Annotated in this window: 107 protein-coding genes and 1 tRNA gene (2 of these 108 running past the window's edge); 43 read left to right on the top strand and 65 right to left on the bottom strand. The window is 40.4% G+C overall.

Going from position 1 to position 115,343, the window contains the following annotated elements; all coding sequences use genetic code 11:
* The 5 genes from ACOOEY_RS17975 to ACOOEY_RS17955 all read left to right on the top strand — a co-directional run.
* On the top strand, positions 1-745 hold the 3' portion of the coding sequence (locus ACOOEY_RS17975) for a mandelate racemase/muconate lactonizing enzyme family protein (protein ID WP_420386112.1). 362 nt of this gene lie to the left of the window's left edge; the window shows 745 of its 1,107 coding nt (coding positions 363-1,107); the start codon falls outside the window, past its left edge; the stop codon is at positions 743-745.
* 75 nt (positions 746-820) lie between these two features.
* Positions 821-2,215 (top strand): DUF7477 domain-containing protein, encoded by a 1,395-nt coding sequence (locus ACOOEY_RS17970; protein WP_420386111.1) that lies wholly within the window; start codon positions 821-823, stop codon positions 2,213-2,215.
* Between the two features lie 616 nt (positions 2,216-2,831).
* Positions 2,832-3,488, top strand: coding sequence for a fructose-6-phosphate aldolase (fsa, locus tag ACOOEY_RS17965; RefSeq protein WP_420386110.1), 657 nt, complete (start codon positions 2,832-2,834; stop codon positions 3,486-3,488).
* Between the two features lie 52 nt (positions 3,489-3,540).
* Positions 3,541-3,744: a fructose-6-phosphate aldolase gene (locus ACOOEY_RS17960; RefSeq protein ID WP_420388666.1), complete on the top strand. Its 204-nt coding sequence runs from the start codon at positions 3,541-3,543 to the stop codon at positions 3,742-3,744.
* A complete protein-coding gene (locus ACOOEY_RS17955) occupies positions 3,745-4,440 on the top strand; it encodes a cell division ATP-binding protein FtsE (RefSeq protein ID WP_420386109.1) in 696 nt (231 codons plus the stop codon). It begins immediately after the preceding gene.
* Here the strand turns inward: ACOOEY_RS17955 and ACOOEY_RS17950 are convergent, their stop codons facing one another.
* The 4 genes from ACOOEY_RS17950 to ACOOEY_RS17935 form a co-directional block, all read right to left on the bottom strand.
* Positions 4,441-4,989 (bottom strand): hypothetical protein, encoded by a 549-nt coding sequence (locus tag ACOOEY_RS17950; protein WP_420386108.1) that lies wholly within the window; start codon positions 4,987-4,989, stop codon positions 4,441-4,443.
* Positions 4,979-5,539 carry an RNA polymerase sigma factor gene (locus ACOOEY_RS17945; protein ID WP_420386107.1) on the bottom strand — a complete coding sequence of 187 codons (561 nt, stop codon included), beginning with the start codon at positions 5,537-5,539 and terminating at the stop codon, positions 4,979-4,981. Before ACOOEY_RS17945 ends, ACOOEY_RS17950 begins: the two co-directional genes overlap by 11 nt.
* 246 nt (positions 5,540-5,785) lie before the next feature.
* Positions 5,786-6,478: a tetratricopeptide repeat protein gene (locus ACOOEY_RS17940; RefSeq protein ID WP_420386106.1), complete on the bottom strand. Its 693-nt coding sequence runs from the start codon at positions 6,476-6,478 to the stop codon at positions 5,786-5,788.
* A gap of 1 nt (position 6,479) precedes the next feature.
* Positions 6,480-7,913 carry a CCA tRNA nucleotidyltransferase gene (locus ACOOEY_RS17935; RefSeq protein WP_420386105.1) on the bottom strand — a complete coding sequence of 478 codons (1,434 nt, stop codon included), beginning with the start codon at positions 7,911-7,913 and terminating at the stop codon, positions 6,480-6,482.
* A gap of 158 nt (positions 7,914-8,071) precedes the next feature.
* Here ACOOEY_RS17935 and ACOOEY_RS17930 point away from each other — a divergent pair, with 158 nt between their 5' ends.
* The 9 genes from ACOOEY_RS17930 (at position 8,072) to ACOOEY_RS17890 (ending at position 17,997) form a co-directional block, all read left to right on the top strand.
* Entirely contained in the window at positions 8,072-9,685 is a 1,614-nt protein-coding gene (locus ACOOEY_RS17930) for a CTP synthase (protein ID WP_420386104.1), read from the top strand.
* A gap of 11 nt (positions 9,686-9,696) precedes the next feature.
* Positions 9,697-11,529 (top strand): membrane protein insertase YidC, encoded by a 1,833-nt coding sequence (gene yidC / locus ACOOEY_RS17925; RefSeq protein WP_420386103.1) that lies wholly within the window; start codon positions 9,697-9,699, stop codon positions 11,527-11,529.
* Between the two features lie 256 nt (positions 11,530-11,785).
* Positions 11,786-12,466 (top strand): metal-dependent hydrolase, encoded by a 681-nt coding sequence (locus ACOOEY_RS17920; protein WP_420386102.1) that lies wholly within the window; start codon positions 11,786-11,788, stop codon positions 12,464-12,466.
* Between the two features lie 7 nt (positions 12,467-12,473).
* Entirely contained in the window at positions 12,474-13,241 is a 768-nt protein-coding gene (locus ACOOEY_RS17915) for a ParA family protein (protein WP_420386101.1), read from the top strand.
* 8 nt (positions 13,242-13,249) lie between these two features.
* Positions 13,250-14,152 carry a ParB/RepB/Spo0J family partition protein gene (locus ACOOEY_RS17910; protein WP_420386100.1) on the top strand — a complete coding sequence of 301 codons (903 nt, stop codon included), beginning with the start codon at positions 13,250-13,252 and terminating at the stop codon, positions 14,150-14,152.
* On the top strand, positions 14,152-14,721 hold the full coding sequence (locus tag ACOOEY_RS17905; protein ID WP_420386099.1) for a DUF5683 domain-containing protein: 570 nt from the start codon (positions 14,152-14,154) through the stop codon (positions 14,719-14,721). The genes ACOOEY_RS17910 and ACOOEY_RS17905 overlap by 1 nt, the downstream gene beginning before the upstream one ends.
* Positions 14,718-15,437, top strand: a complete 720-nt coding sequence (dapB, locus tag ACOOEY_RS17900; RefSeq protein ID WP_420386098.1) for a 4-hydroxy-tetrahydrodipicolinate reductase — start codon at positions 14,718-14,720, stop codon at positions 15,435-15,437. Before ACOOEY_RS17905 ends, dapB begins: the two co-directional genes overlap by 4 nt.
* A 58-nt stretch (positions 15,438-15,495) precedes the next feature.
* The gene (locus tag ACOOEY_RS17895; RefSeq protein ID WP_420386097.1) at positions 15,496-16,653 is read left to right on the top strand and encodes a 6-bladed beta-propeller; all 1,158 of its coding nucleotides are present in this window, start codon (positions 15,496-15,498) and stop codon (positions 16,651-16,653) included.
* A 192-nt stretch (positions 16,654-16,845) separates the two neighbouring features.
* Positions 16,846-17,997: a 6-bladed beta-propeller gene (locus tag ACOOEY_RS17890; protein ID WP_420386096.1), complete on the top strand. Its 1,152-nt coding sequence runs from the start codon at positions 16,846-16,848 to the stop codon at positions 17,995-17,997.
* 4 nt (positions 17,998-18,001) lie between these two features.
* On the opposite strand, the gene ung is transcribed toward ACOOEY_RS17890, so the two are convergent.
* Positions 18,002-18,664 carry a uracil-DNA glycosylase gene (ung, locus tag ACOOEY_RS17885; protein WP_420386095.1) on the bottom strand — a complete coding sequence of 221 codons (663 nt, stop codon included), beginning with the start codon at positions 18,662-18,664 and terminating at the stop codon, positions 18,002-18,004.
* 204 nt (positions 18,665-18,868) lie between these two features.
* Between ung and apaG the strand changes: the two genes are divergently transcribed.
* Both apaG and ACOOEY_RS17875 read left to right on the top strand, forming a co-directional pair.
* Positions 18,869-19,258, top strand: coding sequence for a Co2+/Mg2+ efflux protein ApaG (gene apaG, locus ACOOEY_RS17880; protein ID WP_420386094.1), 390 nt, complete (start codon positions 18,869-18,871; stop codon positions 19,256-19,258).
* A 3-nt stretch (positions 19,259-19,261) separates the two neighbouring features.
* Positions 19,262-20,038, top strand: coding sequence for an O-methyltransferase (locus tag ACOOEY_RS17875; RefSeq protein ID WP_420386093.1), 777 nt, complete (start codon positions 19,262-19,264; stop codon positions 20,036-20,038).
* Here ACOOEY_RS17875 and ACOOEY_RS17870 read toward each other — a convergent pair whose 3' ends face one another.
* Positions 20,039-20,632 carry a methyltransferase gene (locus ACOOEY_RS17870; RefSeq protein ID WP_420386092.1) on the bottom strand — a complete coding sequence of 198 codons (594 nt, stop codon included), beginning with the start codon at positions 20,630-20,632 and terminating at the stop codon, positions 20,039-20,041.
* Between the two features lie 94 nt (positions 20,633-20,726).
* Between ACOOEY_RS17870 and ACOOEY_RS17865 the strand changes: the two genes are divergently transcribed.
* From ACOOEY_RS17865 to pulA, 3 genes are all read left to right on the top strand, one after another.
* Complete coding sequence (locus ACOOEY_RS17865; RefSeq protein ID WP_420386091.1) at positions 20,727-21,641, top strand: chromosome segregation protein SMC; 915 nt, start codon at positions 20,727-20,729, stop codon at positions 21,639-21,641.
* A gap of 196 nt (positions 21,642-21,837) precedes the next feature.
* Positions 21,838-23,094, top strand: a complete 1,257-nt coding sequence (locus ACOOEY_RS17860) for an MFS transporter (RefSeq protein WP_420386090.1) — start codon at positions 21,838-21,840, stop codon at positions 23,092-23,094.
* Positions 23,095-23,103: 9 nt separating this feature from the next.
* On the top strand, positions 23,104-25,095 hold the full coding sequence (gene pulA / locus ACOOEY_RS17855) for a type I pullulanase (protein WP_420386089.1): 1,992 nt from the start codon (positions 23,104-23,106) through the stop codon (positions 25,093-25,095).
* A 5-nt stretch (positions 25,096-25,100) separates the two neighbouring features.
* On the opposite strand, the gene ACOOEY_RS17850 is transcribed toward pulA, so the two are convergent.
* Entirely contained in the window at positions 25,101-25,895 is a 795-nt protein-coding gene (locus tag ACOOEY_RS17850) for a PhzF family phenazine biosynthesis protein (protein WP_420386088.1), read from the bottom strand.
* Positions 25,876-26,736 carry a DMT family transporter gene (locus ACOOEY_RS17845; protein WP_420386087.1) on the bottom strand — a complete coding sequence of 287 codons (861 nt, stop codon included), beginning with the start codon at positions 26,734-26,736 and terminating at the stop codon, positions 25,876-25,878. Before ACOOEY_RS17845 ends, ACOOEY_RS17850 begins: the two co-directional genes overlap by 20 nt.
* A gap of 39 nt (positions 26,737-26,775) precedes the next feature.
* Here ACOOEY_RS17845 and ACOOEY_RS17840 point away from each other — a divergent pair, with 39 nt between their 5' ends.
* Both ACOOEY_RS17840 and ACOOEY_RS17835 read left to right on the top strand, forming a co-directional pair.
* On the top strand, positions 26,776-27,219 hold the full coding sequence (locus tag ACOOEY_RS17840; RefSeq protein ID WP_420386086.1) for a peroxiredoxin: 444 nt from the start codon (positions 26,776-26,778) through the stop codon (positions 27,217-27,219).
* A 54-nt stretch (positions 27,220-27,273) separates the two neighbouring features.
* Positions 27,274-28,158, top strand: coding sequence for a hypothetical protein (locus ACOOEY_RS17835; protein WP_420386085.1), 885 nt, complete (start codon positions 27,274-27,276; stop codon positions 28,156-28,158).
* On the opposite strand, the gene ACOOEY_RS17830 is transcribed toward ACOOEY_RS17835, so the two are convergent.
* Entirely contained in the window at positions 28,142-28,810 is a 669-nt protein-coding gene (locus ACOOEY_RS17830; RefSeq protein ID WP_420386084.1) for an ABC transporter ATP-binding protein, read from the bottom strand. The genes ACOOEY_RS17835 and ACOOEY_RS17830 overlap by 17 nt on opposite strands.
* Before the next feature lie 116 nt (positions 28,811-28,926).
* Here ACOOEY_RS17830 and sucC point away from each other — a divergent pair, with 116 nt between their 5' ends.
* From sucC to ACOOEY_RS17815, 3 genes are all read left to right on the top strand, one after another.
* Complete coding sequence (sucC, locus tag ACOOEY_RS17825) at positions 28,927-30,138, top strand: ADP-forming succinate--CoA ligase subunit beta (RefSeq protein ID WP_420386083.1); 1,212 nt, start codon at positions 28,927-28,929, stop codon at positions 30,136-30,138.
* A 14-nt stretch (positions 30,139-30,152) separates the two neighbouring features.
* Positions 30,153-30,226: transfer RNA gene (locus tag ACOOEY_RS17820), tRNA-Arg, on the top strand.
* Positions 30,227-30,349: 123 nt separating this feature from the next.
* The gene (locus ACOOEY_RS17815) at positions 30,350-31,303 is read left to right on the top strand and encodes a hypothetical protein (RefSeq protein WP_420386082.1); all 954 of its coding nucleotides are present in this window, start codon (positions 30,350-30,352) and stop codon (positions 31,301-31,303) included.
* Positions 31,304-31,439: 136 nt separating this feature from the next.
* On the opposite strand, the gene ACOOEY_RS17810 is transcribed toward ACOOEY_RS17815, so the two are convergent.
* From ACOOEY_RS17810 to ACOOEY_RS17580, 47 genes are all read right to left on the bottom strand, one after another.
* On the bottom strand, positions 31,440-33,257 hold the full coding sequence (locus tag ACOOEY_RS17810) for a polysaccharide biosynthesis protein (RefSeq protein WP_420386081.1): 1,818 nt from the start codon (positions 33,255-33,257) through the stop codon (positions 31,440-31,442).
* Positions 33,258-33,331: 74 nt separating this feature from the next.
* Positions 33,332-34,471, bottom strand: coding sequence for a DegT/DnrJ/EryC1/StrS family aminotransferase (locus ACOOEY_RS17805; RefSeq protein ID WP_420386080.1), 1,140 nt, complete (start codon positions 34,469-34,471; stop codon positions 33,332-33,334).
* Positions 34,458-35,075: an acetyltransferase gene (locus ACOOEY_RS17800; RefSeq protein ID WP_420386079.1), complete on the bottom strand. Its 618-nt coding sequence runs from the start codon at positions 35,073-35,075 to the stop codon at positions 34,458-34,460. Before ACOOEY_RS17800 ends, ACOOEY_RS17805 begins: the two co-directional genes overlap by 14 nt.
* Positions 35,076-35,194: 119 nt before the next feature.
* Entirely contained in the window at positions 35,195-35,833 is a 639-nt protein-coding gene (locus ACOOEY_RS17795) for an acetyltransferase (protein WP_420386078.1), read from the bottom strand.
* Entirely contained in the window at positions 35,833-36,456 is a 624-nt protein-coding gene (locus tag ACOOEY_RS17790) for a sugar transferase (RefSeq protein ID WP_420388665.1), read from the bottom strand. The genes ACOOEY_RS17795 and ACOOEY_RS17790 overlap by 1 nt, the downstream gene beginning before the upstream one ends.
* A complete protein-coding gene (locus tag ACOOEY_RS17785) occupies positions 36,443-37,516 on the bottom strand; it encodes a glycosyltransferase family 4 protein (RefSeq protein ID WP_420386077.1) in 1,074 nt (357 codons plus the stop codon). Before ACOOEY_RS17785 ends, ACOOEY_RS17790 begins: the two co-directional genes overlap by 14 nt.
* A complete protein-coding gene (locus tag ACOOEY_RS17780; RefSeq protein WP_420386076.1) occupies positions 37,506-38,765 on the bottom strand; it encodes a hypothetical protein in 1,260 nt (419 codons plus the stop codon). Before ACOOEY_RS17780 ends, ACOOEY_RS17785 begins: the two co-directional genes overlap by 11 nt.
* Positions 38,759-39,541 carry a hypothetical protein gene (locus tag ACOOEY_RS17775; RefSeq protein WP_420386075.1) on the bottom strand — a complete coding sequence of 261 codons (783 nt, stop codon included), beginning with the start codon at positions 39,539-39,541 and terminating at the stop codon, positions 38,759-38,761. Before ACOOEY_RS17775 ends, ACOOEY_RS17780 begins: the two co-directional genes overlap by 7 nt.
* A gap of 329 nt (positions 39,542-39,870) precedes the next feature.
* Positions 39,871-40,977 (bottom strand): glycosyltransferase, encoded by a 1,107-nt coding sequence (locus ACOOEY_RS17770; protein WP_420386074.1) that lies wholly within the window; start codon positions 40,975-40,977, stop codon positions 39,871-39,873.
* A gap of 4 nt (positions 40,978-40,981) precedes the next feature.
* A complete protein-coding gene (locus ACOOEY_RS17765) occupies positions 40,982-41,647 on the bottom strand; it encodes an HAD family hydrolase (protein ID WP_420386073.1) in 666 nt (221 codons plus the stop codon).
* Complete coding sequence (locus ACOOEY_RS17760; protein ID WP_420386072.1) at positions 41,647-42,531, bottom strand: NAD-dependent epimerase/dehydratase family protein; 885 nt, start codon at positions 42,529-42,531, stop codon at positions 41,647-41,649. Before ACOOEY_RS17760 ends, ACOOEY_RS17765 begins: the two co-directional genes overlap by 1 nt.
* Positions 42,528-43,454 (bottom strand): phosphoglycerate dehydrogenase, encoded by a 927-nt coding sequence (locus ACOOEY_RS17755; RefSeq protein WP_420386071.1) that lies wholly within the window; start codon positions 43,452-43,454, stop codon positions 42,528-42,530. Before ACOOEY_RS17755 ends, ACOOEY_RS17760 begins: the two co-directional genes overlap by 4 nt.
* Positions 43,444-44,193: a cytidylyltransferase domain-containing protein gene (locus ACOOEY_RS17750; RefSeq protein ID WP_420386070.1), complete on the bottom strand. Its 750-nt coding sequence runs from the start codon at positions 44,191-44,193 to the stop codon at positions 43,444-43,446. The genes ACOOEY_RS17755 and ACOOEY_RS17750 overlap by 11 nt, the downstream gene beginning before the upstream one ends.
* Entirely contained in the window at positions 44,190-45,332 is a 1,143-nt protein-coding gene (locus ACOOEY_RS17745) for a glycosyltransferase family 4 protein (RefSeq protein WP_420386069.1), read from the bottom strand. The genes ACOOEY_RS17750 and ACOOEY_RS17745 overlap by 4 nt, the downstream gene beginning before the upstream one ends.
* Positions 45,329-46,324 (bottom strand): glycosyltransferase family 4 protein, encoded by a 996-nt coding sequence (locus tag ACOOEY_RS17740; RefSeq protein WP_420386068.1) that lies wholly within the window; start codon positions 46,322-46,324, stop codon positions 45,329-45,331. Before ACOOEY_RS17740 ends, ACOOEY_RS17745 begins: the two co-directional genes overlap by 4 nt.
* A 96-nt stretch (positions 46,325-46,420) precedes the next feature.
* Positions 46,421-48,313, bottom strand: coding sequence for an asparagine synthase (glutamine-hydrolyzing) (gene asnB, locus ACOOEY_RS17735; RefSeq protein WP_420386067.1), 1,893 nt, complete (start codon positions 48,311-48,313; stop codon positions 46,421-46,423).
* A 32-nt stretch (positions 48,314-48,345) separates the two neighbouring features.
* Positions 48,346-49,215, bottom strand: coding sequence for a hypothetical protein (locus ACOOEY_RS17730; RefSeq protein ID WP_420386066.1), 870 nt, complete (start codon positions 49,213-49,215; stop codon positions 48,346-48,348).
* The gene (locus tag ACOOEY_RS17725; RefSeq protein WP_420386065.1) at positions 49,215-50,630 is read right to left on the bottom strand and encodes a hypothetical protein; all 1,416 of its coding nucleotides are present in this window, start codon (positions 50,628-50,630) and stop codon (positions 49,215-49,217) included. The genes ACOOEY_RS17730 and ACOOEY_RS17725 overlap by 1 nt, the downstream gene beginning before the upstream one ends.
* 5 nt (positions 50,631-50,635) lie before the next feature.
* The gene (locus ACOOEY_RS17720) at positions 50,636-51,979 is read right to left on the bottom strand and encodes a hypothetical protein (RefSeq protein ID WP_420386064.1); all 1,344 of its coding nucleotides are present in this window, start codon (positions 51,977-51,979) and stop codon (positions 50,636-50,638) included.
* 19 nt (positions 51,980-51,998) lie between these two features.
* A complete protein-coding gene (locus ACOOEY_RS17715) occupies positions 51,999-52,700 on the bottom strand; it encodes a PIG-L deacetylase family protein (protein WP_420386063.1) in 702 nt (233 codons plus the stop codon).
* A 2-nt stretch (positions 52,701-52,702) separates the two neighbouring features.
* Positions 52,703-53,440, bottom strand: coding sequence for a metallophosphoesterase (locus ACOOEY_RS17710; RefSeq protein WP_420386062.1), 738 nt, complete (start codon positions 53,438-53,440; stop codon positions 52,703-52,705).
* 3 nt (positions 53,441-53,443) lie between these two features.
* Positions 53,444-54,400 carry a hypothetical protein gene (locus ACOOEY_RS17705; protein ID WP_420386061.1) on the bottom strand — a complete coding sequence of 319 codons (957 nt, stop codon included), beginning with the start codon at positions 54,398-54,400 and terminating at the stop codon, positions 53,444-53,446.
* Positions 54,397-55,338: an ATP-grasp domain-containing protein gene (locus tag ACOOEY_RS17700; protein ID WP_420386060.1), complete on the bottom strand. Its 942-nt coding sequence runs from the start codon at positions 55,336-55,338 to the stop codon at positions 54,397-54,399. Before ACOOEY_RS17700 ends, ACOOEY_RS17705 begins: the two co-directional genes overlap by 4 nt.
* A gap of 6 nt (positions 55,339-55,344) precedes the next feature.
* The gene (gene pseI, locus ACOOEY_RS17695; protein WP_420386059.1) at positions 55,345-56,403 is read right to left on the bottom strand and encodes a pseudaminic acid synthase; all 1,059 of its coding nucleotides are present in this window, start codon (positions 56,401-56,403) and stop codon (positions 55,345-55,347) included.
* Positions 56,396-57,043, bottom strand: a complete 648-nt coding sequence (locus tag ACOOEY_RS17690; protein ID WP_420386058.1) for a formyltransferase family protein — start codon at positions 57,041-57,043, stop codon at positions 56,396-56,398. The genes pseI and ACOOEY_RS17690 overlap by 8 nt, the downstream gene beginning before the upstream one ends.
* On the bottom strand, positions 57,031-58,062 hold the full coding sequence (locus ACOOEY_RS17685) for a PseG/SpsG family protein (RefSeq protein ID WP_420386057.1): 1,032 nt from the start codon (positions 58,060-58,062) through the stop codon (positions 57,031-57,033). Before ACOOEY_RS17685 ends, ACOOEY_RS17690 begins: the two co-directional genes overlap by 13 nt.
* A 1-nt stretch (position 58,063) precedes the next feature.
* A complete protein-coding gene (locus ACOOEY_RS17680) occupies positions 58,064-59,374 on the bottom strand; it encodes an aminotransferase class III-fold pyridoxal phosphate-dependent enzyme (RefSeq protein ID WP_420386056.1) in 1,311 nt (436 codons plus the stop codon).
* Between the two features lie 2 nt (positions 59,375-59,376).
* Entirely contained in the window at positions 59,377-60,123 is a 747-nt protein-coding gene (locus ACOOEY_RS17675; RefSeq protein ID WP_420386055.1) for a cytidylyltransferase domain-containing protein, read from the bottom strand.
* Positions 60,123-60,989 (bottom strand): aldo/keto reductase, encoded by an 867-nt coding sequence (locus ACOOEY_RS17670; protein ID WP_420386054.1) that lies wholly within the window; start codon positions 60,987-60,989, stop codon positions 60,123-60,125. The genes ACOOEY_RS17675 and ACOOEY_RS17670 overlap by 1 nt, the downstream gene beginning before the upstream one ends.
* Positions 60,986-62,251, bottom strand: coding sequence for a DUF4910 domain-containing protein (locus ACOOEY_RS17665; protein ID WP_420386053.1), 1,266 nt, complete (start codon positions 62,249-62,251; stop codon positions 60,986-60,988). The genes ACOOEY_RS17670 and ACOOEY_RS17665 overlap by 4 nt, the downstream gene beginning before the upstream one ends.
* An 11-nt stretch (positions 62,252-62,262) precedes the next feature.
* Complete coding sequence (locus tag ACOOEY_RS17660) at positions 62,263-63,366, bottom strand: sulfotransferase family protein (protein WP_420386052.1); 1,104 nt, start codon at positions 63,364-63,366, stop codon at positions 62,263-62,265.
* Positions 63,367-63,397: 31 nt separating this feature from the next.
* A complete protein-coding gene (locus tag ACOOEY_RS17655) occupies positions 63,398-64,060 on the bottom strand; it encodes a class I SAM-dependent methyltransferase (RefSeq protein ID WP_420386051.1) in 663 nt (220 codons plus the stop codon).
* A gap of 33 nt (positions 64,061-64,093) precedes the next feature.
* Complete coding sequence (gene pseC, locus ACOOEY_RS17650) at positions 64,094-65,287, bottom strand: UDP-4-amino-4,6-dideoxy-N-acetyl-beta-L-altrosamine transaminase (RefSeq protein ID WP_420386050.1); 1,194 nt, start codon at positions 65,285-65,287, stop codon at positions 64,094-64,096.
* The gene (gene pseB / locus ACOOEY_RS17645; protein WP_420386049.1) at positions 65,287-66,303 is read right to left on the bottom strand and encodes a UDP-N-acetylglucosamine 4,6-dehydratase (inverting); all 1,017 of its coding nucleotides are present in this window, start codon (positions 66,301-66,303) and stop codon (positions 65,287-65,289) included. Before pseB ends, pseC begins: the two co-directional genes overlap by 1 nt.
* Positions 66,300-66,935: a hypothetical protein gene (locus ACOOEY_RS17640; RefSeq protein ID WP_420386048.1), complete on the bottom strand. Its 636-nt coding sequence runs from the start codon at positions 66,933-66,935 to the stop codon at positions 66,300-66,302. The genes pseB and ACOOEY_RS17640 overlap by 4 nt, the downstream gene beginning before the upstream one ends.
* Positions 66,936-66,940: 5 nt before the next feature.
* Positions 66,941-67,675 carry an SDR family oxidoreductase gene (locus tag ACOOEY_RS17635; protein ID WP_420386047.1) on the bottom strand — a complete coding sequence of 245 codons (735 nt, stop codon included), beginning with the start codon at positions 67,673-67,675 and terminating at the stop codon, positions 66,941-66,943.
* Positions 67,676-67,680: 5 nt separating this feature from the next.
* Positions 67,681-68,586, bottom strand: a complete 906-nt coding sequence (locus ACOOEY_RS17630) for a Gfo/Idh/MocA family protein (RefSeq protein ID WP_420386046.1) — start codon at positions 68,584-68,586, stop codon at positions 67,681-67,683.
* Complete coding sequence (locus ACOOEY_RS17625) at positions 68,583-69,299, bottom strand: cytidylyltransferase domain-containing protein (RefSeq protein ID WP_420386045.1); 717 nt, start codon at positions 69,297-69,299, stop codon at positions 68,583-68,585. Before ACOOEY_RS17625 ends, ACOOEY_RS17630 begins: the two co-directional genes overlap by 4 nt.
* Before the next feature lie 29 nt (positions 69,300-69,328).
* Positions 69,329-70,363: a GDP-mannose 4,6-dehydratase gene (gene gmd, locus ACOOEY_RS17620; RefSeq protein ID WP_420386044.1), complete on the bottom strand. Its 1,035-nt coding sequence runs from the start codon at positions 70,361-70,363 to the stop codon at positions 69,329-69,331.
* Positions 70,364-71,449, bottom strand: a complete 1,086-nt coding sequence (locus tag ACOOEY_RS17615) for a DegT/DnrJ/EryC1/StrS family aminotransferase (protein WP_420386043.1) — start codon at positions 71,447-71,449, stop codon at positions 70,364-70,366.
* Positions 71,449-72,297, bottom strand: coding sequence for a hypothetical protein (locus ACOOEY_RS17610; RefSeq protein ID WP_420386042.1), 849 nt, complete (start codon positions 72,295-72,297; stop codon positions 71,449-71,451). Before ACOOEY_RS17610 ends, ACOOEY_RS17615 begins: the two co-directional genes overlap by 1 nt.
* Before the next feature lies 1 nt (position 72,298).
* Positions 72,299-73,345 (bottom strand): N-acetylneuraminate synthase family protein, encoded by a 1,047-nt coding sequence (locus ACOOEY_RS17605; RefSeq protein WP_420386041.1) that lies wholly within the window; start codon positions 73,343-73,345, stop codon positions 72,299-72,301.
* A 49-nt stretch (positions 73,346-73,394) separates the two neighbouring features.
* Positions 73,395-75,200 (bottom strand): ABC transporter ATP-binding protein, encoded by a 1,806-nt coding sequence (locus tag ACOOEY_RS17600; RefSeq protein WP_420386040.1) that lies wholly within the window; start codon positions 75,198-75,200, stop codon positions 73,395-73,397.
* A 64-nt stretch (positions 75,201-75,264) separates the two neighbouring features.
* Positions 75,265-77,715, bottom strand: a complete 2,451-nt coding sequence (locus ACOOEY_RS17595) for a GumC family protein (protein WP_420386039.1) — start codon at positions 77,713-77,715, stop codon at positions 75,265-75,267.
* A 3-nt stretch (positions 77,716-77,718) separates the two neighbouring features.
* A complete protein-coding gene (locus tag ACOOEY_RS17590) occupies positions 77,719-78,573 on the bottom strand; it encodes a polysaccharide biosynthesis/export family protein (RefSeq protein WP_420386038.1) in 855 nt (284 codons plus the stop codon).
* Positions 78,570-79,415 (bottom strand): 3-deoxy-8-phosphooctulonate synthase, encoded by an 846-nt coding sequence (gene kdsA / locus ACOOEY_RS17585; RefSeq protein ID WP_420386037.1) that lies wholly within the window; start codon positions 79,413-79,415, stop codon positions 78,570-78,572. The genes ACOOEY_RS17590 and kdsA overlap by 4 nt, the downstream gene beginning before the upstream one ends.
* On the bottom strand, positions 79,412-79,942 hold the full coding sequence (locus tag ACOOEY_RS17580) for a KdsC family phosphatase (protein ID WP_420386036.1): 531 nt from the start codon (positions 79,940-79,942) through the stop codon (positions 79,412-79,414). Before ACOOEY_RS17580 ends, kdsA begins: the two co-directional genes overlap by 4 nt.
* A 111-nt stretch (positions 79,943-80,053) precedes the next feature.
* Here ACOOEY_RS17580 and ACOOEY_RS17575 point away from each other — a divergent pair, with 111 nt between their 5' ends.
* The 3 genes from ACOOEY_RS17575 to serA are packed head-to-tail and all read left to right on the top strand — an operon-like array spanning position 80,054 to position 84,721.
* On the top strand, positions 80,054-82,468 hold the full coding sequence (locus ACOOEY_RS17575; protein ID WP_420386035.1) for a penicillin acylase family protein: 2,415 nt from the start codon (positions 80,054-80,056) through the stop codon (positions 82,466-82,468).
* Entirely contained in the window at positions 82,465-82,824 is a 360-nt protein-coding gene (locus ACOOEY_RS17570; protein ID WP_420386034.1) for a hypothetical protein, read from the top strand. The genes ACOOEY_RS17575 and ACOOEY_RS17570 overlap by 4 nt, the downstream gene beginning before the upstream one ends.
* Positions 82,817-84,721: a phosphoglycerate dehydrogenase gene (serA, locus tag ACOOEY_RS17565; protein ID WP_420386033.1), complete on the top strand. Its 1,905-nt coding sequence runs from the start codon at positions 82,817-82,819 to the stop codon at positions 84,719-84,721. Before ACOOEY_RS17570 ends, serA begins: the two co-directional genes overlap by 8 nt.
* A 158-nt stretch (positions 84,722-84,879) precedes the next feature.
* Here serA and ACOOEY_RS17560 read toward each other — a convergent pair whose 3' ends face one another.
* The gene (locus ACOOEY_RS17560; RefSeq protein ID WP_420386032.1) at positions 84,880-89,607 is read right to left on the bottom strand and encodes a T9SS type A sorting domain-containing protein; all 4,728 of its coding nucleotides are present in this window, start codon (positions 89,605-89,607) and stop codon (positions 84,880-84,882) included.
* A gap of 406 nt (positions 89,608-90,013) precedes the next feature.
* On the bottom strand, positions 90,014-90,946 hold the full coding sequence (locus tag ACOOEY_RS17555) for a carbon-nitrogen hydrolase family protein (protein ID WP_420386031.1): 933 nt from the start codon (positions 90,944-90,946) through the stop codon (positions 90,014-90,016).
* 87 nt (positions 90,947-91,033) lie between these two features.
* Between ACOOEY_RS17555 and ACOOEY_RS17550 the strand changes: the two genes are divergently transcribed.
* From ACOOEY_RS17550 to ACOOEY_RS17535, 4 genes are read left to right on the top strand one after another with little or no spacing between them, the layout of a single operon-like run.
* A complete protein-coding gene (locus ACOOEY_RS17550; RefSeq protein ID WP_420386030.1) occupies positions 91,034-91,456 on the top strand; it encodes an antitoxin Xre/MbcA/ParS toxin-binding domain-containing protein in 423 nt (140 codons plus the stop codon).
* On the top strand, positions 91,456-91,923 hold the full coding sequence (locus ACOOEY_RS17545) for an RES family NAD+ phosphorylase (RefSeq protein ID WP_420386029.1): 468 nt from the start codon (positions 91,456-91,458) through the stop codon (positions 91,921-91,923). Before ACOOEY_RS17550 ends, ACOOEY_RS17545 begins: the two co-directional genes overlap by 1 nt.
* 42 nt (positions 91,924-91,965) lie before the next feature.
* Positions 91,966-93,777, top strand: coding sequence for a glycoside hydrolase family 2 protein (locus ACOOEY_RS17540; RefSeq protein WP_420386028.1), 1,812 nt, complete (start codon positions 91,966-91,968; stop codon positions 93,775-93,777).
* 13 nt (positions 93,778-93,790) lie between these two features.
* The gene (locus ACOOEY_RS17535; protein ID WP_420386027.1) at positions 93,791-94,969 is read left to right on the top strand and encodes a glycoside hydrolase family 88 protein; all 1,179 of its coding nucleotides are present in this window, start codon (positions 93,791-93,793) and stop codon (positions 94,967-94,969) included.
* Here the strand turns inward: ACOOEY_RS17535 and ACOOEY_RS17530 are convergent.
* Positions 94,963-95,988, bottom strand: coding sequence for a carboxylesterase family protein (locus ACOOEY_RS17530; protein WP_420386026.1), 1,026 nt, complete (start codon positions 95,986-95,988; stop codon positions 94,963-94,965). The two genes, ACOOEY_RS17535 and ACOOEY_RS17530, sit on opposite strands and share 7 nt — an antisense overlap.
* 79 nt (positions 95,989-96,067) lie before the next feature.
* Here ACOOEY_RS17530 and ACOOEY_RS17525 point away from each other — a divergent pair, with 79 nt between their 5' ends.
* From ACOOEY_RS17525 to ACOOEY_RS17490, 8 genes are all read left to right on the top strand, one after another.
* Positions 96,068-96,817 carry an NUDIX hydrolase gene (locus tag ACOOEY_RS17525; RefSeq protein WP_420386025.1) on the top strand — a complete coding sequence of 250 codons (750 nt, stop codon included), beginning with the start codon at positions 96,068-96,070 and terminating at the stop codon, positions 96,815-96,817.
* 24 nt (positions 96,818-96,841) lie between these two features.
* A complete protein-coding gene (locus ACOOEY_RS17520) occupies positions 96,842-97,363 on the top strand; it encodes a DUF1697 domain-containing protein (RefSeq protein WP_420386024.1) in 522 nt (173 codons plus the stop codon).
* 138 nt (positions 97,364-97,501) lie between these two features.
* Positions 97,502-100,807 carry an amidohydrolase family protein gene (locus ACOOEY_RS17515; protein ID WP_420386023.1) on the top strand — a complete coding sequence of 1,102 codons (3,306 nt, stop codon included), beginning with the start codon at positions 97,502-97,504 and terminating at the stop codon, positions 100,805-100,807.
* Between the two features lie 153 nt (positions 100,808-100,960).
* Positions 100,961-101,860, top strand: coding sequence for an HNH endonuclease (locus tag ACOOEY_RS17510; RefSeq protein ID WP_420386022.1), 900 nt, complete (start codon positions 100,961-100,963; stop codon positions 101,858-101,860).
* Positions 101,841-102,197, top strand: coding sequence for a nucleotide pyrophosphohydrolase (locus tag ACOOEY_RS17505; protein ID WP_420386021.1), 357 nt, complete (start codon positions 101,841-101,843; stop codon positions 102,195-102,197). The genes ACOOEY_RS17510 and ACOOEY_RS17505 overlap by 20 nt, the downstream gene beginning before the upstream one ends.
* A gap of 153 nt (positions 102,198-102,350) precedes the next feature.
* Positions 102,351-102,962 (top strand): DinB family protein, encoded by a 612-nt coding sequence (locus ACOOEY_RS17500; RefSeq protein ID WP_420386020.1) that lies wholly within the window; start codon positions 102,351-102,353, stop codon positions 102,960-102,962.
* 135 nt (positions 102,963-103,097) lie between these two features.
* The gene (locus ACOOEY_RS17495) at positions 103,098-103,289 is read left to right on the top strand and encodes a hypothetical protein (RefSeq protein ID WP_420386019.1); all 192 of its coding nucleotides are present in this window, start codon (positions 103,098-103,100) and stop codon (positions 103,287-103,289) included.
* A gap of 131 nt (positions 103,290-103,420) precedes the next feature.
* The gene (locus ACOOEY_RS17490; protein ID WP_420386018.1) at positions 103,421-103,942 is read left to right on the top strand and encodes a hypothetical protein; all 522 of its coding nucleotides are present in this window, start codon (positions 103,421-103,423) and stop codon (positions 103,940-103,942) included.
* A gap of 22 nt (positions 103,943-103,964) precedes the next feature.
* On the opposite strand, the gene ACOOEY_RS17485 is transcribed toward ACOOEY_RS17490, so the two are convergent.
* A complete protein-coding gene (locus ACOOEY_RS17485) occupies positions 103,965-106,328 on the bottom strand; it encodes an ABC transporter permease (protein WP_420386017.1) in 2,364 nt (787 codons plus the stop codon).
* Positions 106,329-106,408: 80 nt separating this feature from the next.
* A complete protein-coding gene (locus tag ACOOEY_RS17480; protein ID WP_420386016.1) occupies positions 106,409-107,440 on the bottom strand; it encodes a formylglycine-generating enzyme family protein in 1,032 nt (343 codons plus the stop codon).
* Positions 107,441-107,582: 142 nt separating this feature from the next.
* Between ACOOEY_RS17480 and ACOOEY_RS17475 the strand changes: the two genes are divergently transcribed.
* On the top strand, positions 107,583-108,110 hold the full coding sequence (locus ACOOEY_RS17475) for a GNAT family N-acetyltransferase (RefSeq protein WP_420386015.1): 528 nt from the start codon (positions 107,583-107,585) through the stop codon (positions 108,108-108,110).
* Positions 108,111-108,122: 12 nt separating this feature from the next.
* Here ACOOEY_RS17475 and ACOOEY_RS17470 read toward each other — a convergent pair whose 3' ends face one another.
* Positions 108,123-110,351 (bottom strand): Tex family protein, encoded by a 2,229-nt coding sequence (locus tag ACOOEY_RS17470; protein WP_420386014.1) that lies wholly within the window; start codon positions 110,349-110,351, stop codon positions 108,123-108,125.
* Positions 110,352-110,465: 114 nt separating this feature from the next.
* On the opposite strand from ACOOEY_RS17470, the gene ACOOEY_RS17465 reads away from it, so the two are divergent.
* From ACOOEY_RS17465 to ACOOEY_RS17455, 3 genes are all read left to right on the top strand, one after another.
* Positions 110,466-111,092: an alpha-ketoglutarate-dependent dioxygenase AlkB gene (locus ACOOEY_RS17465; RefSeq protein WP_420386013.1), complete on the top strand. Its 627-nt coding sequence runs from the start codon at positions 110,466-110,468 to the stop codon at positions 111,090-111,092.
* Positions 111,068-111,613 (top strand): pyridoxamine 5'-phosphate oxidase family protein, encoded by a 546-nt coding sequence (locus ACOOEY_RS17460; protein WP_420386012.1) that lies wholly within the window; start codon positions 111,068-111,070, stop codon positions 111,611-111,613. Before ACOOEY_RS17465 ends, ACOOEY_RS17460 begins: the two co-directional genes overlap by 25 nt.
* A 93-nt stretch (positions 111,614-111,706) precedes the next feature.
* Complete coding sequence (locus ACOOEY_RS17455; RefSeq protein WP_420386011.1) at positions 111,707-112,333, top strand: hypothetical protein; 627 nt, start codon at positions 111,707-111,709, stop codon at positions 112,331-112,333.
* Between the two features lie 108 nt (positions 112,334-112,441).
* Here the strand turns inward: ACOOEY_RS17455 and ACOOEY_RS17450 are convergent, their stop codons facing one another.
* The 3 genes from ACOOEY_RS17450 to nqrE all read right to left on the bottom strand — a co-directional run.
* Positions 112,442-113,560 carry an AEC family transporter gene (locus tag ACOOEY_RS17450; RefSeq protein ID WP_420386010.1) on the bottom strand — a complete coding sequence of 373 codons (1,119 nt, stop codon included), beginning with the start codon at positions 113,558-113,560 and terminating at the stop codon, positions 112,442-112,444.
* A 15-nt stretch (positions 113,561-113,575) separates the two neighbouring features.
* Complete coding sequence (locus ACOOEY_RS17445) at positions 113,576-114,757, bottom strand: pyridoxal phosphate-dependent aminotransferase (RefSeq protein ID WP_420386009.1); 1,182 nt, start codon at positions 114,755-114,757, stop codon at positions 113,576-113,578.
* A gap of 366 nt (positions 114,758-115,123) precedes the next feature.
* Positions 115,124-115,343 carry the final stretch of an NADH:ubiquinone reductase (Na(+)-transporting) subunit E gene (nqrE, locus tag ACOOEY_RS17440; protein ID WP_420388664.1) on the bottom strand. Its footprint extends 395 nt past the window's final position, so only the last 220 of its 615 coding nucleotides appear in the window; the start codon falls outside the window, past its right edge; its stop codon occupies positions 115,124-115,126.

Here is a 115,343-nt window from a genome sequence, read left to right as displayed (position 1 = left end):
CCTGGGTGGCCAAAAAGACAAGACTATACGAACTGATTTTACCATCAGCCTCGATGAGGTAGATGCCATGGTACAGGATGCAAAAGATCGGGTAGAACAGGGTTTTAAGACTCTGAAGATAAAAGTCGGTGATAACTGGAAAACTGACATTAAGAGGCTTCAGTCTATACGGGAGGCCGTTGGCCCGCACATTGACTTAAGAATTGACGCCAATCAGGGCTGGAAAAAGAATGAGGCCATCAAAGTGCTGAACGAAGTGGCAGGCTTGAACATTCAGTACTGTGAAGAACCGATCAACAAAAGAAAGTACTTTCAGTTAAAAAAGGTCATCAACAATAGTCCTATTAAGATCATGGCCGATGAATCCTTAATGGATCATATCGATGCTCAGAAACTGGTAAAAGGTCGTTACTGTGATTACTTCAACATTAAGCTGGGTAAATCGAGCGGTCTGCATAAGGCCGGAAAGATATTGGAGATTGCAGAGAAACACGGTATTCTTACTCAGATCGGTGGTTTCGTAGAGAGTCGCTTGCTTTTTACAGCCAACTGCCATCTCGCTTATACCTCCGCCCAGGTCAAATTCTTCGACTTCGACAGTCCATTATTTCATGAATTCGATCCTATCATTGGTGGAATGGAATATCAACCAGACTGGACCATTACCATTCCTGAAGAACCCGGCTTAGGTCTGAAAATTGATAACGACTACCTGAAAGAATGTGAAAGCATGGTGGTTGAATAAATCAATTTCCTTAAATTCATACCTGAGACTCTACAGCTAAGCGGACACACATATCTAAACCAAAATGTGATGTATATGAAAAAGTTACTCCTGGCTACTCTCCTGCTGTTCTCCGGTACAGTTCATGCACAAAATCTGGAAACCAATTTTGTTTGCACATATGGAGAAGGTGCAACACCCGACTTGCTGTGTATGGAGATGCAGCGTTCTTTCGCCAGCGGCAATGATGCCAGCGAAGCTTCCAAAAAGATATTAAGAGTATTGGGCCTTGCCCCCAACTTCATTATGGTGCCTTGTCCAAATATCAACAACTGTGCGGCCGTTACCCTGAATGACGGGTTCAGGTACATTGTCTACGATAAGGACTTCATGCAGAAAATTTCGAATACAGCCAGTAATGACTGGACTTCAATCAGTATTCTGGCCCATGAAATAGGTCATCACCTGCAAGGACATACCCTGAGAAGAACGGGCAATGAAGAGTCTCGCAAAATGGAGCTTGAAGCCGACCGATTCAGCGGTTTTGTGCTACAAAAACTCGGAGCGAGCATCAGTGATGCTCAGGCAGCTATGAATGCACTGGGTCATCCTACTGACGATGTTTACTCAAGCCACCCGGCAAAACACAAAAGACTTAATGCCATCAGAGAAGGATGGAATGATGCAGCTGGTATTACCAACACTCCTACCACTACTACCCCTGAAACCACCACCAAGATCGATGTAGCTGATCTGGATGTTGAGGTATCAGATGCCACTTCATTAGACTATCATGATATCATTCAATCAGAAGGTTTCCCAATGCTGGGAGATTCCTGGAATGCAGGTTACAACTACAAAGCTGCTGTGTATGACTACAACCATTGGTATGTATTCATGAGAAAAGGCTTTGGTGGCTGGCAGGCCTACAGAAGAAGAGATTATTTCCCTAAAGATGAGATTGCCGAGTTGTGGGATAAAAACAACTCCATTATCACCAGTCTCGACTATTATAATGACGAGTGGAGTCTGCTCATGACTTCATTCGATGATAAATTCATTAAACAACGTTGGGTAACTGATGGAGACTTCCCTAAAGAGAAGATCACAGAAGCCTGGGATGAAGACTATTACATTACTGAAGCTGCCTATGGTGAGGGTAAATGGGCGATCATCTTTAATAAGACCACCAACTACGAGCAGTTCACTGATCAGATGTATGGACGCTATGAAGAGTTCCCCAAAGATAAGATCAAAGAATACTGGGATAAGAGCTGGTTCATTACTACACTCAAGTACCTCGATGGTCAATGGTTTCTGGTCATGACGAAATATGCCAACCGAACGGCTAGCAATTATCAACAGCGTTGGAACAAGACTACTGAGTTCCCAATGGACAAACTCTTGAAAAACGATAATGAAGGACTAAAACTTCAGGCAGTTACTTATGGAGACGGCTTCTGGGTGACTGTCATGGAGAAATGGCGTTAAACGACTGTCCATTCCCAAAATGGGAGTCCATATTGGAGTACATTCCCAATATGGACTCTTTTTTTTATAAAAACCGCTTATATGCGCATTCTGGGGCATGGTCTCATTCTTGCCTTACTGTTGGCATAAAACAACAGTAATATGAAAAAAGTCAAAAACACAAGAAAGTCAAACAGAACGTTCATCGTAGTATTAGGCACATTAGCACTGTTCATGAGTTATCAGACGCTTATTGGCCTGATGGTGGGTTAATGATTAAATCAGTATAACCAAAGCTTCACCACCACCAACTTACAATGTCCTGTTGAGGACAGCCGACTACTAGCTCCTTGAGAGCAACACACCAGCCCCAGGCAGGTCTGACCCTGATTCAGACATTCAAGGCAAAATCCGACACCACTATTTCCTTACCATTCTGTCGAAAATGACAGATAGGTTCTGTCTTGTCAACTCAATAGGACAGTTTCATTAACTCCATACAAAGGCTTCCCCCTTCTCTCTATTATCACATCTATAAACTAATGTCTTTGAAAGGATTAGATTCTCATTTTCATGTTTCTGACTTACCAAAAAACACTAGCTTTGTTAATCAATCATTTAACCTAAAAAACAGAAAATGAAGTTCTTTATTGATACCGCAAATTTGAGTGAGATTCAGGAAGCATATGACCTGGGTGTCTTGGATGGTGTTACTACCAACCCTTCTCTAATGGCGAAAGAAGGTATTGCCGGTCATGACAAAGTAATGGCTCACTACAAAGCCATTTGTAATATTGTCGATGACAATGTGAGTGCCGAAGTTATTGCAACTGATTTTGATGGCATCATTAAAGAGGGTAAAGAACTAGCCAAGATTGACGATAAGATCGTTGTGAAGGTGCCAATGATTAAAGATGGTGTTAAGGCCATTAAATACTTCACTTCTGAGGGTATCAGAACCAACTGTACACTGGTATTTTCTGCAGGTCAGGCGCTTCTGGCTGCCAAGGCCGGGGCTTCTTACGTTTCTCCATTCATTGGCCGATTAGATGACATCAGCTATGATGGATTACAGTTAATTCAGCAGATTGTCGATATCTATGACAACTATGGATATATCACTGAAGTATTAGCGGCTTCTATCAGACATACCATGCACTTGATACAATGTGCCGAAATTGGAGCCGATGTGGCTACATGTCCACTTAAAGTAATTACCGGCCTATTGAACCACCCACTGACTGACAAAGGACTTGCTCAGTTTCTGGAAGACCATAAGAAAGCCAATGGATAAAACATTAAGTAAAGCTCCGGGTTATTCAAATATCCCGGAGCTAACATCAGAAATGTATATTATCAAGGTAAAAGGCAAGGCCAAAATTCCAGATTACATACAGTTGCGCGATGAGAACTTTGTACTTATTGCCTACTTTAGAGCTGATCGTCCATTAAAAAATCTGGATAAATATGGACTGGACGGTAAAGAAACAGCGTTAAAACAGTTGATCAGTGAACTACCTTTTGGTAAACTTCAAAAACTAGAAATCTAGATGACTTTTTCCGGTGAACCTATCGTACGTATTGTAGATGCCAGCATTTTTCAGGAAGACACTACCATACTCAATAATATCAACCTCAAAATTGACAAAGGTGAATTTGTCTACTTAGTAGGCCGAACCGGAAGTGGAAAAAGTTCTTTGTTAAAAACCCTCTATTGTGACCTCCCTCTCTATATGGGAAATATCAGAATAGCAGGTTTTGATATCGAAAGTATCAAACGATCACATGTCCACCAACTTAGGAGAAAACTGGGCATCATTTTCCAGGATTTCCAGCTCCTACCCGACCGTAACGTTGCTGAGAATATTTACTTTGTGATGAGAGCAACTGGCTGGAAGGATAAAGCCAAAATGAAGAGCCGTCTGGCTGAAGTATTGATGAGAGTTGGACTAGGTGCTGTATCTAACAAAATGCCGCATCAGCTTTCAGGAGGTGAACAACAAAGAGTTGTAATTGCCAGAGCCCTGATCAATGAACCAAGCCTATTAATAGCCGATGAGCCTACAGGAAACCTCGATCCGGAAGTTTCTGATGGTATATTCAAGACTTTTTTGGAGATCAACAAAAGCGGAACCGCTGTATTGATGGCTACCCATGATTTCAAACTCATAGAGAATTACCCTAAAAGAACGTTAAGGTGTGAAAACGGAAGGGTGATGGATTCAGCTGTTCTCGAACAAGCCTGATTACATCGATAGATCTACAACTTCCTTCATTTCTTCAGGGAGTTTCTCTCGTTCAATCTTCTCTAATCTACTGTCCATTACCTTGAGCTTCTGTCTTAGCAGGTGCACTAATCTTTCCATTACCTGCTCAGAGGGCTGACTCTCCAGAAAGAGGGCTTTCAGGTCTGAGTAAATTTCATCCAGCTCCTTCATTTCCACTTCCAGATACATAGTAGCTTCCTTTGGACTCATTTCTGATTCAAGTCTTTCCTGTTTATTAGCGATCAAAGAAGTGTAGAAAGTCTCAAGCTCTTTGAATTTCTCAACGTTGGTAGCTTCCAGTTCCGGAGTTTGCTGAATCTGGTATCGGTCGACCATAAGAAACCCAACAGCACCCAAAAGAAGGAATACCGCAGCCTTCCAATACCAACCTACTCTATTTACTTTTGGCGCATCATTAAAATGAAGTTGTTGTTCAATAACTTCCCAGCTTTTCTTGCCCGGCTCAGCTGTATCGAATGCTTCACGATTCTCACCAATGAATTGCTCTAACTGATCTTTACCCTGCATATTTCAGTTCCTCCTTTAAAATATCTCTCAATTTCTTTTTTGACCTGTTGAATTGCGACTTGGATGTAGACTCCGTAATCTCCAATATTTCAGCTATCTCTTTATGATCATACCCCTCAATAAGGTAGAGAGTTAACACCAGTCTGTATCCTTCCGGCAGTCTGGAGATACCTTCTTTCACCATCGCGATGTCGTAACTGACATCATTATCGCGATGTTCTTCCATCAAAGCACCTTCATCTTCCTTGCCCTCTACTGATTCAAAGTCTAAACGTCTCCTCTTCACCAGGTTGATGGCATTATTAATCACAATACGCTTTAACCAACTACCGAAAGACGCTGTTCCTTTAAAGCTGGTCAGATTCTTAAAAGCACTGACAAAAGACTCCTGCAACACATCCTCCGCATCCATTTCATTACCCGTTATCCTAAGACTCGTATTGTACATAGCCTTCGAATACAGTTTATACAACTCATAATGAGCCGATCGGTCCCCTTGCAGGCACCTGTCGATTATAGGCTGATGGATGTTGTGATAACTGGTATTCAATTTCTTAAGGTCATGCTAAAGACAGGGTATACAACCACAGGTTGCATACAGAAATATAATTATTAAAATTCAATTGCTATAAATACAAAGAGGCTGTCCCAACAGTACTAGAATTCGTCATTCTGAATTTACTTCAGAATCAAAAAATTCTGAAAGTAAAACCCAATTGAAGCCTGAAACAAGTTCAGGTTGACGTTAATCTAGCTTTTGAGACAGCCTCTCTTATTAATTCTTTTCTTATAAAACTTAGTTATTCAAGCCTTGAAGACTATTCTGAGCAGCTTCAAAATCAGGACTTATTTCCAACGCCTTGGTAAAGTGCTCTCTTGCCTTAGCCTTATCTCCCTGATCGGAGGCAATGAGACCTCTAAGGTTTTGTAAAGCCGCGGCAAACTTTACCTCCTGAACATTTCCGTCTTGCTTGGCCAGGTTAATGGTCTCATCTGCCTTCACTCTTGAATCCAATATGCCGAGGTTAGAAATGGCGGCATCATACTTATCCGTCATGTATTGAAGGTAGGCCACTTGATATAGTATAGTGGTATTATCCGTAGTCAGCCACATTGACTCATATTGCTCAATGGCCTTGTCGTACAACCTAAGGTTCTCATAGCTAACGGCTGCAATTTCCAGGGCCACCAGGTTATTAGGGTGAATTTTGATCAAATCCATAGATACCAGCGCACTAGACACATATTGGCCATTACCGAAGTATATTTCCGCCAAAGACCTTAAAACTGCAGTATCTCCCGGATTCAATAATGCCATTTCCATCAATGCCTGTCGACTAACAGCTGCATCATTGTATCGCTGAGCTCTGTTATAAAGCGCTACTGCTTTTGCATATTCATTGCTCAAATAAGTACTGTCCTGTGCATAAGTAAGCTGTGCAGAAAACACAAGCAGTGCCGTCAAAAGCAAAAGTTTAATTTTTCTCATTCTATTGGTTGTTATGCTTAGAGTTTACAACAATTAATCCCTTATCCTTACCTAACTCAAGTAAGTATTGATAAGCAATTTCATATTCATTTTGAATTTCACCTTCCAAAACTGCCTCCTTCAACGCCTCTTTCAATTCACCCACTTCTTTTCCGGGTTTTAAGCCGAAGGTTTCCATGATGATTTCTCCGGTGATTACGGGCTGGAAGTTACGAATTTTATCCTTTTCCTCTACCTCCCTCATCTTTTCCTCTACTTTGTCAAAGTTGTTGAGGAAACGCTGAACTTTCTGGTTGTTCTTAGAGGTAATATCTGCCCTGCAAAGGGTCATCAAATCATCTACATCATCACCTGCTTCGTAAAGCAGTCTCCTGATGGCCGAGTCAGTAATCTCATCCTTTACCAATGCGATTGGCCGAAGATGGAGCCTGACCAGCTTTCTTACATATCGCATGGGCTCTCCCATCGGCAGGCGCATTCGTCTGAAAATGGGAGGAACCATTCGCGCACCTTTATCTTCATGCCCGTGAAAAGTCCAACCAATTTTCTTATGGAATCGCTTGGTAGCCGGTTTGGCTATATCGTGTAGAATGGCAGCCCAACGCAACCATAAATCATCCGTATGCTTACTGATATTATCGAGTACCTGTAAGGTGTGATAAAAGTTATCCTTATGCGATTTATCCTCAATAGTCTGAACGCCATGTAATGCGACCATCTCGGGAAATATCTCCTGGAGCAAACCTGAATAAAACAGCAGCTTGAAACCATAAGAGGGTTCTTCTGAAAGAATGATCTTGTTCAGTTCCACAATAATGCGCTCTGCAGATACAATAGCGATACGATCTTTCATTTGCTGAATACCTTCGAACGTATCACCATCAATATCGAACTTCAATTGACTGGCAAAACGAATGGCTCTCATCATCCTCAGCGGATCATCCGAAAAAGTAGTTTCAGGAGCTAATGGTGTCTTAATAAGCTTCGCTTTGAGGTCCTCCAACCCATTGAATGGATCAACCAACTCACCAAATCTCTCCTGATTCAGGCAAATGGCAAAAGCATTGATGGTAAAGTCCCTGCGATTCTGATCGTCCTGCAGCGAACCGTCTTCAACTATTGGTTTTCTTGAATTCCTTTGGTATGACTCCTTTCGGGCTCCTACAAATTCAAGTTCGAGCTCATTGAACCTGATATTGGCAGTACCAAAATTCTTAAAAACGTTAAACGGACATTTCCCTCCTAAGGCCTTGTGCACAGCAGTGGCCAATTCTACTCCACTACCCACGCAGACAAAGTCAATATCTTTACTTTCTCTTTCGAGTAAGACGTCTCTGACATAGCCTCCTACAACATAGGTCTCCAGACCAAGTTGATCGGCTACAGCTCCAACCTTTTTGAATACGGGATCTTTTAAATGTTTGGAAAGGTTCATGGGGTATTCTGCCAAAAGGCTGCAAAGTTAGGGCTTTATTCATGCCTTATCAAAAAGTAATTGAGGCTGTAATCAGAAAGAATATGTTTGTCGGGTCTGTTTCAAATGAAAAGTCTTACCTTTGTATCCCATAAGTTAATTTCTGTTTTTCCAAACTTATGGCATCAGCTAAATACATATTCGTTACCGGTGGGGTAACATCTTCTCTAGGAAAAGGTATCATTGCAGCATCTCTGGGCAACTTATTGCAAGCCAGAGGGTATCGTGTTACCATCCAAAAATTTGACCCGTACATTAATGTAGATCCGGGAACTCTGAACCCTTATGAACATGGCGAATGCTTCGTTACTGACGATGGCGCTGAAACCGACCTTGACCTGGGACATTATGAGAGATTCCTGAACATCAGAACATCACAAGACAATAATGTGACTACTGGCAGAATCTACTATGATGTAATTACTAAAGAAAGAAGAGGTGACTACCTCGGAAAAACAGTTCAGGTAATTCCTCATATCACCGATGAAATTAAGCGCAACTTCTTTAAGTTGGGTGAGACCGGAGATTATGATATTGTCATTACTGAGATTGGTGGTTGTGTAGGTGATATTGAATCACTTCCGTTCATTGAAGCTGTTCGCCAGGCCCGTTGGGATGTTGGTGAATCTAACTGCCTGGTAGTGCACCTTACCTTGATCCCCTACCTCAGTGCAGCCAAAGAACTGAAAACCAAGCCTACTCAGCACTCCGTAAAGCAGTTGCTCGAAGCAGGAATTCAACCAGACATATTGGTATGCCGAACTGAAAAGCCGCTACCTAATGATATTCGTAAAAAACTCGCTCTCTTCTGCAACGTTCAGCTGAACTCAGTGATTGAGGCTCGTGACGCGGAGACTATTTATGATGTGCCAATGCTCATGCGTAAAGAAAAGCTCGATGAGCGAGTGCTGACCAAGTTGAGACTCCCTCATAAAGAGCAGCCGGAAATAGATGACTGGAGAAAGTTCTTAAGCAGGGTCAAAAATCCAACCAATGAAGTAAATATTGGTCTGGTAGGTAAATATGTTGAACTACCTGATGCTTATAAATCCATCGCTGAAGCGTTCATCCACGCAGGAGCCCATCAGGAGTGTAAAGTAAACGTTCACTGGATTTCTTCGGAAACCATCTCACCTAAAACCGTACATAGAACTCTGAGAGATATGGACGGTATTCTTGTTGCTCCTGGATTCGGAGAAAGAGGTATTGAAGGAAAAATTGAAGCCATTCGCTATGTCAGGGAAAATGATATTCCTTTCTTTGGCATTTGTTTGGGTATGCAATGTGCTGTGGTTGAATTTGCAAGAAACGTTTTAGGACTGGAAGGAGCCGCTTCTTCTGAGATGGACAAAGGAACTCCACATCCGGTAATTGACCTGATGGAAGACCAAAAGAATATTCAGGACTATGGCGGAACCATGCGACTGGGGGCCTATGACTGTAAACTTAAAAAAGGCACAAAAAGCTACAATGCTTATCAAACTGCCAACATTAAGGAAAGACACCGTCACCGCTACGAATTCAACAACAAATACCTGAAAGAATTTGATGAGGCCGGCATGAAAGCAGCCGGTACCAATCCTGATTCCGGTTTGGTAGAAATCATGGAAATTGTGAAACACCCTTACTTTGTGGGAGTACAGTTTCACCCTGAATTAAAAAGTACAGTAATGAACCCGCATCCACTTTTTATAAGCTTCATTGATGCGGTAGTTAAATCGAAGAAAAATTAATTGAATAACATATGGACAGAAATCAGGCCATAGGCCTTGTCTTAATTGCAGGCTTGTTGATCGTTTACTCGTTGGTGTTTAGGCCTTCCGTTCAGGAACAGCCGCTACCTATCAATGACTCAACAGCTGTTACCTCCAGCGTATTACCAGAACCAACTATAGAGCCTCAGACTTCTGAAGTCTCGAATCCTCAACAACAGGACTCTGTTCTAAGCTCGCAGTATGGAGCTTTTGCTTCTGCTATGAGAGGTCAGGAAGAAACGTTTAGCATTGAAACTGAAAAAGCACGATACAATTTCAGTTCAAAGGGTGGGGCAATCCAATCAGTAGAGCTGAAGGAGTATAAAACTCATACCAAAGACCCATTAATTCTCTTTGATGAGTCAACCAACCGGTTGGACTTACAGGTTGGTACCACTAATGGTGTGATCAACCTCAGCGACCTATACTTTACCACCAACCAAAGAGCTACTACCGTTGCTCCGGGAGACTCTGTTGTTGTGAACTTTGTTTCAACACTGGCAGATGGCTCTACAGTTGTTCAGCGCTATACCATTTATGGTGATAAGTATGATCTGGGTTACCACATCAAACTGAATGGCCTTGAGAATAAGGTACTGACCAACGAAATGACCATCGTTTGGGAGGATAAAATGAAGCGCTTCGAGACCAACCTGGAAGATGCAAGAAACAAGGCAACCCTTCGCTATTATACACTGGCTGAAGATTCAGATAATCTAACCGCTATTTCAAGCGAACCTCAACAGGAAACTGTGGGAGAAGGCATCAAGTGGGCTTCGTTCTCTCAACACTTCTTCAATGCTGGTATCATTGCAGACAAGGGCTTTAGTAGCGGTATTTTCGCTTCTGAACCTGTGGCAGATACCAGTCATGTTGAGTTGGGCAGAATGGAATTAAAGGTGCCTATGAGTGACCTTTATGCCGGTGCTGACTTCAAATACTACTATGGCCCGAATAGCTACAACGTACTGAAAAAAGTTACCGACAGCTATGAAGACAATGTCTACATGGGTTATAAGCTGGTGAGTTGGGTAAACAAACTCATTATTGTTAACCTGTTCACCTTCCTTGAAAGACACATCAGTAATTACGGTATCATCATCATTGTAATTGTACTGATTATCAAGTTGGCACTCTTCCCTCTATCGAGAAAATCTTATCTCTCGATGGCCAAAATGAAGGCCCTCAAGCCTGAGCTTGATAAACTAAAGGAAAAGACCGGTGGCGATATGCAAGCCATGCAGCAGGAGCAAATGAAACTCTACCGAGAAATGGGTGTAAACCCAATCAGCGGTTGTGTTCCTCTGTTGCTTCAAATGCCATTCCTCTTTGCCATGTTCTTCTTCTTCCCGAACAGCATTGAACTGAGAGGAGAATCGTTCCTTTGGGCTACAGACCTTTCTACTTATGATGTATTGGTGAACCTTCCGTTTACCATTCCATTCTATGGTTCTCACGTAAGTGGTTTCACCTTGCTCATGACTTTATCGACTCTGGCCATTACATGGTCTAACAACCAGGTAAGTTCTGTTCAGGGACCTATGAAGAATATAGGTTACTTCATGCCGATCATTTTCATGTTCGTATTGAATAGCTATTCTTCAGGTTTGAGTTTCTACTACTTTGTTTCTAACCTCGTAACCTTCGGTCAGCAAACCATGATCAGAAGATTTGTTGATGATGATAAAATCAGAGAGCAATTAGAGCAGAACAAGAAGAAGAATGCCGGTAAAGGCAAGTCTAAATTCCAACAGAGACTGGAAGAAGCTATGAAAGCCAGTCAGGAGGCACAAAAGCAAAGACAGTCTAAAAAGAAGAAATAAACCTCTTCTTTCAAGGGCGTCATCAAATGGTTCTTTTGAATTAGAGCAACTCTGCTCAAATCAAGAGACTTTGGTGACGCCTTTTTTTATCCTCTCCCCCTACACGCTATTCAACGTACATTAAGTACAAGGCAATCAACTATTTAAAAAGTTATCAACGATTTCCCCTGTCTGAGTGTGCATAAACTCTGGATTAATCTTTCACCTATTCTTATATATTTGTAGCCTCTAGCAGAAGCAGAAATTCAGGCTCGTCATGAAGTTTACATTTTACGGACATTCTTCTTTTATGATTGAAACGATGGGCAAGCAATTGCTCTTCGATCCATTCATAAGGCCAAACGAATTGGCTAAAGAGGTAGACATCAGTCAGATCAAGCCTGATTATATCATTCTTAGTCATGGGCATGGTGACCATGTGGCTGATGTGGAGGAAATCTACAATCAGTCTAATGCCACATTGATTTCGACTTACGAAGTAGTGGGTTGGTTTGCCGGCAAGGGATTGGAAAGAAATCACCCAATGAACCATGGAGGAGCTAAGGTATTCGACTTTGGAACCATCAAACTGGTGAATGCAGTACATTCCAGTTCTATGCCTGATGGCAGTTATGGTGGCAACCCAGCCGGTGTGGTCATTCAAAATAAAGAAGGTTGCTTCTACTTTTCCGGAGACACTGCATTAACCAAAGACATGGAATTAGTTGGTGAAGAGTTCGAACTCGATTTCACCATCATGCCGGTAGGTGACAATTTCACCATGGGAATGAATGACGCTATGAGAGCCTGTAAAATGGTGAGATGTCATCGGCTGATTGGCGTACATTTCGACACCTTCCCTTATGTGGCCATTGATCATAATGAAGCTTATAAAATTGCGGAAGCCAACGGTATTAATTTCACTTTACCCAAAATTCTAGAAACCCTTTCACTCTAAATATTACATGGGCAAGATTATAGCCATAGCAAACCAAAAAGGTGGAGTCGGAAAAACCACTACAGCGATGAATCTGGCGGCCAGTATGGCAGTGCTGGAGTACAAAACGCTGGTGATTGATGCCGACCCGCAGGCCAATACCACTTCCGGTCTCGGGCATAACCCAAGAGAGATCGAAAAGAGCATCTACGAATGCATGGTGGGTAAAGCCGATATTAAAGATTGTATTCTCGAAAGCGAAGTTTCCTATTTACACCTCGTTCCCTCTCACATCAACCTGGTAGGTGCCGAAGTGGAAATGGTAAATATCAGTAGTAGAGAGGAAAAGATGCGCGAAGTATTGAAAGAAGTTCAGGACGACTATGACTTCATTCTTATCGACTGTGCCCCTTCACTGGGGCTTATCACAGTGAACGCACTAACCGCCTCAAATTCCGTTATCATACCAGTTCAGTGTGAATACTTTGCATTAGAAGGACTTGGTAAACTTCTCAATACAATTACCATTATACAGAAGCGTTTGAATTCTAAGCTGGAAATCGAAGGAATTCTCTTAACTATGTATGATGTAAGACTGAGATTGTCTAACCAGGTGGTAGAAGAAGTTCAGACTCACTTTAAAAATATGGTTTTCGAAACCATCATACCTAGAAACGTAAAGCTGAGTGAATCACCAAGTTTCGGTATTCCGGCAATTGTTCACGATGCTGAAAGTAAAGGTTCCCTGGCCTATTTGAGTCTGGCCAAGGAAATCGCAGACAGATATAAAAACTGATTTTTTGAATGGCAGCTAAATCTCCAAAAAGGAAGAATGCATTAGGAAGAGGGCTGGGAGCGCTTTTGGAGGATTCTTCAAACGATATTTCATCTGATATCAAATCGGCTGGTGGAAACCTGAACGAGATCCCTCTGGATCAAATACAGGTAAACCCTTACCAACCAAGAACTCACTTCGACAGAGAGGCTTTGGAAGAGCTTGCTGAGAGTATTAAGGTACAGGGTATTATTCAACCGATTACCGTTAGAAAACTCAGTGATAAGGAGTATCAGCTGATCTCAGGAGAGAGACGTTTCCAGGCATCCAAAATTGCAGGACTGGAAGCTATTCCTGCTTACATTCGTACAGCAGATGACCAGCAAATGCTGGAAATGGCTTTGATTGAGAATATTCAGCGTGAAAATCTCAATGCCATTGAAATAGCACTCAGTTATCAGCGACTGCTGGAAGAGTGTGACCTGAAGCAGGAAGAATTAGGCGACAGAGTTGGTAAAAACAGGACTACTGTCAATAACTACCTGAGACTCTTAAGACTACCACCAGATATTCAGGCTGGTATTCGCGATCAAAAGATATCGATGGGTCATGCCCGTGCGCTTATCAATATAGAAGATGTGAGCAAGCAGCTGTATATCTTCAAAAAAATCGTTGAAGAAGGACTTTCTGTCAGAAAAGTTGAGCAGCTGGTACGCGATTTGATGTCGAAGAATGCTGACGATCCTAAGCCGGAAAAGAAAGGAAGCTCAACCCATAAGAACTATGAAGTTCAGCAGGTTCAGACTAAACTTTCCTCTCATTTCGGTACCAGGGTGAGTCTTAAAGCAGACAACAAGTTCAGAGGTGAAATAAAAATACCATTTGTTTCTACCGAAGACCTGAACCGAATTTTGGAAATCATAGACCTTTAATGCGTTCAACGCTTATCCTTTTACTTTGCTTCCTGGGATTCAATACATTACTCGCCCAGCAAGATACACTTAATACCAAAGCAGGTGTTTTGGTAGCCGATGACATCCAAATCAAAAAGACTGATAACCGGGTTTACGACCCCAGGAAAGCAGCATTGAGATCAGCCATTATTCCCGGCTGGGGGCAAATTACCAATCGCAGTTGGTGGAAAGTACCCCTTCTCTATGGTGGCTTTGGTGTGTCAGTTTACTTCATTTATGAAAATGATCGTTTGTTTCATCGCTATAAAACCTTGCTGGATGAAGAGCAAATAGCGGATGAGCCTAACCAGAATCTAATTCGTATTTATAGCCGGAATGCCGATGCCTCCAGGAAAAACCGTGACCTGGTAGTGTTGACGATGATAGGGCTTTACGGTTTACAGATTATTGACGCTACAGTTGACGCACATTTGAAAGGGTTTAATGTAGACGAAAATCTGGCAATGAACTTTAAGCCTAAATTCGGTGTCATTGCTAACGGAACGCCCTATATGGGCTTGAAACTTACTATACCAATAGGTCGATGAAAATACTACTCCTCGGATATGGCAAAATGGGCCAGTTAATTGATCAACTGGCTACTGAAAAAGGACATGAGATAGTTGGCAAAATCAATATTGACAACCGACATGAACTTGATAGTTTGGATGCATCACAGGTAGATGTAGCCATCGAGTTTAGTCAACCCGAAGCGGCAGTAGAGAATATTAAGTGGTGTCTGGAAAACCAGATTCCCGTGGCAGTCGGCACTACAGGTTGGTTAGATCAGAAGGCGGATATTGATTCCTATTGCAAAGATAAAGGAGGAACCTACCTATATGCCTCGAATTACAGCATTGGGGTAAATATCTTCTTCAAACTGAACGAATACCTGGCTCAAATCATGGCAAGCCAAAGCTATGAAGTAAGCACAAAGGAGATTCACCACACCTCTAAGAAAGATGCACCTAGTGGTACTTCTATCACCCTGGCTGAAGGCATTCTCAGGCATTTGAAGAACAAGACCAAGTGGGTCAACCAGTCCACTGACCGATCTGAAGAGTTAGAGATTATCTCCGAGCGCATAGACCCCGCTCCCGGCACTCATGAAATCAGCTACTCCTCTCCTGTCGATACCATTGAAATTAAGCATACTGCACACTCACGAGAGGGTTTTGCCAAAGGAGCTATTGCTGTGGCAGAATGGTTAAAAGATCAAACCGGAGTAAAAACCATGGACGAATTTCTGGAGAGTCAACTGTAAAGGCTCAACTAGTAAGCTCTTCTTTTGAGGCTCATCTATTTGTCTTAATTTCAAGTCGATGAAACGCACAAGCCTCCTCCTCTTCCTGATCTGGATTGGAATTATTGTTTTTCCTCAGTCGGTCTTATCTCAAACCGGGTTTGAGCATTATGAGATAGATATCCACGGTGATAGAAAAAATTTCTTTGAGCTAATAGATCATATTGAGATCATTCCACTGGAAGAAACCGATCAGACCTTATTGTCTTTTTTTGAATTTTACTTACCCATAGAAAAGGGGTTTATTCTTGGTAGTAAGGGTGACAAGAAATTCTACTTTTTTGATAAATCAGGCAACTATTCCTTCCACATTAAAAACAATGAACAAGGAGACAAAGGCTTCTCTGGCTTTAGTAGCGCCTGGATTAAAGACAACATTCTAGAGTTTTTAAGTAGTGATGATCGGAAATTATTTCGATATGATTTGATGGGGCATTTTTTGGAATCCATTGACCTCAAAATAGATAAAAACATCAGGTTGGGTGAAATGTATAGTTTTGAAGATGGTTATATCGTAACGACCATAGAGAATTTGTCCATCGAAAAAGGAGGCATGGTTCCTTCTCCGGCCGGGTATGCAGTTGTTTATCTAGACAACCAGTTAAACACGATCAACTATGGGCATAAAGACAACACCTTACCACCTTTTCCAATAGCAAACGTACCAAGACTCCTTATCGATAAAAACAAACTGCTCTATAAAGAAATCCTGAATGATAGTGTTTTTGCAATCAATGAAAATGGTGTTCTTCCTTACCTAAAATTTGACTTTGGTAAAGACTGGGCCTGGATTCACCCTAAACACACAGAGCACCTTGGTGCCGCTTTTTCAACAGTTAGTCGTGGTCAGTTTGTTAATGATTTCAGACCTCTTTTCAGTCAAGATTTCATCTTTTTGAAATATTTGATCAATTCGAAAACATATCACTTTGGTATAATTTCACGCCAGACACAAAGTTTTTTAAATGTTCGAGATAACATCAAGGAAATTGGTTTTGAGCCACTGGCAGTACATGAAGGTAAGCTAGTCGCTTCTTTACAATCATACAGTCTTGAAAAGTTTTTGAAGAGAATTGACAGCAATAGAATTACGATCAGGGGAAATAAAACGATTGGCCAACTTATTAATACTGAAAATCCAGCTTTGCTAATTTTAGATTTTAAAACAGACAATTAGACAGGGCTCACAATTGAAACTAAGCATACTACTCACGAGAGGGTTTTGCTAAAGGAGCTATTGCTGTGGCAGAATGGTTAAAAGATCAAACCGGAGTAAAAACCATGGACGAGTTTCTGGAGAGTCAACTGTAAGGACCCAACTGGCAAGCTCTTCTTTTGAAGCTCATCTATTTGTCTTAATTTCAAGCCGATGAAACACACAAGCCTTCTGCTCTTCCTGGTCTGTATTGGAATTATAGTTTTTCCTCAGTCGATCTTATCTCAAACCGGGTTTGAGCATTATGAAATAGATATCCACGGTGACAGAAAAGATTTCTTTGAGCTAATCGATCATATTGAAATCATTCCACTGGAAGAAACAGAGTATTCTTTACTACCCAGAGTTGAAGCCTATTTCAAAACCCCTAATGGTTTCGGTATCATTGAAAAGAAATCCGACATAGTTGTACTCTTCAATAAGGAGGGAAAATTTCTGAGGAAAATAGATCGTATTGGTCAAGGGCCGGGAGAATATCAAAACCTCGGATCAGTATGGGCAACTACTGAAAAAATCAACCTTTTCAGTAGTGAGTCATTCTCCTTACTGGAGTTCGATTTAGATGGCAAATATACTGGCAGCATAAAAGCCACTTACCCTAGAGACCTTCGCGCTGGTAGTATTACACCCTATTTAAACGGCTATGCTGCTCAGCTTTTGGATCCCTCTCCCACCCAGAAATCGGGTAACGAGTTAATGTTTCTGGATGGTGACCTGAAACTACTATCATTTGCATCTCCTGTAATTAAATCTCATCCCCTCCCCATCAACCTGAGTAATCGGTTTAGTTACCTCAATGAGCAACTTATCTGGAAGAAACTCATCAGCGACTCCATTTACATAATCGACAACTATCAGGCGAAGCCTTTCATGAAGTTTGATTTTGGAGATGACTGGGCATGGAATGACCCAAAACTCCTTTCTGATGTGAGAGCCGCGGGGGACATGATTATGTACAATGATGAGAAGGTATGGGAAGTGATCTCCAAAATAAGCCAACGATTTGTGATGCTTACCTATCATTTTAAAGTGCTGGAAAATGACAAAGGTATGATTGACCGTACAACCGGAGAATTTCATCGCCTTGATCTAAGAAAGAATAACAAGGAAGAGGACTTTGATATTGTCTTTCTTGAATGGCAGGATGAAGTACTGGTCAGCTCTCTTCAGGCCTATGATCTGGAAGAATTCATAGGCAAGCTGAACAAAGAACAGATTTCTATAGCGGGTAATCTAATCTCCTCAGAGCTACGATATTCTGAAAATCCCGTATTGCTCAAAATAAAATTCAAAAAGTCATTCTAAAATATTACCAGGCAATCTCTCCCAGCCCCTTTTCCTGTAAATACTGATTAGCCTTACTAAAGTGACCATTGCCAAAGAATCCACGATGAGCAGAAAGCGGACTTGGATGTGGTGATTTAAGTATGAGATTATCTGCAGGGTTAACGATGGCCGCCTTCTTCTGGGCATAACTTCCCCAAAGCATATAGACCAGGCCCTTTTTCTGTTGGGCCAATGCCTGTACTACTGCATCGGTAAATACTTCCCATCCCTTATTTTGGTGAGATCCCGCCTGATGAGCACGTACTGTAAGTGTGGCATTCAACAACAAAACACCTTGCCTCGCCCACCTGTCCAATGAACCATGAGGAGGGATGTCTTTCCCCAAATCATTTTTGATTTCCTTGAAGATATTAACCAGTGAAGGAGGAAAAGTAACTCCTTCATGAACAGAGAAACAGAGTCCGTTAGCCTGCCCCGGACCATGGTATGGATCCTGACCAAGAATAACCACTTTCACCTCATCGAAAGGACATGCATCGAATGCTCTGAAAATATCCTTGCCCTTAGGAAAGATAGTATGGCTGGCATATTCTTTCTTAACAAAGTCAGTAAGCTGATTGAAATACTCTTTGTCGAACTCTTCATGGAGAACTTGTCTCCAACTTTCTTCTATTTTTACCGCCATCGAAAATTCATTTTACTGATTAGTAATTTTGAAACTAATCAATAACTTTAAAACACGATAGTAAGAGATTTGAAAGAGATATTCAATCAAATAAGATTTTCAATTCATGACGCCCAACCCTAGACGGTGGAATTGAAAATAAGCTTTACTCTTTAGGGCTGGGAGTAACAAACAACAATCTTACTTCATGAGTTTTTATTCGTAATGATCGTAACTGCAACTACAAAAGGCATTAAGGTTTGTGTAGAAACCAATTATCAACCGGAGTACTCCAGCCCGGCTCAGTTGCACTATGTATTTACCTATCGTATCACTATTGAGAATAATGGCGATTTTACAATTAAGCTACATCGCAGACACTGGTTTATTCACGATGCCAACAATACGGTTCGTGAAGTAGAAGGTGAAGGTGTAGTTGGCCAACAGCCCATTCTTGAGCCCGGAGAAAAACATGAATATGTTTCCGGTTGCAATTTGAGATCAGGCTTCGGTAAAATGTACGGCACCTACCTTATGGAAAAAATCGCTGACGGCAGGGAATTCGAAGTAAAGATTCCTGAATTCAACATGGTCGTTCCTTTCCTTCTCAACTAAGTTTTGTTTCAGGTTCTTTCATTCATTAGGTACTGGCTGCTGAAGACTGACGAGCATTCGTTGCACTCCCCTTCTATCTTTCAGCTCTATACAGAAGTGATTAAGAATGGGCATAAAACCTTATTGGATGAAGTTGAAGTACTCAGAAGGAGGCTCGTTAAGAATTCGTCTCAGGTTGAAGTCACAGATTTTGGTGCCGGTTCCAGAGTGAATCAAACTAACTACAGAACGCTTGGAGAAATTGCAAAAAATGCCTCTACCCCTGCCTCTTTCTCCGCCTTACTCAGACAGTTCATTCTGCATTTTCAGTACCAATCTGTTTTGGAACTAGGAACCTCCCTGGGACTTAATACACTTTACCTAAGTGAACCTGAAAACGTAAAAGTGACAACCTTTGAAGGAGACCCAACAATAGCCCGGCAAGCTGAAAACCATTTTCAACAATTTGACCGAAAAAATATCAGACTCATCCAGGGCAACATTGATGAGACACTTCCCAATTACCTAAACGGAGTAGATCAAATAGACCTGGCCTATATAGATGCTAACCATCGGTTTGAACCTACCGTGAGGTATTTCGAACAGGTTCTATCTAAAACTCAAGACCACGGTTTGATTGTACTGGACGATATCCACTGGTCTAAAGAAATGAATCAGGCCTGGACAGCAATTCAGAAACATCCAAAAGTCCAGGTTTCTATCGACCTTTTTGAGGCAGGTCTGTTACTTTTCGATCCCAAACTAACAAAGGCAGATTACACTCTCCATTTCAATTTTTGATTACTCATTAATCATTTTGATGAACAACTCACTGCCCTGTCGGGGAGGAATACTGTTATAGGAGGTCTCCATTATATAAATATTGAAATACCTCGAAAACAGCCGTTCATATTCCTCAATACTTCCTCCAAACGGAGGCCTATCGTTATTCAGTGGAATTTGAAAAAGCAATCCCACCAATTTCCCACCAGGCTTCAATAGTTCTTTGGCCTTAAGTGCGTACTCATTTCTTAATGTTGGCTGAAGTGCACAGAAAAAAGTCTGTTCAATAATCAGGTCATAGGTACCTTTCAGGTCAAAGAAATCCTGATGCAATAACTGCTCCTTCGGAAAATCCAGGACCCTATTTTTGAGGTGGTTAAGGGGTGTCTCAGATAAATCAACCACATGGGTATTCTTAAAACCACTATTCCAGCAATACTCAGCTTCATAACCATTTCCTGCACCCGGTATTAAGATTTTGGAATTTTTGTCCTTTAGTTGATCGATATATGTCTGAATCGGTGTAGACACATAACCAATATCCCAACCTGTCTCCCCCCTTTCATACTTGCCTGTCCAGTAAGCTTCATCCAGCACTAAAGGCTTATCCATGAGTCTTCAAATTGAATAATTAAAAAAAGTTTAAGTAATTCGCCCAGTATTTAACCGCAAGGTCGTTAAATAGTTGATTTAATTAAGAAAAAGGATGAGCGAAGCACCATCAGGTAAAGGGAAGAGAGATCAGATTAGAATTATATTAATCATTGCCATAGCCGTTGTGGTATTAGGATCGGCATATAAAATATACACTGACTATCAGGCCAGGGAGGCTCTTCAGGCAGAATACGATGCCACCAGAACTAAACTCACCTCACAATTAGACAGCATTTCAGGGGAGCTTTCAGATAAAATTTCTGAGATAGCTAAACTGGGAGGAGACATTGACTCACTTGTTGTGCTCAAAGACTCTATTACTGCGCAGAGAGACCAACTCCAAAGAACCCGGGTTGCTAATAAGGCTTTAATTCAAAGATTAGACAGGAAAGTAACTGGCTACCAAGAGCTATTGGTTGCAAAAGACGAAGAGATCGCTGAACTCAAAAAGATCAACAGTCAACTACTTGTTGAAAATAACGAGCTAAAAGAAGAGCAAAACACGCTGAATAAAACCATTAACGAGGCTCAGCAAAGACAGGAAGAGTTGAAACAGCAAATCAACCTGGCAGCCAAGCTAAGGGCTGAGAATATTCAGGTTTTTAACATCAACAGTCGTGGACGTGAACGAGAAGGTGACTTCAGGCAAAGACAGGCAGAAAAAATCAAAGTATCATTCAATCTGGCCGAAAATGATGTAGCTCCAGTAGCAGGACATCAGATTATGATTCAGGTGGTCGATCCTGCCGGTAATGTTGTATTTGACGTGGCCAAAGGCTCAGGTTCATTTAAAATTGATGGTCGTGAGCAGTTTTACACTTCTATGCAGGAGATTGTTTTTGACAACTCGAAGCAAGCACTCAGCTTTGTTTATGATAAAGGATCAGAGTTCGAAGTAGGTGATCATAAAATCATTATCTGGGCCGACAATTACGAGATTGGTCAGGTAGCCTTCAATGTAAGGTAACCTGATCTTAGCCACAGGCCAGCTCTCTTCAGACTTTTACAATTCCCTATCCTAACTAGCTTCTAGCTTCTAGCTTCTAGCTTCTAGCATGCAAACGTTAGCATTCCTCAATAGCTAAGAAACGAGTATATTACTTCGTTAATAATTGCTCGTCTCCATGCTTAACTTTCAAAAGAATCTCACCAGCCCCTTTTTCATGGTTTTAAGCTTACCCGCTACTGCCATGGGTTTTGCACTTTCAGTCCAAATTGCTGCCTTAAGCTGGATACTCAATACTAAATTTGGTTTCAATTTGAAAGAGATTGGCTTCGTCTGGCTGGCCGGTCCTGCTGCTGGTATTCTAGGGCAGGTTATTATCGGTCTTGTCAGTGATAATGTATGGTTCTGGGGTGGCAGAAGAAGACCATTCATTTTGATTGGAGGTATTATTGCCTCAGTTATGCTTCTTGCACTACCCAACATTGGTGTAATTAGTGAGGCTCTTGGATTCGAAGAAGTGATTGGAGTTGCCATTGCCGTAGCACTTTCCCTTGACCTGGCCATTAATATCAGTTTCAACCCCACGCGCTCTGTCATTGCAGATGTAACTCCTAAAGGGACTGTCAGAACCAAAGGTTATACCTGGATGCAAACCATCTCGGGCTTTTTTGGAGTATTAGCCTACTTGATTGGTGCTGTCATCAGTAACTATGTTCTTATTTATTTTGGAGCCATTCTCGTATTTCTGTTTTCCGTTATTCCCACCCTTTTCATTACAGAACCAAGAAATCTTCAGCCCGAAGGGGAAATCATTGAGACAGATCAATCCAACCAAAAAACCAATCTGCCTGAGTTTCTCAAGATTTGCATTGCCCATGCTTTTACCTGGGTTGGGGTTCAGACCATGTTCATCTATACCTTTTCCTACATCAAGGAGAACATTATGGGATTTAATACCACAGATCAATTGGCAGAAGCACAAGACAATGAGATTGGTTTGATTACGGGTATCGCATTTGCCGTGCTCAATACAGTAGGGTTTCTGTTACCATCACTTGTTCTAGAGCCTCTCACTGAAAAAATTGGACGGGTAAAAACACATATGCTATGCATTGCTATTATGAGCATTGGCTACCTGATGATTATATTCTTTGGCCAGTCTGAATGGTCTCTCTATAGTCTGATGGTAATCGTTGGTATCGGTTGGGCTGCTGTGGTAAGTCTCCCCTTCGCCATTATGTCTGAAACGGTTAACCAAAGCAAAATGGGACTCTTCATGGGCTTATTCAACCTATCTGTAGTACTTCCTCAATTGGTCGCTTCAAGTCTGGGAGGCTTTATCGATCAGGCTGAAAACAAGTCTATGATTTTTATAATCAGTGCTATTGCGCTGGGCGTTTCTGCCATTTTATGGCTCTTTGTAAAAGAGAATAAATCATCGCAACAGCCACTGAATACATCGTCTTCTCATTAAGGAATCCCAATGAAAAAAACATATCTACTTCTAACCAGTCTACTCATAATCACCATGACTGCTTGCCAGAATCAACCCAGTTACGAATCACTTACCGACTACCCTGTCTATAAGGGTAAAGACCTAGGTCTAACCTATAGCCCTGAATCTTCTTCATTCAGACTTTGGTCTCCGGCAGCAGAGGAGGTAAAGCTCAATATCTACTCAGCCGGAAATGGAGATAACCTGGAAATGGCTTACGAGATGGAAAGAGATGAAGCAGGAACCTGGCTGCATCAAGTAAAAGGGGATTTAAATGGGAAATACTATACCTACCAGGTAAAGCAGAATGGACAATGGCTTCAGGAAAAGCCTGACCTATATGCCGTTGCAGTTGGCGTAAATGGGCAAAGAAGCATGATAGTAGATTTGGACGAAACAGATCCGGAAGGGTGGCAAAACGATCAAAGACCCGCTCTTGCAAACTATAATGACATTATTATATACGAATTACAGATTCGTGATATGACTATACACCCTTCTTCCGGTGCTAACCAGGCTGGCAAATACATGGGTTTAGTTGAAGAAGGTACCAAAAGCCCCAAAGGACTAACCACTGGAATTGATCATATCAAGGAACTGGGAGTGACACATGTACACCTCCTACCCACTTTCGACCATAGATCAATTGATGAGACTCGTCTGAATGAACCACAGTACAACTGGGGTTATGATCCGCTCAATTATAATGTTCCTGAAGGAAGTTTCTCAACTGACCCTTATAATGGAGAGATAAGAATTAAAGAGTTTAAGCAGATGGTTCAGGCCTTTCATCGCAACGGTATCAGAGTTGTCCTGGATGTGGTTTATAATCACACTGGCCAGACAGAAGACAGTAACTTCAACCAGCTTGTTCCTCAATACTACTACAGGCAAAATGCTGAAGGTGGTTTCTCAGATGCATCGGCCTGTGGTAACGAAACAGCATCTGAAAGGGAGATGATGCGCAAATACATTGTTGAATCCGTTCAATATTGGGTGAATGAATACCATCTGGATGGCTTTCGCTTTGACCTGATGGGTATACACGATATCGAGACCATGAATGAAGTGAGTGCGGCTGTAAGAGCCATTGACCCAAGCATCTTTGTGTATGGCGAAGGATGGACAGCAGGGGCTTCTCCTCTCCCATCGGAACAACAAGCGCTTAAGGCAAACACCTATAAAATGCAAAATGTCGCAGCTTTCAGTGATGACTTGCGGGATGGGCTTAAAGGAAGCGTTTTTGAGCATGAAGAAGGTGGCTTTGCCAGTAAAAGACCGGGCTTAAAGGAGAGTATCAAGTTTGGAGTTGTGGCTTCTACTCAACATCCTCAATTGAATTATGAGTTGGTGAACTACTCAAAAGCTCCCTGGGCCGCAGAACCTTCTCAAACCATTAGCTACGTATCCTGTCACGACAATCATACGCTCTGGGATAAGCTCACTATTTCCAACCCTGATGCTTCAGAAGAGGAATTAATTAAGATGCATAAGCTGGCCGAGACAATTGTGCTAACATCCCAGGGTGTTCCATTCATCCATGCAGGTATGGAAATGCTGCGCACCAAAAATGGGGTCGAAAATTCATTCGAATCCCCTGATGAAATCAACCAGATCGACTGGACCAGAAAAGAAAGGTATCAGGATGTTTTTGAGTACTACAAAGGTTTGATTGCCCTAAGGAAAAATCATCCCGCATTTCGAATGACTAATACCGAAGCCATTCAACAACATCTTGAGTTCCTGGATTATCAAGGGGACAATTTCCTGGCCTATCAGTTGAAAGATAATGCTAACGGTGATTCATGGAATCAGATTTTGGTACTATTGAACGGTAGCGGGCTTAACAAAACCATTAGTCTACCCGAGGGTAACTGGACGCTGGTGGCCGATGGAAATCAGGTGAATGAAGGTGGTATTAGAAATACTGGCCGAACCATAACTATTCCGGCCAGTACAGCTTATATCTTGAAAAGGTAGAGTGTCTAAATATTAACCTCCGTTTCAAACACCTTTACGGCATATCCTTGTATAAGAATGCGTGACTCTTGTACTGTAACCAGTAGTTCCCCTCCTCTTGGAGAGGCCTGATAACATTTAAATGTGTTCTTAGCTTTCTGCGAGGACCAGTAAGGAGACAGAATCGTATGAATAAATCCGGTAACCGGATCTTCCTTAATACCCAGGTTTGGAGCGAAGTATCTGGAAACGAAGTCATACGCTCCGGAATGATCCCAACCGGAAACCATTACACCATTCACCGCCAGGCTGGCTATCACGTCTGATGATGGGTTACACTTTCTCACTGAGTCAGCCGAATCAAGAATAACGATCAACTCATTAGGCACTTCCAGCACTTCAACAATAGCATCACCGAACAACTGTTGAATTTTATCCATATTTCCCCTGGTATACTCCACAGGATTAGTCCTTGGAAAATCCATTAACAGTGAACCGTCCTTTTCATAACTGACAATCAAATCACCACTCAGTGTCTCGAAAGTAATTGGGTCGGATAAGTCATGTAATCCTTCATTAAAAAGTACAAATGCAGAAGCCAGTGTAGCATGACCGCACAAAGGCACTTCTCTGGCCGGAGTAAACCATCTTAGTCCGTATTTATTATTATTCCTCACAACAAAGGCAGTTTCGGCCAAATTCATCTCGCTGGCCAAGGCCTGCATGGTTTCTTCAGAAAGGCTTTCTTCTACCAGTGCCACACCAGCAGGGTTACCCTTGAATACTTTTTTTGTAAATGAATCAATTTGATACAGCTTCATTTTTCTTCAGTCTATTTTTATAAACAACATTGAGCACAACTCCGGTCATTACCGCGGCCATGCCCAGATAAGTCAACACATTAAACGTTTCATCGAAAAGGAAGAATCCAAAGCCCAGTGCATAGATGATCCCGATGAAATTGATGTTAGCCACTTTTGAAAGTTCCTCTGATTGATAGGCAATGGTCATGAAATATTGCGCTATCTGCGTCAATACCCCTACTCCAATAAGCAAGAGCCATTCCTCTCCATGAGGCATCACCCAGTTGAGGGCTGAATAAGCGCCCACTATGGGCAAGGTTACCAGGGGAAAATAGAAGATAATTACCAATGGGTGTTCCGAAGTCTTCAGCTTTCTGATCATGTTGTAAGCTATGCCTGAACAAAAAGCAGCTCCAATTCCCAAAAACGCCATGTATGGTGACACCCTGGGGTCAAAACCTTTTATCATTAAGATACCGGCAAATGACATAGCAAAAAATACCCATTGTAAGGGCTTCACCTTTTCACCAACAATCCATATACCGATAAGAGCCGTAAAGATAGGCCCCAGAAACATCAGGGTGACAGCACTCGCCAGGGGAATATTTTGTAGCGTAGTAAAGAACATCATCAAAGCCACAGCGCCTGCCAGTCCTCTGATGAGTAAAATTTTCTTGTTCTTACCAAAGAGTGGAATACCTTTAAGTTTTAAGGTTACTCCAGACATAAAAAATGAAACAATAGACCTGAAAAGAATGATTTCTATAGCAGGAATATTGGGAAGGTACTTAACCAACACATTCATCACGGCAAAAATGAATGTGGCCAGCATCATGTAGAGTACCCCCTTTGAAATCATGCACAAAGATGCACTTATTCACTAAACAGTAATTAACCCATGGCACTAAAAGTAGGACAAAAAGCCCCCGAGTTTCAGCTACCCGACACAGAAAACAATATGGTCTCACTGCAAGACAATTTACCTTGTATTGTTTATTTCTACCCAAAGGACTTCACTCCGGGCTGCACTGAAGAGGCATGCAGTTTTAGAGATAACCATCAGGTATTCAGTAACCTTGATATTAAGGTCTTTGGTATTAGTAAAGACTCCATCTCGTCTCATAGAAAATTTAAGGAAAAGCATCAATTACCCTTTAAACTGCTATCTGACCGAGAAGGAAAAGTTTGTAAAGACTATAAAGCATTGATGCCAATTATTGGTGTTCCTAAAAGGATTACCTATTTGATTGATAAGGAAAAGACCATTCGTGCAACATACTCAGATATGTTTGGCGCCACAAATCATATTAAATCCATGATTAATCAATTAAAAGCTGAATAAAAGTCGGTTTTCCGCGTTCGTATGATAAATTTGTGATTTAACCTACAATCTGCTTTGAGGAAATTTACGCGCTTATCTCTACTGCTGGTCATTGCAATTGGTTTTCAATTCCACTCTACGGCACAGCAATATGTTACAACCGGGGATTTTGACAGATTGTCTAAGGTCTCTTTCGGTATTGGACTGAATACCTATTTTGGTGAATTAAGAAAAGCCAATGATCCCAAATTTCAGTCAGGATTGAGTGTTTCTCTTGGTTATGAACACTTATTTACTGACCAAATTGCTATTCGAACCAGTTTTAGTGTCTACAAAATACAGGCAGACGATTCGCTGTCTCCAATTCCTGATAATAAAATCAGAAACCTAAGTTTCAAGGCAACTAATTTTGAGTTTGTTGTTCAGGGGATGTATTATGCCTTCCGGCACCCGGCTTCCGGCTATAAAGACAGAGCATTTGCCAATCCATATTTACACCTTGGTATTGGTGTTACTTCTAACAACCCCAAAACTGAACTGGCAGGAACTACTTATGATTTACGCCCTCTAAGCCTCGAAGGTGAGCAGTATGGAGGACTGGCTTTGGCCATTCCAATGGGTTTTGGTTTCAATTTCTTTCTATCCAGAAACTTTGATCTCCAAATGGAGCTTCAGTACACCATGACGATGACCGGTTATCTGGATGATGTAAGTTCTGTTTATCGTGATCCAGCTTCTTTTTCGGAAACAAATGGTGTCGATGCTACAACTTTAGGACTATTGTCAGATCCCAGAGCGGCTCTTACGCCTCCTCAAACTCCAGTGGTAGCAGGCACTCCCCGTGGAGATGGAAGTAATGATTCTTATTTGAGATTTGGTTTTAGATTAGCTTATTTCTTACCCAAGTCACTTTATGGTAAGAGCTCTATTCGTTGCAAAGTAGTTAAGCGGACAAGATAGCACCGTCCTTCATTTCTATTTTTCTATCTGAAAGATCAGCTAATTCCTCATTGTGAGTTACAATGACAATGGTTTTCTTGAATTCATCTCGAAGATCAAAAAACAACTGATGTAGTTGCTTTGCATTCTTAGAATCCAGATTACCACTAGGTTCATCAGCAAAAATGATCTGAGGGTCGTTAATTAAACTCCTGGCTACAGCCACTCGTTGCTGCTCCCCTCCAGATAACTCAGAAGGCCGATGATCTTCTCTAAAACTTAGTCCCAGTTTATCCAGAAGCTTCCTGGCTCTGCTCCTCACCTCACTTTCCGACTTTCCGGATATAAAACCAGGCAGGCAGACATTTTCCAAGGCGCTAAACTCTGGAAGCAGATTGTGGAATTGAAACACAAACCCTACCTGACTGTTTCTGAATTTAGCGAGTTTACTGGTTGAAAAACCCAAGACATCATGATCATTTATTCTGAGTGTACCTGAATCAGGTCGATCCAAAGTACCCATGATATGAAGCAATGTACTCTTTCCGGCACCTGAAGCCCCCACAATTGACACTACCTCATTATTCATGATCTCTAAATCAATTTTCCTTAGCACTGCCAGGTCGGCATATGACTTCGAGATATTTTCAGCTTTTAGGATCACTTTACCCATAGAATTCAAACATAATCAATCCTTCCCAATGCAGGTTAGGCCAACGGTCTAATAAACTAAATTCACTTGTTATTATAGGCCCAAAGATTTAGCTTCGCACCAAATTAAAAGCAGTCATGAATATTCACGAATATCAAGCAAAAGAATTACTAAAAGGATACGGTGTTAAAATTCAGGAAGGCATTGTTGCTGAAACTCCTGAAGAAGCTACAGAAGCCGCTAAGAAGCTAAACGAACAAACTGGCACCAGCTGGTATGTTGTAAAAGCACAAATTCATGCTGGTGGTAGAGGAAAAGGTAAAATTCAGGAAACAGGCTCCAACGGAGTTGTTCTGGCCAAAAGCCTTGATGAAGTAGGCCCAAAAGCAGATGCGATCCTTGGTGGGGTATTGGTTACACATCAAACTGGTGCAGAGGGTAAGAAAGTGAATAAAGTATTGATTGCTCAGGATGTTTATTATCCAGGTGATTCAGAACCAAAAGAATATTACCTGTCAATCCTGTTAGACAGAGCAAAAGGGTGCAATGTGATCATGGCCTCTACCGAAGGGGGAATGGACATCGAAACTGTTGCTGAAGAAACGCCTGAGAAAATTATTAAAGAATGGATTGACCCTAAAGTTGGGCTGCAAGGGTTCCAGGCGAGAAAAGTAGCTTTCAAGCTTGGTTTAGAAGGACAGGCATTCAAAGAAATGGTGAAATTCATCTACTCTCTTTATAAGGCTTATGAGGATTCTGATGCCTCACAATTTGAAATCAACCCTGTATTAAAAACCTCGGATAACCAAATCCTTGCAGTTGATGCAAAAGTCAACCTCGATGATAACGGTCTATTCAGACATAAGGACTTAGCTGAACTGAGAGACATTACTGAAGAGGCTTCTGAAGAAGTTGAAGCTGGTAAGTATGGTCTTAGCTACGTAAAACTCGATGGTAATGTGGGATGTATGGTAAATGGAGCTGGTCTTGCCATGGCAACCATGGATATTATTAAGCTCTCTGGTGGTGAGCCTGCTAACTTTCTTGATGTAGGAGGTACTGCCAATGCTGAAACTGTAGAGGCCGGTTTCAGAATTATCATGCAAGATCCTAACGTAAAAGCTATTCTAATCAACATTTTTGGAGGAATCGTCAGATGCGACAGGGTGGCTAACGGTGTTGTTGAAGCCTATAAGAAAATTGGCAATATTAACATTCCAATCATTGTAAGACTACAAGGAACCAATGCTGAAGAAGCAGCCCAAATTATCAATGAAAGTGGTCTTGCCGTCCAATCAGCCATCCTTTTGAAAGATGCTGCTGGCAAGGTACAAGAAGCTTTAGCTTAATACATTAAGCGTCAGCACCCATAGCTCAACTGGATAGAGCGCTGGATTTCGGCTCCAGAGGTTGAGGGTTCGACTCCTTCTGGGTGTACAAAAATCTCCGGTCTTAAGGCCGGAGATTTTTTATTTTACACTAAATAATCATAAATTTGAGGACCTCAGCTAAGATAGTTTGTAACCAACAAAGAAGATTGTTAGCTTTATATCAAGCCCCATGAAGAAGGTCGCTTTCATCCTGACTCTTATCTTAGCGTTCTCAGAAATCGCTGACGCGCAATCATTCTACTCTCGTAGGAGAGACAGAACTCTTATGTTTTCTTATGGCGTTGGTTTTTCTACTTACCATGGTGACTTACATGATGTCTTCTATGATGGACTACAACATGCACTGGGACCTAGTCTGGGAGTGGGGCTAAGAAAAAAGTTTGGTTCACAGTTATCTGTAAGACTTGATCTAAACTGGTATCAGATTGGAGGAGATGATGCTGACGGTAAACAAGGATTCATCTCAAACAGATTGAGCGGAAGAGATGATGTAGGAGACTCAGACACGAGGTTTGTCAGAAACTTAAATTTCAGATCAAGAAACCTTGAAGTTTCGGCATTAGCAATTTTCAATTTAATCCCAGTAGATGGGAGTTATTCCAGAAGGCCGATAATTAATCCATACATAATCGCGGGTATAGCCAGAACGACTAGTCGGCCTAAGACTTACCTACCTGGTGAAGAGGGTAATTACACGGTAAACCTATGGGAATATCAAACTGAGGCAGGCAATCCTATTGGTGAAAACAAGTCATTTACAGTAATTCCATTAGGTATAGGTATTAGACTAAAAGCAAATCAATACATAGATATCTTACTGGAAGGAGGTAGAAGATTTACGTTTACCGACTATCTAGATGACGTTAGCACAGTATACCCCAGCAGAGATCAAATAATTGAATGGAATGGAGGAGTTGGTTCTCCCAATGCGGATATCGCATTGCAGGTTTATGAAAGGATTTTACCTGGTTATAATGTTCCTATTGATGGGGGTGGCACAAGAGGCAACCCTGAAGCTAACGATTCCTATTACATCTTCTCTTTGAGATTAGAAATGTATCTTCCTGACAATTTCCTAAGTGAACTGTTCAGCCCCTCAAGAAGAAAACCTAAGTTCAGATAATCATAATTATATACACCTGTGCTGACTAACAGGACAAGCTGCCTGCTATAATAATCCCTTGGATACCAACAATTAGCAGAGGTAAGGTCTGATTAACTCCATTCCCCGGGTATACTATAAATAAGATAGATAGCGATTAATCCAAGGCTTCGAACTTAGAAGACTTACTTTTATATTCTAGAAGCATCCCCTTCAATGTTCTAACAATAGCATCCTCTCTATTAATGTTATCATTAGTATCGACCAAATGATTGAGTTTATCGATATAATCTTTGACCTCTTTGAAGTCTATCTTACGGGTTTGTGCAATCATGATTTTGGGATGGTGGGTTGCCAGATTATTTTCATTATCATCTAACAACTCCTCGTATAGCTTTTCTCCAGGTCTTAAACCTGTAAAAACTATATTGATGTCTTTACCCTCTATCAAACCAGAAAGCTGAATCATTCTTTTAGCCAAGTCAACTATCTTGACTGATTTGCCCATATCGAAGACAAAGATCTCTCCTCCCTCTCCCATGGTGGCAGCCTCAAGTACTAACCCACATGCCTCTGGAATGGTCATAAAGTATCTCGTAATATCTGGATGGGTCACTGTAATTGGCCCTCCCATCTGGATTTGTTTCTTGAAAATAGGTATCACAGAACCATTGGAACCAAGTACATTACCGAATCTGGTTGTAATAAACTTTGTAGCCCCTGTATCCAGCCCTATCAAAAAATCATTTAATGACTGCACATAGACTTCCGCAGCTCTTTTAGTGGCTCCCATAACACTGGTAGGGTTAACCGCCTTATCAGTAGAAATCATCACAAATTTCTCAATATCAAACTCTACTGATAAATCAGCCAGATTCCTTGTCCCCAAAATATTACACCCTATCGCTTCAGGTACATTCATTTCCATCATTGGAACATGCTTGTAGGCGGCTGCATGAAAGACCAACTGGGGTCTATAAGTAGCAAAGCATTCTCTCAAACGGAATATATTCGTCACGTCAGCTACAAAGGAGATTAAATTATCTTCCAATTTCTTTATCGCTCGAATCTCATTCTCTATCTCAAACAATCCTGTTTCCGACTGGTCTAATAAAATTACCTTAGATGGCGAATATCTGATTACCTGTCTGACAATTTCACTTCCTATTGAACCAGCTGCACCAGTTATTAAGATGCACTTATCGTTCAGCTGCTTACTAATAAATTTATTTTTGAGAACAATGGTGTTTCTACCCAGCAAGTCTTCAATCTTGACTTCTTTGATCTGATTGATATCAAATTCTCCTCCTATCCATTGATCGGCTGACGGTACACTGGTTACCTTAATTCCAAACTCCAAACAGCTATCAACTAAAGCATTTTTTCTTTCAACAGACAAGTTCGTTGCAGCCAGAATTAATTCAGTAGGATTTTGCTTAAGCACAACCTTTTCAAACTCTTCTTTGGCGGAATAGATTTTCACACCACTGATTACATTACCAATTTTCCTCGGGTTGTCTTCCAGAAAGCCAACCACCTTCACATTAGACTTAGTATCATTGTCAATCAGCTGCTTTGTGATCATTCCAGATCTACCTGCACCCAGAATCAATACTTTTCTTTGACTTTTAGGTACAGTTCGGTAGAAGGCAAACAGCTCTTTCACAATAAGCCTATAGCTTATGGAAACCACCAACGACACCAGAAAAGCTATCAAGGCCACACTATATGGGAGTGAATTCTCAGAAAGGGAGTTTATAGCGAAAACAATGCCGAGCATGGTCAAATTAGCATATAATACCCGGAGTGTATCCTGTATTCCAGTGTATCGAATAATACCAGCAAAGCTCCTGGTCAACAACGAAGCTATAAGGCCCGAAATAGTATATATTGCTATTCCTCTTAGAAAGTCAAACTCGTAAAGTTCATCGATTTGAAAATTTAGCCGGAGCAAATAACCAATTAATGCTGCCATAGAAAATATCGTCAAATCAATCAATACGATGATCCAACGCGGCAAAACATTAAGGGTTTTAAACTTATTAAACACTACTTAGCAAAGATACTATATAATGACTCTCTAATTCTATCCAGCTCAGGTTCTGTCATATTAGAGCCAGAGGGTAAGCATATACCAGTTTTAAAGAGATACTCTGAATAACCATCCCCATAAAATGGGTATGACTCAAAAATTGGTTGCAAATGCATCGGCTTCCAAAGTGGCCTGGTCTCAATATTCTCCTCACTCAAGGCGGACATGATAGTATCTCGGTTAACAGAAAGTAATTTATCTTCAACCACAACAGTCGTTAACCAATAGTTTGAATAAAAATCATCAGAAGGTTCAGTCAAAAAAGTGATGCCCTCAATATCTTCTAACAGATTTCTGTAAAAACGATTAATAGACCTTCTCTTTTCAACCCATTGGTCTAAAACTTTCATTTGCCCTCTGCCCATTCCTGCAACCACATTAGACATACGATAATTATAACCAATCTCAGAGTGTTGGTAGTGAGGAGCAGGATCTCTCGCCTGTGTGGCCAAAAATCTAGCCTTCTTTATCCACCCTTCATTATTGGAAAGAAGAGCCCCTCCTCCGGATGTAGTAATAATCTTATTCCCATTGAACGAATAGATACCCAAATCACCAAAAGAACCTAACTTTTGACCTTTATAGGAAGAACCTAGTGCCTCAGCTGCATCTTCAATAACAGGGATATTATAATGGTGACAGATGGCCAGTAATTCGTCCAACCTTGCGGGCATCCCATATAGGTGAACAAGGACAAGCGCTTTAGGAAGCTTTCCTTTTTTTTTCAACCTGTCTTTTATAGCCTCCTCTAGAAAATGTGGCGACATATTCCAGGTCGAATCCTCACTATCAACCATCACAGGAACAGCTCCTTGATATACAATTGGATTAATAGAACCTGAAAAAGTAAATGAGGAAACCAAAACCTCATCACCTCCTTCAACACCAAGTATAATAAGCGCCAAATGAATGGCAGCCGTGCCACTACTCAACGCTGCTACGTGTTGTGAACCTGAGTACTGTGCTAAATCATGTTCAAATCCATCTACATTCGGACCTAATGGTGATAACCAGTTTGTATCGAACGCTTCCTGTATGAAACTTAATTCATCTCCTCCCATATGAGGAGATGAAAGCCATATTTTAGTTTTCTCCATTGTTATATCTAATGACTTTGGCAGGGTTCCCAACCACCACTGCATAATCAGGAACATCTTTGATTAAAACAGAACCGGCACCAACCGTAGACCACTTACCTACAGTGACATTTGGAATGGCTATGGCTCCTGCTCCAATATGCGCACCCTCTCCTATCTTAACTTTACCACAAAGTGTTGCATTGGGACTTATATGTACAAAATCATCAACATGACAATCATGATCAATGGAGGCTGAGGTATTGATTATACAATGTTTTCCAATTGTAGTACCACAGTTTACGACAGCTCCAGGCATTATCACGGTCCCACCTCCTATTGTTGAATCTCCACTAATAATTGCGGCAGGATGCAACAGCTTGATATAATTAGCTTGGACTCTTTGAGTTAATCTCATTCTTAATCGATTATCGCCTATGGCGACAACCAAGTGGTCTGACGGACTTATTTTTCCTTCATCCATTTCTATTGGAAATTGGTAAAAAAAACTATCAGTACTTTTATGGTCCTTTGCCAGAAAAAACTTGATTGTACCTCCTACTAATTTTAGCATATCGTACACAACTTTTGCCTGACCAGATGTTCCTGCAATCACACATTTCATTTTACATAGTCATATTTCAAAATTCGAAAATAGCCTGGTAATTGGTTGGTCTAACTCCGTCCTATTAAAATACTAAAACGCCAGTAGGGAATCTCACATGAATGATCTAACAACTAATCTTATTTCTTAATCGGCTTAGCCGGAACTCCAACACAGACAGAATTAGATGGTAGGGTTTTAGTTACAACAGCTCCAGCTCCAACTGTTGTATTATGTCCTATCTCAAGTTGGTTAATAATTTTACTCCCTGTACCAATGTATACACCCTCATTGATTATGACTTCTCCAGAAATATTAACCGAGGGCATGAAGGATGAAAAATCGCCTATAATTGCATCATGTCCAACCGTACATCCTAAATTCAGTATTACATGCTTTCCAATATCAATATTTACCGTTAAAATACATCCGGCACAAACTATGGTACCATCTCCAATAGTCAACCATTTGTGGTTACCCATAATGACTGAGGGGTGGATTAATACTGGAAACTTAATATTAGAATTGGTAATTGAATTGATTATCTTCTTTTTGATTGAAGGGGTTCCTAGAGCAATCACAACATATAATTCATAGTCCACACCATTTAGAGCGTCAGTATTTCCTAAAACTGGAAAACCATTTATTAGTTCTGATTCAAATTCGTCATCGTAATAACCAACGAACTCCCACACAGGGGTAGCCAAGTTGATTTGTTCAATTAACATTTGGACTTCCCTACCGAATCCTCCCTTCCCAAAAATTGCAATTCTCTTCATTAGTCTGATTTTGCTTTACTACCGGAAAACTTTGTCATGCCTATTTCTCCATATTTATTAATTCCTTCGCTTTTTACAACCTTGATTAAGGTAAGCCATAATATTTTAAGGTCGAGCATAAAACTAAGATTATCCACATACCAAATATCTAAGTCAAATTTGGTTTCCCAATCTAAGTTATTTCTCCCATTCACTTGAGCCCATCCAGTAATACCAGGTTTTACTTCGTGTCTACGTCTTTGACTTTCAGTGTATAAAGGCAAATATTCTTCAAGAAGAGGTCTTGGACCAACCAGGGACATCTGACCTAATATGACATTCAAAATCTGAGGGATTTCATCCAAAGACAAACTCCTCACATACTTACCTACAACAGTAATTCTGTCTTTATCTGGAAGGAGCTCCCCAAACTCATCCCTTGAATCATTCATCGTCTTAAACTTGAATATGCTAAACATCCTACCTCGTTTACCTGGCCTTCTTTGCAAAAAGTAAGGGGAACCACTATTCGAAAAGAATAGAAGTATCGACACTATTATGAAAAGTGGTGAAGACAATAAAAAAAGAATTAATGATAATATTAAATCAATCAACCTTTTAAAAAACTTGCTATACAGATTCATAAAGTCTTTGGTATTCATTAAAAATTAATTCATGAACATATTTTTGATCGTATCTATTCATCATCGATTTTCTAGAATTGTATTTCAAGCGCTCATATAATTTTTGATCCTCTCTCACCCGATTCATTGCATTTAATAGACTTTCCGAGCATTTTGGTTTAATTAATAGGCCATTTAGTTCTTGCTGAACAATTTCATTACAACCATTAATGTCAGTTACTATTGAGGGTAATTCCATTGCCAAAGCTTGTAAAGGTACATTTGGAAATCCTTCTCTATGGCTAGGGAAAACCAAAACATCAGAAAGCTTAAAGAATGGTCTAACATCATTTTGATATCCCATCATATGTACGTTTTCTGAGTTTTGGAAAAATTCTAATGCCTGACTGTCAAAGGGATCTAAACTGCTTTCCAAAGGCCCAACAATCACCAAATTACAACCGGTAGACATTTGCGAAAAAGCTCTGAACAACTCATTCATTCCCTTATCTCTCACCACTCTGCCTACGAACAAATAAACAAAAGAGTCTGATTTAATACCTAAATCCTCTCTTAGCTCGCCTTTTGACAAGTTTACACTCTCTGGCGAAAAATATTCCATATCTATTCCATTGCTGCTCCCTAGACCTAGTATATTCAGTTTTCTAATATGGACTAATCGTTCTCTCTCAATAAACTTTAATAGTTCTCTAGAATTCGAATATACGTTGGTTGCGCATAGATAAATTAAACGATCCACAGACCTTAGAATTGACCTTTTAATTCCAGACGATTGTATCCAAGGAATTCCTGCAATTGTATGCATACGAATAGGTATTCTGGCCAAATAGGATGCTATCATCCCAACGAAACCTGCCTTTGGGGTATGAGAGTGGACTATATCAAACTTTCCTTTACGAAGCCAAAGTGTAAGTTTAATAATCGCATAAATATCTAAAAAAGGTGAAATAGAACGGGATAATGGGAAAGAAACATGTACTACCCCTTCTGCCTGTACAATATCTTTAACTTCCTCTCCATCAGCTGATGCCATTATAACATCAATTCCTCTATCGGACATAAATCTCATTTGCCCCTTCAGAAGATGTTTTAGAGATATGGGCACCGTAGTAATTCTTAGTAGCTTCAATCTTACGTCTTTTTAGAAAGAATCTTTTTTTATGTATTTCTACTCTAATAATTGGAAACATCATCAGAGCTATCCAAAATATTGTAAATCTCAACCCCATATGCGTTAAACCGTAGGCAAAAAGAGGCAAAGAATAAATGAGATAATACCAAGGTAATTTTCTTAACAAAGACAAAATGAACATCCCAAAAAGTATTGTCCCAGGCATTCCATAACAAAATATAATGGTCCCAATTGAGGAATGCATTTCATGGCCTTCAATAAACGTGTCAAACCTGTTATACCCTCCCTCACCGGCTCCTAATACAAGGTAACCAGGATGATTAGTAATTCTGTCATAGCCTCTATACTGCCACTCCGTTATCTCATCAGGTCTATCTGCTTCATTTACCTCCCTAATCTCCAGATTTCGTTGAAACCTCTTACCAAACTCTGTATTCAGAATAGCAAAATATCCTAAGCCGCCAACTACGACCACTGCCAGAATATTATTGAAAGAAAGTACTCTATTGGCAATCAAATAAGCTCCAAAAAGAATAATCATTGCACCCAAGGCAGCCTTAGATACACTAATCAAAGCGAGATAACTAAAAAGAAAAAAACTGAGATAAACTATTAGCTTTGGTATCTTAATCATGGATTCTAATACCAACACAATAGCTAATCCACATAGCGAATAGTACCCCAATTGGTTAGGATTAGTAAAGAACAATGCACCTCTAACACCTTCACCTCCTGTATCCAAAATAAATGACAACCCTATTTGCAATATAGCGGCCATGACACAGGCATACATAGTAGTATATAAAAATTGACGGCCATATTGCCTGTATAGGGCCAAAGCAAGACCCATTACCAACAAGTTATAGATATAAAATGCGCTTATTATAAACCAGGGTAATCCTTTATTGCTAGAACCAAGCAATGCTACGTATACTCCGAAATTGACAATAGTTAAGTAAGCACAGAACCTTAAGAACTTATTAAATACATCCTTATTATCGCTATATAAGTTGAAGCCTTGGGTAAGGAAGTAGAGGCCAATAATCAAGGCAATAAAAATATCTGAAGGTTGTGCGCTCCCTGCTGGAAAAAAATAAAATGGAAAGGCCATTAAATAAATCGCCCAAGCCCTTAACCAGCCCTTCGCTCCTAATGTATATTTTAGTAGCCCTAACATAGAGACAGTACTTCGTCTGTAATTCGAATTACACTATTTCCTAGTGAAATATGTTCTCCAAAATAAGAAGTTTCTTTTGGGGCATCAAATAGTAAGGATAAGTCAAAACTACCCTCAACGGGGATTTTCAAGGTGGAATTAGCTTCTATATAATCGAAAACCCACCCATGTCCCGGTATCTCCAATTGACCAATTGGCTTATTTCCTGCAAGTAGCTCCAATCCTACGGTAGAAGCCATAATTACTCCAGCATCCACTGAAGCTATTGCTTTCCGAATATCCTTGTCTAATTCAAATGCTATGTAATGGCGATTAGCAATCTCAACATATTCATGAATATCTTCTCTGGGATGACATTTCAAACCTAGCCGTATACTATTAGTTTTTAGATAGGGAGTAGCTCTGATCACAAACCCTTCAAACAAGTCTAACTTTTCTTGTTTTGTACAAAAGCCTTGATCATCAATTGGGTTTGTGAAAACACCTAAGACTCTGCCTTCTGTCAACTTATTCAGTCCTTTTAACTGTTCCGCAAATTGATCAAAGCGAGGAGATCCTGTAATGACTATCTCTGTTTCAGGCTGTGTAACTCCCTTAAAATAGTTCGATGACCTCTCCCCCCAGGCAAATAACCTCTTTGCTCCATTGGAACCATAACTTGATTCTGATTCTCCTGGCAAAGGGAACCTGATCCCTTCCTGCAGTAGACAAAAAGGTATTTTTCTTTTATTCAACCAGCTAACAATTTTGTTTCCTGGAAAGGCTGCGTCATTCATCAAAAGTACCACTGAAGCTGATTTAAGGCTTGTGATGACGAACGGTCTGATTTTGAGGTACCAGAATACCTTACGTAAAAGATTCCTTAATATTGATTGATTACCACCAAGTGTCTTTGCACCAGAGCTGGGTTTGAGGTCCTCTGATATTGCTCTCTGAGCGTAATACTTGATCTCATGTTGATCAAACTGTTCCACTGGTGTCTTCATCCGCCTCATTTCACAAAGAGAAACATAGTATGGATCGTGTCCCAGCTCCTTTATTCTTAATGCTACCCCTATCGTCATTTCCAAATGATGATTTGGATTGGTAATCACTATCGCCACTTTCATGAAACAAGAAAATTAAAGTAGGACTGTACCCCAGGCATTTCTTCATACCTTCTTACCGACATGGCACCTTCAGAAATAAACTTCCTTCTTAATGACTGGTCTTCGAGTAATAAAGATATTCTTTCTGCAAGTGACTTATAATCCTCAACCGGAACCAAAAACCCATTCTGACCATCATTGATTAATTCATTTGGTCCGGTAGGACAGTCAGTAGAAACACATGATACGCCAGAAGCCATGGCCTGGATCAAAACTCCGGGCATACCTTCATGTCTGGACGAAAGAGCAAATACAGATGAATGACTCATGAATTTAAAAGGGTTCTTGTCAAAACCTGCAAAGCAGACAGAGGCCATCATGCCCTTCTCCTGTACCATAGATTCATACCTGCTTTGTAAAGGTCCTTTACCAAGGATAAATAAACCCACAGAGAATTTTTCAAAGAGGAGTTCAAAGGCTTTAAGAAGCGTATCATAATCTTTCTGCCATTCGAACCTCCCAACAGCTAAAATCACATGATCAAACTTTTGAAAGAATGGATGATGAACTTCTTCTTGTTTTCCTTGTAGCAGTGTTTGGTTGATGATAGGGTTGTTTACCACAATGGTTTTTTGAGGTTTTACCCCAAGCATTTCAATACATTCCCTCTCTACCCCTTTCGAAACAGCAGTAACCCAACTTGCTCTTTTGTATAAGACACTTTTTACCCATATCATAACCCTTCTCTTCCATCGACTCTTATTGGGAGGAAATAGAATATTCCTTTCAGAAACCACTGTCACTCCTTTGAAACGAGAAACACCTGCAGCCAGCATCATTGGCATAGAGGCTCCACCACAGGTTGAATAGATTATGTCGTATTTACCGGACCTTATCAAAGAAACTAATGGCCTCCACATTGACCAGAGGGATTTAGCCTCGAGATCATAGAGTTCTACATCACCTGGCAAATCACTAATAAAATCTCCTTCCGCTCTCATTAATGCCAGATCACACTGAAAATGTTCTCTGTCGTAAGCTTGCAGTAAGTTCAGAGTGACCCTATCCGCTCCTCCATAACCTAGCGTTGGCCTAACAAAAAGAACTTTTAGTCGGGTTTTCAAATTATCAGAATAATTGGGAGAAGTTTCTCTTTCCAAATGTATAAGTGACTTGCTCCCAATAAGGCGCTAATTCATCAGTCAAACGGGCGAAAAAATCTATACCTACCTGCTCGGCTGCTTCAAAATCAGTACTTGCATCTCCAAAGAAAAGACATTCGGTTTTCTTAAAACCTTTATCAGCCAGTACCATCTTCACAATTTCATCTTTCTTTCTGGGGCTTCCATAAACTTCATCAAACCAGCTATCTATTGATCTTGACCGGATGATAGAATTAAGCTCCTCATGTGGTGTTCCAGATGCTACTACACAATAGATTTTGGCATCTCTTACTGCCTGAATCATAGCCTCAAATCCCTCTACAAATGGCGATTCTATCACCTTTTGCTTCACTATTGATGCAAACCTAGCTCCTAGTTCCTCTTCAATACTGGGGTTGTATTCTCGCTCAAGTAAATTTTCTGTAATCCACCTGAATTTGTCATATCTGGAAACTCCCTGATTTGCCAAATGATGCTCTTTTACCTCATCTTCGATACCTAAACCATTGAAGAGTTCTACAAAAGCCTCTGTCTTAATGTCACCTGACTCGAGAACTACACCATCAAAATCAAAGAACATACACTTATACCCCAGCAATTGAGATTGGCTTGGAATAATTTCTTTCATCATTAATTTTCTCTTGCTGACTGAATCTCTTCGATTACCTGAATAATTCCCTGACCCATATCTACATACTCATTAGACACTAGTTTATGACCAATCTTAGGTGTATATGCGTAAGGTGTAATGTTATAATGGCCATTACCAAGCCCTTCGTCTCCCAAATACCGCACATTAGTATCTTTATTCAGTATTTCACCAAACATTTTGAAAAGATCAGATATGGTGAGCTTATCATTGCCTGTGAGCACTAGATTTTTATTTATATAGTCATCTGACAAGATAGAAGCACTTAACCTTGCTGCGTCATATACATGTATATAGTCTCTCTTATCGTCTGAACGTCCACTATGTTCCATCGCATCATTGTCCATAAAATTCTTGAGTAGTCTGAACACTCCATTGGCCATATCTGTCCTTGGTCCATAAAGGCTTCCGTATCTCAGTACCGTATACTCAAGACCATACTTTTTATAGTACTCTTCAACATAGTTTTCACAGGCTTGCTTACTGCATCTATAAAAACCACCCTCTCGACTATACACATAAACAGTAGACCCAAATACAAATCTTTTGACTCCATTGAGTCTAGCCGCTTCCAACATATTGACAGTTCCCTGAATATTGATAGCAACTGTATCCAATGGTCGGGTTTTTGCCGCATTTAAATCAGCCAGTGCCGCCAAGTGATAGACATAGTCAAAGCCTTTTAATTGTTCTGACAGAGCTTGAAAGTCCGTAACATCACCCTGTATGAATTTTTGATCACTTCTCAGGTAGGGTGATTCTACAATATCAAAAACTGTCACTTCATACCCTTTGTCAGAAAGTGCATCTGCAATATGGCTTCCTAAAAATCCAGACGCTCCGGTTACTAATACTTTAGTACTCATTTAGAGAAAAAATTTATGACTTTTTGAGCTGCCTCTATCTCCATTTGAATTCTTACTTCACTTGCGTATGAACCAATATGTGGAGTAAGAGTACAGTTCTCCAGATCGCATAATGGACCTTGATAGGGTTCCTTTTCAAAGGTATCAAGATAAGCTGACGCTCCAGAATTGCTCTTCAAAAACTCAACAAGTGCCTCTTCATTGACCAATCCTCCTCTACTTGCGTTCACAATCATTACATTGGACTTAACCTTAGACAGAAAATCTGGTCCAATCAAATATCGTGAGCTATCGGTATATGGAGTATGAATAGAAATAATATCCGACAAACGGGCGATATTGTCTATACCGGTATACTCTACTCTATTATTTGAAGCAAATTCCAAGTCTTCATATAGATCAAATGCAAGCACCTTAACATGAAATGGACTCAGTAGTTCTACCAGTCTTTTCCCCACTTGTCCCAAACCAATAATACCAACAGTCTTACCAGTAAGTAATCCCCCCATTGGTTTCTTCCATACTCCTTTGGTCAAGTTGGCGTGAGAAGGACCAATCCTTCTCAAGCTGGACAAAATTCCACCTAAAGTAAGTTCAGCTACTCCATCTACATGTGCGCTTGGAGTATTCTCAACAACAACATTATGTTTTTCAGCAGCCTTGAAATCAACACTATCCATTCCAGCTCCTAAACGACATAAATACCTCAGGTCCGGACATGCTGTAAATACCTCTTCATTAAGCTTCTCAGTTCCAGCAATCAATCCGTCAAAACCAGGCAAAATCTCTATAGATTCCTCAATTTTGAGCGTCCTACCATATGGATTAATAACTACTTCCAGGCCTGCCTGACGTAGCATTTCCAACGGTTCATTAGAAACCTTTCCAAAAGATGAGGTCGTTGTTAAAATTCTATAAGCCATCCTCTGAGCTTTTATTCAATACCTCTTTAATTTTATCCAGTCCATCGAGCCACCATTCACTGATACCTACATCGAAGTAAGTGTGAATGTCTCTCCCTGTCACCCAGGTTCTTAAGACAGGAGCACTTTTCTTACCCATCCACCACCATGGATTAGGCCCATCGTGTGATTGCACAGTATACTTACGAAATGCCCATACGCCCTGGTCGTAGTAATAGGCTTTCTTGTAGGACTGTCTTTCTGTGGAGACATTTCTTTCTACGTTGCCATAAGGTCTCAAAAGTCCTTCTTCGCTGATTTCCATGGCCCGGAAGGGATGATCATCCTGTGCTTCCCAAACTGTCATACATGAATCCAATTCCGTTTCATCATCCAGTTTTTGAAGACACTTGTCTATTATTGACCCATCTACATAAACAGTATTTCCCAATAGCAGTACGACATTTTCCAGGTTTTCATACTTTTCATTCACCCATTCAACGGCATGTTTAATTACCTCCCCATGGTTGACAGTATCTCCTCCAAGTTCATCGGGTCTCGGGATTACCGTGGCACCATATTTCTCTGAAGCCTTTGCAATTCCTTCACCATCAGTAGAGACAAACACCTTATCGATTTTTAATGCCTCCTGAGCAGCTTTTATGGGATAGTAGATGAGTGGATAACCTCTTACCTCAAGAATGTTCTTGTTAATAATGGATTTACTACCAGCTCTGGCAGTGATAATGGCTACGTTCATATATTTCTCAATTCATTAAACTTAAGTATAGTTTGAGCTCTATGTTTCCAAGAATATTTGGTAACAAGGTCTCCTTTAGCTCTGTGCGCCAGATTTGCTCTCAATTTAGAGTCATTTACCAGCCTATCCAATGCTTCCTGCCATTCTTCTTTTCTCGATGCAGAGACTAGTATACAGTTCTTGTCATTTTCAAGAACTTCTCGAAGCACTTTCAAGTCTGAACAAATGATTGGCTTTTCGGCTTCCATATATTCGAATATCTTGAGAGGAGACATATACTCAGCTGTATTCTTACCACTTCTAATGGTAACATTGTCCTGGTAAGGTGCCAGCAAAATATCGCACTTCTTTCTTGCCATTGCTGCCTCTCGTGGTGATACAAACCCATGAAAAAAGAGATTCTCTGAAATTGATTCCAAAGCAATGTTCAGATGTGTTAAGTCTTCCTTATATCCACCAACAATATGAAAGTCTAAATGGGGATTTTCTTTTGCTAATGAAACTACCATTTCAATACCACGACCTGGAGAAATGGTACCGAGGTATCCAACCTGAAGTCGGTCCTCAGATGTAAGAGGCCATTTGTAAGAGGCCAACTCTGACAAGTCATAATCTCTTATAGTGGCTCCATCATGTGCTACCAGAATCCTTTCAGGACTAAGTTTGGGAACCTCATCAATCAATATTGTTTTTAATGCATCACTTAAAACCACGAGCCCTTTTAAGTTTCCTGATTCTAACAATTTGAAGAAGGCTCTCTTCTGTTTTTCAGACATCACCCGAACAGGATCATGAGTCTCATAAATGACATCATATCCTTTGCTTGCTACTAGTGCACAACCGTAAAGTGATCTACCAAAGACAAAATCGGGCTTCTGCTTTTTTATCTTTGAAAGCATTCTCCGTGCATGCCAATAAAGGGTGAGTTTTGGAATACGTGTGGTGGTAAGATCAAGACTAAAACCATTAACTCCATACCAGGATCTGACCTGATCTAAATCCTGATTTTTCTTTCCAAGTCCAAACAAAGTAACATGATGACCCAGCTCTTGAAACGCATTGCACATATGCATGACATGCACACTATTAGCCCGTTGGGAAGGTATCAATGAATCAGAAAGATATGCTATTCTACTCATTTAGATTTCTGGAGAGTCTGATTCAAAAAATTGAGTAAGCTCTTAATATTTTGCTCCTTGACAAACCTCTGTTCAATTAACTCCTTAGCATTCTCCCCTTTTCTTCTGAGGAGTTCAGGTGACTCAATAAGTCTCATACAGTCTGTCTTCAATTGACCATAATTACCACTTAAGAACCCTGCATCTCCTTCTTCAATTTGTCCTCCCGGGTCAAAAAGTTGTGAGACAACAGGTTTAGCATACCCCCATGCCTGAAGAAATACATTTGGAAATCCTTCGGCCTCGCAGGTATGTACAAGAAATTGAGATCCAGCAATTATTCCGTTGGTCTCCAGAATACCTTTCTTCCCTAAGTAATAGAAATTCTGAGGTAGATCGCCCCCTTCCTTTACGTAATCGTATGCTTGTTGCTGAATTTCTCCTACCATGATGAAGTCAACCTGAATATCAGCTAAATCCCCAGCCAGTCGAATGAAAACCTCGGGGTGTTTGTGGGCCTTTAAATTACCAACCCACACAATATAGGGTCTTGGCCATTCAAAGGATTTCTTCTCTAGAAAGGGTGAGTTAGGGATGTATCCTTTATTGTTATGGTTAATGAATTCCAAATGATCTTCATTGTTGCAGACAACACCATCAATTTGCTTCAAGGCTTTTGCATAATGCCATCCTCGAATCCAGTGGCTCAATTGTCTTCTTAGCCTTCCATATAGATTAAGACCAGGTATTGATTTATAATAGTAAGGCTTTAAGTCAAGGATATGGCTAACTGAAAAAATGATACTAATATTCTTACTCTTTACAGGTCCGACCACCGAAGCCAAAAATCGTTTATTAAATCGCCAATACACTACGTCTGGCTGTTCCTGAAGTATGGCGTTAACAATGCCATGAGCATTATTTTCTACCTCCTTTAAAGGGTAGTCTGCTTTAAAACCATCATCAACACCATCAACTGCCAGGTAACAGAGGTCTATTCCAATTGTATGCATGGCTTCTGCTATTTGGTGACATTGAATCTCGGAGCCACCTAATACTCTGCTAAAGTGTTTGTTTATTATAACAACCTTCATAGGGATAAGCTTATATCAAGACATCCAGCGCTCATACCACATGCTAAAGATGAGAAGATTCCATACTCTGTTATGCCCTCTGCCATTCTTGAAAGCTTTCAATAAGTCTCTCACATAATTTTCATCAAAAAAAGACATATTTCTCACATGAGTTTCATCGAGATACTCATCAACAAAGGGCTGTAGATGAGTATCTAACCACTTCTTTTTTGGAACCGCAAAACCTTTCTTTTCTATTGAAGTCAATTCTTGAGGGATGTATTTCTCATTAACGCTCCTTAGTAAGCTTTTGCTGACACCATTTTTGTAATGATAATCAGATGGCAATCGAGCTGCAAACTCAGCTATCTTATGGTCTAGGAGTGGCTCCCTGCTTTCCAGACTTACGCTCATACTTGCTCGATCCATTTTGACAAGAATATCATCCGGCAGATAATCCTGATAATCATATGTCTGAAGTTTATCCAATTCATCCATCTCCGATCGGAAATCCAGAGATTGATATAAACTTTCATCAGTATCCCATGTATTGATCAACTTTTTAAGGTCTCTAGTACCAAATGTTCTATTCCCCTCTATCATCATGGTAACAATATCAGGGAAAGCACTCAGCTGCCTTAATTCAGAAGATGCTTTCGAGTATAACTTACTCTGATATCCTAGCAACCCAGCAAGTTGATGGTAAACCACCCCATAGATCAGCTTCTTAGTAACTCTTGTCTTCGAACCTTTTAGGTTATTCAACACCTTCAATGTATCAAAGTACTTATTGTAACCAGCAAAAACTTCATCTCCCCCGTCTGCAGAAAGTGCCACTGTAACATTAGACCTTGCGAACTGACTTACCAAAACTGAGGGTATAGCTGATTTATCCGAAAACGGTTCATCATAAATGTCACTTAACTTCGGAAAAATATCGAGGAGCTCTTTCTCTGAGCAATACATTTCATGGTGATCCGTCCCTAAATGATTAGCAATGGTCTTAGCCTTATCGGCTTCATTATACTTTTCATCATCAAAACCTATGGTAAAGGTAGAAATTGATCCATAGTGCTTTTGTAAAATTCCGGCCACTGTAGTGCTGTCTATCCCTCCACTCATGAACACACCCACGGGCACATCTGAAACCATTCTGAGTTTGAAAGCCTCAATGAGTTGTTTTTCTAACTCTTCTACCGCCTCCTGGTAACTTAGAGAAAGTTTTGGCTGCTCAAATAGTTTCGCATGACTCCAATAGGCTTTGATAATGACCTTCCTGCTCGTTAAATCTAACTCTAGTACATGTCCGGGAAGCAGCTTCTTGACTGATTTAAAAATACACCTGTCCTGTCGGACATATCCAAAATCGAGAAACTGAGCCACAGCATTTAGGTCCAATTCTTTGTTGAAGGATGGATGTTGATGGAAAATCCTAAGCTGAGAACCGAAAACGAAAGTATCTCCCAACTCCGTATAATGAAGGGGTTTAACACCCGCTCTATCTCTTATCAACCAGAGCTTTTTCTTTCTTCCATCCAGAAACGCAATAGAAAACATACCACGAAAGCGGGCAACTGCATCGACCCCTTCCACCATGAGTGCTCTTAGAATCACCTCAGTATCTGATTCAGATTTAAAGGTATGTCCTTGTTTAGTTAGCCAGGCTCTTACTTCAAGAAAATTGTAAACTTCACCATTGAATATAATTGAACAACTCTCGTCCTTGGAATACATCGGCTGTCTCCCCAATTCAGACAGATCAAGAATAGATAACCTTTTGTGTCCTAAACCAATTCTTGCCTCAGGAAGATCAAATACATCGCAACCAGACCCATCTGGCCCCCTATGCTCCAAAGTGTTAGTCATTCTCTCCAAAACCGACTGATCGGAGGAGAATGAAAAATCAACAAACCCTGCTATACCACACACTCTTTATGATGATTTTATTGACGAAATATTCACTATACCGAAAAGAACTCAATCAGTTTGGCAAAAGAAATCTGAGCTTGACCAAGTTCCGAGTGCTTTGATCTCATTTTCTCTATTTTCAGTTCCTTTTTTAGTCTTAGACGGTTGCCAGCCAAAAGATGACCAGGTTTCAATTTCTCTTTACTTGTTAATTCTATATCTAATTCTTCAGACAATTCCGTAAGAGGTTCTGAATCGCCTCTTTTCCCAACAAACTCTTCATACCTAAGCCTTACCATACTGAGGCCACATTTTAAAAAGTAAGTCATATAACTTATAGACAAATGCTTGAATGCTGTTTTAGAGACCTTTTTGGGCTGAATATCCTTTTCAATTCCCTTTGATAAATCCTTTTCATATTTCTTGCGATAAGACTCGAGCACTCCTACAAAATTTCGTTTTAAGTAGAGTACAAAGAGATTTTCATTATCAAATACCCGTTTAAGAAGCATGAGCCTTAAAGGGTTCTTTGAAGACTCAACCAAAAACTCGCTTTCGCTTTTGATATAAATGATCTGATAAAGTTTTTGACAGTCCTCCCAAAAAGTCTTTACCTCACTAGTAGGAAATAAATGGTAAAAAATAACCCAGACATTATTTCTTACTGATAGCTTATACTTTTCATGAATAACCTTGAATCTAGAATCCTCCAAAGATCTTTGGCTGTTCCACTCTTCAAACACATCTGACCAGAATTCACAGTCTTCTATTTTTTCATGACACGAACAATACTCTTTTTCTATTCCATCCCGACTTATCTGGATTAATTCTCCCATACTGAAACAGTCAGGACCATTTCCCAAATAAATATCCAGCAAAGTAGATCCTGAATGCCAGTTTCCTGCCAGATAGATTAATTTCATTACTTGCTTGCGGCTATTGTTTCTACAAATGTTTTGAGACAAATTCCTCCACCCAGGTAGGAGATATCCTTTTCCGTATAAGCCTTACCCTCTGGAACATAACCAAAGCTATCAGTCAACAGACCCTGAAAATAGAATTTTACATCTTCTAAAGTTGGAGTCAACTCTCCACTCAACAACTGTTTCATTATTGTATTATCTGCCCAAACCTCAGATATGTGATACGCTCCTGGCATTGACTTAAATTGAGCATTACCAAAATAAATGCAACATTTTCCCCGGCAAGCGGCCTCAATTGCCACGGTACCTGTGATTGTCGCAGTGAATAACCCTCTTCCTATTAGTTCAAAAGAATCCAGTGAGAATGGGGCCAAAATCACATTTGGTATGGAAACTATGGTCTTATAATAATCATAAGGACGCACATTGTATTTGTATTCAAGTCTGAAGGTAGAAGGATGTTCCTTTACAACAATCTTTACATCTTCCGGTAAAAGGAGCCTGAGCATCCTAATGGCATGAATCTGCTGATCAAAAATGTCGCCCTCAGGTAAAGTCGTCCTTTCTGGTTGATAATGGAGAAGAACCGAAACAAACTTGTCTCCCTCCATTAAATCACCTTGTAAGCTTTCATACCTCTTGTATGCCTGGTACTTGGCCCAGAGACTTGCGGCACTTACATGAGGGCGTTTGCCAGACTTTAAGAAATGGTTCACCATCTCAACCTGCCAATTCCATACTTTCCCTTTGTACTTATCTAACCTTCTCTTTTCGTAGATAGGAATTGCATTTTCATATGAATCCAGCTTTTGCTCGACATAACCATCGACATCCAACTTATCCTGGTCAGTTACCTGAATATCTTTGACTTTGACCAATTCACCATATACGAGTCCCCTTTCCAGGTAGCTCTTCCATGGTAGTGGCGTTCTTCTGATACTGTAGATATCTATTTTGAGGAAACTAGCCACCTTACAAAAAATGTATTCGAACATGACATGAGGCGTATCATGCGTAATGATTACATCAATTTTATAGTCAAGAAGTAAGAACAACGACCTGTAAACAATTTTCTCAATTAATACATCATGCTGATAAATACTGCTTTTACCAGAAGTCTTTCTGGCCATGATATGATAAAGATTGGAATCGTGTGATACATATCTTAAGAGTTCCGGGTACTTTTCGAATATTCTCTTCTCCTTATACACCTCGTTCGTATGTAGCTTCTTTCTTACAAATTCGTCTACATCAAATGTATCTATCCCCTCAACTGTTTTCCACTCATCCACACTCAGAAAAGTTGCCAGAATCAATTTGATGTTTCCAGCGAATTGAGACAAACTTTGATCTACATTCAAATTGCCTGGAAAAATGGCAATGCTTTGATAGGTTTTCGCTAATTCAAACTGCATATGTTCTAGACCTTATCGGCAAGCTCTTTAATGATTCTTTCTGTTGAAGCTCTCCCCGAGTATTCATATACATCATTTTCGAGATACGACTGTTGTTGATTATACAGCTCATCCAAGTAATCCTTCCCTTTCTCAATGAGCTTACGTACTTCATAATTAAGTTGATGTTCCTGACTAATATCAGGACAACCTCCTTCTCTGATCATGATGGCATCCAAATACCCCTCATTCTCACTAATCCGGTGTATCCAAAGCGGCACCCCACCTGCTATGGCCTCGAAACCGAAACTAGAGATCGAGACAATAACAATGTCCACCAGTTTTAGAAAATCAATATTTGTATTGGCTCCTTTTCCAGTCTCAAAAACCGTAACCCTTGGTAGGTTGAGCATCCATTCAGATGGTTTTAAAGATGGGCGCAGTTTCAAAATAAACTGATAATCAGATAATTCAGGAATGCTTAAAATATTCTCGAAAACAACCTTTTCAGTCTGTTCCAGGTGAGTACCCGAAAAAGCAAAACCAATCACCTTCTTATAGCTTCTCCCTGTCTCCTTATTCACTTTAGCTACTGGGTTTCCCACTTTAATGCAACGTGATTTTTCCAAACCTGCTCTCAAAAGAACTCTTTCTGATTGAGCTCCCCAACACCACATTTCATTTGCAATGACAGGGTAATAGCTTAGCGTATGGTCCAAAGAACCATGCTGTAAGGTAACGGATTCAATATTTAATGAATTGGCAGCAGAAAGTAAAGGAATCGCAAATTGTGTATGATCCGTATCTACCAAAATGAACCTGACTTTTGAATTTTTAAAAGTATCCTGCCAAAACTTAAAAGCCATGAGCATCCTGAATATCAAGTTCTTAACCAATTCCTGGTTTATCGGATAATTAAATCGCTCATATACCCTCATAGCTCTGGCGCTAAGTCTGATGGTCTTGATTACCAAACGAATAGCATTGATCGGACCAGACCTAAAGAATAACCCGCGGGAATTCTTCTCCAACTCTTCTGCCACCATTACTTCTGAATTTGATGAAAAATGCTCCACCAAAGGATTCATTATGGCATTGAAGTGATACTTATCCTTATTCTTGATTAGTAGCAAATTCCTTTCAAGCGTAAGACCAGTTTTTGACACCAGAAGACCGTTCTTGATAGCTGAAAGACAGAGTTTGAGCAGAGATACCCTAGTGCCTTGAAATTCAAAATTCGTGGCTGCATGGGCAGGTTCCAGAAAGAAGCCCAAAGGCAAATTATCTTCCGAAGCTTCATTCAGTGCAAAGACCATTTCTGCATTGAGTCTAGAAAGATCTATAAGGTCCTTTCTCTGAAGAATATTCATGGATAAGCAGCTAAATTATTTAGCAAATACACCTGACTAATTGAAAAGCCTCGGCCATTTTTACACCTACTGTAACTCCCCACATTTCTGCTCTTATCTTCAAGGCCTCCGGAGACCTTGGGTGTGGAAAAGGTCTCTTCTCAAACTCATATTGCTCCATTGCCTCAACCTTAGCCAACAAGTTAGAATTCGAGATTTCAATAAAGTAATTAGGCAAAAAATGTCTTGGGTCAGATGAAGCCCTCCATTCAGTTCCTGACATGGTTTCAAATGTAAATATGGACTTGACTGTTTCTCGGGTTAATGGCCGTGAAGCAGTAATCACTGCCTCGAAAGTCCTCTGATGATCAATGTTCACATCTCCCCCATGATGAGTAAAAATGATCTCGGGAAGAAATTCTCTTTTCTCATTTTCAATCACTTTGATTATGTCTAGTAAGGCGACTGTATCAAACCTGTTATCTGGAAAGTCATAAATCCCAACAGATTCATATCCTATCGATTTAATTGCATCATTAATATTCTTACGATGGATTAATAATTCGTCTTTCCATTTTTGCAAATCTCTTTTCTCCGACCTAGACGTAATGCCTTCACCGAGAATAACCACCCTGACAGTACAATTGTGCTGATAAATTAACTTGTTCATTGCTGCCCCTAACCCTAATACCTCATCATCAGGGTGAGCAACTACAACCAGAATTCTTTTATTTTCTAACATATTCATTCTTTCCTCCAAGGCTTACCTCTTACAATATTAGCAGTAGGACTTGATGATAATTCTGATAGCTCAGTTCTTACCCCAAAAGAGTTGAAAAAACTTGACGTTTGAATGCAATAGGCAGTTAATGGCTGACTTTCAAGATAACATGCTCCCGTATCAACCCCTATTTTATAGTTATCCACATAAGGATAATAAAAAGCCGTATGACCAAAAATTACTTTCTTTGAGCCATTGAACAACTTTTCATTTTTCAGGAATTCATACCTGTTAAAAAGCAATTGATTTATTGGCACATTTGGAAGATCATTATCGTAATAGGCCATAGGAATGCCACTATGAGTAACCACATACTCATCACACTCCCAAAATGGAATCATTTTTTCGAAAAAGCCTTTAAATGCTTGAAACATTCTCGTCCTTGCCTCAAATAAATCGAATGTCCCGAATGATTTAGCGGTTATTTGACCTCCATACTTGGTCAGGTAATCAAAATACTTTCTTTTCTCAAAGGGAAGCTGTTTCCATATATATTCATGATTACCCATTATAAACAAACATTCCTCTCGATTGTCGATTTCCGACAAGAAAGATAGTGTTGCATATGGATCTTGCCCCTTGTCAACATAGTCACCAATAAAAATAAACCGAGGATCATCATCTTCTAAATAGCTTATCACATCAAACAACTCTTTAAGCTTAGATACCTCACCATGCACATCACCTATGACATAATCCATATTTTATGAGTTAATCAGATCGATTTCTTGGGCCCGAAGCTCAAACTTGTTATCAGTCTGCATTTTTGATCTGAGAATAGCCACTGTAGGCAACCATTCTTCAATATCCAGAGAATTGCGACCAATTAATTTGAAAATATTATGCTCTGTCAACTCCATCTGTATCTCTCTCCAAAGTGGTTCTTCTTTCAAATAGATTGGTAGTTTTTGTTCTAACCAATTATGACCTAACTCTACTATTTCAGTAGATGACTTTAAGGAATTTCTAATTAATTGGATTACGTCAATCACTTTAGTGGCTTTTGATGGAAGGGCCTCTAAAATGGGAGAAGAATCAAAACCAAGATCAAAAAGCAAATATGATATCGCTGCTGCTAAATCAGGTACATTTCCAATTTGGCAGTAATTTTGACCTGCATTAACGGCAATGATTGGATGATCGTCTAAAAGACGTGAAACATAAAAATCTATTCTACCTGTATGATCATTTTCGGATAAAAAAATAGGCAGCCTTAGTATGGTGTATGTTCCAGGGCTAAAATTAGTCTCTAGGAATAATTCAGCCTCTCGTTTATTTAGAAGATAGTTCATTGTAACATCAGGAAGCAGACTTACCAAACTTGAATCAACACGGTGTATAAACTGATCAGCCCTATTTGACAAGTTCAGTTTTGGCATCCAACAGCTTGAGATTAATAGATACCTACCAAACTTGAGATTATCCTTTATTTTAAAAACCGCTTTATCATCATACGCAATAAAGTCTATAATCCAATCAAAGTACTCCCCCTTTAATAAATCTATTCCTTTATCCCTATCCGAAACTATTGTCCTACAGCTAGAACTGAATATTCCTGCCCTTCTCGATAGAACTGTTACTGCATATTCATCAAGACCTACAAGATGATCTACCAATGATTTACCTAATAACCTTGTGCCACCTACTATTAGGACTCTCATCTCGCGTAGAAACGGTTTTCCCAATGCCTTGACAGGTAAACTCCTTCTTTACCAAAAGACACCAAAGGATCTTCATCCTCAAGGTGATTCAGAAAGAGTGATATCTCACTCAAGCCAGCTTCATAGCTTTGAACGAGAGTAGTTGAAAATCTTGGGTTTATTTCAAAAATAGCTGGTGAACCATCATCTCTAATAAACAATTGAATATTAAATGGCCCCTGTGGGTAGAATTTATCGTTAATTTCATAAGCAAGGTTCTCAATTATCTGGTTATTTTCAGTCACTGATAGGAGTGTTATTCCCTTCTTTTTTAGAACTCTTTTTGGGCTAATACTTAGCACCTTATTCTTATGATTAGTAAGAACTCCCACTGTATACTCAACTCCAGGTATATAATTTTGAATTATTGTCTCTTCAGCACTGTAATCTTCTAACTTATAGTATGCGCTTAACTGCTCAGGATTATCAATTCGTTTTATACCCCTACTACCTCTGCCTACATTAGGCTTTATGAACAGAGGAGCATCAATCTGCCAATCAAATTCAGATCCGATATATGTAGGGTTAATAGAAATTTCACTTTTTATTAACTCATTCATTAACAGATATTTATCAAGACAAAGCTTAGTAAACTCCTTAGTCGGTGCAAAAACAAGAATATGACCGTAGTCTTCTGCAATTTGATGTGCAAGTATTATTTCTTCATCGATTAGAGGAACATATCCCTCTATACTCTCCTTTTCAAATATTTCCCTGATAAGAATAGCATAATCAGGATCAGACACCATCGGGGCCGGATAAAAATTAAATTCAGGATAAACGTACTTTAAATCAGCATTACTATCTACATAAACAGGGTCGAACCCATCCCTTATTAGTTTGTAATGCAAATAGGGAAAAAGAGATCCTCCTAATCCAGAAATAAGTAATTTTTTCATTAATTATTATTTTGACAGAATTATATCCCAAGCCAATGGAGTACCTCTCTTTATGCTCTTGATAGCCTTCGCTCCTAATACCAGATCAAAGTACTTCGGCTCCATACCATCTCCTGGTCGAATTACCCGAATATTAGACTCATCTAACTCCTCCCCTTCTTCAATATCTTTAACTACATATATTGATCTTTTGAACCTTAAGGAGCTCCTTTCTGCATTCAAAACCTTATAACTCACTTCACCTAAAGCTTGCCAAGCCCTCTCCGTTTCAACAACAAGGGCTTCAAGTTCATTGGGTTCCAAGGAAAATGCAGCATCCACTCCACCATCTGCTCTAGATATTGTAAAATGCTTTTCGATTACTTTGGCTCCTAAAGGAACTGATGCAACTGCAGCTCCAATTCCCGCTGTATGATCTGACAAACCTGTAAAGCAGTTGAAAATCTGACTCATATGAGGTATTGTCAGTAAGTTGGTGTTTTCAGGGCTCGATGGATACGTACTGGTGCATTTAAGTAAAATCAAATCTTTGCAGCCATTATCTCTAAGAACCTGAACCGATTCAGAAATATCCTCTAAAGTCGAAGCTCCCGTAGACATAATGACTGGTTTACCAGTACTGGCAATTTTTTTCAGCAGCCTTCTGTCCTTATTCTCAAATGAGGCAACCTTGTATACAGGTGCACCAAGTTCCTCCAAGAAATCTACTGATGTATTATCAAATGGACTACTAAAAGGTATAAGTCCTTTTTCTTTCGCTCTTTTGAAAATGGGTTCGTGCCATTCCCATGGAGTATAGGCCTTCTCATAAAGTTGATATAATGAGTGACCATGCCATAAAGAGTTGGGATCATCAATATAGAACAGACCTTCATTATGATCAATAGTGATAGTATCCGGAGTATACGTCTGAAGTTTCAACCCATGAGCACCTGCTTTGGCAGCAGCATCAACAATCTCAAAAGCTTTCTCAATAGACTGATTATGATTACCAGACATTTCTGCTATGATAAATGGTTTACCATTCTGACTTATTTCAAAGTCACCGATATAAAAACTATTCATTATCCTTTCTATATATCCTTATTATGAAATCCTTACCTCTCCAAGTGAAAAAAGCCGGATACCTCTCATTATCGCAGACTCTTAATAATTCGAATTGCTCTCCCAAACTTTTCTCTGGATCTAAACGACTGTCTTCTGGCCCTCTTTTTTCGTAGAATGACTCCTTACCAGATTGTGTCACAGCAACTACATTAGGGTATCTTGACAAGAACTTAAGAATTAGCCTTTGTGTTAATAAACCTTGTTGATGTTTTATCTCTGAAAGAAGTTCATAGCCTTCAAGGTCTATGTATTCTTTGTCATATATAGGCCCCGCATCAACTTCTTCAGAAGCTTCCAACAATGTTACCGGAATTCTCTTTTTACCTTCCAGCACTTGCCAAGTCACTGGAGACCAGCCCTTTCCCTTAGGCAAATCACTCTCATGAACTACAAGGTTAAATTGGTTTAGATTTAGTTGCCTAAAAATTCTTTCGCATGACAGCAGACAAAGAATGTCTCCCTGAACAACATCTGAGTGACGATGCAATAGTCGTGCATCAAAGTCCAATTCTTTTAATTTATCAACCAGCTCTCTGGCATATGGAATAATCCAGGAATTAGGATTATCAACCAATATTTGGATTTTTAACTCAGACATTTAAATGCTTTAACCAATCTTTCACCTGACTCCCCATCAATCAACATTTTATGTTGATCTCTTATTGAACTCAGTCCTTTTTTTAAGATATCTTGCCAAGAGTTTTCAAGGTCATAAAAACTTGTGGTTTTAACAATGGCACCAGCACTATGAAAACCTTGTAATATTCTATCTTGGTTATCAATGTAAGAACCAGATATTGATGGAAGTCTACAAGCAACAGCCTCCATAAGAACACCGCTGGAGGGTAGTATTCCTACATCTGCCTTTACCATTTGTTCCAACATTTGGTGCTCATTGAGGTTGCTATGTATAATAAGTCGTTCAGGAAATCGGTCTTTTAATTCACGTATAAACTTCTGATCACTGTATCCCGGTCCTAACACTACATGGATTAAACAATTGGTAGAATGCAAAAGCCAATTAGATACACTAAATGAAAAATTCTGATTGTCAGACCCTCCAAATGAAACCAAAACTCTCTTTATTTCTTTGTCATTTCTGATATCCTTTCTTGCTTGCGCCAAAAAAGATGGACGTAGGAGTGCATAATTTGTTCCCAACAAAAAAATCACACCATCTTTATCTACTTGTAAGCTTGATTTATGGGCTCCCGGGGCATGATTAATTATTAAATCCGCACAATAAACTCCTTGTAACTCATCAATAATCATTGCCACCTTGACTGGCTTTTGCTTTAGCGATAATTGGTAGTTGATACCAAACCAATAACCATCCAAAACAACTATATCAACTTCATTGAGGACATTGTGTAAATCAAACTCTAATTCTTTACTTCCTCTTTTATCAGGAGTCGAATATTCCTGAGGTTCAACTTCCAAGAGATCTATCCCCAATTTATCTAACTCACTCCTGGTAGCGGAATCTGTACCTCCCATAGCAAATACTATATGAAATTCATCTCTTAGCATCAAGGCCAAAGAAAGAGAGCGATAGAAGTGTCCCCAACCAATCTGAGGATTTGCATCAACTCTGAAAAGCACTTTGGGGAACGACAAATTAGTTCAGTCTTTTAAACCCTCCATGACATACAGGCCCATCCAAAGAGGCATCTACATTTTCTAATCCCTTTTCGAATCGACTTATTTTTTCAAACAAAGGTGTAACCTTGTTGAAGTATTCCTCAATTTTATCATCAGTATGTTCTGTGCAGACATATACACAGTGACCTGCCAGCAATCCTTGTTTTAGCATTTCCTGAGTAATAAAAGTCTTATACTTAAGCCAATTTGGAGAGTCAATACTAAAGGATGTAAGGGCTGATAAGCCTGCTGTTTTGATTTTGAGATTAAGAGAGCTTCCTATCTCATTCCAACGATCAGTAATTAGTCTTCCCTGGGTAGTAATAAAGTCCCATGAATTGAGTCGCTCCATTTCATCCAGTGTAGCAAGAGCGGCAGCAGAGCCAATACGCTCTGTCCAAAAGGTACTACTTATAAAAGTTTTTTGTGCGGCTTGCATAACGCTTCTCTTGCCCAATACACCTGTTACAGCATATCCATTGCCCAGGGCCTTACCAAACATGCACATATCTGGTTCCACCCCATATTTCTTGTGAAGGCCACCAAATGTTTCCCGAAAACCAGAGGTACACTCATCAAAAATCAGGACAAGATTATGCTTATCACATAGTGCCCTGACTCCTTCAAGATAACCCTCTGCAGGCCCCATATTTCTTGACACCTCCATTTTCACCACGCCCAAGTCTGGATGTTGTGCAATTATCTTTTCCAGTTCAGGTAAATCATTGTAGTGAAACGGCACTACACTTCCACTTAGGTGTCGCGGTACCCCTGCCGGGTCAAGACCTGGTAGAAGATGTCCATCCAGTCCTTCTTCGTTTGCTAGGTTTGCTGACAGATACCAATCATGCCAACCGTGATATCCACAAATAGCCACTTTATCTTTCCCTGAAGCCGCCCTTGCGATTCTAATTGCAATGGCATTAGCCTCTCCTCCCGAACGAGCAAACCTTACCATTTCTCCCCATGGATGTAGCTCTATTAAGCGTTCTGCTAACTGAACTTCTTCCGGACAGCTAAAAGTGGACATGTTCCCTTTGTCTATGACCTGTTTAACAGCATTATCAACCTTGTCATTGCCGTAACCCAAGGAGTTGGTTCCGATCCCCATGATATACATATCGAGGTATTTGTTACCATCAAGATCCCAAACATAGCATCCCTTAGACTTCGAGAAATAAGATGGCCAATGCTCTGGCAAGAACATCTCTGGTCTCTTTGATAAGAGCATAGTCCCTCCAGGGATCAACTCTTTTGCTTTTTTATATAACTCCTGTCCAGTTCCCATGACTAATCTTTAGATTTTAAATATCCCTCATTTCTAATAATATCTGCATTGACGAGGTGATCAGGGTTTTGAAGCATGAATTCAGTATACTCTAACCAACTTTTACCTGTCCCAAGGGACTCTATTAACCAAGCCATCATTTCAAAATCAGCAGGCTCATCTACTGTCATTCTTATTTTGTTGAAATTAGAAGGAGCGTTGTAGTTCACACCTTTAAAGATATTTCCTCCTTTGAAATCGGTATTAGACCTAATATAAGGAGTCACATGCTCTCTATCCGACTTACTTGTAGCCTCTCTCCATGCTCTTTCCAATGCACTCATTTTGAATACTTCAATATCCTGTCCATCCGGGAAGTTTTCAATCAAAATATTGGCACAATAATCTGCATCACTTTCCAGAGCCAGGTTGACCACTTCATCGATTAAATCAGGGTCAATCAGCGGACAATCGGAAGTTAACCGGATAACCCAGTCCACTCCAAAACCTTTGACAGATTGATAAAATCTGTCTAACACGTCATCTGTTGATCCTTTAAAGCACTTAGCTCCAACTAACTCTGTAATTTGACAGATTTGATCTACCCCAGTCTCATGTGTTGTGGCCACAATGAGATCGTCTATCAGCTTGGACTTTAAAATACGTTCCAGATGAATCTGTAATAAGGTTTTGTCCTGAATCCTTTTTAAAACCTTGGCAGGTAGACGAGTACTACCTACTCTAGCCTGCGTTATTGCTACAATTTTCATTACCAATTAAAAGGATATAAAAGCTCTCTTTCCTTCACATCAATAGTATCTATTTCCTGAAAAATCTGATTATCCAAAGGCTTATTAATCAAATCTACATTGGACAATAGTTGTTTCTGTGAGTCCACACCGATCAACACGGCATCTATATAATCTTTAGACAGTGCATACCCAAGAGCCAACTGATTCATAGGTATGTTGAAATCTGATGCAAGTTGACCTAAACTATTCAGATGCTTTTTCAAGGGGGTAAGTTTAGGAGAAATTAGCTCTGACTCTCTAAAAAACAAACCCTGTAAGAATACAGACCGGGTATGTATCTCTTTCCCCGAATTCTTTGCCAATGTGAGAACCTCCCCACGTTGTGAATGATTATCAAGCAGGTTAAATGGCAACTGAATCAAATCAATTTGATTGTCGTCAATGATTTCCAGAACCTCATGATTAGTATATATAGAAACTCCAATTTTCTCTATAATGCCTTCATTCTTAAGTTCCTGTAATTCTATCAGCTGAGCTTTCTTATAGTGATCAAAGGAATGAAAAAGAATAGTATTCAGTTTTTGACAGTTAAGTAGCCGTAGGCTTTCGGTTACAGACTTCGCCAACCCAATATTATCAGTTTTATTGAGTTTAGTGATTACTTGAAAATCATGACCTACTCTTTGGTTGAAGTAATCTCCCAATAACTGCTCACTGGTTCCGTAAGCTGGTGCTGTATCAAGATACCTGATGCCTCTATCAGCACAACAGTCTAATATGCGGAATGCTTCATCTCTTCCGACCTGACCGCTGCTGTTGTTGATTCCATAATCCAGTCCAAACTGGACAGTTCCCAGAATCAATTTGTGGACCTTATTTTTCAAATTAATTCTATTAGCCCCTTTTCTTCCCACTTTCGGAGATATTCCAGTACCACCTCCTGACTTAAATCGGTAGGTAACTCCGAGACAGCTGTTCCATCCCCAACAAAATGAATGAGATCCATGACATCTCTTAATTTTCTAGCATCAGCACTTGCAGTCCAGTCGACATAAAGGTCATACTGAGGATTTCCCAGACACATCAGACCACTAAAATTCTTTTTGATTAAAATCTCCTTCTCCAGGTTTTCAACGAGTTGATGCAAGATATTCACCGATTCATTCAGACAATCTTTATTAATAATATCAAGATTATCAAGGCTACTGTGATATTGCGGATAAGGGAACCTGGATAGACTAGGCATGGCAATCTGATGTGCTTCAAAGCATATTTCATCGTTGCCAATGATGGAATGAAAAGGACCAGTTCTGAAGTTGACTCCAATTGACTCTAAAGTATTCTTAAGAACTTTGTCCATTAAGGAATCTCCCTTAAAGCTATGTTGAAGAGCAAGTTGAGTTTCTGAACCTAACATCTCTAAGAACAGAGCGTCTTTAATCTTATGCCCCCCCTCCTCTTCAAGTTTCTGTAGATATGATTCTGAACCCAGTATTTCCTGTACCAAGAGCAATTGATAGGAGAATTTGGTCTCCTTCTCGGCCAGCTGCTTGAAAAACTCAATTCCAACCGCCACACCAGCCAGATCATCATTAGCCATACCAGGATGGTCCAGATGGGCCACAAAAGTGAATGTCTGATCACTCCTACCTCTTTTAAGATAGTTGAGGACACTCAGATAGCCATCGCTTTCCTTCGTCTTAATTGTCACTTCGTAGCTTCCTTCGGTCAGACCATCATAAAAATCTTTTGATACACAAAAGCCCCAGGTTCTCTCCCATGGCCTGTAGTTCTGCCTGAAATGGAATGGAATTGCATCCGAGGGCAAATCAAAATAAGTTTCGTAATGCAGGTGTTCTTTCAGCTCCTTCAAAGAAATAATTCCCTCAAAGGGCAGTGTTATTGAAATAAACTTGATTGGATTGTCTGTAGCATCATAAATCAGCTTACCATCCTTTTTAATGTTTGCTTCAATAACATCGTGTTTTGGTGGAATTACCCATCCATTTATGTTCTCCTTGAAGTTTAATATCTCTGCACCGGGAAGTTCATTCATTATATAGCTCAGACATTCATCATAATCTGTAGAGCAGAAGTTTCTGTTGGTCAGGTAGAGGTCTTCAATAATACGATAAGCTAAACTCATGCTTTCCCGATCTATATATGAAATAATTTTTCCTGGTCTTTGGTAATAGGTATGGGAGAATAATCATGAACCTGGGCATGATACAAATACTCTTCAAGTATTCTTTTCTCATTGAATTCAAAATCGTACTTCCTTATCCAATCAGCAATGGTTTCCGCTGGAAGATCATAATTCAACATTTCCCTGATTGGAAAGCTCGTTTGGTCAAATTCATAATCCAATGCCTTCATTTCGTGCTGACACAAACCTTCCACAATGGATATCTCTTCCGTATCTAACACCGTGCGCCATTTTTCCATTGATTTGGTATTAATACCTTCCTTGGCCTGATATGATGTATTCTGTGTCCATTGTTTCCCAGAACCATCTCTATAGGTATTAGCATTCACCACATTGGAATGAAATGGAACACCTATGAAAGTCAGCATGGACCTAAGATAATCATCAGGATTAGAGACCATGTCTTCATATCGAATTAGAAAGAAGTTATTCCTTCCTCTGTTTCTCAAAGCAAAAGCCGCACTTTTTCTCCATTGACGGATAAGAAAGAGTATTGGGTAAGCACCCGTAGAGCTTTTCTTATTGGAAGCAATAATAGCACGAGGGTCTCTAATAATGTGTACAAATTTATAGCCCTGTTCTAATAAAGGAGAAGCGAATTCATCGACCCATACTTCCTTAATACCCGTGACAGAAGCATCTTGCTTGGGATAGGCTAATTCTACAATTTCAAGCAATTGCTCAAAAACTTCAAAGGCCAATCCTGGCCGTATTTTATGCAAAAACGGCAATACCGCAGGAGAGAAAATTCCAGCATTTCGAGGTATTTGTCTCTTTAATTCTTCAATATCAGATGATTCGAATCGAATGGTTTCAAAATTGTCATGAAATGAGCGATAATAATTTTCCCCCTTCAAAAAGTAATCTTCAAGTGGTTGTCTATCATCGTACTTCGGATCACTATCTCTAAACCAAATGTTTCTAGCTACTTTGAAAAACTCAAAGAAAGGATCGGAGGCGATATTAAGTTGAGGGTGACTGTTCAGAGCGCGAGCCAGGAAGGTAGTCCCCGACCTGAAAACACCAGCCAGTATCAATTTCTGCTTTGAATTCATGTTATCCAATAATTTTCAATACAGAGTTCATTTAATAACACGCATTAATATCTTTCTTTAAAAGGCTCAATGCTATCTTTTCTGAATAACTATCATCTGCATGCTTAATACGTGTGCTATGGTCCAGCGTTGATTTATCTAATAGTTGATACATATTGGTTGCAAGAAACATTTGCTCATAACTATGTTTATAACTAAAGGCATCGAAACTAGTGATATGGGCATAATGATTTCTTCTTGCCTTATCTGAAAAGAAGTCCAGAATAATCAAGTTTCCTTTATTCTTTAGCACTCTGTCAATCTCAGCCATACTCTTTACCAGAAGATTTCTATCAACCACATAGAATACAAAACCTACGATTACCAAATCAAAGGATTCATCATCGAAAAAGCTCATGTCATCTACGGTCGCCTGCCTCAATTCTAATTCAGGGTATTTTTCTGTGCCAAATTGAATAGCTTTCCCTGAAGGATCAATACCACAGGCATTACAATCAGGAAATATACTTTTAAGATAGTTCAGCTTATAACCAGCCGAACTTCCAACTTCAAGTATGCTATTCGATTGAATCTGGTAATCCTTAATTAGCTCAACAACAATATCATTGTCGAATTTTTTTTCCAGCAGTACTGCCTTATTCCGTTCAAACCAGGCATCCGCTTCACTTCTTACAAACTCTTCTTTTTGTTTCATAAACAGATTTTGACTGATGAAAAGAACACCTCGTTACAGATTATTATAATACTCAAAAATTGTTTCTATTACCCTCTCCTGATCTTCAGAACTTAAGGTTGGGTACATTGGCAGACTGAGACAGTGTCTATAATAATTCTCAGCATTTGGTAAATCACCAACCTTCCACCCCAACTCTCGATAATAGGGCATTAAATGGGTAGGTATGTAATGTATTTGAGCAAAAATCTTTTTTGATCTTAAGTAATTATATAAGCCTAGTCTATCTTCTATTTCAATAATATACAGATGATACGCATGCCCTTCTACGAGCTTACTCTGACCCTTGACAAACGTAGCAGAGCTAAAAGCCATTTCATAACGCTTTGCTATTTCTACTCTTCTGGCTAACCCTTCATCCGCCCTCTTTAACTGACTTGAACCAAGTGCTGCCTGAAAATCAGTTAGTCTGTAATTATATCCCAGGGACTGCATTTCCATATACCATCCTGGATACTCTTCCGACTCAACCCCTCCTGTAGCAAAGCCTATCGTGTTGCTAAACTTTGATTCATCTCTTGTAATTCCATGAGTTCTCAACTCAAGTAATCTTGTATAAAGCTCATGACTATTGGTGGTGATCATCCCCCCTTCTCCTGCGGCAATGTGTTTAACTGGGTGAAAGGAGAAAATAGCCAAATCTGCCCATTGCCCATTTCCGCATTGATGCTGGTTCTTTTGGTCGTCAACAAAGTAACCTCCAGGTGCATGACAGGCATCCTCGATGATCCATAGGTCATATTCATCGGCCAATTGCCGCAGTTCCTCCAGGTTTACAGATCTACCTGCAAAATCTACAGGAATAATCCCTTGGTATGTTCCTCTTGGAGAGGATTCAAGCAGTTCTCTAATGGAATTAATGTCAATCAGATAGGTGTTTCGATCTATATCAGCAAAAACGGGGGTACCACCACAATAACGTATACAGTTAGCTGAAGCAGCAAAAGTGATCGGTGTAGTAATAATTTTTTGCCCGGGTCCAACATTCATGGCCATGGCGCACAAGTGAAGAGCTGCCGTACCGTTGCTTACTGCTACGGCATATTCTGCTCCGACATAAGACGCAAACAAGTCTTCAAATCTCTTAATTTCAGGCCCTTGTGTTAAGTAATCAGAATTCAATACCCTGACTACCTCCTGGATATCTTCTTCCGTAATATTTTGCTTACCGTAAGGTATTGGTTGCATCAGACTTCAAAATTGGGATCTACGTGTTCTTTTATTAATTCTCTCAGGCTCTCCACAGTTTCCCACTCTTCATTACTAGCCGAGTTATAGTTAAAACCTTCGGGAACCTTGTTGGCATTATGTACCTGAACAAACTCTTCTAATGACCATCTTGTCTTGGTAGGTAAAAGCACAAAGTATTCTCCCAAATCATAAGTATTATAGGAATCAGACGCTGTGATCATCTCTTCGTGGACCTTTTCACCTGGTCGAATACCGATTACCGGTTTCTGACACTCAGGGCCTATTGCTTCTGCCACATCAGTAATTCTATATGAAGGTATTTTAGGAACAAACAATTCTCCCCCCCAAGAGTTCTCGAGAGCATGCATTACCATGTCTACCCCTCCTTGTAAGCTTATGTTGAACCTGGTCATACTTGGGTCAGTGATAGGAAGGACACCCTCCTTCTTTTTATTCAGAAAAAATGGAATGACAGAGCCATTACTTCCCATCACGTTTCCATAACGCACGACTGAGAATCTTATGGGGTTCCATCCCTTCACATTATTAGCTGCAATGAAAAGCTTGTCTGATGTAAGTTTAGTTGCTCCATACAAGTTTATCGGTGCACAGGCCTTATCAGTAGACAATGCAACCACCCTTTGCACACCTGTCTCTAAACTGGCATTAATCACATTTTGTGCTCCATCTACGTTTGTCCTGATACATTCTTCGGGATTGTACTCTGCTATATGAACATGCTTCATGGCAGCTGCATGAATCACATAATCTACTCCCTTGAAAGCTCTTTTCAATCTTTCATAGTCACGGACATCTCCAATGAAATACCTCATTTGTGGATACACCGACTCAGAGAATTCCTGCTCCATCAAAAACTGCTTCTGTTCATCACGTGAAAGAATAATGAGCTTTTTAATTTCAGGATGATGAGTTAACAAGTGTTTGGTCAGGGCTTTACCAAGTGAACCTGTACCACCCGTAATTAAGATAGATTTATCGCTTAAATAACTCATATAAAAAATTTGCTAGTTAGATTCTTTTGAACTGCCTTTTGAACATTGTTTGGATAATGGCCTGCAACCATATGACCCTCTTGTACTTCAGTATCCACAATACTAGAATTGGCAGCTACTATTGCTCCATTTCCAATTTTACACTTTCCAATCACTGATGCATTCGAAAAGAGACATACATCATTACCTATAATTGGATAATCAATCCCATCTTCTGTATGCTTCCCTCCTATGGTAATATTTTGATAGATGACCAACCTATTCCCCAATTGAGCCCGCCCTACAATTGATCCCATTGGGTGTATCAACCGAAAAATTTCTGGCATTTGAATATGACCAAACAAATCAATCCCATGAAGTGACTTATTCAGCAAAGCCGACTTTGCATACAACGGTTCATATCCTTCTACGTAAGATTCATTGCTCAAGAAGTAAAGGTAAGTGGCGTATTGGTCACCATGTAAAAAGTTGACATATCCATTATGCTGATTAAAGGCTGTCGTATGATCAAAACAATGCAAGGTTCTGACATGAGCTTTTTTACCCAACAAACGCATCTTATCCGCTTCGATCAAGTTCTTGTCAGGGAAGAATGCGTTAAGCTGTTTTAATGTGTAGTCAAAGATTTCCATTGTACTTAGATCGCTGTCCATCCACCATCCACAGCTATATTTTGCCCTGTAATATACTTTGCTTGATCCGAAAGCAGAAAACTGATAGCAGGAGCGATATCATCCGGTCTTCCCATTCTTTTCATAGGAACTTTCTCTTCGTAAGCGTCAACAAATGCTTTAGGTTGATTATTGAAGATACCGCCTGGGGAAACCGCATTAACCCGAATTCCTTCATGCCCATATCTACTAGCTAAAAATCTGGTGAAGTTGATAAGTCCACCCTTGATGGCCGAATATGGAGGAGGAGGTACAATATCTGTATTCCTGTAAATATTAAAATCATTACCAACCATTCCATAGATTGATGCCACATTAACAATGGCGCCACTGCCCGTTTTTCTAAATGCCTCGATTACCTGCTGGCAGAAAAGAATATAACTGTTTAGCTGCCAATCGACATTATCCTTTAATGAAGACTCTGACATATTCTCAAAATCAGTACCCCAATCAGAAGTTCTTGGATATGCATTGTTTACCAGGCCATCTAATTGGCCATAGTGATTCAAACACATACCTACGGCATCCTTAATGCTATCCAAACTGGTAACATCACAGTGTAGTCTATGCTCTGCCAGGTCGGTCTGAACATTTACGTCAACACATACGGCTACACCTTGCTTCTTGCGAATATCTGAGACAATTTCCTTTCCTAAAAGCCCATTACCTCCTGTTACCAATATTACCTTGTCTCTTAACATCGACTCTAGTTTAAACAGATTTTCAAAATCTCAATGGCCTCCGAGAAATCATTCATCATCTTTCGCTGACCTTGTATGCATTCACAGAAGTATTTCATTTGATCGGTATATGTTTCCAGTATATCATTTCCAGACAGTATTTCTCCAGAATTACCTGAAATAAGAGTGCCTGAAATTAAATCTGCGGTCCATACATCATCATCCCATATACACTCGATGGTTCTTTTAGGCTGGATTCTGTAATAGTTGGTAGTAATAAAAGCCGAACTATCAGGATATTCAAGCATATAATGGGAAATATCAACTGAATTGATCTCCAGACCGGATTTCCTGGATCTATACGATTGGATACCTTCAGGCTTACCCAATAAATAAATTACATAATCCAGCTCATGTATTAAATCGAGATGTACCCCTCCTCCAAGCTCTTTAATGGCACTATATATCTTTCTGTAGTCTGAATCAGGTCTCCATAATGGCAGATAAGAGCCACAATATGCATTCAATTCTATAGGTCTACGCTTTTGTACTTCTTGCTTCAATCTTTTAATAATTGGATGAAAACGCAGGTTACATCCAATGTAGGTCAGAATTTGTTTCTCTTCAATTAGCTTACTCAGCCGACTAACATCTTCCAACTGATGCAATACCGGTTTTTCAATAAATAGTGGTTTGCCTAAATGCGCAAGCGCTTCAATGGTTTCAGCGTGTTGACTGGTAGGGTTAGAAATAATAGAAAAGTCAATATCATCAGGAATATCTTCATACCTAAAAATACTCGTTACCTTCTCAACATCGGCTGACCCAGTGCCTGATCTTAAAGCATAAACCTCTAGATTCTGATCTATCTTGGTAAGAGCATTGATATGCTTTTTCGCGATTGAACCCAGGCCTATAATAAGCACTTTCATATCTGGAAACCTAGAAGCTCCTCCTTCAACAGCAGCTCCATAATTCTGAAATCCATTTCATGGTCAAGATCGAAGCATGGATGAGGCATTACATAGGCCAATGACCTTTGGGTTGTTGTTGTATCATAATCACCAAGCATATATTCTCTGGTGTAGATATAGAAAGAAGCATTCATATCGAACACTTCAGGAGCTTCTTGTCTGGATTTAATCTTATCACTTTTCTTGGAGACTTGAGCAAACCCGTTTTGATCATTTTCCACCATATTGAAATAGGGGTTTCTCGAAGCAGGGCTAACAGAGAATACGTTAAGAGCATCAGGTCTTGACTTCAATAACTCGAAACCATTTTTCAAATCTTCCTGGGTTCGCAAAGGAGACGTAACATCCAGATCTAACACATAATCATATTCTACCTGATTCTTATTCTGAGACCATTTCCATGCATCTCTGATAGCATCTACTTTTCCAGCAGAATCAGTAGCCATAGAATCTGGCCTTTGGTATGTCGTCTCATAACCATAATCACGAGCACACTCCAAAATCTCCGAACTATCAGTACTCAATTGAACATCGGCTTCAAAAGCCCGTGCAAAATTAAAGGCATGATTTAAAGAGTAATGTAATAATGGGGTACCGTTCAGGGGTCTGATATTCTTTCCTGGTATCCCCTTTGACCCTCCTCTCGCACATATGGTAATTAGAAACCTCATTTTATTAGCTTATGGCCACTGCTTTAATATCATTTTTTAATTTGATCGAGCTCATATTTCACCATAATTTCTACAAGCTCCTCAAATTTAACCTTAGGCTCCCAACCCAAAAGTTTTTTTGCTTTGGTGCTATCTCCAATGAGAAGGTCTACCTCGGTTGGCCTGAAATACCAAGGGTCAATAGCTACAATTCTTTCTCCTGTAGCCTTGTCTATTCCTACTTCATCGATACCCTCACCTTCCCATACAACTTCAATACCTGCATGTCTGAAGGCCAATTCAACAAACTCACGGACCTCATGGGTCTCTCCAGTGGAAATCACAAAATCATCTGGCTGATCGTGCTGAAGAATTTTCCACATAGATTCTACATAATCAGGGGCATACCCCCAATCTCTTTTGGCATTAAGGTTTCCAAGATATAGAGTCTCTCTCTGCTTATGCCTTATCTGAGCAACCGCAATGGCTATTTTTTTGGTTACAAAACTATTTCCTCTTCGCGGTGATTCATGATTAAACAAAATACCATTACTAGCGAAAATATTATAGGCCTCACGATAATTAACCGTCAGCCAATACGCATACAGTTTAGCTACTCCATATGGACTTCTTGGATAAAAAGGAGTATCCTCACTCTGAGGAACAGCCTTAACCTTACCATAAAGCTCACTTGTTGAAGCCTGGTAAACCTTTGTATGTCCAGCCAGCCCCAGAATTCTCACCGCTTCCAAAACTCTCATGGTGCCTAATGCATCGGCATTTGCTGTATACTCAGGGATCTCGAAACTTACTCTCACATGACTTTGTGCCGCAAGATTATATACTTCCTCAGGTTCAATTTGTTGAATTAGTCTGGTAACATTCATAGAGTCTGTTATATCTCCGTAATGCACCTTAAAATTGGATTGTTTATGCGGGTCCTTGTACAAATGGTCTATTCTCAGTTTCTGCTCGAGACTTGATCTTCGAACCAAGCCATGTACTTCATAACCTTTATTCAATAAAAAATCTGCAAGGTAAGAACCGTCTTGTCCGGTAATTCCTGTTATGAGCGCCTTCTTCATTTATTTTGTTTTGATAGCGTCTAAAATTCTTTCACTTATATAATCTACATCTTCATCCGACAATGCCGGATAGCTAGGTATACTTACACCTCGCATTGATATTTCTTTAGCAACTGGGTAATTTCCCGATGGAAAATACGGCAGCTCGTCCATAGGTCTGAAAAATGGTCTCGTTTCAATCCCCACGGCTTCTAAACTGTTACAAAACTTCTCCCGATCAACATTGGTGGGCAGACAAAAAGAGATCAACCAATTAGAAGAACTAACACCCTTCTTTTCTTTCTGAAAAGTAACATAACTCTCCAGGTTGGTTTTATAGCGATGGTAAATTTCCTTTTTACGCCTCACTATTTCATTCGCTCTTTCCAATTGAGCCAGACCTATTGCAGCCTGTATATTGGTCATCCGATAATTATAGCCCAAAACATCATGGAAATAACGTTCTGTATTAGAGTTGCCCTGATTTTTTAATTGACGGGCCAGCGTATTCCAATCATCTGAATTCAACAGTAAGGCACCTCCTTCTCCAGTAGTAATTGTCTTGTTACCGAAAAACGAAAAAGAGTTCAAGTCTCCTAAAGAACCAGACTGTTGTCCATGGTATGTAGCCCCAAATGACTCAGCTGCATCGGCTATTAATTTAATCTTACTACCACTTACTATCACTCTTAGAGCGTTATAATCAGCTGGATACCCATAAATATCAACAGGCATAATTGCTACGGTATCAGAGGAAATATGACTGGAGACCAACTGAGTATTTATATTCCAGTCATCCTCATTTACATCAACAAAAACTGGTTTGGCATTACAGTAAAGAACAGAGTTTGCAGACGCGACATAAGTAAAAACAGGAAGAATCACTTCTTTACCACTCTTTGCCCCTGAAAGTAAACAAGCAATATGCAAGGGATGCGTACCATTATGCATTGCTATTGCATGCTTTGAACCCGAACTCTCACAAAGTGCCTTTTCAAACAAGTCTATATACTTGCCCCGGGAAGATATCCATGTAGACCGAATACAATCCAAAACCAGCTCTTCTTCACGCTGACCTATGGATGGAACATAAATAGGGAACTTCATTAATTTAATTCTTGAACCAGTCTGTAAGTATTCATCAAATCCTCAATACCAGAATAGACTTCCAAAGTTATAGTCTTTGACTTAAGAGGAAGCTCCTGCAGCAACTTGGCCATTGAGGACGTTGCATTCACTCCTTTATTGGTATCTGCAGAACCATCGTTATCACTTATATGAATGTAATCGGTTTCTTGACAGAGGATATGAGCCTCTTCATAAAAATCAAGCCCTAAGGTTTGACAAGATACTTTCAAGTGGGCCAAATCAAGCAATAGCTTAAACCCTTTAATTTCTCTCTTCAACTCAAAATACTCTTCCGAGCAGGTTAACATAAATGGGTTTTGGTTATACTCCTGAAAGTTAGACTGAGAAACCACATTGTTTTCCACGTAAAGTTCTTCCGGAAACTCCTGATATAACTCACTGACTGTCTCGACAAAAAGTTGCTTTGAAATTTCCTTATCAAAAAGCTCCCTCCTTTTGATTGTTTTACCTAATTCTGAAGCATTGACAGGAATGTAAAAGCCAGCGTGGACGGCATATTTACCAAGTTTTAATTCACGAGTCAGAGAAAGTGTATCTTTTACATGTGCCTTTGAGGTTTCAAAAGTTTCTTTGTGCTGAGAAGCTAAATTGAGAACAAACTCTTCCTTTGGACAAGGGGAATAATTGTGAAACTGAAAATTCGTATTACCCAGAGAAAGAAAATTTAAAATGGCCGGTTTAACATTCTCTTCAAAATTAATTCCTCCTGTTAACTCAACATTGCCAAAACCCAAATCGAAAAGTGATCTGAGGTTTGTTCCTAGATCTGATTCCTTAATACAAGCCGATGATATATATATACTCACCTTATAAATCTATAATATCGTCTGCACGATACTCTCTTTGAGCAGTTCTGCCGAGCAGATCATCCAGATAAATTGCCGGAATTCCTTTTCCACCTGTCCTCTTTGTCGACAAGTTATCCAGGGTCAACTCTTCGCCAGAGGCAATCTGACATTTAGCCACAACCGATTTTTGTAGAGAATTGCGTGTTCCAAGTTCGCTTAAGGTTGGCATCTTAACATTTGATCCAAGATATGACTGTGCTATCCGGATTTGGTTAACCAATTCTGTTAACTCATCCGGCTCCAATGAGGCCTTATGATCAGGGCCTGGCTGAGACTTGTCCAATGTAAAGTGCTTTTCGACCACCTTAGCTCCCATAATCACAGAATAAGGGCTCGCTCCAATTCCAGCAGTATGGTCACTAAAGCCCGTGATTATATCAAATTCCTCTTCAAAAGTCTTTAGTACATTTAAATTGACTTCCGTTGGGTCGGTTGGATAGTTCGAAGTACAATGTAAAAGTATGATCTGATCATTTATGGGTAAGAGTTCAGCAATTACCTTCTGAACCTCAGAGAAATAGGTCATCCCCGTAGACAACAACATCGGTTTACCTTTTGCTGCCATTTCTCTCAGGAAGACAAGGTTAGTGGTATCTGTAGAAGCTACCTTATAAGCATCAAGGTCACAAATATCGAGTGCATGTAAACTGACGCTATCAAATGGAGTTGTCAGAAAGATTAGGTTTTTAGCCTCTGCATGCTCCTTAAGCTCAAGCATTTTATTCGCGGGTACTTCCAGCTTCTTCAGCATCTCGTACTGACTACCATCATTTTTGAGATTTGCCTTCTGATAAGAGGCCATATCAACGTTAGACAGTATAAGCTCCTTTGTAATGAAGGATTGAAATTTGATGGCATCGACACCACACTCCGATGCAACATCAATCATCTCTTTGGCCACCGAAAAATCACCGTTGTGATTAACCCCTGCTTCCGCAATTACAAAACACTCTGACTTCTTATCAATAGTTTTATGGCCTATTTTAATCGAACCTGCCGGTTTCATATTCTCCTTTTCATTTGAGTTAAAAATCGAAATTCAGAACAGTCACTCTCTACTCTCCTGGACTTTCCAGAAGTTGATAATTAAGCATCTTCTGAAATACCTCTGAGCGGTTTTTCAATTCATCAAAACTACCAATATCCTTAATAACACCCTTGTCTAACAAAACAATACGATCTGCATTCTTGACGGTAGAAAGCCTGTGGGCCACAACAAGAATGGTATAACTTCCCTTGAGCTCATCTATATTGGACTGTATCTCATTTTCTGTCTGGGAATCCAATGCTGATGTGGCCTCATCCATAATGAGCACATCAATTTCTTTATATAGTTCTCTGGCAATTGATATCCTTTGTTTTTGACCCCCACTGAGGTTGATACCATTGTTACCTAACTGGCTTTCTTCTTTATCGGGAAGCTGATCGATGAAACTCTTAATGGCAGCCTTATTTATGGCATTGTTATATTTCTTAAGGTTAGCTTCATTCCTTTCTGACCAAAAAGTAATGTTATTAAATATGCTATCATTAAAAATGACTGGCTCCTGTGTGATATAACCTACTCTCTTTTGATAGCTTTCGATACTCAAGTCCTGACTATTGTAAGAGTCTATCCAAAATTCACCACCATCAGGTGGTAATAAACCGGCAAGTACGTTAACCAAGGTAGTCTTGCCGCTTCCACTTTCCCCGACAAATGCCACTGTTTCATTCTTCTGGATTTCCAAATCAATATTTCGAAGGATTTTATAATCTCCATAGTTTAAACTTAACCCTTTAAGATTCATGACACTCTTGAAGGATGGCAATTGAACAGTTCCGGTGTTTTCTGAATTTGATTTAAGGTATTCACTGAATTCAATCATGTTGTCAAGTGATCCGGTTCGCGAAACAAACTTATTCCAGTGATTCTGTATACTAAGCAACGCGGTAAGTGATCGGTAAAAAAACAACAGGCTCGTTAATATTGGCTCTAAAGACTCACCAAATACCGAATGTTGCAAGTAGATCACGAGGGAGACTACTAATACTAACAATGGCTCCTTAACCGACAAAAGAATAGCATTGAACATGCCTATTTTTCTATTCTCTCGCTCAACATCGACCGCAACTGTCTTAAGCCTTTGCTCAAATTGCTTAAGAGTTCCTGTAGCCTTTAGATATTTATAGTTTCCAGAAAATTGAATTAAATACCCTTGCAACTTATGCGTAAGGTTTGTCATGGTGTAGGAAGCACCTCTGGTTTTCTTGTAAACCCTTCTGTAAAGTAGATTAGTCGCTAATGCTCCTGTAACAACCAAAGCCGCAAATTTCGCATCAAGTGCCAAGGCGAATGAAACATACACGCAGACCAGAACTAATTGCTGCATAGCCTGAAAAAAAGCTGTTGAAGCATTGACAACAGCACCAACTTCTCCTGTTAAGGTGTTCTGAACCCTTCCTACATCGGACTGAACAAATGACTTGAATTTGAGACTGCCTAAGTCGCCAATAAGCTCCAGTCTCACATTCCTTGTAAAATACTCAATCAGTTTAACCCTGTAGCTCTCACTCAAGAAGCGAGCAACTCCTTTTAAACCAAAAAACAGAGTCATGATAGCCAATACAACGGGCACTGATAAAGGAAGCCCTAAGGCAGTTATCGTTTGAGGAATAACGTCTAAAGCACCTACACTATCTTCGGTACCGGGATTAGCGCTATTTCCAGCCAGGCTCAGTAAAGGCAGAAACATGACCAAACCAAAACCGTCTAGTACCCCAACGAGTATATTGAGTACAACCAAAACCACTATTCTATACCGCAAATGGGAATAGAAAAAACCAAAGTAACTTAGGTTCTTAAAGATTGAATCTTTCATTCAGGTGTAATCGGAAGTTTTGTCGGATCGAAAAACGCTCTCACGGGACCGAACCGATTAAGGGTTAGGATTTTCTTTTCAATCCTCTTTTCAATAGTGATGTCTTTTTACCCGTTTTGCCAGTTGCTTCATCTTCATAATACCCACCTCCATAATTTCCGTAGCCATAACCATAACCATAGCCATAACCGTAGCCATAACCGTAGCCATAACCATAGCCATAACCGTAGCCATAGCCTCGATTTACTTTGAAGTCATTCAAAAGCAATGTAGAATTTTTCACAAGGCCCTTCTCGGTAATATCATTTACAAATGGGAAAACTTGTTTAACTGTATAATTCTGACGAACAACAAATATGTTCAAATCAGACAATACAGTAAGGTTAAAAGTATCAGCGACAATACCTACAGGTGGTGTATCGATAATCACGTAATCATATTCTTCCTTAAGACTAGCAATTAGTTCCTTAAGTTCATCAGAGATAAGCAGTTCAGCAGGATTAGGTGGCACAGGACCAGCGGCTATCAAGTCAAGGTTTTCAAAAGCTGTATTCTGAATAATTTTATCCCTTTCTATAAACCCGGCTAGATAATTCGAGACTCCAAAATCATTACTCAAACCAAAATCTCCATATAATTTCGGCTTTCTCAAGTCGAGTCCAACCAAAACCGTTTTTTTACCAGAAACTGCCAACATGGAGGCAAGATTCAAGGAGCAGAAGGACTTACCTTCACCTGATGCGTTAGAGGTAACCAGTATGGTTTGAATCTTTCTGTTTCTTCCAAAAAAGGCAAGGTTGGATCTTATAGCCCTGAAAGACTCTGCCATAATCGATTTAGGATGTTCTAGAACAGCCAGATTTCCTTCATACTTATTGTGCCCAATCATACCAATGATTGGTATATTAGTCAGTTTCTCAATTTGTTTTCTGAACTCTACTTTATCATTTAATACCTCTCTGGAGGCAAAGAACACCAGTGGCAATATTAGGCCCATAGCTCCACCTATGGCGAAGTTTAATCCCTTGTTGGGGAAGAATGGGGCTACATTATAACTTGCCTCATCAACTATTCTCGAGTTTGCCTCATTAGAGGCCTTCAGGATACCTGCTTCAGCTCTTCTTTCTCTAAAGAATTGAAACATACCATAGTATAGGTCATAGACTCTCTCAATATCACCATACTCCCTCTGAGATTCTGGATACCTCTTAAATTCAATATCTAGTTGATTAATTTGTCTCTGAATTGATTCATTCTTAGCCTCTAATTCATTGATTTTTGACGTGACCGAATTGGTCAGGATATTAATCAAAGAAGCAATTGAAGCATCCAGGGCTTGTATTTCAGGTGTTGAATTCGAAAGCACAACAGACCTTTCTCTTCTTTCATTAAGCTTCTCCTGCAAGAGGCCTATATAACGCTGAATATCTGTATTATCAGCACCGGTTATAGCCGTCAAAGGAACGGCAGTAAGCTCAGATATCTTGGCTGTATCCTCTAAATACTCAAGGTTTTTATTTAACGCAGATATAGCCCGTTCATTGACACCTTTTTCTACCTCAAGCTGAGTAATCCGGTTCATCAGGTTAGTACCTACCTGATCGAAGGTAGTAACTCTATTTTCCGCCTTTACCCTATCCATTTGATTGGCATAAATCTCCAGGGTGTCATTTAGGGCTGCCATCTCTCTGTCGACAAACCTAATTGTTTTTTCGGCTGACTTATTTTTTCGGTCAAGCTCTTCATTCATGTAAGCCTGCATAATGGCATTCAAAAAATCAGCGCCTTTTTTGGGGTGAGTATAATTGACACTTAGGGCTGCCACTGAGGTAAACTCCCGTTGGTAGGTCACACCCAATCTTGCATTCCATTCGTCAATTAATGATTGTCTTTGCCTAAAACGAAAGAAGTATTCCTTACCCTGTAAATTAGCCTGACCTGGTATTTCCAGCCTTAAGGTATATGTATCTGAACTAATATCTTCAAAAGGTGTGTATTTAGGCGTCTCTTCACTAAATTCATCTTCTTCTACTCCTAAATTGAAAAGGTTGCCTTCCAGAAAACTCACCTTAAATAACTTACCATAAAGCTGAGCTGAACCTTTTATTTTTACAATCTCAAAAGGTAGTGATTGATATTCTTCTATGGTCTTGATTCTTCCCTTTGAGAAATACTCGATTTCAAAATCAAGACTATCAATTGCCAATGCTGTAATTCGCTCACTTCGAAGAATCTCTAATTCATTGAGAAAATTGGAGGTATTACTAAGTGAAAAAATAGACAATAAACTAGGGTCTACATCTGAGTTTGACTCTGGAATAAGTAGAGTTGATGCAAGTCGAAACCGCTCATTCGAGTATCGGTGATATATAAATACTGTCAGAAAAGCAACCAACACTGACATCACTAATATTGGCCAATAACCAATAATCTTGATTAATAAGAGTTTAGGGTCTATTGCTAGCCCACCAGACTTCTTTTGTTCTTCACTTTCAAACTCAAATTCGCTGGCCATACCTTAGTTATTATTGGTCAAGACGCTAATTATCAATACTGTACCTGATACAACGCTGACAATTGTGGCAAATGTCTGCAAAGCCGTTTCACCGGTTCCTAATTCTCTAATTTTCAAAGGTGGAACATAAATAAGGTCGTCAGGCTGAACAAAAAACAGTTCTGACTCAATAAAGCTTCTCCCGGTAACATCCACAGAATGGATTTTAACACCGTCCGGATATTGACGCATAATCATTACATTCTCACGATTGGCATTGATGGTCAAATCACCAGATCTCGCAATAGCCTCCAACAGGCTTAAATCATATTGCCTTATCAATTGAGGCCCAGGGGAGTTAACCTCTCCATAAATGGTGAATGGAATACCACTTAACTTAACACTCACCAGTATGTCTTTAATCTGGGGCCTGATTAATTTTTCAATCTTATACTTTAGTTCGGTAACCGTAAACCCTGCCGCTTCAACTCTCCCCAGAGTATTAATTTCTATCTGACCATCTTTATCTACATTATAACCAATCAGATACGGGTCATTCAAACCAGCATTTTGATTTCCACCTCCATTTTGATTTCCTTGTCTCAAGAGGTTATCAGGACGGGCGAAAATTGGATAATATTTTTCTACAGCTTCTTCATCAATACTATAGAAGTTGATCAATAAAATATCATTAGGCTGAAGTTTATAATCAACTCTAGACAGTGCGATTAATGCTTCATTATCGAGCCTTATATCTCCTTCTTTATTTTGAAGATAGACTACTTTCTCATTTGGAATGCAGCTACTGGCCGCTAAAACAACAAAAAGAAAGCCCACTAACCTAAAGGCCAAAGGGCTCCTATTATCTTTCTTTCTCATTCGACATCGTTATGTGCTTGCTGACCCATCTCAAAGGCCTCTTTGGTCATGGTCAGGAAATCTTTCATTTTGTGTAGCGGAATCATGTTTGGCCCATCGCTCAATGCTTCTTCCGGGTTAGGATGAGTTTCTATAAAAAATCCATCAACACCTACAGCTCCTGCTGCTCTGGACAAGTAAGGAGCAAACTGTTTTTGTCCTCCTGAGCTACCCCCCATTCCACCGGGTTGTTGAACACTATGAGTAACGTCAAAAATCACCGGAGCATATTGACGCATAACAGGTAGCGCCCGCATATCTACCACAAGATTGTGATATCCGAATGAAACACCTCTTTCCGTAAGAAGCACCTTTTCATTTCCAGTTGATTTCACCTTGTTTACTGCAAACTGCATATCCTCAGGAGCCATGAACTGTCCCCGCTTGATTTTCACCGTTTTACCTGTCTCCCCGGCAGCCAAAAGCAAGTCGGTTTGACGACATAAATAAGCGGGAATTTGCAACGCTTGCGCCACGTCACTCACAGGTTTAGCCTGGTAAGACTCATGAATATCAGTGACTATCGGCAACTCGAAATCACGCTTGATTTGGTCTAATACGCGTAGACCATCGTCTAACCCTACCCCTCTGAATGATTTTGCCGAAGTGCGATTAGCTTTATCAAACGATGCTTTAAAGATATACTGAATATCGAGGCGAAGACAAATTTCTTTCAAGGTTTCTGCAACTTTAGCACAGACCTCATATGACTCTACAGCACATGGCCCGGCAAACAAAACCATCTTCCCGCTACCAACCTGAATACTGTCAGAGAGTTGAAAACTTTTTTCGAATTTCTTCATAGTAGTTCATTAAGAATATCATCGTATAAACCTTGTGCTTCAAGCACTAAATCAGACAGTTCTCTCAGCGTACCTGTTCCACCGGCCTGTTTTAGGATAAGATCTACTCTTTCTTTTACCTTATAATGTCCGTCTGAGGGGGTACATGAAAGGCCGCTTCTTTCTAGAATGGGCAGATCATTAATATCATCGCCAATATAGGCTATCTCCTCATCGATTAGTCCCCAGGACTCTTTAAGTTGCTCATAAATGGCAAGCTTGTTACTGATTCCATGAAAGTGCTGATCAATCTTGAGTTCTTCGCACCTGTTTCTAACTACGGCTGAATCTCTTCCTGTAATTACTGCTGTAAAAATTCCGGCTTGCTTCAAGTATTTAATGATTTGCCCGTCCTTTACATTGAATCGTTTCAATTCCATTCCCGAGTTATCATAAATAATTCCCCCATCAGTCAGTACTCCATCCACATCAAAAACAATGGCTTTAATCTTTGAGGCTTTCTTCTGAATTGTATCTGAATTGTTCATATGAATATAAGAGGCAAAGTTATAAGGTTTATTCTTCCGATTACAAGTTAGTAACAGTGCGAACCAATTGTCCATCAAGATTTCCTATATTCAAATGAAAATCAACCCGTAATGAAGTTCTTAAAATTCACGCTCTCGCTCATCTTTTTTGTGGGCATACTTTATGCGTTCAATACCAAAATTGGTCCTCTCCCTCCTCTCGGGAAATTCCTTTCTCCCAACCAGGGAATCTGGCAAAACGAAATTACGGAAGGAATATCTCAAGACTTTCAGGTAGACGGGTTTAGTGCCCCAGTTCAGGTGCATTATGATGAGCATCTTATCCCTCACATTTTCGCCCAAAACAACACTGATCTTTATCGCGCACAGGGTTTTGTAACTGCTCAGAATCGTCTTTGGCAAATGGAATTTCAGACGCATGCCAGTGCAGGCAGACTTTCAGAAATCGTTGGGGTGGCTGCTTTGGACTACGATAGAGGTCAAAGGAGGAAAGGAATGGTCTTTGGTGCAGCGAAAGCATTGGAAAACATGAAGAAAGACCCTGAAACTTATGGCTTCCTGGAGGCCTACAGGGATGGCATTAACAGCTACATACAAACTCTGAAGCCAAAAGATTATCCGGTAGAATACAAGCTGCTGGACTATTCCCCAGAACCCTGGACTCTCAAAAAAACCGCTCTATTACTGATGTATATGACCGATATGCTGGCCGGAGGTGAGTCAGACCTGGAGTACACCAACTTTATCAGGAAGTATGGTCGTGAGAGATTCGATTTCATCTACCCTGATTTCTTTGACGTGAATGACCCTGTTATCCCTTCTGATAGAGATTGGAGTGATTGGGAGGTAAGCCGTCCGGAAGCTCCCGAAGGTGACTTTCCCTTTGACTACATTGATGATGTAATGGACAAACCACACCCTGACAACGGTAGTAACAACTGGGCAGTGGGGCCGGAAAAATCATACTCAGGAAATCCAATTTTAGCCAATGACCCTCACCTGGGTCTTAATCTCCCCTCCATCTGGTACGTCATGCAACTAGCTACACCCGACAAAAACACATTTGGAGCAACACTTCCCGGTGCTTTAGGTATAGTAATAGGCTTTAACAACCACATTTCATGGGGAGTTACCAACGCCACAAGAGACGTCAAGGACTGGTACAAAATCACTTTTCAGGGTTCTGATAAGAATGCCTATTGGTACGATAACAAATGGAAAGCAACTGAGAAGCGTATTGAGACTATTGAAATTCGTGGAGAAAAGACTTACTACGATACTGTAGTTTACACCCACCATGGCCCTGTCAGTTATGATGAAACCTTTAAGGGAAATGGTGAAAAAACAGGGTACGCCATGCAATGGACCGGCCACTTAGGCGGTAACAATCAAAGAACCCTGATAGAACTGAACGGAGCTCGCAATTATGATGAGTATAAAGAAGCGCTAAAGCATTTTTTGGCACCTGCCCAAAATTTCATATTCTCTTCAAAGGAAGGAGATATTGCTTTATGGATACAAGGTAGATTTCCTAATAAATGGCAAGGCCAGGGAAAATTTCTGATGGATGGTTCAAATCCAGCACATGATTGGCAGGGATGGATTCCTCAGGAACATAATGCCCATGTTAAAAATCCGCCAAGGGGTTTTGTCAGCTCGGCCAACCAGCACCCGGTAGATTCAAGTTATCCTTACTATGTTTTCAACGATGGTTATGAAATGTACCGAAATAGGGTAATCAATGATTTCTTCAGGTCTAAGAACAAGTTTACCATACAAGATTTTAAAGACCTCCATAACAATAATTTTAACCTGAAAGCAGCCGAGTTACTTCCTCATATGTTGGAACAAATGTTAACAGAATCACTCAGTTCGGATGAATTGACCTACTTAAAGGATGCACAAAACTGGGACTACTATAATTCAATAGACTCAAAAGGAGCCAGTGTCTGGGAAGCCTGGTGGGGTAACCTCAATCGTATGGTTTGGGATGAACTGATCGAAGATAGCTTAGCAATGGACATCCCTTTTAGTTACGAAACAATTTATCTTTTGAAGAATCACCCGGAAGATCCTTTTATGGATAGACTTGATACGCGCCAGGTAGAAACAGCCAACGACCTTTTCTTGCTGTCCTATAAGCAAGGGGTAAAAGAACTCAACAAGTGGAAGGAGAATCAGGGAGATTACAATTGGGGGGATGTAAAAGCCACTTATGTTGGACATTTGCTGCAGGCACTGCCAGCATTCTCCAGGTTTAACCTACCCATTGGAGGCAATGGTGGTATTGTGAATGCTACTTCCAGAAACCATGGACCGTCATGGCGTATGATTGTCGAAATGTCCGATCCACCCAAGGCATTGGGAGTTTATCCGGGAGGACAATCCGGAAATCCAGGCAGCAGATATTACGATGATCTGGTAGACATTTGGGCATCTGGCAATTACCTTGAATTAAACTTTATGCAGTCAGCGAACCAAAAAGAAGGTGTAGTGTTTACTCAAACCCTGAATTCACAACAATGAAAAATCTAAGCAACTTCTTACTCACCCTTGTCCTGGGCATCATACTTTCCTTGTTTTTTTCCTGGTGGGCGGTGATGATAGCTGCATTCCTGAGCGGTGCAATCGTTCGCCTACGAAATGTAGCTACCTTCTTTGTTCCCTTCCTGGCAATCGCATTATTTTGGATAGTGAACGCCTGGATGCTTTCCAGTACCAATGACTTCATCTTAGCAAAAAAAATTGCTGAACTACTCCCTCTTCAGGGACACGTTTGGTTACTGTTGCTAGTGACCGGAATAATTGGCGGGTTGGCTGCTGGAATTGCCGGAGTATTCGGTAGTCAGTGCCGGGCATTTTTTGCCAAGGAACATGAGTAATACCCATCATAAGAATCCGCACTTTGTAATAGACTTTGACAGTACTTTCACGCAAGTAGAAGCTCTGGATATTTTGGGGGAGATCTCTCTTGAAAACCACCCTGAAAAAGAAGATCGCCTTCAGCAAATAAAAGATGTGACTGATTTGGGTATGGCAGGTGAACTTTCCTTGCGTGAGTCTCTTGAGGCTCGAATTCAAATCTTAGATGCCAAACGCTCTCACCTGGAAGAATTAGTGAGTAGACTCAGAAAGTTAGTTTCTAAGTCAATCACCCGGAATCAGGAGTTTTTTCATCTAAACTCAGAGAATACCTTCATTGTCTCCAATGGCTTCAGAGATTTCATAGTCCCCGTGGTTACCGAATTGGGGGTTAAACCTGAGCACGTTTTTGCCAATGACTTTGTTTTCGATGAGGACGGCAATATTGTTGACTTTAACCGAGACAATGTACTCTCATCTAACGGAGGAAAAGTAAAGCAAATTGAGCAACTTAGCCTTCAGGGAGAAATCCATATGATTGGTGACGGCTACACTGATTATGAAGTAAAAAAAGCTGGTGTAGCCAAGAAGTTCTATGCCTTTACTGAAAATATTGAACGCGAGAGTGTCAAGGTCAATGCTGACCATATTGCACCAAGTTTTGACGAAATTCTATTTGATAATAAAATGAGTGGAGCCCTATCCTATCCCAAAAACAGAATCAAAATGCTTCTGTTAGAAAATGTTCACCCTAATGCTCTGGCTAAACTAAAAGCTGATGGGTTTAGCGTTGAGAGTTATCCTGCCGGTCTGGATGAAGATGAGCTTTCAGAGAAGATTAAGGGTATTCATGTCTTGGGCATCCGTTCCAAAACACAAGTAACCGCTAAAGTTCTGAAGAAAGCTGATAAACTTATGGCAATCGGTGCATTCTGTATTGGCACGAATCAGATTGACCTGGAAGCTGCTTTGAATAAAGGTGTAGCTGTTTTTAACGCACCTTTCAGTAACACCAGATCAGTGGTTGAACTGGCTATTGCTGAAATCATTATGCTGATGCGGGGTATTCCTGACAAATCTTCAGATATGCACCAGGGCAAGTGGTCAAAAACGGCTTCTAACAGTTTTGAAATCAGGGGTAAAAAGCTTGGTATTATCGGGTATGGAAATATTGGTTCTCAGCTATCTGTATTGGCAGAAAACATGGGAATGCAGGTATACTATTATGATATTGAAGAAAGACTGGCCCTTGGTAATGCTACAAAATGCGATACCATGCAGGAATTATTGAAAACTGCAGATATAGTGACGCTTCACATTGATGGCAGACCTGAAAATGCCGGTTTCTTCACTACGGAACACTTCAACATGATGAAAGATGGTGTGGTCTTTCTTAACCTGGCCAGAGGGCCTGTCGTTGATGTACCGGCTCTAAAAGAAGCTATTAGCAATGGTAAGATAAGAGGTGCGGGAGTAGATGTATTTCCAGAAGAGCCCAAAAGCAATCAGGATCCATTTGAGTCAGAATTAATAGGCTTGAAAAACACTATCCTTACCCCTCATATTGGAGGAAGTACTTTGGAAGCTCAGGAAAACATTGCTGACTTCGTGCCTAACAAGATTATGGATTACATCAATACAGGCAACACGGCATTGAGTGTTAACTTCCCGAATATCACCCTGCCATCATTAAAGAATGCTCATAGATTGATTCACATCCATGCTAATAAACCAGGAGTGCTGGCGAAGATCAATAAGGTGCTCGCTGAACACGATGCCAATATTGACGGGCAGTACCTCAAGACCAACGAAACTGTGGGTTATGTAATAACTGACATCAATAAGGCCTACGACAAAGAACTGATTACTGCTCTACGTAATATTGAGCACACGATTAAGTTCAGGGTATTGTATTAGTTTATGAGAAACACTACACCCCTAATCCAGATCATTATGAATGTTATGAAAACCAATTAATCCTCCAAGAAAATCTTTATTGAATCAGTTCCGATTCCAGACACCGCTATTCCTTTTTTTGTGAATGATTAGGGTTGCCTTATACTAAGAAGTAATAACTATCTAACCACTACTCTGAATGAAAGAATACCATCATGAGTAGTCAAACGGAACATGTACAGACCAACAGGAAGTTCTGTTGTGGAAATCTGAATGGAAGAATTACCTGCAACAACTTTAGGATAGTATCTATTCCCATTAACGTTCAAAACCTCTATAGGTCCCAGTACCAAGCTTGGATCGACATTTAAAATCAGGTTATCTCCCTGTTTTACAGGGTTAGGATAAGCATTAAAACCAAGAACATTAGTTTCATCTAATTCAATCGAAATAACCTCTGATACAGATTCATTTCCTCTCAGGTCTACATCCACCAAGCGGTAAAAATTAACACCTTTATGTGGGTCTATATCGAGATATGCATAATCTGTTCTTTCATTTGAATTAACCATACCTTCTACGGTAGTCAGAGCATCAAAATCAATCCCATTTTTTGATCTTTCAAGTCTAAAATGACTATTGTCAATTTCAGATGATGTTACCCAGCTCAATTCTACGTTACCATGTTGTTCATTAGCTTCAAAAGAAACCAGCGTAATTGGTAAAGCACTCGATTCAGATGAACCTATGGTAAAATAGTTTCCGTCTGAAAAATCGACTAAGAAATTAACCAGATTATCATCTGCAACCACAAAAGACTGATTAACCACAGTAGCTCCAGTTGTAAAATCACCATCAGCATCAACCAGTAAGACCACCTGACTATCATCGTTTGTACCTATGGTATTATCTGGTCCAAGCAATCCTGAAATATCGAACTGTACTAGTACAGTCCCCACATCTCCTACTTCGCTAACTCTCCACTCTCTATTATTCCTTGCATTTACCTGAGCAGGGTTAAAATCAGACTCACCTGCAGTACCGCTGTTCAGATCTGCGTTGTCGTGCCCCCAAACCAAATATGAAATGTTAGTAGAGAAGCTATTAGGGTTAGAACTATTGTCAGTTTCAAGGCCATCCGAATCATCATCTAAACCAATTGTAACAATGGCATCAGTATTAATACTTTTAGATTGCTTTTGATTCAACAACGAACCATCATCACGACCGATAGCCGCAATATTATTATGATGTGTTTGATATAAAGAAGCATCCCAAATCACTGTTCCGTCAGATGCGACATAATCTCCTTCATTTACTCCAGAACCATTTGGCGCCTCAAAGGAAGTATTATCTGTATCATTATCTGAAGAAAGTGTCACTCCGTATTTTACTGCGAGATAACTATCGACTTTCTGTAAGTCGGATGCACTTAATGCCGAACTGTAGATAGCTATCTCTGCGATATTACCATTAAAGGCATTGCTCCCACTTAGATCGGCACCAATAATTCCTGTTGTTGTTCCTGTATTCAAGTCTGTATCTGTTCCAGAAATAAGAGCAGATGTACCTGAGGCACCATTGATCGATACCGCTAAGCTAGATGAATTTGCTGTGGTTAGAGTTCCCGACCCTAACTGAAAAACAGAAGATGGAGCTGAGTTGTCTCCTCTCTTTACCCCATTGAAATCAAAAGTCAATAACTCTGAATTACTATTGAAAGTAATCCCAACCTCCTCTGCAGCTGCAGCTGTACCATGTGCAAAAAAGCCGTTTTGTCCAGCTGATGTATTAGTAACACTAGACTGACCCGCCAATATGTATGTTCTGGTAGTATTACCACTTGGGAGACCGGTCGCATCGGCCAAAGTGAAATAATCATTACCATCAAAAGTAATGTAGGGATTGAAATTAATGGCAGCACTCGTCAAAGCTGGATCTCCCGTAGATGTGGCATTAACAGGTCCACTGGATTGATCCAACCATGCCGTAACAGTGGGAGAACCAGTAGTTCCATTATCAGCCTTTACCCAATAGACCAGATTGGTAATAACTCCACCGGGACCTGAATCGGCAAAGTCAACTCCAACACCCGGGGAGTAGGCTCCTCCATCACCACTATTTGTTATATCTGCTGCATTACTATTCGTGAAGGTAGCATCGCTGAACACAAAACTTAAAGAAGCAACATCATCTGAGTCAAGACTACTATTTGCAGTACCTGTTAATTCCAATTTAATGGTAGTTGTATTCAGCTGAGTTAAACTCCCTGTTAAGCCTGCTGGAATGTTGTTCACAGTAATTCCAGCGGTACCTGTGAATGTATCTCCTTGCAAATAAAAGGTCAGGAAGTTTGTATTATCTATTTGTCCTTCACTTGTCGAAGATTCCAAGAAATCTCCAATATCTATTGAATAACTTCTCACAGAATTACCAGTGTTACCCAGAATATAGGCAATAGTTCCCTGATTATTGAAGACCACCGCTTGTGGAGAATTATCAGAGCTCAGGAGTTGTTCAGAAGAACCATCAAAAGTAGCAGTGGACACATCATAGGCACTTGACAAAGAATATTCAGAAACTCTTTGACTACCAGTCCCAATTACATAGAGTTTAGTGCCATCATAGTTAAAAGTAAAACCTAAAGGAGTATTGTCTTCTCCACCAATATATAGTTCTTCCCCAGAGCCCAAATAGGTAGCCGTTGACACATCAAATGACACAGAAAGGGAATATTCTACAATAGCATCTCCATTGGCTCCAATGACAAATAACTTACTTCCATCAGAATTGAAAGTCAGGTCTCTTGGGTCATTCTCCTGACTCGCTACTGAAAGGCTAGTAGAAAGACTAGCTGTCGAAATATCATATGCTTTAGAAAGGTCATATTCAAAAACCGTATCTGAAGAGTTACCCAGAATATATAGTTTTGTTCCATCATTATTGAATTTGATGGCTTGAGGGTTTGATTCATTAGCCGCAACATTCAATTCTTGGTCAGCTCCGGCATAACTGGCTGTAGTAATATCGAATGCTGATGTCAAAGCATACTCAACAATAGCATCGCCATCTGACCCAATCACGAACATCTTTAATCCATCTGAACTGAATTGCATGCCTGTAGGGGTTACTTCCTGACTGCCTACAGAGAAAGTTGATGTACTTATTCCATCACCAACATCGAAGGAATTAGGTCCTATATATAGCACCTCTGTGTATAAATAGTCAATACCTACATTGGGGGCATAAGCCCCTGAAGAACCAGAGTTATCGACTTGAGAGGCATCTCCTGAGCTAAATGCAGTATTATCAAAGACGAACGTTATATTCTCTACATCATCACTCGTCAGGTGATTAGTTGCTGAACCAGTAAGAGTTAGGGTAACTCTTGTGTCACCATTAGATAAAGTCATTACGGGAGTCAGACCAGCAGGAATATTGTTGATAGTTACTTCTGAACCAACATCTAAAACATCATCTGTATCTGAATCTTGAAAAGTATCACCTACAAGATCAATAATCAAAGGATTGCTATTATCCAGCGAACCATCATTAGCAGCATTTTCCTGATAATTAAGGTTTCCCGAGTAAGTCAATGAGCCCACATTATCAAAACTGATACCTACTCCTGTGCTGTAGGCTCCGCCAGATCCGGAATTTCTTACTGATGATGCATCATTGCCAGTAAATGCAGTATTGTCAAAGACAAAAGTAATGTCCGAAACATCATCTGTAGCATTATGACTATCGGCATTTCCTGTTAGAGTCAAAGTAACTCGTGTATCACTCTCTGAAAGAGTCATTACCGCAGTGAGACCAGAGGGAATATTGTTTACAGTAACTTCTGATCCAACATCCAAAATATTGTCAGCATCAGTATCCTGAAATGTCTCCGTTCCTGAGAGGTCAATAAACAATACGTTAGTGTTGTCAATTGATCCATCGTTAGCTCCAGCCTCTGCATAGTTTCCTCTATCAATTGTATACTCTACAATTCTGTCATCAAAAGAACCAACAACATACAGCTGAGAACCATCTCCATTAAAAGTTAATCCTGTAGGCGTCAATTCCTGAGAGGCAACTAAAAATTCCTCAGAAGCACCATCATAACTGGCGGTGCTGATGTCGTAAGGTGTACTGAGACTATATTGTATAATCCGTCTATCTGCACTACCAATCACGAACAATAGTGTTCCATCATTATTAAAGGCTAAATCTTGAGGTATATTCTCTTGAGCTGAGATGGAAAAACTCACAGGTGACCCGGCAGTAGAAACATCAAAAGCAGTACCGAGTGTGTATTCGATGACGGATTTGTTGGTTACTCCCGTAATAAACATTTTCAATCCATCATTACTAAAAGTTAACCCCCTGGGATTGGTCTCTTGAGAGGAAACAGAAAATTCCTCAGAGGCTCCCTGATAAGTGGCTGCTGAGATATCGAAGCTAGAAGCTAGAGTAAACTCTGAAATAGAATCATCATCACCTAGTACAAAAAGCTTATCACCAGACGTGCTAAAGGCCATAGCTCTTGGATTAGTCTCATAAGGACTTACGTCTAACTCCTCACCTACACCATCATAATTAGCGGTTGATACATCAAAAGGAGTCGTAAGTGTATACTCTACGATAGTCTTTCCAGAAGCACCAATAACGTACATTTTGAGGCCATCTGTTCTGAAGAGCACTCCTTCCGGAGCAGCCTCCTCCGTACCAACTGCTTTCTCTTGAGCAGAGCCATTATGAACTGCAGTAGATACGTCATAGTTAGATTGTCCAAAATAGAACAAGATATCAGTTTGCCCCTGAACATTCAATGTCAATAGGAAGAACAAAACAAACAGTACTGTACAGCGATGCCTTAGTTTGCACAACTTGCTAATAATTACATCACCACCTAACCTCATTTTTACGAACATCCTTTAACAGTCATTAGGACATTTATTAACTATCTCAATACAGAAGTAAAATTTGAATCTTTCTAAGTATACAGTTCTGAAAATACTTACTAATACACCTTAAGTTTAAAACACCCTAAATATTTCACTTAAGCAAACCTAAAACCTCGAACAGGTTTTTGACAGATTATAGATACAACATTACTTCCTAACACAGGAAAAAGTCTGCTAGCTGAGAATAGAATCGTAAATATAGGAAAAGATATGAATTGATTGAGTCTCTGTCTCAGAATCTCGAATTGCTCCTATAGCTGAGTGAAAGGACCCTTTAGAGTAGACTCCACTTAACAAAGCATCAAGCCGAAGTTTCTATTCAATAAAACATAATTATTTCAATACTAAATACAATATCAAACTAGTTGAGAGATCTGATTTCAGGTTGATTCTTCACACTAAATGAAAACAAATCTGGTCTTTGGTAATGACCAATTGGGTCGAAATCCATTTTTGCCTGAGTTACATGGTCAAGATTTAATTCAGCTGTTAAAATGCCTTCTTCATTCCATAATGGACCGGCAAGTACATTACCCAGGGGATCAATAATAACTGACCCTCCTCTACTCATGACATCTGGTTGCCTTTTTATTTCATCCGTATCTCTTAACTCCTGAGGATACATCTCTTTGGTGACATATTGATTACTGGCTAAGACAAAGCACCTTCCTTCAAGGGCAATATGTCTCATTGTATGCTGCCAATTATCTCTGGAGTCTGCGGTTGGGGCCAAATAGATTTGTACACCTTTTTGATACATTGACATACGGGCCAAAGGCATATAATTCTCCCAACAGATCAACCCTCCAATTCTCCCTAGACCTGTATTGAAAGTGCTTAACGTTGAGCCGTCATCTTCACCCCAGATCAACCTCTCCTGACCTGTTGGTTTTATTTTCCTGTGCTTTCCTACCAACTCGCCTTCCGAAGAGAAATAGAAAATGCTACAGTATAAAGTTCCAGAAACTACATCTTTCTCATTGACCCCAATAGCAAGAAACAGATTGGCCGATTTAGCCATTCTTCCAAGTCGTTGACAATGCTCATCACCCTCCTGAATTGAAGAATCCCAAAGCTTCTGCCATAATTTTCTTCCATCATCTGATCTGCTACCGACAACTGTTCCAAAACTCAAACCACGAGGGTAAACCGATACGAAAGCTTCAGGAAAGAGCGCCAATGATACACCCTCCTTCTTACACTTTCCAATCAAAGACTCCACTTTGGTCATGGTGGCCTCAAGATCAAATAATATGGGGGAAGCCTGAACGACCGCTGCTTTATAAGAATTCATGATGGTAATGTAGAGAATCCGATAAGAATAAAATCAAAGTCATGGGAATTAATTTCGTTAAATTGGTGTATATTTACATATATTTTAATGTATTTTTACACTGTGAGCAATGAATCAAAAAATATTGTAAATGACCCGGCAGAGGCTTATCAACTCCAAGAGCAAGGTTATTTTCAATTGGCCGAGAGAGCCATTTCCAAAACTTACATTAAAAGGGTTTTAGAAGTCACCAAGATCCCACTCAATGAATTCATATTACTCATCCCTATTTCCATAGACACCTATAAACGCAAGAGTATCTTCAACCCGTCAGTTACAGAAAAAGTCCTGGAAATTGAAGAGGTATATAAAACAGGAATTGCTGCTTTTGGAGATGGCTTTTACTCCTGGATGAATTCAGAAAACCTCACTCTGGGCGGCAAGAAACCCAAAGAGCTACTCAGTAACAGTTTTGGAATTAGAAAACTCTTAGATCTAATTGGCAGATTAGAACATGGTGTACTAGCCTAATGCGACTCTATAGAATAGCCAAGTCGACCTATGCGCAAGATTTAAGTGGGACCGGAGCAGGCCTTTATGGGGGAAGATGGAACCCAAAAGGCCTGAATATGGTCTACTCAGCCGGCAGCATCGCTCTAGCCTCACTTGAATATCTGGCTCATAATTTCCACCTCATCCCTACTTTGGAAAGCTCCCTGTCTATTATTGAAATACCCGATGATGCGCCTATTATTGAACTCCAAAAAGAATTACTTCCTAAGGGATGGGATACCAAATTGGGGAGCTATCATAACACCCAAAATTTAGGTAAAGAGTTTCTATCAGAAGGCAAAGCGTATGTACTCAAAGTACCATCCGTGATTGTTCCTATGGAGTATAACTACCTGCTTAACCCTTTACACTCCGTACACAAGCATGCTAAGATTATAGAAATGATTATTCCTTTTAAGCTCGATAGTCGCCTGGTAGGCCAATGACCTAGACTGCCTTTATTCATGGATTAATTGTACCTTAATTCCATGACGCGCAAACCTTATCTCTTTCTGCTTCTATTGATTACTGTTATAGAAGCTACTTCCCAGACCATTCCTTTGATCAATAGTTACAATCGTAATGCTATCAGTTTGAATGGCGACTGGCATTACATTATTGATCCTTATGAAAACGGCTACTATGATTATCGCTATCAGCCTTTCGATCAATCTGACAACCCTTCTCGCAATGCCTTTTTTCAGAATGCCAAACAGAGAGACAAATCGGAACTGATTGAATATAATTTTGATGAATCTCCCGTCATGCGTATTCCGACAGACTGGAATTCGGCCGATGAAAAACTTTTCTACTATGAAGGTACTGTGTGGTTCAAAAAATCATTCCGTTCGACCCCGGATAATACGAAAAGATACTTTCTCTATTTTGGAGCAGTCAATTATAAAGCTGAAGTCTACATTAATGGTCAGAAGCTGGGAACGCATATTGGAGGGTTTACTCCATTTTATTTCGAAATCTCAGACCACTTGAAAGAGGAGAACTTTGTAGTGGTCAAAGTTGATAATAAAAGACAGAAAGAAGGGATCCCAACCCTTAACACTGACTGGTGGAACTATGGAGGGATTACCCGTGACGTAAAAATCATTAGCACCCCCAATACCTACATTAGCGACTACCAAATTCAATTGGACCACAATAACCCGAGCCTTATCAATGCCAAAATCTCTCTTACTGGCCAACAGAAGGCCAATGAACCCATATCTATTAGCATTCCCATCCTAAATTTAAGTGCGCAGGGTACAACCGATGAAAATGGACATGTAATGCTGAGCTTACCAGCTATTTCCATTCAAAAGTGGAAGCCATCATCTCCGACACTTTATGAGGTCAAGGTTTCCACAAGCTCAGAAACGATCACTGATCAAATAGGCTTCAGAACCATTGAGGTTAAAGGAAGAGACATCCTCCTTAATGGGGAGAGGATATTCCTTAAGGGCATTTCAATTCATGAAGAAAAACCCGGTGGCGGAAGAGTAAACAATCAAGCAGATGCCCGACAGTTGCTGAGTTGGGCCAAAGAGCTGGGGTGTAACTATGTTAGACTGGCACATTACCCTCATAACGAGCACATGCTAAGAATTGCTGATGAACTGGGACTTATGGTCTGGGAAGAGATTCCGGTATACTGGACTATCGACTGGAATAACCCTGATACTTACCTGAACGCTGAGAACCAGTTAACCGAAGCTATTAATCGTGACAAAAACAGGGCATCCATTATCATCTGGTCGATGGCTAATGAAACTCCGGTTCGAGCTGAGCGCACCCAGTTTTTAACCCGACTAGCTCAAAAAACGAGAAGCCTGGATAATACGAGGCTCATTAGTGCGGCTCTAGAACAAAGTCGTGTCAACAACAATCCAAATCTTAGAACTATTCACGATCCCTTTGCGGAAATGGTTGATGTATTGAGCTTTAATCAATATATAGGTTGGTATGAAGGATTGCCAGACCATGCAAGAAACATTAACTGGCAAATCTCTCAGGAAAAGCCGGTATTAATTTCAGAATTTGGAGCCGGAGCTAAATATGGTTTTCATGCCGATAACAGAACGCGGTTTTCAGAGGAGTACCAGGCCGACCTGTATAAGGAAACACTAGCTATGCTCGATAGAATACCACAGGTGCAAGGCTTCTCTCCATGGATATTAATGGATTTTCGCTCCCCAAGGAGAGTTCTCCCAAGAATCCAGGACAACTGGAATCGCAAAGGCTTGATCTCTGAAAATGGAGAAAAGAAACTGGCTTTTTTTGTCCTTAAGGCTTACTATCTAAAATAAATAACCATACGCCATGAGAAACCTTGTCATCATATCATTGCTTCTACTCATCTCCTCCTGTGAACCTGAAGAAGAAACCACCAATCATCTTAAGATGGAGTTCAGAGCGGTACTGGATGGTTCTGCTGATCAATACCTGAATTTCAGAAAAGACCTGGACAGTACATCATTCCCAAGGAGCTATGAAAACGCTCATTTGGTTACCAGTAATTCGGATTGGTGGTGCAGTGGCTTCTACCCGGGCACCTTATTGCAGCTTTACGAAAACAGTGGAAAGGAAAGTTTAAAAGTTGAAGCGCTCAGGGTCTTAGATGTTCTCGAAAAAGAGCAGTTCAATACTTCTACTCATGACCTGGGCTTCATGATGTTTTGCAGCTTTGGCAAAGCATTCAAGTTGTTTCCTTCAGAATCATATAAGCAAATACTGATCAATAGTGCCAAATCATTGGCCACCAGATTTGATTCTACCACCCAAACTATTCGTTCATGGGATTCAGGGCCTGAAGACTTCCTGGTAATTATAGACAACATGATGAACCTGGAATTACTCTTCTGGGCCACGGAAACCACCGGAGACTCAACCTATTTCAATATTGCCACAACCCATGCGAATACTACACTGAAAAATCATTTCAGGCCTGACAATAGTTCCTACCACGTTCTGAGCTATGTACCTGAAACAGGTGCGGTTCAGCAAAAGAAAACCGCACAGGGGTATTCTGATAATTCTGCATGGTCAAGAGGTCAAAGCTGGGGTCTTTATGGATATACGGCAGCCTACAGGTGGACGAAGAATGAGCAGTATCTTAAACAGGCAATTGCCATTGCCGAATTCATGATTAACCATGAAAATATGCCAGAAGACTACATTCCTTTCTGGGACTTTGATGCGCCTGACATACCGAATACGCAAAGAGATGCATCAGCAGGTGCCATCATGGCCTCAGCCCTGCTGGAGCTGCATAAATATGTAGACAATGAAAAATCAGACCAATACTTCAGCATAGCAGAAACTATTCTAAAGACTTTATCGAGAAGTCCTTACCTGCTCAAAGCTGATGAAAAGTCTGGATTCCTCCTGGATCATAGTGTTGGACACAAACCTGCGAACAGCGAGGTAGATGTACCTCTCACCTATGCCGACTATTATTTTGTAGAAGCTTTATTGAGATACCTGGAGTTGGATCAATAAAAAACAGAGTCCAGGAATTTAATCATTCTATTAAGTGGCTCTATTGCATCTTCCTCAAAGCTATTACCCAGAAACTCATTCTTACCAGAGTCCAGGTACGCATGATTTCTACCTTCATATAACCAATACTCCGCTGTGTGTCCTTTGGCTTTCAACTGATCGAAATAGGCTTTCACAGCTACGGGAGGAGTAGTCTGATCCTCGCTTCCTACATGGAAAAACTGAGGCGGCAACTTTTTCCCGGATGAACTTGGGATTAAATAGGCTGGTGAAACTGCCTTATACATTTCTGGATGATCAGTCACATTGAAATCATTACCGAAGAGACCTCTTGCCTTAGCACCTCCCATTTGCCAGAAAAAATTGGATTCCTTTTCAAAACCACCTTGTGCCGCAGCCAGCATATCGAAAGCACCATAGCTCGGAATAGCGGCCTGTACACTCAGTCCCCCTTCAGCAGCCACTTCCTCTGCCGTTTTAACTGCAGGCAGATAGCTTGGATTGAAGCCATAAGGTGATTGTGTAAAACCATGAGATTTTAACATACCACCAGCCACGACAACCATTTCGGTAAGATGCCCTCCCGCACTATCACCGGTCACAGCAACTTTGTTTGGATCTCCGTTGTATTCTGCAATATGATCTTTCACCCATAAAACTGCTCCGAATACATCCTCAACAATTTCATTGATCGTTACTGTGTTATTCTGATCACCCAATAGCCGATAGTTGATGTTAGCGACCACATACTCGGCATTGCCTGAAACGTATTCAGACATCTGGTCCATGATTGAATTATCATTAATTAACCATCCTCCACCATGAATAATGACCAAAACAGGATAACTTGACTTTCCTGTCTGTGGCGTGTAAATGTCCATGGTCAGGTCAAAGCCCTCAGGCGAGGCAAAAAGAACATCCTTTTTAACCTCAACCTGATGCTTTTGTGGTGTTTGTCCCACAACCTGAACATTCACCACAAGGGCACTAATAAATATAAATAAACAAGCGCGTTTCATTGAGTATTACATTGTGTCAAACCGACACTAAGATATAATACATTTGATTAACTTTGAAAACTGTTCATATAAATTTTCAATGGCTGTACTCAACCCTGATATTCTTACCCCCTCTGTTGCACTTGATTGTGTGGTCTTTGGTTTTCATGACAATGAGCTGAAAGTACTTCTACTCAAGATTAAAGGCATGGACCTTTGGGCATTACCGGGAGGTTTTGTGAGAATAGATCAGGATTTAGAGTCAGAAGCTCATAGGGCATTAGAGATTCGGACCGGATTGAATGAAATTTACTTGAAGCAATTTCACACCTTTGGCTCAGTTGCAAGAAATGATCCTAAACACCCACAGCGTCTGGTCGATCATAAAATCATAGAACCAGAGCTCTACAACTGGTTCAGTCAACGTTTCATTAGTGTTGGCTTCTATGCTCTGGTGGAATATTCCAAAGTAAAGGAACCTGTGCCTGGCCCTATATCAGAAGCCTGTGAGTGGTGTTCAATCAGCGATCTTCCCGAACTCATGTTAGACCACAGTGCTATTTTGGAAAAAGCTTATCTGACACTGAAGAAAGAACTCAATAATCAGCCAATAGGCCTTAACCTGCTTCCTAAACGCTTCACTATTCCGGAATTGCAATCGCTTTATGAAACAATTCTAGGGAAGAAATTAGACAGGCGTAACTTCCGAAGAAAGATTATGAGTTTTGATATTCTGATTTGTACCAACGAGAGAAGAACAGGTGTAGCTCATAAAGCACCGTTGCTCTATGAATTCGATGAACAGAAATATCATGAAGCGAACCTGGCCGGTCTAAGCAGTGGCTGGTAGAACAACTAATTGACCACAAGCTCAATGGAAACCTGGATCATCTTATTAAGAGGAATTAATGTGGGAGGACATCACATAGTACCCATGAAGGAGTTAAGACGCCTGATGGAAGATGATGGCTTCCAAAGTGTCGCTACCTATATTCAGAGTGGTAATGTAGCTTGCCAGTATCCAGAAAACCCGTCTAACCGTGTTACGCAACTCATTGAACAGAAATTCGACTTTGCTCCATCAAGCTTCGTCCTCAAATCTTCTGAACTACGACATATAGCCAATAACAACCCTTTCCCGAAAGATGCAGGTAAAGCAGTTCATTTCTTCTTATTTCAAGAAGAACCTGTAAACATTGATTTCGGGTTAATGGACAGTCTAAAGACAGAAACGGAAGCATACTCACTAATTGATAAGGTCTTCTATTTCTATGCACCCGATGGCATTGGTCGTTCAAAACTGATAGCAAAAATTGATCGGATATTTTCAAAAGCCGAAATGACAGCGAGAAACCTGAATACGATCAATAAGCTGTTGAGCATGGTTGAACAATAATCATTACACTGGTTTCGCACTCATCATACGCCATTGAGCAATTAATGATTTCATCAGACTTAGCCCAACCTCTTATAAAAACTCACTGGTAGCTTAAGGGGAATAGAAGTACTTTCCAGATTCAATAAGAATATGACTATGAAATTACTTCGCAACCTGACACTACTATTGTTGATTGCCGGACTGACAATTCCACTTTCGGCACAAGACGATAGCAGTGACACCACAAAAACCGACAAGAAAAAGAAAAACAAAAACCTCCCTTTGGAGGCGGGTCGAACATTCGAGTTTGATCTTACCGAAGGCTCCTGGATTGCACTTGATGTTAGCCCTGACGGTCAACACATCGTTTTCGACTTTCTCGGAGACCTGTACACCATGCCTATCTCGGGTGGTATTGCTACCCAATTAACAGAGGGCATGCAGTTCGACTCTCAACCTCGTTACAGCCCTGATGGCGAGAAGGTCATCTTTATTTCTGATGAATCAGGTGGAGAAAATGTATGGACCATTGACCTGGCTTCTAAAGAGAAGAAGCAAATTACAAAGGGGAATGGCAATGCCTACCAATCGCCTGAATGGGTGCCGGACGGCAAGTATATGATTGCCTCCAAGCAGGCTTCAGGCATGCACAAAATCTGGTTATACCATGTTGATGGCGGATCTGGTGCTGCACTGGTTAGTGAACCTAACAGCCTGAGAATGTTAGAAGGTGCCTTTAGTAATGACTCAAGGTATGTTTGGTTTTCACAGCGTAGCGGTGCTTGGACTTACAATGCTCCAATGCCTCAGTATCAGATTTCACGATATGATCGTGTGACCGGTGAATCAATCACTCAGACTTCACGTTATGGCTCAGCCTTCCGCCCTACTCCGAGCAGCGATGGTAAATGGCTTGTTTATGCTACAAGACATGACGACCAAACCGGCCTGATTCTTCGAGATTTGGCAACCGGTGCTGAAAGCTGGCTGGCCTACCCTATTCAACATGATGATCAGGAATCAAGAGCCTCCAGAGATGTTCTTCCTGGCTTCTCATGGACTCCGGACAACCAACACATTGTCATCTCCTACGGAGGAAAAATCTGGAAAATTAATGTTCAAAGTAAAGCTGCCACAGAGATTCCATTTAGAGTGAACTCTAGTATTGAATTGGGGCCGTTAGTGGAATTCGATTATCCGATTTCTGACGATGAAGAGTTTACGGTAACTCAGATCAGAGATATTGCACCATCTCCCGATGGTAATCAAATCGCCTTCACAGCTCTTAATGAGCTTTACATCATGGATCTGCCTAATGGTACACCACGCAAGGTATTGGAGCTAGACGAGACTCAGGCTGAACCTGCCTGGTCACCTAATGGCGAATGGATTGCTTTTGTAACCTGGCAACCTGAAGGTGGTAAATTATACAAAGTGCGTCCTAACGGAAGAAATCTTACTCAACTCAACCAGGAAGATGGTGTATTCCAAAGTCCTGTATGGAATAATGAGGGAACGAAGATCGTGACTATCAAAGGTCAATCTGAAGACTTCAGAAATGCACTGCAAAGGACGGCATTCAGAGGAACCAGCGATCTGGTATGGATTGACGCTAATGGGTCAGGCAATAACTTTATCGCCTATACTAATGGTCGTGGTAATCCACACTTTGTCAAAAGTTCAGACCGCATTTATCTTTCGAGCTTCAGAGGTCTGTCATCGATCAGATGGGATGGTACTGATGAGCAGTTTCATTTACAGGTGAGAGGTAAATCGCCTTCAGGTGGTGGCGGCGGAGCCAGAGCTTCATGGATCAAAATGGCTCCTGAAGGAGACCAGGCTTTAGCTGCAGTAGTCAATGATCTGTTCGTTGTGACAGTGCCTCAGGTGAGTGATGAAGCTCCGACCATTTCTGTTTCCAATCCTAAAAATGCAGCTTTCCCGGCAAAACAACTGACTGATATTGGTGGTCAGTTTCCTGCATGGAGCTGGGATGCTAAAAAAGTCCATTGGGCAGTTGGTAATGCTCATAGTGTTTGGGACTTCGATGCTGAAAAAGCCTTCAATGATGCTAAAGAGGCAGCAAAAGAAGAGGCCGAAGACAAAACAGATGACGAAGATAAAGAAAAGGACGAGGCTGACGATGAACCAAAAGAGTATAAGGCCACTGAGCATCGGATTGAAGTCAAAGCCAAACGCGATACGCCACAGGGTACATTACTCTTGAAAAATGCCAGGATCATTACCATGAATGGTGATGAGGTATTGGAAGGAACCGACCTCCTGATAGAGAATAATCGTATCAAGCAGATAGGCAAAAACCTACAAGCCGGAAGAAGAACTAAGGTGATGGACATGACTGGTAAGACGATTGTGCCCGGCTTTGTCGATACACACTCACACTTCAGACATCCGGTTAATCTTCACAGGGGTGAATTCTGGCCTTACTTAACCAATCTAGCCTTCGGTGTTACCACAACTAGGGATCCTCAAACTGCCACAACAGATGTATTAACCTATGGAGACCTGGTAATTTCAGGGAAGTTAATCGGCCCAAGAATTTACTCTACAGGCCCTGGTATCTTCAGCAGTGAAAACGTAAGCAGCCTGGAACATGCCAGAGATGTAATGAAGCGTTACAGCGCCTATTACGATACCAAAACCATTAAAATGTATGGGGCCGGTAATCGTCAGCAAAGACAATGGATTATTCAGGCGGCACGTGAGCAACAGATCATGCCTACGACTGAAGGTGGACTTGACTTCAAAGCCAACCTGACTCAGGTGATCGATGGATATCCTGGCCATGAGCACTCTTTCCCTGTTTTTCCGCTATACAAAGATGTGATTGATCTGGTATCATTTTCAAAGACCACTTACACTCCGACCTTACTGGTAGCTTACGGTGGTCCGTGGGCTGAGAATTACTACTATGCCCTGGAAAGGCCTCATGACGATCCAAAACTGAACCTCTTTATGCCACATGATAACCTTGATTCAAGATCAAGGAGAAGAAATGCCGGCTGGTTCATGGAAGAAGAGCATGTATTTGAAGAACAGTCTGCCTTCGCCAATGACCTCGTGAAAGCGGGCGGTAGAGCCGGAGTTGGTTCTCACGGACAACTTCAGGGATTGGGTTATCACTGGGAGCTTTGGTCTTTGCAATCAGGAGGTATGTCAGAACTTGATGCCCTGAAAGCAGCAACTATTCTTGGCGCAGAAGGTATTGGTCTGGATGAAGACCTGGGATCAATTGAAGTGGGTAAACTGGCTGACCTGGTTATTCTAAACAGCAACCCACTAGATAATATCAGAAACTCTAAAGACATCAGTCATGTCATGATTAATGGTCGTCTTTATGAAGATGATAGCCTGAATCAGGTTTACCCTGACAACAAACCTCTACCCAAACTTTGGTGGATGGAATATCAACCCACTGGTGTTCCGGGAATCAAGAAATAAGTAAATGGACATATCTAAAAAAGCCTTTTGAGTTACTCAGAAGGCTTTTTTTATTATACATCCAGAACCTCATTTGCAACTATTCTTCAAATTTCAAAGGTTTATTGCGTAACTTTTCATTGGCGATTCTTCAACCCTTGTTAACTGTAAAGCATGTTTGCAATATCACCAACAGATCTTGACTGGTTCAACTATTTAAAAAGCAATAATCATACTTATAAAGTAAACTTCTGGACCCCTACTCCCTGGAACATAAGTAAACTAAGCAAAGGTGACCATCTTTATTTTATGCTTAAAGCCCCAATTAGAAAAATAGGCGGCTTTGGAATCTTTGAAGATTATAAAACATTATCATTCGATGACGCCTGGAATCAATTTGGACTCAGTAATGGATGTGGTAGTAAAGATGAGTTACAAGAGAAACTATATTTATATAAGAACAATAGAAGTAATAATTTAAAGAATAACAGTTCTACACAGTTAGGCTGTATCATATTAAAAACCCCGATATTCCTAGATAATGAACATTTCCTTGACCTACAGAATTTTGACATATCCTTTTCAAGACACATCGTTAAAATAAAGTATTATCTCGACCATGACCCTCTAATTAATCATATTATCTCTAATCAGAGCTCGAAGGATTTTCACCTTGTCGATCTTAACCAAAAAAAGAGTAAACAAACCATGGTTAAAGAGAGAAAAGGCCAAAGTCTATTTCGATTTACAATCTCTGAGGCATACAAACACCGATGTTGTATTACCGGAGAAAAAATCCCAGAATTATTAGAAGCTGCACATATACAACCCTATATTAATACTAACTCAAACCACGTTAAAAACGGTTTATTGCTTAGAACTGACCTACACAAACTCTATGACAGTGGACTCTTATTTATTGATGAAAGCTATACGGTTCATATAAGTCAATATGTGAGGTCTCACTATTATAATCAGTTTCATCAAACAAGAATAGAATTACCTAACAACGAGAATGATCATCCATCCAAAAATGCTTTGAAATTGAGGCGATATGAATTTAGACAGAAATAAAGACTTCGAACTACTGAAAGAACATGTAATAAAGTTCAGAGAAGAACGTGATTGGCATCAGTTTCATAAGATTAAAGACTTATTGCTAGGACTCAATATAGAAGTAAGTGAGCTACAAGAATTATTTCTATGGAAGAGTGACGAGCAGTTAAAAAACTTAGAAATTGACAAGATTGAAGAAGAACTTGCAGATATTTTCATATTTCTAATTTATATAAGCGAGGAGTATGGTATTAACATACTAAAGGCCGCTGAAAAAAAGATTAAACTAAACGAAATAAAGTACCCAATCAGTAAGAGTAAAGGCTCAAATAAAAAATATACTGATCTGATCTGAGACAAACCATTCAATAAAATCCATCATCATCTTTAACTTTTGATTAACAGATGGTTAACCCATTCGAGTATTTCAATTCTGTAATTTTGATGACAATGTCCCGGCTAGGAGATGTTCATCGTCATGGACTAAACAAACTCAAAAACAGAAATCATGAGAATCAAATTATTATGCTTATTAATGGTCGCTGGTTTATCGTTAAACCTTTCGGCTCAAAGCTCCCTTAGTAAAGAGGAAAAGGACTTTGCAATTCAATATATGAATGAGTCTACGGACTACATGCTCTCCACCCTTCGAGGTCTGTCAGAAGAACAACTAAAATTTAAACCTGATGCTAACAGTTGGTCAGTCGAAGATTGTCTCAGGCATTTAATGATATCTGAGCAGGCTATCTGGACGGCTTTTGTTGAAACACCCCTCAAAGGCTCAGCAGACCCTGACAACCGAGATGCCCTGCAATTGTCTGATGAACAAGTGATACAGTTTATTACCAGCAGAGAGCGAAAGGCCAAAACCAGCGAGCAGGCAGAACCTCAGAATATAGAGGGAGACTACAAGGATGTTTTGAAGGACCTTAAAAAATTAAGATCGGCTCATGCTAAATGGCTGAAGTCAACCGATGAAGACTTAAGAAACAGAGTAGCTGATTCACCCCTGGGGAAAATCGACCTATATCAAGCAGTTCTACTCATTTCAGGTCATGTAAGAAGGCATACTGATCAAATGAAAGAAGTAATGAGCAGTGATGCATTCCCTAATCAATAAATCCTTTAACTCACTTTTAGAGGGTATCTCAATAATTCAGGCATGCCTGTTTTTGAGATACTCTTCCTACTCTTACGCTATTTTATCTCTCAACTATTTCCTTTATAATCGCCTTTACTAAAAACAGAAACGATTATGGGACTATTCTGGGATTTGATTCAACAAAGTCAAATTAGCGAACAACAAAACAGAGCTCAGTCATTGGAGGAGCGAATTTATTACCTTGAAGATGAGCTTCACAAGACGAAAGTGCTACTTGTTAAGACGCTCAAAGCGCTTGAGGAACACATAGGCAAAGACATTGATGGAGATGGTCAGGCAGGATGAACCCCGGGTAATATTTAGGAGATAAAAACATAACATATTCACTATCAGGCTTTAACATATAAAAAATAGGTGATTCCCTTAGTTATTAAATAAATTTTATATGTACCTTTCAAATTCTGAAACCGTGAATTATGCCTCGTTCAACTGTTAGACAATTCACACACATACTTCTTGCGAGCCAGGTTGTCATCTTCTGTTACCTGACATTCGGGTCATTAGAAAGCCCTGAAAAACTCAAGGATCTTCTACCCAAGGAGCTCAATAAACTGAAGTTTGAAACGACTCTTTCCAGCTTTTTAAAAAAGCATCCAAACGCTCAATTACAGGAGAATAACGGCAATTTCAGACATGTTTATCTCGAAGAAATTGACTCTAAACTGATATCCTCAGTAGTTTATTATTTCGATGCTGATGGTTCCTCCCCCCTATATGAGATTATTGTAAATTTTAAGGATGAGGCTGTCATGGAGCTACAGGCCAATATTCTTCTGGGAGCTCCTAATTATTCAGGCAAAGACGGCAACAGTAAAGAATGGAAGTTTGACATCAAGGAGGACTATCCCTTGCATTGCTGGACATATCGCAATAAAATCATCTATGTTCTCCCCCTTCTCGGAACTGAATGGAATGAAAACGGGAGTGTAGATTTGTAACTCCCCTCTTCAACACATACTCCTATTCTTCCCTCAAGGCCTCTACAGGATTAATTCTTGATGCCTTTATCCCAGGATATAAAAGGGCAATTGTAGACAGGCTAAACATAATGAGTATAGTCAATGCCACTTGTCCCACTCCTATTTCAATGCCGTATTGATAACCGTTGAGCCATTGTTGAGAAAAGTAAATACCCAGAGGTATCGCTACTAGTGCAGCCAGGAAACATACGACAGCAATCGGTCTGGCTATTTGTCCAATGATATGGCTCAATCTGGCACCTATGGCTTTTCTTACACCAATCTCCTTTCTTTTCTGATCAGCATAGTAATAGGTAAGTCCAAAGATGCCCAACGCGGCAATTGAAACCAGCAACAAGGTCGCCCACTGATAGAACTTCCCTTTCTGAAAGTCATCTTCATAAGCTCTGTCCAGCACGTCTTCCATCACCCGATAACTCAACTGACTTCCGGGAAAGAATTCAGTCCATGTGCTTTCCATTTCAGAGAGAATAGACTCAAGTGAATTACCTTCCACCCTGATTGACATATTATTATATCCACCCATCTCATTCTGAAAAAGAACTATAGGTTCTATGCTCTGGTGCATGGTAGTATAATGATAATCCGATACCACTCCGGCAATTTGATAGGTTAGTGAAGTATCCCGGAAGGTATAGGTCATTTGTCTTCCTAATGCATCCTGAAAGTCTTTAAAACCCAGGCTTTCAACAGCCTGCACATTGAGAATAATACCTCGGTTACTTTCACGGATATTTTCACCGGCCAGTAAGGTCATTTGATTAGTTTCTATAAAATCGGGATCAATGAAATTGATATTGAGCATATGATTTACGGAACCCGTATCCATTTGAACTGCGAAATTGGCTTTACCCTGATTTCCGAAAATAGTGGACTGAGAAACACTGGTATTCTTTACTCCGCTAATACTCTCAAAAGCATTTTTGATGGTAAGCGCCTGTTCATAACCCTGAATACCATTAAGGTTAATAGCGATAAGGCCATCATTCTCATAACCCAAGTCCAATTGATTGATGTAATTCAATTGATTAGAAATAACCATGGCATTCAATATGAAGAAACCAGCCAGCGCAAACTGTAAACCGATAAGTCCCTTCTTAAATATAGTACTGAACTCACCTTTCTGACCTTTCACCTGACGGCTTGAAACTTTCATCAGACCGATAGATGTAATCGATGCCAGTGCCCAGAAACTCAGCAAGATTCCGGTCAGCATCCAGATAAACTTATCTTCTGCCAGCCAGGCTGTCTTCAGTGTCATACTGGTATAGGCCTCAAGCTCTGTCAGGGTTAAATGAACCAACAAACCACAAAGCGCTACCGCAGGCAGTAAAACCACCAATGCCTCAAAAGAGGTTTGTAACACATTGCTTAAAGCTGTCTGTCCAAGTGCTCTCTTGATAGACAGTTCCTTCATTCTTTGAGCAACCAAAGCCGTTTGCATGTTGAAGAAGTTAATGAATGTAGAACCGATGATAAAGGCAGCCAATACACCGAGTACCCACAGTGTCTGTTTATCGTGCTTTTGACCTGCATCAAATTCAAGGCCTCTGATCAAATGAATATCTTGGAATGCCTGAGCTTCATGGACAATTACCTCTCTGATATTCTCTGGTAAAACCTCCTGAAAATGTTGGTTGAGCTTATCCTGCAATACTGACTGATCAACCACTGAATGGGTAAGCAAATAGGTTTCCAAACCTGGCATAATGGATGCATAATTGGTGTTGTGCAAAGGTTCTATTAAACTAAAATCTCCCAGCATAGGAGGCCTGACGGATACATTGGTAGGATAGCTCTCATAAACACCTGCAACTCTGAAGCTCCTGTTACCAAATGGTCCGGCAGCCTCAATAATCTCTCCTATGGCATTTTCATTTCCAAAAAACCGCTCTCTTGTCCTTTCGCTTATCAACAAATCATTTGGTCCATTAGGCAATTGACCTTCCATTAGTTTTACCTCAAAAGCCAGGTAATAAGCTGCATCAGCAAAGAGCATTGCTTCATTGGAAAAAGTCTTATCTCCTATTTCCATATTGGCTTGTAGAAATCTTGTCCGAATTGTTGCCTCTACTTCCGGTAGGGATGCCGCCAGATTATTCCCAGTCATGGCAGATGATGAAGCAAAGTGCCTGGCACCATTGGGTAAATCGATTTTTGTAGTCAGGCGATAGATTCTGTCACCTTGGAAATGATATCCATCATAATTGAGATCATGCCATAAAATTGACATAAGGAGTATGGCTCCGGTAAGACCCAGGGTAAAACCAAAGAAATTGATGAAGGAAGGAATTTTGTGCTTTCTGACCGACTTGAAAGCAAACTTGAGATGAGCTTTGAACATGTTGAGTTGTTTGACCCTGAATCTATGCAGAATTAGTCATTCAAACAACTAACAGTATAGTTTATTAACTAACTCATTAATCATAGATCCTTTACACACCTTAAGCCTACATGTCCAAAACCCGAGTCTCTTGTAGATTTCATTCTTCGACTCACTCGATAGCCACTGCAGTAGCTGTCACTACAGAGAAAGGATCCCCCTCTCATGACAAACTTCTCAACATAAGGTTCCATGGGGTCGAATGATGATCTGGGGCCTTGAGGATTAACCAATTGCTCTGCTTCAGACATTTGACTGTAGGCTTCTACATGGTATTTATCCTGGCACCATTCCCATACATTACCAGCCATATCATACAATCCATATCCATTGGGCGCATAGCTTTTAACCGGTGCAGCATTTAGATAGCCATCAGCCTCGGTATTCTCATATGGAAACAATCCCTGCCAGAAATTAGCTTTATCAGTAGCATTATCCACTGCCACATTACCCCAGGGATAAACAGGGTCATCAAGTCCACCCATGGCGGCCCATTCCCACTCTGCTTCGGTAGGAAGCCTTTTGCCTGCCCATTTAGCATAAGCTTTGGCATCATCGTAGGCAATGTGTACTACGGGATAGTCCATCTTACCTTCCAGATTTGATCCCGGTCCAAAGGGATGCCGCCAATTGGCCCCAACAGTCCATTTCCACCATTGACTCTCGTAGTTGAGATTGACGGGACCGTCAGTTGCCTGAAAAACAAGTGACCCGGCTTTCAACAATGAGTCAGCCGGCTTAGGTGTTTCGGGTGGAAGGCCCTTTTTGAGTACTTCCCAATCAATGTCCTTTTCCGCAATAGTTACATAACCTGTTGCTTCTACAAAAGCCTGAAACTGCCGGTTGGTCACCTCCGTTTCATCCATGAAGAATCCAGCCAGCTCAACTTCATTTCTCGGGAATTCATCTCTGTCAGCCTGAACAGTTTTTCCTCCCATGCTAAAATCACCGGCAGGAATAAAGACCATCCCCTCCGGAGGAGTTACCTCTTCCCTATTCTTTTGATTGGAACTACAAGAGAAAAGTACTGAGAGCGCCACAAGAAGCATTAAAATCTGAGTGAACTTCTTCATTACCCAAACCTATCAAAAACTGACGATTGAGCTTAGCATTCGATCTCTTTTTCATCTCTTCTTATTTACAAGCGCAGGCTTTTGTCTCCAACATTACAACCAAACCGGCCTATCAGGAGTCTAATAGTTTTTAAGCCAAAAAATGAAAATTGCTGCTCACATTGAATATCGGCCGGCATATCCGGATGATATTGAGAGACTTATTGTATTGCTCCATCAGGTCTATATTCAGACCTATGCAATTGACGGAATCACACATGAATTCACCGAATTTATTAATCAACGATTCTCAAAGTCCTATCTGAACGAGTCCATTAGCCATAATCCAAATCAGTTCATTGTGGCTTATTACAAGAACAACCCGGTGGGTATTACCGAAATACTATTAAACAGGGCCTGCCCTGGTTTGCAGAAAGAGTTACCCGAACTCTCAAAGCTTTATGTATTGGAGAGATTTACAGGTACAGGTGTGGGATTTGGTTTATTACAGCAGGCCGAACTGAAGTTAAAAACTGAAGGGTTCAACGAGTTATGGCTCGAGGTTTGGCAGGAAAACCCCAGAGCCCGTACATTCTACGAGCGCCAGGGTTTCTCGGTCATTGGTGAAAGCCTTTTCCCAATGTCAGAAAATACTTACCATAATTTCGTGATGCACAAAGTCCTTTACTAAGAGCCAATCAGACTATTTGCCAAACTTGCCTTTTAAAGCAGCTAATTTGGCCGCCATATCCGTTTCTGGCTCCTGTCTTCTTCTTGGTGCTTTAGATTTTTTAGGTTGAGGCTTAGACTCTCCTTTCATGGAAAGAGATATTCTTTTTCTGGCCACATCTACTTCCGTTACAGTAACCATTACTTTTTGCTGTACTGCCACCACATCGGCCGGATTGCTTATGTATTGATCAGCCATTTGGCTAATGTGTACCAAACCATCTTGATGCACCCCAACATCGACAAAAGCTCCAAAGTTGGTTACATTGGTCACTATACCAGGAATCTTCATACCGATTTTCAAATCCTCAATATGATTGATGCCTTCGGCAAAACTAAATACCTCAAACTGCTCTCTGGGATCACGACCAGGCTTGGCCAATTCAGCCATAATATCCTTCAGCGTAGGCAACCCTATATGATCGGTTACATATTTCTTAAGATCGACCTTGCTTCTCAATGACTCATTTTTTACCAGGTCCGCTACTTCACAGTTAAGGTCTTTAGCCATCTGCTTCACTAATGCATAAGCCTCCGGGTGTACAGCACTATCATCGAGTGGATTCTGAGCTCCTTTGATTCGCAGAAAACCAGCTGCCTGTTCAAAAGCCTTATCGCCCAATCGTTGAACATTTTTGATGGCTTCTCTATCCCTGAAAGGGCCATTCTCATTTCTATATTCTACAATATTTCTGGCCAGCTGTGCTCCAAGACCTGCTACGTAAGTGAGTAATTGTTCTGAAGCGGTATTGACTTCTACGCCAACAGCATTCACACAGCTCATTACAACATCATCCAGTGATTTTCTCAATGCCGACTGGTCGACATCATGCTGATACTGGCCTACCCCAATTGACTTAGGGTCGATTTTCACTAATTCAGCCAATGGATCCATCATTCTTCTACCAATAGATACTGCTCCTCTTACCGTTACGTCATGGTCAGGGAATTCATTTCTGGCAATTTCTGAAGCAGAATAGATAGATGCTCCACTTTCGTTGACCACTACCACCATCACTGAAGCTGGTAGTCCAATTTTCTTCACAAATTCTTCTGTTTCACGGCTTGCCGTTCCATTTCCGATAGCAATGGCTTCAATCTGGAATTTTTCGACCAAGTGACGAATGGAAGCCGCTGATTCGGTAGTTCTTCTTTGCGGCTCATTAGGAAAAATAGCCTCATAATGAAGGAGTTTACCCTGTGCATCGAGACAAACCACTTTACAACCTGTTCTAAACCCGGGGTCAATGGCGAGTACTCTTTTTCTACCCAAAGGTGCTGCCATTAAGAGTTTATGTAAGTTTTTGGCAAAAACCTCAATAGCTTCCTCGTCCGCCTTCTTTTTGGAAAGCATACGCATTTCTGTTTCCATGGAAGGACTCAACAGTCGCTTATAAGCGTCTTTCACAGCAAGCCTAACCTGCTCAGAAGCAGCATTATGAGCTGTCACAAACTGACGTTCCAGCATGTTGATAGCTTCTTCTTCAGGAGGAAGTACATCCAGCATCAAAAACAATTCTGACTCTCCGCGCCTCATGGCCAACACCCTGTGAGATGGAGCATCTTTCAATGGCTCTTCCCACTCGAAGTAGTCTTTGTACTTCTGCCCTTCTTCTTCCTTGCCTGTATATACTCTCGACTTGATGGTTGCATTTTTCTGAAAATACTTTCGCATCTTTTCCCTTGCTTCAGCATTCTCATTAATAGTCTCAGCGATAATATCTCTGGCACCCTGCAGGGCTTCATCGATCGATGAGACTCCTTTTTCTTCACTGATGTATTGAGCCGCTTCACTTTCTACATCAAAAGACTGTTGCTCATACAGCTTATTAGCCAAAGGCTCCAACCCCTTTTCTCTGGCCATTGAGGCTCTGGTCTTTCTTTTGGGCTTGTAGGGCAGGTAAATATCTTCCAGTGCAGCCATGGTTTCTGCTGCATTGATCTGCGCTTCTAACTCTGGGGTCAACTTCTCCTGGTCTTTGATAGACTTCAGAATAGTCTCTCTCCGCTTATCGAGTTCCTTTAATTGTTGCAGACGATCTCTTACAGCGGCTATCTGAACTTCATCGAGGCTACCTGTCAGCTCCTTTCTGTATCTGGCGATGAATGGCACGGTTCCTCCTTCATCCAATAACTTAATAGTAGCTTCAACCTGTCTTGGGCCAACAGCTATCTCCTGAGCAATTAATTGAGCGTATGACATATTCTAATTTTTTGAGCGGGCACAAAACTAAGGAAAGATGTGTCAATGAAAACGATCGGATTTAAAGTTTTAGTGACTAATCATTAGCTTCGTTTCTTCAATGAATATTAACACATGGATACCAGTACTTTAAGTTGTCAAGTCAAATTTATCCCCAATTTTATAGATGCTGAAACCGCATCGAACCTATTTCAGGTCTTAAAAAATGACTACCTGCTAAACGATGAGTTTCTTTCGTCCCAACCCGAGGCTTTGCAAATTCCTGAGGTCAGGAAGGTTATGTTTATGGATAAAGAACTCTTTTCTGAAAATGTCCTTCCTCCTGAACATTGGGGAAATACCGCGCCCTGGTTCGAGGCACTTGAGGCCATAAGATATCGTGTGGAGCAAGAGCTACAATGGGCATTTCATACAGGAGTATGTCTCTACTACCGAAACGGTCAAAACAGCATGGATTTCCATTCTGATTATGAGGCATTTGGAAGTACTGAAGTGATTGCCTCTATTAGTCTTGGGGCAGAAAGGTTATTCCAATTACGAGATATTAGAACTAAAGAAGTCTACGAGGAACTTTTACCACATGGAAGCCTATTTGTAATGGGAAAGGGATGTCAGGAAAATTATGAACATGCTTTGGCCCGCAACCCTGAATGTTCTGAGCCACGCATTAATATTACTTTTAGAACTTTCCGTCACGAAACTCAAAACCTACACTTATGGCAAAATTCTACGAATCACTAAGCCCACAACTCACTGAATTCATCGAAAATCAAAAGGTGTTTTTTACCGGCACAGCTGCTGCCGAGGGCCGGGTAAATGTATCACCTAAAGGAATGGACTCTTTCAGGGTATTGTCTCCCACTCAGGTAGCATGGCTCAACCTTACAGGGAGTGGCAACGAAACTGCTGCTCACCTCAAACAAATCAACCGGATTACCATCATGTTCTGTGCATTCGAAGGAAAGCCACTCATTCTAAGGTTATTTGGAACCGCAAGAACCATTCATGAGCAAGACGCAGACTGGGATAAGTACTACGCAATGTTTCCTCCCAGCAATGGGGCGCGTAATATCTTTGTTGTTGACCTCAGCTCTGTGCAGACCTCATGCGGATTCGGGGTACCTCTAATGGATTATAAGGAAGACCGCCCTGTTCTGGCTGACTGGGCAGAAAGAAAAGGCAAAGAGGGTATCAGAGAGTACTGGAATGAGAAAAACCTGATAAGTATCGATGGTTTACCTACGGGTCTTCTGGATGACTAGTTGTGCCTATTCATGACAACCCTAAACAAGAATTGTGTGTCATTAGAGCATCAACACGTTTTTACTTAAATTCGTGAGCATTATTAAGAGACTATGAAAAAAACACTATTGCTATTATTAAGTGCGGCCTTAATTACGGCCTGTGGTTCAGATACAGTTCCTTTTGGCGGAGGCCAGTCCGAAGAGTTATTGGTTGTTGGTCAAACAGATCAACCAGGAGTCACTTATAATGACGATATAACATCCATCAGCTTTACCCAAACCAATCAGGTGGGTGATTCGACTTATTTCGAAGCTGACCTTGACATTGATGATAACAGTTCTGTCGATTTGCGATTCACTCTGATTAAATGGTCTGACCTGCAGGTTCTCCTATTAAGAGGTAGAAATGGAGTAGAGATTCCCTTCTCAGGGAATGAATTCGAAATCCTAGAGAATGAGGCTGTCATTCCTGGCCTTAGTCTCTTACAGGAGGGTACTCAAATCAATTCATTGGTTACCAACTATAGTACCACTGAAGATGGTTTTGTGACTTACACCAGGGCTAACTCTGTGAGTAGTTCTTCCAACATGGCTATCTGGAATAACACAGTTTATTTGCCTTACCAAGCAGTATCCGGAGCATTTACAGGATGGGTAGGTATCAATATTATCTCGAATGCCGGTGTGCAAATTGATGGTATTGGTATCGATGTAATTGCATACAAGGTCACTAACTAAAAAGCATTTAACCTCAAAGCGAAAAGCCCCTCTCCAGGGGCTTTTCTTGGTTGACACTACATAAAACACAATAAATCAACATGACTTTATTGAGGTTTTTATCTTAATTCACTCCGTCTGCTCTATTAATTTCTTATTCTCACTCATCCCCCAATTAATTCCACCACTTGCCAGTTTCCTAATCAACTGAGCAATCAGGGCTATACCAAGTAGAATCACACCCGCCATTGATGAAATAACTGGCTTGGCAAAAAGACTTCCACTGGAGAGAATACCCAGAATCAGCGTAGTCGAAATCGGAAGAGATAAGGCCAATACCAGAATGGCATACTCAGGGTCAAATGTTTTTACTGAACCCTTCTCCTTTTTACTGAAAATGGAAAGATGGGCAAATGGCCAGAAGCTGCAGGAGCTCAAAGGAAAGACCATGATCAGGAGTATAGTTGCTTCACTATTAATACCTGTCACAAGAACCAGTGCCGTGCTAATGAGCAATGTAATACCTGCTCTGATCAGGAGTACATTGAGTATAGGCCAGAGACTCTCTTTTTTTAGTTTTACGGCCAGACCTATAAAGAACAGCACCAGTGGAGTCATTATCAGACTAAGTCTGCTAAAAGTATCTCCTAAGAAAGAAGGCAAATTATCGAAACCAACCCCGAAAGACAGGAGTATAATGGCCAGGCCAATCACCAGATTGATTGGTTCACTGATGAGAGACAGAAAGAGCTCTTTCATCTTTCCTTTAGAACTTCCGGTACCTTCATCATGAAACCGGTAATACATGTTCATAGCCACTACATAAAGAAAGATGAGTACAAAAAATTTATTGCCTACATCTGCCAGCGCAGCATCAGCCAGACTGCTTTCACCCAGGTATTCTAAGATGAAAGGAAAGCAGGATAAACCTGGCGCAAGTGAAGGCAACAGGAGTCTGAGCGTTCTTCCCTTCGATGAATCCGGATCAATACCCGTTAGCTTCGAAAGCATTGGTGTCAAAAAGTACAGCAGAAAATTAAAGAGCAAGGCCAACACGGGCATGATCAGCATATTGGTACTCATCTCCACTCCCATCAACGCCACGAAAATGGTAGATGGCAAGGCAATGGTGAGTATCAAGTTCTTAATACCATTTACCTGATCCTGACTGCCAAACTTCCTTTTCAGTAAGAAGCCAATCAGAATAAAGGATAAGAAAGTAAAGGTCTTTTGTAAAGCTGGATCCATTGAAATCTATCTTCTCTATTCCATTACCTTACCTAAGGCAGACGTAAACATTTCCATTTCCTTCATGGTGCCCATACTTACACGGCACCAGGTCTTGTCATATATCTCAAAGGATCGCACACCAATTCCCTGGGCCGACATTTTTTTCAGAAACTCTCTACCCTCCATTTCTTCCTGAGGGAATATCATGAAGCTTGTATGAGATGGCACTGGTTCAAAACCCATGCTTTTCAGAGTTGCCGCGGTATAATCTCTTGCTTCTTTATTCAGTTGCTTTGACTTCTGCTGAAATTCAACATCCTCCATACTGGCAATAGCCGCGTGAATAGAGGTATTGGAAATACCCATCCCCCCTCTGGTAATGCTTTGGATAGACTCCAATGTCTCCGGCAAAGCTGCCACATAGCCAACTCTTAATCCGGCCATACCGTGAATCTTTGAGAAGGTTCTCGCTACGATCACATTCTTCCCTTCATTTAGTAATGAGACCATGCTCTTACCATTTTCTCCATCAACAAAGTCAAGATAAGCTTCGTCTATAAAGACAGGTACCTTTTCAGACACTCTCGAACAGAAGTCATAAAGCTTCTTGTATTCAGTAATTGTCCCTGTTGGGTTATTCGGGTTACAGATGTAGACCAGCTTCGTATCACTATCTATTGCTGCCTCCATCGCTTCAAGGTCATGAGACCAGTCCTTTTTGAGAGGAATACCTTTCCAGTCTGCTCCAACCGATCTGGCGACATTCATTAGTGACATATAAGAAGGATCAGCAGAAAGAACCGTTCCACCCTTCATAAAGAGTACCAGGGCAAACTTCTCCAGTAAATCAGAAGAGCCCGGCCCCATCATCAAATATTCTTTTGGCACACCTTCCTTTTCAGAAATCTTATCCATCAGTACCGACAGTTGTCCCCAGCCATAACGATTGCCCTGTAAAGCCACAGATTGCAATGCTTCAACAGCCTTTGGAGAAGGACCGTAAGGGTTTTCATTGGCATTTAGTTTAGCCAGAATCTCCGCTTCTAAAGGAGCGGTATGTTCTCTAAAAAGAGGAGTATAAACAATTCGACCTGACTTGTCGAGTGTGATTGGCTTGCTTGATTCAGCCCATGATAGTTGAGGAAGCATAGCTGCACCACCCAGTGATAGCAGACCAGTTTTCAACCAACTTCTTCGATTAAATGATTGTGACATGACAGACGTGTTTTTAGTTAATGTTGATTAAGGCGATTCGTTATTCTAAAATTAGGGACGAAGAGCCGATTTGCCTGCCTGTTCTGTAAACATCTCCATATTCGGTTAAAATTGAAACTGAAAACGTATGCAATCCTGACAGACGGACAAACATTGATTCATTTTTAAACCAATAATCAATGAATATACATTTTTCATTTTAAAACGAGTTAATATTTGAACCGAATTATCAGGAAATACAGGCTAATGGAAAAATTGGGTTTAAGAATAAGGCCTAAAAACAATCGTTGACGGTAAGTTGAAAACTTTGGGCATAAAAAAAGCCTCACAATGTGAGGCTTTCTATATTTTAAAGAGAGGTAAATCTTAGATTGAAATACCCATAAAGCTCATAAATGCAATACCCATCAAACCGGTGATGAACATGGTTAAACCAAGTCCTTTCAATCCATCAGGCACATTAGAGTATTTCAACTTTTCTCTGATAGCAGCCAGAGCCACAATAGCCAGGAAGAAACCGATACCGGAACCGAATCCGAATACAGTTGCCTCACCGATTGAGTAGTCTCTCTGAGCCATGAAAAGT

Origin of the sequence: Roseivirga sp., from assembly GCF_965216855.1 — a bacterium.
Taxonomy (GTDB): domain Bacteria; phylum Bacteroidota; class Bacteroidia; order Cytophagales; family Cyclobacteriaceae; genus Roseivirga.
The sequence above is the reverse complement of the archived record's forward strand: the minus strand, read 5'-3'. Positions and strand labels throughout refer to the sequence as shown.

What these genes read in the sequence shown, in the direction of transcription:
- ACOOEY_RS17970 (WP_420386111.1), top strand. Translation starts at nt 821, where the DNA reads ATGAAAAAGTTACTCCTGGCTACTCTCCTGCTGTTCTCCGGTACAGTT.
- fsa (WP_420386110.1), top strand. Translation starts at nt 2,832, where the DNA reads ATGAAGTTCTTTATTGATACCGCAAATTTGAGTGAGATTCAGGAAGCA.
- ACOOEY_RS17960 (WP_420388666.1), top strand. Translation starts at nt 3,541, where the DNA reads ATGTATATTATCAAGGTAAAAGGCAAGGCCAAAATTCCAGATTACATA.
- ACOOEY_RS17955 (WP_420386109.1), top strand. Translation starts at nt 3,745, where the DNA reads ATGACTTTTTCCGGTGAACCTATCGTACGTATTGTAGATGCCAGCATT.
- ACOOEY_RS17950 (WP_420386108.1), bottom strand. Translation starts at nt 4,989, where the DNA reads ATGCAGGGTAAAGATCAGTTAGAGCAATTCATTGGTGAGAATCGTGAA.
- ACOOEY_RS17940 (WP_420386106.1), bottom strand. Translation starts at nt 6,478, where the DNA reads ATGAGAAAAATTAAACTTTTGCTTTTGACGGCACTGCTTGTGTTTTCT.
- ACOOEY_RS17935 (WP_420386105.1), bottom strand. Translation starts at nt 7,913, where the DNA reads ATGAACCTTTCCAAACATTTAAAAGATCCCGTATTCAAAAAGGTTGGA.
- ACOOEY_RS17930 (WP_420386104.1), top strand. Translation starts at nt 8,072, where the DNA reads ATGGCATCAGCTAAATACATATTCGTTACCGGTGGGGTAACATCTTCT.
- yidC (WP_420386103.1), top strand. Translation starts at nt 9,697, where the DNA reads ATGGACAGAAATCAGGCCATAGGCCTTGTCTTAATTGCAGGCTTGTTG.
- ACOOEY_RS17920 (WP_420386102.1), top strand. Translation starts at nt 11,786, where the DNA reads ATGAAGTTTACATTTTACGGACATTCTTCTTTTATGATTGAAACGATG.
- ACOOEY_RS17915 (WP_420386101.1), top strand. Translation starts at nt 12,474, where the DNA reads ATGGGCAAGATTATAGCCATAGCAAACCAAAAAGGTGGAGTCGGAAAA.
- ACOOEY_RS17910 (WP_420386100.1), top strand. Translation starts at nt 13,250, where the DNA reads ATGGCAGCTAAATCTCCAAAAAGGAAGAATGCATTAGGAAGAGGGCTG.
- ACOOEY_RS17905 (WP_420386099.1), top strand. Translation starts at nt 14,152, where the DNA reads ATGCGTTCAACGCTTATCCTTTTACTTTGCTTCCTGGGATTCAATACA.
- dapB (WP_420386098.1), top strand. Translation starts at nt 14,718, where the DNA reads ATGAAAATACTACTCCTCGGATATGGCAAAATGGGCCAGTTAATTGAT.
- ACOOEY_RS17895 (WP_420386097.1), top strand. Translation starts at nt 15,496, where the DNA reads ATGAAACGCACAAGCCTCCTCCTCTTCCTGATCTGGATTGGAATTATT.
- ACOOEY_RS17890 (WP_420386096.1), top strand. Translation starts at nt 16,846, where the DNA reads ATGAAACACACAAGCCTTCTGCTCTTCCTGGTCTGTATTGGAATTATA.
- ung (WP_420386095.1), bottom strand. Translation starts at nt 18,664, where the DNA reads ATGGCGGTAAAAATAGAAGAAAGTTGGAGACAAGTTCTCCATGAAGAG.
- apaG (WP_420386094.1), top strand. Translation starts at nt 18,869, where the DNA reads ATGATCGTAACTGCAACTACAAAAGGCATTAAGGTTTGTGTAGAAACC.
- ACOOEY_RS17870 (WP_420386092.1), bottom strand. Translation starts at nt 20,632, where the DNA reads ATGGATAAGCCTTTAGTGCTGGATGAAGCTTACTGGACAGGCAAGTAT.
- ACOOEY_RS17865 (WP_420386091.1), top strand. Translation starts at nt 20,727, where the DNA reads ATGAGCGAAGCACCATCAGGTAAAGGGAAGAGAGATCAGATTAGAATT.
- ACOOEY_RS17860 (WP_420386090.1), top strand. Translation starts at nt 21,838, where the DNA reads ATGGTTTTAAGCTTACCCGCTACTGCCATGGGTTTTGCACTTTCAGTC.
- pulA (WP_420386089.1), top strand. Translation starts at nt 23,104, where the DNA reads ATGAAAAAAACATATCTACTTCTAACCAGTCTACTCATAATCACCATG.
- ACOOEY_RS17850 (WP_420386088.1), bottom strand. Translation starts at nt 25,895, where the DNA reads ATGAAGCTGTATCAAATTGATTCATTTACAAAAAAAGTATTCAAGGGT.
- ACOOEY_RS17845 (WP_420386087.1), bottom strand. Translation starts at nt 26,736, where the DNA reads ATGATTTCAAAGGGGGTACTCTACATGATGCTGGCCACATTCATTTTT.
- ACOOEY_RS17840 (WP_420386086.1), top strand. Translation starts at nt 26,776, where the DNA reads ATGGCACTAAAAGTAGGACAAAAAGCCCCCGAGTTTCAGCTACCCGAC.
- ACOOEY_RS17830 (WP_420386084.1), bottom strand. Translation starts at nt 28,810, where the DNA reads ATGGGTAAAGTGATCCTAAAAGCTGAAAATATCTCGAAGTCATATGCC.
- sucC (WP_420386083.1), top strand. Translation starts at nt 28,927, where the DNA reads ATGAATATTCACGAATATCAAGCAAAAGAATTACTAAAAGGATACGGT.
- ACOOEY_RS17815 (WP_420386082.1), top strand. Translation starts at nt 30,350, where the DNA reads ATGAAGAAGGTCGCTTTCATCCTGACTCTTATCTTAGCGTTCTCAGAA.
- ACOOEY_RS17810 (WP_420386081.1), bottom strand. Translation starts at nt 33,257, where the DNA reads ATGGCAGCATTAATTGGTTATTTGCTCCGGCTAAATTTTCAAATCGAT.
- ACOOEY_RS17805 (WP_420386080.1), bottom strand. Translation starts at nt 34,471, where the DNA reads ATGGAGAAAACTAAAATATGGCTTTCATCTCCTCATATGGGAGGAGAT.
- ACOOEY_RS17800 (WP_420386079.1), bottom strand. Translation starts at nt 35,075, where the DNA reads ATGAAATGTGTGATTGCAGGAACATCTGGTCAGGCAAAAGTTGTGTAC.
- ACOOEY_RS17795 (WP_420386078.1), bottom strand. Translation starts at nt 35,833, where the DNA reads ATGAAGAGAATTGCAATTTTTGGGAAGGGAGGATTCGGTAGGGAAGTC.
- ACOOEY_RS17790 (WP_420388665.1), bottom strand. Translation starts at nt 36,456, where the DNA reads ATGAATCTGTATAGCAAGTTTTTTAAAAGGTTGATTGATTTAATATTA.
- ACOOEY_RS17785 (WP_420386077.1), bottom strand. Translation starts at nt 37,516, where the DNA reads ATGTCCGATAGAGGAATTGATGTTATAATGGCATCAGCTGATGGAGAG.
- ACOOEY_RS17780 (WP_420386076.1), bottom strand. Translation starts at nt 38,765, where the DNA reads ATGTTAGGGCTACTAAAATATACATTAGGAGCGAAGGGCTGGTTAAGG.
- ACOOEY_RS17775 (WP_420386075.1), bottom strand. Translation starts at nt 39,541, where the DNA reads ATGAATGACGCAGCCTTTCCAGGAAACAAAATTGTTAGCTGGTTGAAT.
- ACOOEY_RS17765 (WP_420386073.1), bottom strand. Translation starts at nt 41,647, where the DNA reads ATGATGAAAGAAATTATTCCAAGCCAATCTCAATTGCTGGGGTATAAG.
- ACOOEY_RS17760 (WP_420386072.1), bottom strand. Translation starts at nt 42,531, where the DNA reads ATGAGTACTAAAGTATTAGTAACCGGAGCGTCTGGATTTTTAGGAAGC.
- ACOOEY_RS17755 (WP_420386071.1), bottom strand. Translation starts at nt 43,454, where the DNA reads ATGGCTTATAGAATTTTAACAACGACCTCATCTTTTGGAAAGGTTTCT.
- ACOOEY_RS17750 (WP_420386070.1), bottom strand. Translation starts at nt 44,193, where the DNA reads ATGAACGTAGCCATTATCACTGCCAGAGCTGGTAGTAAATCCATTATT.
- ACOOEY_RS17745 (WP_420386069.1), bottom strand. Translation starts at nt 45,332, where the DNA reads ATGAGTAGAATAGCATATCTTTCTGATTCATTGATACCTTCCCAACGG.
- ACOOEY_RS17740 (WP_420386068.1), bottom strand. Translation starts at nt 46,324, where the DNA reads ATGCATACAATTGGAATAGACCTCTGTTACCTGGCAGTTGATGGTGTT.
- ACOOEY_RS17730 (WP_420386066.1), bottom strand. Translation starts at nt 49,215, where the DNA reads ATGAAATTAATCTATCTGGCAGGAAACTGGCATTCAGGATCTACTTTG.
- ACOOEY_RS17725 (WP_420386065.1), bottom strand. Translation starts at nt 50,630, where the DNA reads ATGCAGTTTGAATTAGCGAAAACCTATCAAAGCATTGCCATTTTTCCA.
- ACOOEY_RS17720 (WP_420386064.1), bottom strand. Translation starts at nt 51,979, where the DNA reads ATGAATATTCTTCAGAGAAAGGACCTTATAGATCTTTCTAGACTCAAT.
- ACOOEY_RS17715 (WP_420386063.1), bottom strand. Translation starts at nt 52,700, where the DNA reads ATGTTAGAAAATAAAAGAATTCTGGTTGTAGTTGCTCACCCTGATGAT.
- ACOOEY_RS17710 (WP_420386062.1), bottom strand. Translation starts at nt 53,440, where the DNA reads ATGGATTATGTCATAGGTGATGTGCATGGTGAGGTATCTAAGCTTAAA.
- ACOOEY_RS17705 (WP_420386061.1), bottom strand. Translation starts at nt 54,400, where the DNA reads ATGAGAGTCCTAATAGTAGGTGGCACAAGGTTATTAGGTAAATCATTG.
- ACOOEY_RS17700 (WP_420386060.1), bottom strand. Translation starts at nt 55,338, where the DNA reads ATGAAAAAATTACTTATTTCTGGATTAGGAGGATCTCTTTTTCCCTAT.
- pseI (WP_420386059.1), bottom strand. Translation starts at nt 56,403, where the DNA reads ATGAATAGTTTTTATATCGGTGACTTTGAAATAAGTCAGAATGGTAAA.
- ACOOEY_RS17690 (WP_420386058.1), bottom strand. Translation starts at nt 57,043, where the DNA reads ATGTCTGAGTTAAAAATCCAAATATTGGTTGATAATCCTAATTCCTGG.
- ACOOEY_RS17680 (WP_420386056.1), bottom strand. Translation starts at nt 59,374, where the DNA reads ATGGGAACTGGACAGGAGTTATATAAAAAAGCAAAAGAGTTGATCCCT.
- ACOOEY_RS17675 (WP_420386055.1), bottom strand. Translation starts at nt 60,123, where the DNA reads ATGAAAATTGTAGCAATAACGCAGGCTAGAGTAGGTAGTACTCGTCTA.
- ACOOEY_RS17665 (WP_420386053.1), bottom strand. Translation starts at nt 62,251, where the DNA reads ATGAGTTTAGCTTATCGTATTATTGAAGACCTCTACCTGACCAACAGA.
- ACOOEY_RS17660 (WP_420386052.1), bottom strand. Translation starts at nt 63,366, where the DNA reads ATGAATTCAAAGCAGAAATTGATACTGGCTGGTGTTTTCAGGTCGGGG.
- ACOOEY_RS17655 (WP_420386051.1), bottom strand. Translation starts at nt 64,060, where the DNA reads ATGAAACAAAAAGAAGAGTTTGTAAGAAGTGAAGCGGATGCCTGGTTT.
- pseC (WP_420386050.1), bottom strand. Translation starts at nt 65,287, where the DNA reads ATGCAACCAATACCTTACGGTAAGCAAAATATTACGGAAGAAGATATC.
- pseB (WP_420386049.1), bottom strand. Translation starts at nt 66,303, where the DNA reads ATGAGTTATTTAAGCGATAAATCTATCTTAATTACGGGTGGTACAGGT.
- ACOOEY_RS17640 (WP_420386048.1), bottom strand. Translation starts at nt 66,935, where the DNA reads ATGGAAATCTTTGACTACACATTAAAACAGCTTAACGCATTCTTCCCT.
- ACOOEY_RS17635 (WP_420386047.1), bottom strand. Translation starts at nt 67,675, where the DNA reads ATGTTAAGAGACAAGGTAATATTGGTAACAGGAGGTAATGGGCTTTTA.
- ACOOEY_RS17630 (WP_420386046.1), bottom strand. Translation starts at nt 68,586, where the DNA reads ATGAAAGTGCTTATTATAGGCCTGGGTTCAATCGCGAAAAAGCATATC.
- ACOOEY_RS17625 (WP_420386045.1), bottom strand. Translation starts at nt 69,299, where the DNA reads ATGAGGTTTCTAATTACCATATGTGCGAGAGGAGGGTCAAAGGGGATA.
- gmd (WP_420386044.1), bottom strand. Translation starts at nt 70,363, where the DNA reads ATGAAGAAGGCGCTCATAACAGGAATTACCGGACAAGACGGTTCTTAC.
- ACOOEY_RS17615 (WP_420386043.1), bottom strand. Translation starts at nt 71,449, where the DNA reads ATGAAGTTCCCTATTTATGTTCCATCCATAGGTCAGCGTGAAGAAGAG.
- ACOOEY_RS17605 (WP_420386041.1), bottom strand. Translation starts at nt 73,345, where the DNA reads ATGAAACCGGCAGGTTCGATTAAAATAGGCCATAAAACTATTGATAAG.
- ACOOEY_RS17600 (WP_420386040.1), bottom strand. Translation starts at nt 75,200, where the DNA reads ATGAAAGATTCAATCTTTAAGAACCTAAGTTACTTTGGTTTTTTCTAT.
- ACOOEY_RS17595 (WP_420386039.1), bottom strand. Translation starts at nt 77,715, where the DNA reads ATGGCCAGCGAATTTGAGTTTGAAAGTGAAGAACAAAAGAAGTCTGGT.
- ACOOEY_RS17590 (WP_420386038.1), bottom strand. Translation starts at nt 78,573, where the DNA reads ATGAGAAAGAAAGATAATAGGAGCCCTTTGGCCTTTAGGTTAGTGGGC.
- kdsA (WP_420386037.1), bottom strand. Translation starts at nt 79,415, where the DNA reads ATGAAGAAATTCGAAAAAAGTTTTCAACTCTCTGACAGTATTCAGGTT.
- ACOOEY_RS17580 (WP_420386036.1), bottom strand. Translation starts at nt 79,942, where the DNA reads ATGAACAATTCAGATACAATTCAGAAGAAAGCCTCAAAGATTAAAGCC.
- ACOOEY_RS17575 (WP_420386035.1), top strand. Translation starts at nt 80,054, where the DNA reads ATGAAGTTCTTAAAATTCACGCTCTCGCTCATCTTTTTTGTGGGCATA.
- ACOOEY_RS17570 (WP_420386034.1), top strand. Translation starts at nt 82,465, where the DNA reads ATGAAAAATCTAAGCAACTTCTTACTCACCCTTGTCCTGGGCATCATA.
- serA (WP_420386033.1), top strand. Translation starts at nt 82,817, where the DNA reads ATGAGTAATACCCATCATAAGAATCCGCACTTTGTAATAGACTTTGAC.
- ACOOEY_RS17560 (WP_420386032.1), bottom strand. Translation starts at nt 89,607, where the DNA reads ATGAGGTTAGGTGGTGATGTAATTATTAGCAAGTTGTGCAAACTAAGG.
- ACOOEY_RS17555 (WP_420386031.1), bottom strand. Translation starts at nt 90,946, where the DNA reads ATGAATTCTTATAAAGCAGCGGTCGTTCAGGCTTCCCCCATATTATTT.
- ACOOEY_RS17550 (WP_420386030.1), top strand. Translation starts at nt 91,034, where the DNA reads ATGTATTTTTACACTGTGAGCAATGAATCAAAAAATATTGTAAATGAC.
- ACOOEY_RS17545 (WP_420386029.1), top strand. Translation starts at nt 91,456, where the DNA reads ATGCGACTCTATAGAATAGCCAAGTCGACCTATGCGCAAGATTTAAGT.
- ACOOEY_RS17540 (WP_420386028.1), top strand. Translation starts at nt 91,966, where the DNA reads ATGACGCGCAAACCTTATCTCTTTCTGCTTCTATTGATTACTGTTATA.
- ACOOEY_RS17535 (WP_420386027.1), top strand. Translation starts at nt 93,791, where the DNA reads ATGAGAAACCTTGTCATCATATCATTGCTTCTACTCATCTCCTCCTGT.
- ACOOEY_RS17530 (WP_420386026.1), bottom strand. Translation starts at nt 95,988, where the DNA reads ATGAAACGCGCTTGTTTATTTATATTTATTAGTGCCCTTGTGGTGAAT.
- ACOOEY_RS17525 (WP_420386025.1), top strand. Translation starts at nt 96,068, where the DNA reads ATGGCTGTACTCAACCCTGATATTCTTACCCCCTCTGTTGCACTTGAT.
- ACOOEY_RS17520 (WP_420386024.1), top strand. Translation starts at nt 96,842, where the DNA reads ATGGAAACCTGGATCATCTTATTAAGAGGAATTAATGTGGGAGGACAT.
- ACOOEY_RS17515 (WP_420386023.1), top strand. Translation starts at nt 97,502, where the DNA reads ATGAAATTACTTCGCAACCTGACACTACTATTGTTGATTGCCGGACTG.
- ACOOEY_RS17510 (WP_420386022.1), top strand. Translation starts at nt 100,961, where the DNA reads ATGTTTGCAATATCACCAACAGATCTTGACTGGTTCAACTATTTAAAA.
- ACOOEY_RS17505 (WP_420386021.1), top strand. Translation starts at nt 101,841, where the DNA reads ATGAATTTAGACAGAAATAAAGACTTCGAACTACTGAAAGAACATGTA.
- ACOOEY_RS17500 (WP_420386020.1), top strand. Translation starts at nt 102,351, where the DNA reads ATGAGAATCAAATTATTATGCTTATTAATGGTCGCTGGTTTATCGTTA.
- ACOOEY_RS17495 (WP_420386019.1), top strand. Translation starts at nt 103,098, where the DNA reads ATGGGACTATTCTGGGATTTGATTCAACAAAGTCAAATTAGCGAACAA.
- ACOOEY_RS17490 (WP_420386018.1), top strand. Translation starts at nt 103,421, where the DNA reads ATGCCTCGTTCAACTGTTAGACAATTCACACACATACTTCTTGCGAGC.
- ACOOEY_RS17485 (WP_420386017.1), bottom strand. Translation starts at nt 106,328, where the DNA reads ATGTTCAAAGCTCATCTCAAGTTTGCTTTCAAGTCGGTCAGAAAGCAC.
- ACOOEY_RS17480 (WP_420386016.1), bottom strand. Translation starts at nt 107,440, where the DNA reads ATGAAGAAGTTCACTCAGATTTTAATGCTTCTTGTGGCGCTCTCAGTA.
- ACOOEY_RS17475 (WP_420386015.1), top strand. Translation starts at nt 107,583, where the DNA reads ATGAAAATTGCTGCTCACATTGAATATCGGCCGGCATATCCGGATGAT.
- ACOOEY_RS17470 (WP_420386014.1), bottom strand. Translation starts at nt 110,351, where the DNA reads ATGTCATACGCTCAATTAATTGCTCAGGAGATAGCTGTTGGCCCAAGA.
- ACOOEY_RS17465 (WP_420386013.1), top strand. Translation starts at nt 110,466, where the DNA reads ATGGATACCAGTACTTTAAGTTGTCAAGTCAAATTTATCCCCAATTTT.
- ACOOEY_RS17460 (WP_420386012.1), top strand. Translation starts at nt 111,068, where the DNA reads ATGGCAAAATTCTACGAATCACTAAGCCCACAACTCACTGAATTCATC.
- ACOOEY_RS17455 (WP_420386011.1), top strand. Translation starts at nt 111,707, where the DNA reads ATGAAAAAAACACTATTGCTATTATTAAGTGCGGCCTTAATTACGGCC.
- ACOOEY_RS17450 (WP_420386010.1), bottom strand. Translation starts at nt 113,560, where the DNA reads ATGGATCCAGCTTTACAAAAGACCTTTACTTTCTTATCCTTTATTCTG.
- ACOOEY_RS17445 (WP_420386009.1), bottom strand. Translation starts at nt 114,757, where the DNA reads ATGTCACAATCATTTAATCGAAGAAGTTGGTTGAAAACTGGTCTGCTA.